Raw genomic sequence first — 113,943 nt, 5'->3', positions numbered from 1 at the left:
CCGAATGAGCGATCTCTTCCGGCTTGCCCATGCGCTTGAGTGGAATGCCCGAGGTCATTTTCTCCAGCGCTTCGGGTTTCATGCCCAGGGTCATCTCGGTTTCAATAAAGCCTGGTGCAATACCGGCCACGCGGATGCCGTAGCGCGCCAGTTCCTTGGCCCAGGTCACGGTTGCGGCGGCGACACCGGCCTTGGCGGCGGAATAGTTGGTCTGGCCGACATTGCCGGCGCGGGAAATCGACGAGATATTGATGATCGTGCCGCTGTTCTTCAACTCGACCATTTTCGCCGCGACTTCACGGGTGCACAGGAACACGCCGGTCAGGTTGACGTCGATGACCGCTTGCCACTGGGCCAGGCTCATTTTGGTCATCTCGCCATCTTTGACCTTAAGCAACAGCCCGTCGCGCAGGATGCCGGCGTTGTTGATCAGACCGTGGATCGCGCCGAAGTCTTCGGCGACCTGGGCGACCATATGGGTTACTTGCTCTTCATTGGCCACGTTGCACAGGTAGGCGCGGGCTTCGACACCCTTGGCCTTGCAAGCCGCCACGGTGTCATCGAGTTTTTCCTGGTTCAGGTCGACCAGCGCAAGCTTGGCGCCCTTGCTGGCGAAATACTCGGCCATGGATCGGCCCAAACCCTGGCAACCGCCAGTGATAATGATTACTTTGTCAGTGAGTTGCATTCGTTTGCCCCCGGTAGCAGGTCTGAGTGGTTTTCGTGTAGAGAGCCTCTCGATCTGCGCCCGGCGTGGCCTGGCTGCACATGAGAAATGCCCCGATGGCGTTCTGGAACTTTCACCAGTCGCCCGTCCGTTTTTCTGACGGATTCTATAAAAGGAGTCATAAATTGAGCGTTGAAGTTGCCAAGCATGCCCGAGAATTGCTGCTCAAGGAATACCGTGGAGTCCTGTCGACGCTCTCCAAGGCAATGCCCGGTTTTCCGTTCGGTTCCGTGGTTCCGTACTGCCTGGACGAGCAAGGCCGGCCGTTGATCCTGATCAGCCGTATCGCCCAGCACACCCACAATTTGCAGAAAGACCCAAAGTGCTCGCTGTTCGTCGGCGAGCGTGGAGCCGAAGATGTGCAAGCCGTCGGTCGCTTGACCTACCTGGCAGAGGCGCACCAGATCGAGGACGAGGCCGCCATCGAAGCCGCCGCCGAGCGTTACTATCGCTACTTCCCGGATTCGAAGAACTATCACAAGGCTCATGATTTCGATTTCTGGGTACTGCAACCGGTGCGTCACCGATACATCGGAGGTTTTGGCGCCATTCACTGGGTCAACGACCTGACCCTGGCCAATCCCTTCGCCGGCAAGACTGAAGTGAGCATGGTCGAGCACATGAACGCCGATCACGCCAAGGCCATTGCCCATTACGTCGACCTGGCGGGGCTGCCGAAAACCGTGCCGGCGCAAATGGTCGGTATCGATACCGAAGGCATGCACCTGCGGATCGGCCAAGGCGTCTACTGGTTGCCGTTCCAGGCTCCATGTAATACGCCGACACAAGTTCGTGAAGCCTTGGTTTTCCTGGCTCACGCCGAGCATTGGCCGAAAAATGAAGTGGCCGACGCTTGAATTCACGAAACGGCGACGTCATCTAAGGTGAACTGGCAAGGCATTCTTGCGTTGAGGAACCATTTGATGCGCCCTTTTTTGTTGCTCTTTCTGCTGTTCCCGGTGTTGGAGCTGTTCGTATTCGTCAAGGTGGCAGGGGCTATCGGGTTTTTCCCGGCCCTGCTGCTGATCATTCTCGGCTCGATGTTCGGCGTGTTCGTACTGCGGATCGCCGGTCTGGCCACGGCACTGCGTGCCCGTGAAAGCCTGAACCGTGGCGAGCTGCCCGCCCAGACCATGCTCGAAGGCCTGATGCTGGCATTGGCCGGTGGCCTGTTGATCCTTCCGGGCTTCATCAGCGACGTGATCGGCCTGGTCATGCTGCTGCCGATCAGTCGTCGTCTGCTGGCCAATAAAATGCGCCGGCGTGCCGAGGAGCAAGCAACCCGCCAACGTGCATTCGCCGAGGACCTCCAGTCCCGTGGCGGTCCCGCGCCGCGTGAACCGCTGGGCCGCGAGCCCAACGTGATCGAAGGCGAGTTCGAACATCGCGATACCAAGTAACGTCACAGCGACACGGCACCTTCGGGTGCCGTGTTCGTTTGCGGGGCATTGACCTGAAATTTTTTTGCTCCCCGCCCCTTGTAATAAGCTTATGCGCCCTTATGTAACGGTCACCGCAAGGTTTCTGGCAATCACGCCAGACAGACTTCCGCGTCTCGCTTGTCGAGCCGCACCCGGCACCGCCGGATTTTGTTAAACCCGCCGGGACTACACCGGCCGATGAAAACCACAATTAGGAGAGATCGACAATGAAGCTTCGTCCTCTGCATGACCGCGTCGTCATCCGTCGCAGCGAAGAAGAAAAGAAAACCGCTGGCGGTATCGTCCTGCCAGGTTCGGCTGCTGAAAAAGCCAACAGCGGCGAGATCCTCGCTGTCGGCACCGGCCGCGTACTGGAAAACGGTGAAGTGCGTGCACTGTCCGTAAAAGTGGGCGACAAGGTTGTGTTCGGTCCTTACTCCGGCAGCAACACTGTGAAAGTCGACGGCGAAGACCTGCTGGTAATGAGCGAGAACGAAATCCTCGCTGTTATCGAAGGCTGATTCCCCGCTCATTTTCCCGCTACTACAAAGTATTTAAGGAATATCGATCATGGCTGCTAAAGAAGTTAAATTCGGCGATTCCGCCCGCAAGAAAATGCTCACCGGTGTCAACGTTCTGGCTGACGCAGTAAAAGCGACCCTGGGCCCGAAAGGCCGTAACGTGATCATCGAGAAGAGCTTCGGCGCTCCGACCATCACCAAGGACGGCGTTTCCGTAGCCAAGGAAATCGAACTGGAAGACCGTTTCGAAAACATGGGCGCGCAGCTGGTCAAAGACGTTGCCTCCCGTGCCAACGATGACGCAGGCGACGGCACCACCACCGCTACCGTTCTGGCTCAATCGATCGTCAACGAAGGCCTGAAAGCCGTCGCTGCCGGCATGAACCCGATGGACCTCAAGCGCGGTATCGACAAAGCGACCATCGCGATCGTCAAAGAGCTGAAAGCCCTGTCCAAGCCATGCGCTGACACCAAGGCTATCGCTCAGGTAGGTACCATCTCCGCCAACTCCGACAACTCCATCGGCGACATCATTGCCGAAGCCATGGAAAAAGTCGGTAAAGAAGGCGTGATCACCGTTGAAGAAGGCTCGGGCCTGGAAAACGAACTGTCGGTCGTTGAAGGCATGCAGTTCGACCGCGGCTACCTGTCCCCGTACTTCGTCAACAAGCCGGAGACCATGGTCGCCGAGCTGGACGGCCCGCTGATCCTGCTGGTCGACAAAAAGATCTCGAACATCCGCGAAATGCTGCCAGTGCTGGAAGCCGTTGCCAAAGCCGGCCGTCCACTGCTGATCGTGGCCGAAGACGTTGAAGGCGAAGCTCTGGCGACTCTGGTTGTGAACAACATGCGTGGCATCGTTAAAGTCGCAGCCGTCAAGGCACCAGGCTTTGGCGACCGTCGCAAGGCCATGCTGCAGGACATCGCCGTTCTGACCGGCGGTACCGTCATCTCCGAAGAGATCGGTCTGAGCCTGGAAAGCACCACCCTGGAGCACCTGGGTAACGCCAAGCGCGTGACCCTGTCCAAGGAAAACACCACTATCGTTGACGGTGCTGGCGTTCATACTGACATCGAAGGTCGTGTTGCTCAGATCCGTGCTCAGGTTGCCGAGACCTCCTCGGACTACGACCGTGAAAAACTGCAAGAGCGTCTGGCCAAGCTGTCCGGCGGCGTTGCAGTGATCAAGGTTGGCGCTGGCTCCGAAGTTGAAATGAAAGAGAAGAAAGCCCGCGTTGAAGACGCCCTGCACGCTACCCGTGCAGCCGTTGAAGAAGGCGTGGTGCCTGGCGGTGGCGTGGCCCTGATCCGTGCTCTGGAAGCACTGACCGAACTGAAAGGCGACAACGCCGATCAGAACGTGGGTATCGCTGTACTGCGTCGCGCTGTTGAAGCGCCGCTGCGTCAGATCGTTGCCAACTCCGGCGACGAGCCAAGCGTGGTTGTCGACAAGGTCAAGAACGGCGAAGGCAGCTTCGGCTACAACGCTGCGACTGGCGAATACGGCGACATGATCGAAATGGGCATCCTGGACCCAACCAAGGTCACCCGTTCGGCTCTGCAAGCCGCAGCCTCGATTGGCGGTCTGATCCTGACCACCGAAGCAGCAGTCGCTGACGCGCCGAAGAAAGAAGGCGCAGCTGGCGGCGGCATGCCAGACATGGGCGGCATGGGTGGCATGGGCGGCATGATGTAAGCCAGCCTTACCCCTGTACTAAAAAACCCGCCTGCGAAAGCAGGCGGGTTTTTTATTGCTCGTATTTTGATGGCCACTTCAATCCATTGTGGGAGCGAGCCGGTTCCCACCGTTTTAAGCTGTGTTTCAGGCGTTGACCGGTTCCGTAAGGGTTTGCGGCTCAGCGCTCGACATGGGCCGATAAAGAGTCCAGTAATACGCCCCCAGGCAAATCAACCAGCAGAACACCGCCGTCCACACGTTGTGAGAGAAGAAGTGCGCCCCCTGCATCATCCGTCCGATGGAAAACACCGAGCCCAGAGTGAAGGCGAAGACGAACGCCGCGCGGGCCAGTCGCGGACGACGGTCGCGCAAGACGAAGAACAGCGCAAACAGAGTGAAACCGGTCGCGGCGTGTCCGCCAGGCCAGCAGCGCCCGGGCTTTTCAGTGGCCGGACGTGGACTGAGCAATTCGCTGTAGGTTTCGTGACCACCAAATTGTTCAAGACTCCACGGACATTGAACCGCCGTCACCGCTTTCATTGGGGTGACAAAGGACGTCGCCAGGCCAAGGGATAGCACCAGGCAGCCTAGCTCCCGCTTGAACGGCATGAGCCTGGCGATGAAGAACGAGCCGACAAAACCGAGAATGGCTAACACCGAGAAGGCAATGACCACTTGCTTGGCACGGTCATGCAGGACGGTTTCCAGGAAGTAACTGTGTCGCCCGATAAAGCCTCCTGCGACCGGATCGTAGAACAGTTTGGCCAGGTCCATGTCCAGCGAGGTCAACTCCAGCAGGATCAGAAGGGTTGCCGCAACGGCGGGTACGCCCAGGTACAGCCAAGCGTTGAGTGGGCGGGAGGCAGGGCGGATGGAGGTCGAAACCATGGCAGTTCCTGGGTTGGTGATGTGACTGACGAGCGCAACGGCGCGGAGTTTGAACCCGATCCTGTCGCCGGCCCGTGAACCGAAAGTGAAAAAGTCGTTAAGGCCCGGACAGGCTTTTCGACCTCGTTGAGTACTGCACGCAATCCTAGCCGTGAGCCACACTTGGCCTTAAGCTGCGCGGGCCAAGACGGCCGTTACCGTGTACGGAGAAGGTGCCTATGCGAATTTTATTGGTTGAAGACAACCGCGATATCCTGGCCAATCTGGCCGATTATCTGGGGCTCAAAGGCTACACCGTGGATTGCGCGCAAGACGGCTTGTCTGGCCTGCACCTGGCGGCCACCGAACATTACGATTTGATCGTGCTCGACATCATGCTGCCCGGCATCGACGGCTACACCTTGTGCAAACGCCTGCGCGAAGATGCCCGCCGTGATACGCCGGTGATCATGCTCACCGCTCGCGATCAACTGGACGACCGCTTGCAGGGCTTCAAGTCCGGTGCCGACGACTACCTGATCAAGCCTTTCGCCTTGTCTGAATTGGCGGCGCGGGTTGAAGCTGTCATGCGCCGGTCCCAGGGCGGTGGTCGCCGCACCTTGCAAGTCGGCGATCTGATCTACGACCTCGACACACTCGAAGTCACCCGCGAAGGCCGTTTGCTCAAACTCAACCCGGTGGGGCTGAAGTTGCTGGCGGTGCTGATGCAGAAAAGTCCTCACGTATTGCGCCGTGAAATTCTCGAAGAGGCGCTGTGGGGCGATGACTGCCCGGACAGCGACAGCCTGCGTAGCCACGTGCATCAGCTGCGCCAGGTGATCGACAAACCGTTCGCCAAACCGTTGTTGCACACCGTGCACGGTGTGGGTTACCGCTTGGCAGAGGGGCGTGATGGAGTTTAGACAGAGCCTCGCTCAACGGATCATCATTGCCTTTGCGCTCATGAGCGCATTGGTGGCGGGCGCTTTTGCCATGGGCATTGTGGCGACCGTGCACCTGGTGGAAGAAAAATTGATTTCTGCAGGTTTGGGCGGCGATCTGCAGCGCCTGTTGCTGATGGATAACGTTTCGGACTGGAGCCATCGCCCCGAACCGGACCAGTTGTTCTATTTCAGCGGTGGGCCGGGCGATTTTGAACTGCCCAAGGATCTGCGTCATCTGGATTCGGGGTTTCACGAGGTGTTCCGCGAGCAGCTGTCGTACCACGCCATGGTCGAAATTGTCGACGGTCGGCGCTATGTGCTGTTGCAGGATCAGAGCGACTTCGAAGAGCGCGAGCGGGTACTGTTCGCCGTGGTGCTGGTGGGCTTCGTGCTCAGCCTGGCACTGGCGGTTTTCCTTGGCTGGGTCCTGGCGCGCAAGGTCATGGCACCGGTCGTACGATTGGCTCGGCAGGTGCGTCATCGCGACCAGTTACTGGGGCTGGCGCCGCCACTGGCGCCGGATTACGCAGCTGATGAAGTGGGTGAACTGGCGGTAGCCTTCGACGCGACCCTCGGACGCCTGCGCCAGGCATTGACCCGGGAGCGGATGTTCACCAGTGACGTCAGCCACGAGTTGCGCACGCCGTTGATGGTGCTTGCCAGTTCTTGCGAGCTGCTGCTGGAAAACCCCGGTATTGATCAGCGGGGTCGCGCTCAGGTTGAGCGAATCGCTCGCGCCAGTGAAGAAATGCGCGATCTGGTGCAAACCTTCCTGATGCTGGCACGGGCACAGCGCGAAGACGCAGGCATGTCGCCACAGCAGACGCTGGGAGAGGTGGCCGACGGGTTGATCAGTCAATGGCGTGCACCGATCGAGGCCAAAGGGCTGAAACTGATTGTCGAACCGGGCAAGCCGCACAACACGCGTTTCAACGCGACGTTTCTGCATGCGGTCATGGGTAACCTGTTGCGTAACGCGCTGCACTACACAGAGCAGGGCTTCATTCGCCTGAGCCTGTCAGGCAGCGGTTTTGTGGTCGAGGACAGTGGCGTGGGTATTCCCGAGGAGAAGCGCGAAGCGATGTTCGAGCCTTTCGTGCGCGGCAACGAGAAGCGCGGGGAGGGCCTGGGCCTGGGACTGTCGTTGGTGCAACGAATCTGTGAAAACCAGGGTTGGAGCGTCAGCCTGAGCAACATGGAGCCCCATGGCTGTCGTTTTCAGGTGGAGTTGCATACATCGAAAGCGGCCTGAAGACATTCCGTCGCTGATCGGTGGCAGAGTCATGTAAAACCTCGAAACGATTCGGGGTATTACATGACAAATTTTTCACAAAGGCATGACCTGGCGATGACACGAGACTACATAAGGTGATCGTCATCAGAAGTACATGAGACCTTGATGATGGCCGGCCCGATCAAACTTGATTTTTCCGAGAAGTACGACGATCAGCACGCACAGCAATACCTGCATAAACACCAGGATGGCGTCAGTCGTAAACTGTCCCATTGGCGTGACGAGCAACTGGCGCGAAAGGCGCTGACGCTGGTTGGCGAGCCGGGCCTGGTGCTCGATCTGCCATGCGGTGCGGGGCGTTTCTGGCCCTTGCTGGCGGAAAAACCCAATCGGGTGATCATCGGAGCCGACAACTCCGAGTCGATGTTGAAGATTGCCACGCAGGCGCAGCCGGCCGATGTGGTGAAGCGGGTACAACCCTTGCACACTTCTGCATTCGACATCGCCTTGCCTGATAACGCCGTCGACAGCATTTTCTGCATGCGTTTGCTCCATCACATCGGTGAAGCCGAGCATCGACGGGTCATTCTGCGTGAATTCGAGCGCGTTACACGCGACAGCGTGATCCTGTCACTGTGGGTGGATGGCAATTTCAAGGCCTGGAAACGCAAGCGTCTCGAACGCAAGCGTGGGCAAGTCGGTTACCAAAACCGATTTGTGTTACCAGCCGCTACGGTAGAGCAGGAATTTGAGGAGGCGGGTTTCCGTATTCAGGAACGTCTGGACTTTTTACCGCTCTATGCCATGTGGCGGGTTTACGTATTACGCAAGAGGTAACAGGATGGCAGTGCAGTGTGCAGCAGGATCGGGCGTCGTATCCCAGGATTGCTTCGACTATTTCTGGAATCAGCGCGGTGAATGGGTGGAAGAACCCAATATCCGGCGCGGAGGAGAAAGTGGCGTAGAACGCGTGGTGAGCAGTGATGGCCAGATGCTCTATGCCAAGCGTCAGACCGGGCACACCTATCGCAGCCTGTTGCATCCGGTCGGGCGGCCGACGGTGTTGCGCGAGCGTGATGCACTCATCGGTGTCGGCCAGCTCGGCGTGGGTGTCCCGGAAATCGTTTTCTGCGGTGCACAGCGCGATCCCGTGCACAAATGGCGCGCATTGCTGGTGACCAAATCATTGGATGGTTTCCTGGAACTCGAACACTGGTACGCGGCTGGTGAGCGTGAGCGTCACGGTGAGGCGCTGCACGATCGGGTGTTGAAGGAATTGGCCGAGAACCTGGCGCGCATGCACAAGGGCCGTTGGCAGCACAGTTGCCTCTATACCAAGCATGTGTTCGTGCGCGTGACCGGTGAAGGCGAGGCCGCCAAGGTCGAAATAGCGCTGATCGATCTGGAGAAATGCCGGCAGCGTTTGAGCGCACGGCAGGCGGCCATTCACGACCTGAAGCAGTTGCGTCGCCACTCGTCGTTCAGCCCTACGGACTGGGAAAAGCTCGTCTATTTTTACAAGACGGCGTTTGGCAGCGCTATCAAAGGTTTATAGCAATGAAACTTGAAGTTGCGCGAGGTTTGTTTTTAGTAGGAGCCTTGGCAGTTGCTTCACTCGCGGTGGCAGCTTGGGAGCAGCCACGCACGCAAGTTCTTAGTTCAGTGAGTGGCGACCATTGCCCCCTGCCACGGGTCGCCAAGGCATCCGTGGCCACTCAGCCCGATCATGATTTATTGCTGTTCATCTTCGGACTGTCTCAAGGATTGAGGCCGCAAAGTTGAAAATATTGAAGCCCAAATAAAGGCCTCGCTGATGCGAGGCCTTTTTTGTTGCGATTTCGCAGGCTACAGAGCCCGCTCCCACAGGGTTATCAGTGCGATGGTTTATCGGGTTTTGCCAGCAAGGTGTACACGCATGGCAACACAAACAACGTAAACAGCGTGCCGATCGACATCCCGGTCGCGATCACGGTACCGATATCGAACCGGCTGACCGCCCCGGCACCCGTGGCGATGATCAGCGGCACCATGCCGAATACCATCGCGGCAGTCGTCATCAACACCGGACGCAGGCGAATAGCCGCGGCTTCCTCCACAGCTTCCCGTGGTGTCAGGCCCTTTTCCTTGCGCAACTGATTGGCGAACTCGACGATCAGAATCCCGTGCTTGCTGATCAACCCGATCAGTGTCACCAATCCGACCTGGGTGTAGATGTTCATGCTCGACCAGCCAAGAAACAGCGGTAGCAACGCGCCGCAAATCGACAGCGGCACGGTCACCAGAATCACCAGCGGATCGCGGAAGCTTTCGAACTGCGCAGCCAGCACGAGGAAAATGATCGCCAATGCCAGGGCAAAGGTGACCCACAAGGCGCTGCCTTCCTGCACGTATTGCCGTGATGCGCCGGCGTAGTCGATGGCAAACCCGACAGGCGCTTCTTCCTGGGCGAACTGGCGCACGGTGTCGATGGCTTCGCCCATGCTGACCAGCGGTACCCCGGAAAGAATGGCGGAGTTGAGTTGCTGGAACTGGTTCAATTGCCGTGGGCGCGCCCGGTCGGTCACGGTAATCAGTGTCGACAGGGCCAGCAATTCACCCTGGGTGTTCCTGACATAGTAATTGTTCAACCAGTCAGGGTTATCCCGGAAGGGTCGCTCCACCTGGGCAATGACTTTGTAGCTACGGCCTTCGATGGTAAACCGGTTGATCTCCGCTTCGCCGAGCAAGGTCGCCAGCGTTCCCCCCAGATCCTGCATCGACACGCCCATCTGCGCAGCCTTGGCACGATCGATATCCACGACTACTTCAGGTTTGTCGAAGGCCAGGTCGACGTCGACGAAAGCGAACTTGCCGGATTCCATCGCGCGTTTTTTCACCCGGTCCATCACTTGCAGCAGTAACTCGTAATCGTTGGCGGTGTTGATGACGAACTGGAAGGGCAGACCCTCACCTGTGCCCGGCAACGACGGCAGGTTGAAGCCGAAAATCTGTAGTCCCGGAATGCTCTCCAGCTTGGCCTGAACGTCGGGCAGGATCTGCATCTGGGTCCGGCTGCGCTCGTTCCAGGGCTTGAGCAGGAAGCCGCCGATGCCCGATTGCACGCCATTGAACCCGTTGATCTGGAACGAGGAGTAGTACTCGGGAAACGCCTTGAAGATCGAGATGAACTCGTCGGTGTAAGTGTTCAGGTAGTCGAGGTTGGTTGGTTGCGGGGCGTTGGCTATCATGAAAATGATGCCCTGGTCCTCATCCGGTGCCAGTTCCGACTTGGTGAACTTGAGCAGCACCGGAATCAGGCACAGCACGATGACGGCGAAGACCAACACCACCGGTCGAGTGTTAAGGGTACCGTGCAGCAGGTGTTGGTACCGACGCTTGAGGCCTTCGAAAATCAGGTCGAGACGATGGGCCAGGCCGGTGGGGTTTTCGTCGTGACGCAGCAGGAAGGCGCACATCATCGGCGACAGCGTCAGGGCCACAACGCCGGAGATCACCACGGCCCCGGCCAGGGTCAGGGCGAACTCCTTGAACAGTGCCCCGGTCAGCCCCGTCAGGAAGCCGATTGGCGCGTAGACTGCCGCCAGGGTGATGGTCATCGATACCACCGGCATGGCGATTTCCCGGGCGCCTTCAATGGCCGCGTCCAGCGGCGACTTGCCTTCTTCGATATGACGGTGAATGTTTTCCACGACAACAATGGCGTCGTCCACTACCAGACCAATGGCCAGCACCATTGCCAGTAGCGTCAGCAGATTGATCGAATACCCCATCATCTGCATGAAGAACATCACGCCGATCATCGACAGCGGGATGGTGACGACCGGGATCACCACCGACCGCAGCGCACCGAGGAACAGGAAGACCACCACGATCACGATCAACACCGCTTCGAACAGGGTTTTCACCACTTCATCGATCGAGGCCTGGATGAACAGTGTGGCGTCGTAGGCGATTTCACCCTTGAGGTTCGGCGGCAGTTGGGCCTCAAGATCGGGCATGATCTTGCGCACTTCCTTGATCACGTCCAGCGGATTGGCGCCAGGCGTTGCCTTGATGCCGATGTACACCGAGGGCGTGCCGCCGAAGGAACTGATGGTGTCGTAGTTTTCCGCGCCCATCTCCACCCGTGCGACATCACGCAACAGCACGCGACTGTCGCCATCGACCTTGAGCGGGATCGCCGCGAAAGCTTCTGCAGACTTGAGCTCGGTACTGGCGTTGATGCTGGTGACCACATACTCGCCTTTCACTTCGCCGGCGGCGGAGAGAAAGTTGTATTGGCGTACCGCGTTGGTCACGTCGCTGGCGCTCAGGCCGAAACCGGCGAGCTTCACCGGGTCCAGCCACAGGCGCATTGCAAATACCTGGTTGCCGAGAATTTCGGCTTCGGCCATGCCTGGCAGCGTCGCCAGCTTCGGCTGGATCACCCGCGACAGGTAGTCAGTGATTTGCGGGTTGCTCAATTCCTTGCTGAAAAAACTGATGTACATCAGCGCCGAAGCATCGGCAGCTTCCTTGCTCAGGACCGGGTCTTCGGCGTCCTGAGGCAGTTTGTTCTTGACCTCGTTGGCCTTGGCCAACAGTTCGGTGAACAGGCGATCGCTATTGGCGCCTATGCGCGCGTAGATCGAGATCACCGAGAAATTCTGGCGACTGACCGAGGTCATGTAATCGATGCCCTCGGCGCTGGCCAGGCTCTGTTGCATCGGTTGGGTGATGTAGCCCTGGATGGTTTCGGCGTTGGCCCCCGGGTACGCGGTGGTCACCGTGATCAGGGCGTTTTCCATTTGTGGATACTGGCGCAGCGGCAACTTGCTCCAGGCCTGGAAGCCCAACAGCACGATCAGCAGGCTGACCACGGTGGCAAGCACCGGGCGGCGAATGAACGGATCAGTAAAAGCCATCAGGGGTTCCTTGATCCGTCAGCGCGGGGTTGGCCGTTTTTCTCGGCCAGGGTCTTGTCGTCGCTGATGGCAATGTGCGCACCGTTGTCCAGTTTGATCTGGCCGGCGGTCACCACCGTTTCACCGTTCTGCACGCCTTTGGTGATTATTACCATGCCATCACGGCGTTCGCCGGTTTCGACGAAACGCCGTTCGGCGATCAGGACAGGTTGGCCCTTGTCGTCTTTTTCCACGCTGCCGTCTTCGGCTTTTTTCTGGGCGGCGACATAGACCGAGTTGCCATAGAGCGTGTAGGTGATCGCGCTTTCAGGCACGACGATGCGGGGCTGCGGGTCGGGCAAAATGACCTGCAGGCTGGCGAACATCCCCGGCAGCAGCTTGCCGTCGGGGTTGGCCAGGGTTGCGCGGACCTGCACGTTGCGCGTGCTGTTCTCGACTTTCGGGTTGATCGCGCTGATGGTGCCGGGGAACGCCTCCGTCGGAAAAGCCGCCACTATGATCTGCACCGGCTGGCCGACGGCAATCTTCGGCACGGACTGTTCAGGTACGAAAAAATCGACGTACAGACTGCTGAGGTCCTGGAGGGTGGCAATCATTGTGCCGGTGGCCACGTAGTCGCCGACGTCCACCTGACGAATGCCGATGGTGCCGCTGAAGGGGGCGAGGATGCTTTTCTTGCCGAGCGCAGCCTTGAGTTGATTGACTGTTGCCTTGCTCTTTTTCAGTACCGCCGAGAGTCGATCGAACTCACCCTTGGAAATGGCCTGGCTGCCCACCAGTTGACTGCCACGGCTGTAATCCACCTGGGCCAGTCCGAGGTCGGCCAGGGCGGTTTCGAGCAGGGCACTTTCAACGGCGCTGTCGAGCCGTACGATGGGTTGGCCGGCCTTGACCTTCTGCCCTGACTCGAACTGCACATCGATGACGGTGCCGTCGGTCTCCAGGCTCAGGTCCACGCCTTGCAGCGCCTTGAGGGTGCCTACGGTGGGCAGGCGAGCTTGCCAGGGCCGTTCGGTAGCCGTGGCCACGGCGACGCTGATGGGCGGTTTGGGCGCGGAGAAGCCTTGGATCATCGTGTAGATGGAGAAGGCTTTATACCCGGCCAGCACCAGCACGATCAGCAGAACAACACCCAACATGATCAGCATGCGGCGACGCAGCATATTTCCAGTTCCTTGGAGAAAATCAGGTGAGACAGGAAGGAACATTACCGCGACTGGGAAAGGGAATCCAACTGGCACTTGTTACAGGCAGGTGCAAATCGTGCAGGAGCGAAGCTTGCTCGCGAAGGCGGTACGTCAAGGCACACCGCACTTGAATGTGCCGCCGCCTTCGCGAGCAAGCTTCGCTCCTACAAGAGCAGGGAACTCAGATCAGATGAAGATGGTTGTCCCAGAGCCCCGCCGGCAGTTCCAGCGGTTTTGCAACCAGATCTGTCTGACGGCAATCGTAGTACCGGCAGCGTCCCTGGCCCGAGGTCACGACAAAACCGTCGGCCACCGCGCCAACCCCGGCGCAATCGGGAAGTGGCGCGTCCAGGCGCACTTCTGCGCTGTCCAGGTCCCAGATGAAAAAGCGGTTGCCCCGGGGCGCGGTCAACGCCACCAGGCGCAAGTCGCTGTGCACTGCGACGCTCGCGGTGTAGTGTCCCATCGCCTGCAACTGGTGCTCGGGCACCGGGAACGCCACAAACGGTTGACCGGGACGCTTGATCGCCAGCAGTTCCGAATGTTCATGAGACGCCCCCATGAATTGCTGGCCGGCAACAATGGTGCCGTCGCCGGCAATGCCCAGGTGACGCACGCTGTTCATCTGCTGGGCGAGGGTTTCCTTGCTCAGCAATGTGCCGTCGCGTTGCATCAGGACCAGGCTCGGTTCCATGGCATCGAGGTTCATCTCGACGCGGCTTTCGGCCTCGGTACGAATTCCGCCGTTGGCCACCACCAGGGTTTCGCCGTCGGGCATCCATGACACCTGATGCGGCCCGATGCCGTGGGTGGAAATCTCGCCGCTATGGACCAGCCGTTCGCCTTCGAATGTGTACACGCCGAGCAGGCCGCGACCCGGATCGGTCGTGTCGTTTTCGGTGGCGTATAGCCAATTACCGCTCTGATGAATCACCGCGTGACCGTAGAAGTGCCGGTTCGGCCGGGACGTCACGGTTTGCAGCAGGGTGCCGTCGCGCAAATCGATCAGGTAACTCTCGGTGCCCGGCCGCCGGGCGACAAACAGCGCGATCGGCAACGTCGGGTGGTTGATGATGTCGTGGCAGCGCTGACCGACCTGGGTGGCGAACACCCGGGTGCCGTCCAGCCGATAACCGACGGCGTAATGCTTGCCGTCGGTATCGTCCCGCGCTGAAAGCAGCAGCGGGCTCTGATCCTTGCGCTTGAACAGCGTCCAGCCGCCCAGTGTCACTGCTCCCAGCAGCAAACTACCTAAAGTCAGAGCCTGGCGTCGCAGCATGGCATTCGCCCTCATCAGTCACCGTCGTTGGCGTTGAAGCCCAGTTGGATACCCAGCGCCTTGGCCAGCTCGCCTTCGTGTAGGCGGTGGACGACGTTGAGGCTGTCGTAGATGTCGTTGAGTTGCTGGCGACCGGCATCTTCACCGAGCAGTTCGGTCAGCGAGCGCTGATTGCTGGCGAACAGTTTCAATGACGCGGCATAGGCGGCGTCGATCTTGTCGGCCAATGGTTTTTGCTCGCTTGGCAACAGGCCTCGCAGGCCTTTGTTGTCGACACCTTCCCAGACCGTTTTGGCGGCGGCGAGGCTGGCTTCCATGCTCGTCAGGGACGACTGGCTGCGCCACGCATCGGCCTGGAACGGTTGTGGAACGCCCTTGCTTTGACGGCCCATCGGCGTGCCGAGCTTTTTCTTCAAACTGTCGAGGGCGGTGACCTGTACACGCAGCAGATCGGCGATTGCTTCGTGGGAGTCGGCGTAGCGCTGGTTGGGGAACTTGCTCATCTGCGCGAGCATGCCGTCGGTGTTGTTCCAGCTTTTAAGGATCTCTTCGGCCAGTTGTTTCTGGCGCTCGCCAATGGCGATCAGCAGTGGGCAATACTTGGCTTTCTGCTCGGCATTGGCCACATCGGGCTTGCTGTCGAACAGGATGTATTCGTAGGCCGACAGACCCTGAACCACAACGCTGGATTTGGCCAGCGCGGCGGCATCGATTTGAGGCTGCGCGGTGACCAGTTGTTCGACCTGACGGCCGACGAGGTTTTTCTTGTCCGGCCAGAACTGCACCTGCCACGAACGATTGCCCTCGGCCAGCGGCCCGATCAGTAGCGGTTGTAGCTCGGCCCAGGCTTTTTGTGCGTGCAGGAAATCGGCACGGGCGGTGTCGAGGGTTTCCTTGCCTTCGCAGTACGCCAGGGCGCTGACGGCCAGTTGGCGGTCGGCTTCGACCCAGCGGGTGTAGGTCGGCAGTATCACGGATTTGGCGATGGCCGCCGAGGTGACGGCTTGCGGGTCCTGGGGCGAACAAGCGCCCAAGGCTAGCGCGGCAAGGCTGGTGAACAACAATTTGGGACGGAACATGTCGGGCTCCCGCGGGTGGAATGGGTATTAAAGGGAATTCAAAAACGCCAGCAACGCAGCGCGCTGCTCGGCATTGAAAGTCAAAACCTGTTGTTGCGCAGCTGCCGCTTCGCCGCCATGCCAGAGCACGGCTTCGAGCAGGTTGCGGGCGCGACCGTCATGCAAGAACTGGGTGTGGCCACTGACCGCTTCAGTCAGGCCGATGCCCCACAACGGCGGGGTACGCCAGTCGCGACCGCTGGCCTGGAATTCGCTGCGGTTGTCGGCCAGGCCGTCGCCCATGTCGTGCAACAGCAGATCGCTGTAAGGGCGAATCTCTTGATTGGCCAGTTCAGGTTCGGCGGCGTTGGCGGCGGTGGTGTATTTCGGTGTGTGACAGGACTGGCAACCGGCCTGGTAAAACAGATTCTTGCCGGCCAGCACTTCAGGCGCCCCGACATCGCGGCGCGCCGGGACGGCGAGGTTGCGGGTGTAGAACAGAACCAGACGCAGGATGTTGTCGCTGACTTCCGGCTCACCCTCGGGACCGGCACCGCTCGGTGCGTGTTTGCAGGCGGTTTGTGCATCGGTGCAGTCATCAAAGGGTCTCAGGCTGGTCGTGAGGCCCATATCACCGGAAAACGCGTGAACATTTTGTTGATTGAGGGTCGGTTGTCCGGCTTTCCAGCCAAATCGCCCGATGACGGTCTTCTGCCGTGTGTCATCCCAGACCCGGTTCGCTCGACCGGCGATGCCGTTTTTCTCTTTAGCCTGCGTCTCGGCGTTCGCCAAAATGGCCTCTTCCGGGATGGCTTCCAGCAAGCCCAGGCCGATCATCGGCGGTGCAACCCTGGCCGAGAAGCGGGTGTCGGGATGCATAGGGCCGTAGCCCAATTGGCTGATGTTCAAGGTCGGCTTGCGCAGCTCCACTACGGTGCCGTCCTTGAAGCGAACCGGCACCGGCGTGTAATCGACGCGTACCTTGCCTTCAGGGACCACGCCGGGCACGGCCATGTCCTGGAATTGTCCGCCGTAGACCGGCTCCGGCACCACGCCCTGCCGCTCGATTATTTTGGCGTAGACGGGAGCATCGGGAATCGACAGGCGCACCAGCATCGACACGGCATTCTGCGCATCGGGTGCAGGCGGGTGTCCGCGGCCGTCCTTGATATGGCAGCCCTGGCAAGCGTTGGTGTTGAACAATGGGCCGAGGCCGTCACGGGCGGTCGTGGTCGACGGGGCGATGACCCAAGGATTACGGAAGAAACTGTTGCCGACACTGAAGTCCACGCGCCTTGATGGCGGCAGGTTGGCCGATGGCAGCGAAAAGGCGTTCTGATCGGTCTTGCGCACGGTCGCACTGCCCCCGGAGCGGGCTTCACCAGGTTCTGCCTTGGTAAAACGCGGGGCGTCATCGCAGGCACTCAGGCCCAGGGCCAGAAACAGTGCGGACAAGCGAAGAAACAGCGGGGGCATCAGACATCCTGCAAGACGAGCAAAACAAGGGCGCAAAGTCTAACAGGGTAGGGGAGTTTGAATAAGAGGAATTATCGTTTGCTTGAGGTGGGGCACACGCCATGAACACACTACAACCCCCTGTGGAAGCGAGCCGCCCGGAGCCGGCTCGCTTCCACAATGGACAGCACTCTGTCCCATAAAAAAGGCGACCCGAAGGTCGCCTCTTTATTCAGCCAGCGTTGATCAGAATTCGTGATCAGCGTTGTCCGGGTTCAGGTCGCTGATACCCAGTTTGCCAGCGGCGGCTTCGATCGAACCGGTCTGCTTGACCAGCGAAGCGATGGCGTCACGGACGATCTGGTTGCCGGCGGTGTTGCCGGCAGCGATCAACTGGTCGTAGTGCTCACCCTTGTTGGCATGGTCGACGATGACCTGCATCTTGGCTTCAGTCGCGGCCAGATCGGCTTTCAGTGCGGTGTCGGCAGCCGGGTCGACTTTGGCCACCAGGGACGACAGGCTTGCACCGGTCATTTTGGTGCCGTCGACACGGGTGTATTCGCCCAGGTAGACGTTACGAACGCCTTTGGCATCGTAGAACTGCGAGTTGTGGGTGTTGTCGCTGAAGCAGTCGTGTTCGTCTTCCGGGGAGTTGGCTTCCAGGGAAACTTTCATGCGTTCGCCCGCCAGTTCGCCCAGGGACAAACTGCCCATGCCGAACAGCATTTTACGCAGGCCGCTTTCAGCCGGTTCCGCTTCCAGGGTGGCGCGGTAGTTGTCGGCCACGTTCGGCTTCCAGTTGCCGACCATTTCTTCCAGGTCGCTGACCAGCAGTTGGGTCACGGCCTTCAGGTAGGCGCGGCGACGGTCGTTGTGGCCGCCAGTGGCACCTTTGCCTTCCAGGTAATCGGAAGCAGGGCGGTTGCCGGCGCCAGGGCCGGTGCCGTTCAGGTCCTGGCCCCAGAGCAGGAATTCGATGGCGTGGTAGCCCGTGGCGACGTTGGCCTCGGAACCGCCCAGCTCGTTCAGGCTGGCGAGTTTTTCCGGGGTGATGTCTTTCACGTCGACCTTGTCTTCGCCGACCTGAATCTGAGTGTTGGCGATGATATTGGCGGTGGCACCCGGGTTACCCAGCGCGTGCTCGTAGGATTTATCGACGTAGTCGATCAGGCCTTCATCCAGTGGCCAGGCATTCACCTGACCTTCCCAGTCGTCGATGATGGTGTTGCCGAAGCGGAAGACTTCGCTCTGCAGGTAAGGAACGCGGGCGGCGATCCAGGCAGCCTTGGCGGCTTTCAGGGTGTCGGCGTTCGGCTTGGCGAGGAAGGCGTCTACAGCGGTTTGCAGGGTTTTCGCGGTGGATTCGGCATCGCTGTAGACAGCGAAAACGATGTCGGCGTAATGGGCGACAACGGCTTTGGCAGCGGCTTCATCGACTTTACCGGCAGCGGCAGGTGCAGCGGCCGGGGCAGCAGCAGTGCTGGCGGCCGGCGCAGGTGCGGCAGCTTTTTCCTTGTCTTTGCCTTCACCGCAACCGGCGAGGGAAATTGCGATGGCCAACAGACTGGCGGTAGCCAGAGGCATACGAATCATGGCGAACATCCTGCTTCGAGAGGGGGTGGAATGGCGCGCCCGGCGCGCAAAACTGGCACATAATGCAAATCTTTCGCATTATGTGTAAAGGGTTGTGCTTGGAAATATTTCTTATTCACGGGTGGCAGGCGTTTTCATTCGGTGGGAGCGAGCCTGCTCATGGGGGGGGAACGATGATGCGGGCGGTCTGAAAAGATGCATCGCCTGCAAATTCATCGCGAGCAGGCTAGCTCCCACAGAGTGAAAGGACACGGCAGTCTTTTACAAAATTGCTGCATTACTGCGCTGGGCCTGCTTCAGATAAGCGCCCAATTCTCTTGCCGGTAACGGTTTGCTGTAATGATAACCCTGACCTTCGTGGCAGCCTTCGGAGATGATGTAGGCCTCCTGTTCGGCCGTTTCCACGCCTTCGGCGATCACCTGCATGCCCAGGCTCTTGCCCAGCTGGATGATGGCGCGAACGATGGTTGCGTCGTCGTCATCATCGAGCAGGTCTTGAACGAAGCTCTTGTCGATCTTGATCTTGTCCAGCGGCAGGCTTTTCAGGTAGCTCAGTGAGGAATAACCCGTACCGAAGTCGTCGATCGCGATCAGCGCCCCGGAGCGACGCAGGCTGAGCAAGTGCTGGGCGGCGGTACTGATGTCTTCCATCAGGCCGGTTTCGGTCACCTCCAGCTCCAGGCTGCGCGGTGGCAGGCGGTACATCTGCAGCAGGTTGTTGACCACCCTTGGCAACTCGGCGTGGTGCAGTTGCACAGTGGACAGGTTCACCGCCATGCGCAGGTCGCTGAAACCCTGGTCATGCCAGTCGCGCAATTGCTTGCAAGCCTGATCCAGCACCCACTCGCCAATGGCAATGATGGTGCCGTTCTGCTCGGCCAGCGGGATGAACAGGTCCGGCGGAACCAGCCCGTGTTCCGGATGCTGCCAGCGAATCAACGCCTCGACGCCGACCACCCGGTGGTCGCGGTAGCTGATCTGTGGTTGATAGACGAGGTAGAACTGCTCGCGGACCAAAGCATCGCGAAGGTCTTTTTCCAGCTCGCGACGGCGCCGCATCTCGGTATCGACGCTGGCGATATAGAACTGATAGCGGTTGCGCGAGCGAGTCTTGGCCAGGGTCATGGTCTGCTCGGCTTTCTGCAGAAGCTTCTCGGTGCTGTCACCGTCTTCGGGGAACAGGGTGATGCCGATGGTGGCACGCAAGCGGATTTCCTGATGATCGAGGGCAAACGCCGCTTCCAGGTCATCGAGAATGCTTTGGGCCAGCTCGGCGGCTTCGTAGGGTTGTTCGATATCGGCCTGCACCAGGGCGAACTGGTCGCCACCGAGACGGGCGAGGGCACCAAGGCGTCCACTGTGCGCACGCAGGCGATCGGCCAGGGCCAGCAACAGTTGGTCGCCGGTCTGGTAGCTGAACTGTTCGTTGATGCCCTTGAAGTCATCGAGGCCGACACACAGCACGGCCACCCGTCGTTGCAGCTTGCCGGCGTCCACCAGAATCTTGTCCAGTTGCGATTGGAGTTGCTGACGATTCGGCAGGCCGGTGAGGAAATCGTACTGGGCCATGCGCAACAGGCTGTTTTCCGCTTCGTGGCGCAGATGGGTGTTGCGCTCGATGGATTCCAGCAACTGGTTGGCGGTGTTGATCCAGATCCCCAGCTCGTTTTTCTCATGGCCCTTGAGCAGCGGGATCTTGTGTTCGCTGGGACGATCCGGGTTGATTTCGGTCAGGTGCTCGATAATCCGCGACAGGGGTTTGGTCAGCAACCAGTGATACACCAGATACAGCACCAGCCCCATCGCCAGGGCGCGCAATACGCCGGATATGAAGATGATCACCGAACTGACGATAAAGCCTTGCCCGTAGGTGGCGGTGTCGAGGGTGATACTCAAGTCGCCGTAGTACTCGCTGTAAGGGCCGCGTCCCACCAATTGAGTGGTGAAGGTGCGTTCCTTGCCGAGGATCAGGTCGGTCAGCCAGCGACTGCTGGAGTGCTGCAGCTCGCGGGATTTCTGCGCGAGCATGGCTTCATTGGGGTGGCCGATGGAGGCCTGGCGCACAGCATCGTCCTGAAACAGGCCTTCGATGACCTGCATGCCCATTTCCCGGTCCAGGCTGTAGACGGCCTGGGTCGAGGGATCGCGGAACATGTCGAGGATGCGTTCGGCGTCGCCGGCAACGGCCTGGCGGGTTTTGTAGGCATCGAACACGATCTGCGCGCAGCTCAAGACCACGCCGACGATCAATGCCGACAGGAGCACGACCCGGAGCAACTTCACCGACAAGCTGTTCTTGAGTTCCAGCTTCAAAGGGTTATTCCTTGTTCCGTGCGGGTAGCATCAAGTTGCCATGAGTATTGGCAATCCCGTGATGGCAGTCAAAGGGACAATCATCCATGGGGGATTTTGCCTGCAGCTTGGCCGATATGCAGTTGTCTGGGGTAATTGTCCGATTAGTACTGTGTCGGTTGTCGAGTCCTTCAACTTGAGGAGGGATGTGGAGATATTTTCCTTCTGACTGATGTTAGACGGCTGTGGCGCCGGGGCAAGGGGGTGAAGGATGGTTTCATCGTGGGAAATTGGCCTGGCTTACGGATTTGCGCGATCTTCCTGTGGGAGCGTGGCTTGCCCGCGAAGACGGCCTGATAGCCGACCTGTCTTTTGTTGACTGAGTACATATCCATTGCTGCGGTAACGGCTGCTTATGGTTTCGCCCTGACGGCCGACTCCCTTTGGCAAACGCCCCAAAGGAAGCAAAGGTCTCGCCCCGGCGTCCGGCCCCTCGCTAGAGCTCGGGGTTCCTTCGCTCCGGCATTCATCCGGGGGCATTGCCCTCCGGTTGGCTTCGCTGCACCTACATGCAATGGGTTCGACTGCGTCGAACGGCGCTGCGCGCCAGCCCCCGGATGAACACCTCCGCTCAGCCTTCCGATGGGGCGGGTGGATCAAGATCAAGAGCTGAAGGCGAGCTAACGCTCGGCCTGATATGACGGCCTGACAGCCAACCAATACCTCACAGATATACCCAATCCAACTGTGGGAGCGAGCCTGCTCGCGAAGACGGCGGAACAATCACCACCGTCCCTCTGCTCATTTCCTTCCATAAAAAAACCCGGCAAAAGCCGGGTTTTTTGTCTGGCATCGAGCTTAAGCGGTGAAGGTTTTGCCTTCGAACTGCTCAGCCACGAATTTCCAGTTGACCAGGTTCCAGAACGCTTCGACGTATTTTGGACGCAGGTTACGGTAGTCGATGTAGTAAGCGTGTTCCCAGACGTCGCAGGTCAGCAGCGGGGTGTCGCCGTTGGTCAGCGGGTTGCCGGCGCCGATGGTGCTGGCCAGGGCCAGGGAACCGTCAGCCTTTTTCACCAGCCAGCCCCAACCGGAACCGAAGGTGCCGATGGAGGTTTTGCTGAATTCTTCTTTGAACTTGTCGAACGAACCGAAGGAAGCGTTGATGGCTTCAGCCAGTGCGCCGGTTGGTTGACCGCCGGCGTTTGGCGCCAGGCAGTTCCAGTAGAAAGTGTGGTTCCAGACCTGAGCGGCGTTGTTGAAGATACCGCCCGAGGAAGATTTGACGATCTCTTCCAGAGTCTTGCCTTCGAACTCGGTGCCTGGCACCAGGTTGTTCAGGTTCACGACATAGGTGTTGTGGTGTTTGTCGTGGTGATACTCCAAGGTTTCCTTGGAAATGTGCGGCTGCAGGGCATCGTGTGCGTAAGGCAGCGGCGGCAATTCGAAAGCCATGATGATTCTCCTAATCAGGTCGGTTGCGGTGAGCGCAAGGCCGATCACGGGCGGCCAGACAAGCGCCGGGGAGTTTGTACTCTTTGCGGCGCATCGGATCGGATCATAGCACCGGGGGTGCGGCATAACCACGCAACAACTGTGTGGAATAGAGGTTCAAGGGGATGCCCTCACTAAATGACCGTCATTTAGTGAGGGCATCCCTTTAGCCTTTTGGAATAAATCAGCCAGCCATGATTAATTGAAGTGCAACGGCAAACATCATCACTGCGACGAGCAGGTCGAGAATTCGCCAGGTGCTTGGCCGGGCTAACCATGGGGCGAGCCACGCAGCACCCAGTGCGAGGGTGAAAAACCACAGCAACGAGGCACTGGCCGCACCGACCACATAAGCGCCAGGTTCTGTCTGCTGCGCGCCGAGCGAACCGATCAACAGGACGGTGTCCAGATACACGTGGGGGTTGAGCAGCGTCACTGCCAGCGCACTGAGCATGACCGCGCGCAAAGAGCGCACCGTCTGGTTTTCACCCTGCTGCAGACTTTGTTTCGAGCAGGCACGGCGCAACGCCTGGCTGCCATACCAAATCAGAAATACAGCGCCACCCCAGCGGGCCACTGCCAGCAAAGTCGGGTTCTGCGCCAGCACCGTTGCCAACCCGAACACCCCGGCGGCCACGAGCAACGCATCGCAGGTCACGCACAGTGCCGCCACCGGCAAATGATGTTCACGTCGCAGGCTCTGGGCCAGTACAAAGGCGTTTTGGGTACCGATCGCCATGATCAGGCCCGCGGCCACCAGCAGGCCGTTTACATAGCTTTGCCACATAATTGCTACTCCGCGTTGGCTGCGAGGTCGCGCAGCACTTGCATGGCGCGTTCGGCGTCGGCCTGGCCGACGAACAAATGGTCGTGGTAGTAGCCGGCAATCACGTTGCAACTGATGCCGGCCTTGCCCAGTGCCGTGGCGAACGCAGCGGTCAGGCCGACGGCTTCGAGGGCCGAGTGCACGTTCAGGGTGATCCAGGCCGCGATGTAGTCGAAGCTGAAACCGGCCTGTTCGGCGTGAGAGCGTTCGAGAATGACTGTCAGGCCTTCCTGTTCACGAAAGCTGCCGATGATGTCCAGGCCTGAAGGCAATTGCCCGTCACGCAGGGTGCAGAACACGTATTCGCCGGCGTTGAGTTGCGGGCTCATGCTGCGCAGCAATGTTGCCAATGAGGTTTCGCCAGCCATGTGAGTGATCCTGTTCAAGAGTTCTTGCTGGCCATTCTCCGGCAGGACGCTGTATAAGAAAAACCAATAGTGGTGATCGCTCATTAGGAAAACTGATGTTCGACTATAAATTGCTTTCTGCCTTGGCCGCGGTGGTCGAGCAGGCGGGTTTCGAACGGGCTGCGCAGGTGCTGGGTTTGTCGCAATCGGCGATTTCCCAGCGCATCAAATTGCTCGAAGCGCGCGTCGGCCAACCGGTGCTGGTGCGGGGCACGCCGCCGTCGCCGACCGAGATTGGCCGGCGCCTGCTCAACCATGTGCAGCAGGTGCGTTTGCTTGAGCGCGATTTGCAGACATTGGTCCCGGCGTTGGACGAAGAAGGACTGCCAGAGCGCCTGCGTATCGCCCTGAACGCTGACAGTCTGGCGACCTGGTGGGCGCAAGCCGTAGGGGATTTTTGCGCGGACCAGCATTTATTGCTGGACCTGATCGTCGAAGATCAGACCGTCGGCCTTAAACGCATGCGCGCAGGGGAAGTGGCGGCCTGCCTGTGTGCCAGCGAGCGACCGGTGTCCGGCGCTCGCAGCGTGCTGCTGGGGGCGATGCGTTACCGGGCATTGGCCAGCCCGGCCTTCATCGCCCGGCATTTTCCCCAAGGTGTGCGTGCCGACCAGTTGGCCAGAACCCCGGCCTTGGTATTCGGCCCTGATGACTTCCTGCAGCATCGCTATCTGGCGTCCCTCGGGGTCGATGGCGGATTCGAGCACCACTTGTGCCCATCGTCCGAAGGCTTCATCCGTCTCACAGAAGCCGGACTCGGCTGGGGGCTGGTGCCGGAACTGCAGGTTCGCGAACAGCTGGAACGCGGCACTTTGCTGGAGCTTTTGCCAGATAAGCCGATCGACGTGCCGTTGTACTGGCATCATTGGCGCAATGGCGGTCAGTTGCTGGGGTTGCTCACCGATCAATTGGTGCGCGCGTCGAAGCAGTGGCTGGTGCCGTTGGACTGACGGGCGGCGTCAAGACCTCACGCCCTGCGCAATATGCAAAGCGCAAAACGAAATATTCGGAGTACAACATGAAGATTCTGGTCACCGGCGCGAGCGGCTTCATCGGCGGGCGCTTTGCGCGTTTCGCCCTGGAGCAGGGCCTGGATGTGCGGGTCAACGGTCGCCGGGCCGAGGGTGTGGAGCATCTGGTGCGGCGTGGCGCCGAATTCGTTCAGGGTGACCTCAGCGACCCCGAGTTCACCCGCGAGCTGTGCGCCGATGTCGAGGCCGTGGTGCATTGCGCCGGTGCCGTCGGCGTGTGGGGGCGCTATCAGGACTTTCACCAGGGCAACGTTCAGGTCACGGAAAACGTGGTCGAGGCTTGTCTGAAGCAGCGGGTCCGGCGCCTCGTGCACTTGTCGTCGCCATCGATCTACTTCGATGGCCGTGACCACTTGGGCCTGACCGAGGAGCAAGTCCCCAAGCGCTTCAAGCATCCCTACGCCGCGACCAAATACCTGGCTGAGCAAAAGGTCTTCGGCGCCCAGGAATTCGGCCTCGAAACCCTGGCCCTGCGCCCGCGTTTTGTCACCGGTGCCGGTGACATGAGCATCTTCCCGCGCCTGCTCAAGATGCAGCGCAAGGGACGCCTCGCAATCATTGGCAACGGCCTGAACAAGGTCGATTTCACCAGCGTGCAGAACCTCAATGAAGCGCTGCTCAGCAGTTTGCTGGCCAGCGGTTCGGCCCTGGGCAAGGCCTACAACATCAGTAACGGAACGCCGATCCCCTTGTGGGACGTGGTCAATTACGTGATGCGCAACATGGAGGTTCCACACGTTACGCGCTACCGTTCCTACGGCTTGGCCTACAGCGTTGCCGCACTGAACGAAGGCGTGTGCAAGTTGTGGCCGGGTCGTCCGGAACCGACTCTGTCGCGACTGGGCATGCAGGTCATGAACAAAAATTTCACCCTGGACATCAGCCGCGCCCGGCATTATCTGGATTACGACCCGAAGGTGAGCCTGTGGACCGCTCTTGATGAGTTCTGTAGTTGGTGGAAGGCTCAGGACATTCGTTGAATGGGCCCTGGACTGAACCGACTACGGGGTTGAGGGTCAATCGGTGCGGCCGTGGGGGTTATACTCGCCGCATCAAGCCATCACCGTTTCACAAAGGTTGATTCAATGTCCATGCGTAACGATGCCAACGACGACTTCGATGATGTACCGAGCCTGCGTGCCGATAGCCTCGACGACGATGACTATGTACCCACCGCGCGCACTTCCGTGCATTCGCGCACGGCGCCCGTGGTCAAGGTCAAGAGCCCGAGCACCGGGCCGTTGTGGGCGCTGGTCGGCGCTCTGTTCTTTGCGTTCGCGGGCCTGGCCTGGTGGAGCTTCCAGCAGATTTCGCTGATGGAGCAGCAACTGGTGGCGACCCAGGAAAGTTTCGCGCGTATCAGTGAGGAAGCGGCAGGGCGCCTGCAGGACATTTCCGGCAAGGTGGTCGCCAGCCAGACCAACGTGACCTCCGACAGCGAAGCCTTGAAGCTGCAGATCAAACAGCTGCAAAGCCAGCTGCAGGATCAGGGTAAACAGCAGCAGGGCGTGGCCGGTCAGGCATCGGAGCTGGACAAGCGTCTGGCGCAGATGACCGCCCAGACCACCGAGCTGGACAAGCGCCTCGAACAGATCAGCGCTCAGAATACCGCTCATGCCACTGAGCAACAGACCGCCACCATTCAATTGCAGGCTCAGGTCAAAGTCTTGAACAGCGACGTAGCCGTGCTGAAAAGTGCCCCGGCGGACACTGAGAAGTTCGACGCGCAGCTAAAAAGCCTCGGCGCCGACATCACTGCATTGAAAAAACAGGGCAACCCGAACGCCGCCATCGATCGCCTGGAACAGGAGATCGTCATCCTCAAAAGCCAGCAGGACAATCGCCCGACACCGGCTCAAAGCTCGACCAATACCGCGGAGTTCGACGCCTTCCGTGGCCAGGTCACCCGCAACATCAACACCCTTCAGGCGCAGATCCAGAACCTGCAACAGCAATTGCGCGCAAGGCAGTAACCTTCTGGCGAGGGGATAAAACCCTTCGCCACAAAAGCGCTTCCCTCACTCCCAAGCCGTCTACGCTCTTGAAACATCAACAAGAACGAGGGATGCACAATGGGGTTTCTGCAGAAGCTGGCCTTGCTGGGCGGGATGCTTTTGTTGTGCCAGGGCCCGGTCCAGGCCGCCGGGACGGAAAAAGCTGACAGCCAGGCCGCCATCGCCTTGCTGGAAAAAGCCCTGGCCTACTACCACGACAATGGTGACAAGGCCTTCGCCGCGTTCAGCCGCCAGGGCGAGTTCGTCGACAAGGACCGTTATGTGTTTGTCGTCGACACCAAGGGCGTGATGCTCGCCAGTGGTGGTCCGTCCGCGGCGCTGATTGGCCGGGATGTGTCGGAGGTCCTCGGGCCGGATCTGCGCAAATCCTTCAAGGATGCCCTGAAAGTGCCGGAGGGCAATGGTATCCAGCAAGCGGAATATCGCTGGCAGAACTGGGCCGACGGCAAGGTCGAGCGCAAGCATGTGTATTACCAGCGTGTCGGCCAGCGGATCCTCGCGGTCGGCTACTACCTGCCGCGGGCCTCGGCGGAACAAGCCATGGCCTTGTTGAACAAAGCGGCGACCGACCTGGCCAAGGACGAGAAGGGCACCCTGACGGCGATCAACGCCCTCAAGGGCGGCTATCTTCAGGATGATTTGTATGTGTTTGTCGTCGACCTGAACACCCAGCGCTATGTCGCCCACGGCACTAATCTGCGCTTGATCAACACCGATTTCGGCAAGATCAAGGACCCGGAAGGCAAACCGGTGGGGGAGCCGATCCTGGCGCTGATGAGCCGGCAGGATTATGGCGAGTACGAATACCGGTGGAAGAATCCAGTGACCGGCAAGGTCGAGGACAAGCATGCCTACCTGAAGAAGGTCGGGCCCTTGCTGGTGGCGGTGGGGTATTACAGCCCATGATTTTTTGGCGTTTGTGACAACGCCTTCGCGAGCAGGCTCGCTCCCACAAGGACCGTGCAATTCCTGTGGGCGCGGGCTTGCCCGCGATGCAGGCGACGCGGTCTGGCTACCGAACCGTGTCTTCCCGCCCTCGCAACAACATGTTCGGCATGGCTGCCGCTGCCGCCAGTCCCAGCAACGACACCGCCGCGCTGACGATCAGCAAATGCCGGAAGGTCAGCAGCAGCTCGGCGCGCAAGGCGTTCTGCGCATCCCCCGGCGCGGCGTTCAAGCCGTCCAGCAGAACATTGCCCGAATGTCCTTCGGCAATCAGTGACGAGCCGGCCAGGTGCGCGAAGTTTGAATCCTGCAAAAACGCCAGCAGAAGCGCCGACATCAGGGCAACGCCAACCGCACCGCCCAGTGAGCGGAACAGGTTAGTGGTGCTGGTGGCGACACCGATGTCTCGCTGTTCCACTGAGTTCTGCGTGCCCACCAAAGACGTCGGAAACTGCATGCCCGAGGCAATCCCGCTGAGCAACATGAACAGACTGCTCAACACAAAAGCCTGGGGCGGGCTGAAGGCCATGCCGAGGATCGAGATCGGCATCAGGATCGCCCCGGTGAGAATCTGCGGCTTGTAACGCCCGGTCACGGAAGTACGGCGCCCGGCAAAATATGCACCGATCGGCAAGCCCATCGCCAGCGGCAGCAAATGCAGCGCTGCGCTGTCGGCACCGGCGCCAGTGACACTCTGGAAGCGCAATGGCATTAGTACGATCAAGGAGATTGCCTGGAAACTGGTGAAGAAAATCGTGCACCAGCACAGCAGGGCATTGCGGTTGGCGAACAGGTGCATGGGCAGCAGTGGCTCCCGCGCGCGCCGCTCATGCCAGACGAATGTTGTCAGCACCACACCGGCGCAAGCAAAGAGACCAAGCACTTCGCTGCTGTGCCATGCATGCCCTTGGCCAACCTGAGTGATACCGAGCAAAAGCGCGGTCAGGCCGATAATCATCAGCAGCGTGCCGAGGTAGTCGATGATGGGTTTGCGCTGCGGAATCGGCAGTCCCACCAGGTTGCGCCGGGCCACCCACCAGGCGCCAAGTCCCAGTGGCAGATTGATCAGGAACACCCAGCGCCAGGACAGGTATTCGGTCATATAACCGCCGAGCACGGGACCCGCTACGCTGGCCACCGCATACATGCTGCTGAAGTAACCCTGATAACGCCCGCGCTCGCGCGGCGGCACGATGTCGCCGATGATCGCCTGGCTGACCGAAATCATCCCGCCCGCGCCTATCCCTTGAAAGATCCGCGCCAGCACCAGTTGCTCCATGCTCTGGGCCATGCCGCAAAACAACGACGCCAGAGTGAACAGGCCCATGCCGAACAGCATCAACTTGCGCCGCCCGTACAGATCACCCAATTTGCCGTAGATCGGCACCGCCACTGTCATCGCTACCATGTAGCCGGAAATCACCCAGGCCAGCAGGCTGACGTCCTTGAATTGCGCGGAAATGGCCGGCATCGACACCGCGACGATGGTCTGGTCCAGCGCGCCGAGGAAGATCGCCATCATCAGCGCGACCAGTACGCTGCGAATGGCTGGCTTGGGCGTTTCAGGGTGCTGAAGATTGGTCACGTGGAAACCTGCAAGCAGTGATTATCCGCACGCACAATGGGCGAGCGGGGGTGCTCGCCAGTGTAACTCTTAGTTAGCAGGCTATTCGATAGCCTCGTAAGGAAGCCCGACGTAATTTTCCGCGATGGTTTTGCGGCCCGCCTCAGAGTCGACGAAGTACTCCAGCTCCGACTCGGCAATACGCTGGCTGAAGGCATCGTGGTCTTCGAAACGGTGCAGCATCGACGTCATCCACCAGGAAAACCGCTCGGCTTTCCAGACCCGGCGCAGGCAGATGTCGGAGTACTTCTCCAGCAAATCGACACGGCCCTCGCGGTAAACCTTCAGCAGAATGTTGAACAGCGTACTGACGTCGCTTGCCGCCAGGTTCAAGCCCTTGGCGCCGGTGGGCGGGACAATGTGCGCGGCGTCACCGACCAGGAACATGCGCCCGTACTGCATCGGTTCGACCACGAAACTGCGCAGCGGCGCGATGCTTTTTTCGATGGACGGTCCGGTCACCAGTTTTTCCGCCAGGGCCACTGGCAGGCGGGACTTGAGTTCATCCCAGAAGCGTTGATCAGACCAGTCCTCGACCTTTTCATCGGCCGGCACTTGCAGGTAGTAACGGGTGCGTGTCGCCGAACGCATGCTGCACAGGGCGAAACCGCGTTCGTGCCGAGCGTAGACCAGCTCTTCGTGGACCGGCGGGGTATCGGCCAGTATCCCCAGCCAGCCAAAGGGATAGACCCGTTCGAACACCTTCAGGCACTCGGTGGGTATCGACTGCCGTGCCACCCCATGGAAACCGTCGCAGCCGGCGATGTAGTCGCAATCGAGGCGATACCGCTCGCCATCCTTCTCGAAGGTGACGAAGGTTTCTTCGGTTTTCATGCCATGGGGGACCACGTTGCCGGCCTGGTAAATCGTCTGCGCACCGGCCTCCCGACGAGCGGCCATCAGGTCGCGGGTGACTTCGGTCTGGCCGTAGATCATCACCGTTTTACCGCCGGTCAAGGCTTGCAGATCGATGTGCACCTGGCGGTGATCGAGGGCCAGTTCGAAGCCGCCGTGGACCAACCCTTCGGCGTCCATGCGCTGACTCACGCCGGCCTGGCGCAACAGCTCTACCATGCCTTGTTCAAGGACACCGGCACGGATGCGCCCGAGTACATAATCGGGCGTCTGACGCTCGAGAATCAGGGTGTCGATACCGGCGTTGTGCAGTAATTGGCCGAGCAGTAGACCGGAGGGACCGGCACCAATAATAGCGACTTGGGTTTTCAGCATTTTCATTGTTTTTATGACTCGCAAGCTCCACGCGACCAAGGTCGGTGAGTGATTTTTATGGATCGAGTGCTTGCATTTTTCCCTTGCGGGTCTGTCAATTGAAGGTGAAAACTGAGCCGATACCTGTACATTCTGCCAATCGGTGCGATTATCGCCCGTCATCTATTCCGAGGCCTGGATTGAAGTGATGAACAAGCCTGACCTGCCTTCGATTCCAGTGTTCAAGCTCTACGGTGAAAGCCTGGATTGGCCAACCCCGGACTTGCTGCACTGTGAAACCATCTCCAAACGCAGCCGCGAACATCAATGGGAAATCAAACCCCACCGCCATGCCGATTTATGCCAGTTGCTCTTCGTATTCAAAGGTCAGGCAGAGCTTGAAATCGAAGGTAAACGCACGCAACTGAACGAACCGGCGATCCTGGTCATGCCACCGCTGTCGGTGCATGGCTACCGTTTTTCCGAAGACGTCGAAGGGTTTGTGGTGACCCTGGCCGCGCCACTGGTCGCCCATCTCCAGGCGCAACTGGGTAACTCGGTCAATGCCCTGGCCCAGCCCGAAAGTTACCCGGCCGGCAAGGACAGTGAGTACCTCAATAGCCTGTTTGCAGCCTTGCAAAGCGAATACACAGGCCACCAACCGGCGCGGGAAATGCTCATGCATTCGCTGGTCAGCGTGATCATGGTGTGGGTCAGCCGCCAGGTGATCCAGCGACAATCAGCCACACAACGGCCGCAGCGTGCCCGGGAATACCTCAACGGTTTCATTCAACTGGTGGAGGAGACTTATCGCCAGCACGTCAAGGTCGAGGACCTGGCTCATCGGCTGGGCATTTCCGTGTCCCACCTCAACGGCACCTGCCGCGAACTGGCAGGGCAACCGGCATTGCAGATCATGCACGAACGGCAGTTGTTGGAGGCCAAGCGCTTGCTGACCTACACCAGCATGACCATCTATGAAATGTCCGACATGTTGGGGTTCTCTGATCCGACAAACTTCACGCGCCTGTTCCGACGACGGGTGGGAATTTCGCCCAAGGCTTTTCGCGACCGCTTGAAGGCCGATCAGGACAACCCGGCCTGATCCGCTGTCTTCAACGGCATTCGTCAGCGCAGGGCGTTGAGGGTCGCGTTGTGGGGAATGCAACGCTCGAAATTGCAACTGGCGTAATCACGGGGCAGGTTGCGCAACTGCTCCACGCGCCAGGCTGCAGCGCCATACAGCCCGAGCGTCACCGCGCAGGTGATGAAAATGGCGAGGTACCTTCTTGTTCTGATGTTCATGGCGTAGACCTCTGAACGAATACCCGTGGGTATTACCTTGAGCATAGGTCACAGAGGGGCAGCTGCAAGCTGCAAGTTTCAAGCTGCAAGTAGTGGACTGTGAGCTTGCAGCAGCTTCAAAGTCCGATATCCCACTGCGGCTCTTGCGGAAACCTCATCACCAGAAAATCCAGCAAACTGCGCAACGCCGCGGGCATGTGTTTGCGCGAGGCATATACCGCGTACACGTGCATCTGCCGGGGTTCGGCATGGGGCAGCAGGCGCACCAGCTCGCCGCTGTGGATGTGCACCCCGGCCTGATACGTAGGCAGCATCGCCACCCCGGCGCCAGCCATGGCCGCACGCAGCAGGGTGCTGGCTTCGTTGGCGCTGATGTTTCCTTGCACCGGCACCGAGACCTGTTCACCGTCCTGTTCGAAATGCCAGAGGCTTTTGCCGAAGTAGGAGTGGGTCAGGCAGTTGTGCTGGCTCAGGTCCTCGACCTGCTGCGGCGCCGGATGCTCGCGCAGGTAAGCGGGGGAGGCGCAGATCACTGAGCGGCAGACCGTGAGTCGACGCGCGATCAGGTTAGGGTCCAGGTCGTTGCTGGTGCGGATCGCCAGGTCGATGCGCTCATCCACCAGGTTCACCGTGCGGTCGAGCATCTGCATGTCGATGCTGACGCCGGGGTAGCGCTTGACGTATGCCGCCATGGCCTCGGCCAGTTGCGCCTGGCCGAACGAAGTGCTGACGCTGATGCGCAGCTGGCCACGGGGGGCGTCGTCCGGCGCGCTGACAGCGGCTTGCAGGTCGTTGCACAGCTCCAGCATCTGGCGGCAGCGGGGCAGGGTGTCGCTGCCAGCGGCGGTCAGGCTCAACTTGCGTGTGGTGCGGTGCATCAGGCGTGCGCCAACCCAGTCCTCCAGTTCCGCCAGATACCGGGAAACCACCGGTCGCGACAGCTCCAGATGATCGGCTGCCGCTGACTGGCTACCGAGGTCGACCACTGTGACGAACACCCGCATTGCTTGTAGACGATCCATGATTTGCCCGATTTCAGAAACAAACTATGTTCCAGCATCGCATTTTTTGTACTGAGTCTGGCAACTAAGCTCTGGTCCATCGCCAAACATGGCATTCGGACCCTGGAGCAACAGATGATCGGCTTCACTTCACTCAAACGCGTTTTCCTCGCCACCGCCCTCGGTTTTGCCGCCCACGCCAGTGCATCGACGCTGACGCTGGATGTCTACAACCCCGGAACCCAGGCGATTTTCCCGGTGACCTCGGTACTGGTCAGCGGAGAGAAAGAGGCGATCCTGGTGGACGCGCAATTCGGCAAGTCCCAAGCCGAGCAGGTGGTGGAAAAAATCCGTGCCAGCGGCAAGCAATTGACCACCATCTATATCAGCCACGGCGACCCGGATTACTACTTCGGCCTCGACACCCTGACCGCTGCATTCCCCAAGGCCAAAGTGCTCGCGTCGCAACCGACCGTTGATCACATCAAGCAGACCGTCGCCGGAAAATTCGCGTTCTGGGGGCCGAAGTTGGGGGCTGACGCGCCGGCCAAAACCATCGTGCCTGAGGTGATCAAGGGCGACAGCCTGAACCTCGAAGGGCAGACGTTGCAGGTGGTCGGACTGGGAGGCAAACAACCGGATCGCAGCTTCGTCTGGATCCCTTCGATCAAGGCTGTGGTCGGCGGTGTGGTTGTGGCGCAAAACATCCATGTGTGGATGGCCGACACCCAGACTCCGCAGTCCCATGCCGATTGGCTGGCTACGCTGCATTCGATCGAAACCCTGAACCCGAAAACCATCGTGCCGGGACACTATCTCGGCGAGAGTACCCGGTCCCGGGCCGCTGTGCAGTTCACTGCCGATTACATCAAGGCGTTCGACGAAGAAACCGCCAAGGCCAAGGATTCCCCTGCATTGATCGCCGCGATGAAAAAGCGCTTCCCGGCACTGGGCGAAGAAAGCTCCCTGGAGCTGAGCGCCAAAGTCGCCAAGGGCGAGATGAAGTGGGGTGAATGAATTTATCTGTGGCGAGGGGGCTGTTGTGGCGAGGGGATTTATCCCCGTTTGGCTGCGCAGCAGAGGTGAGCGCAGTGGTTCGTTTCGGATCGGCCAGTATGATTTGCTGGTGAGCCGTGAAGGGCGCAGCTGGATCACGTTCGCCGACTATGCGATTGCGATGCTCGATGAAGTCGAAGCGCCGAAGCATTCGCGGCAGCGGTTTACTGTCGGCTACTGAGTACACAAATACCTGTGGGAGCGAGCCTGCAACATAGAATCTCCCACAGGGTTAAACGCCAATTCTTGCGGCTTCAGCGTGACTGCGCCTGCTCCACCAACCAGCCCATCAACTCGCGCAACTTCGGCGAAGGTGCAGGTTTTTCCGGGAACACCAGGTAATACGCCAATCCGGTTTTCACCTTCAATTCAAAGGGCATGACCAGTCGGCCGGCATTCAGGTCATCGCCGATCAACGACCAGTCGCCAATTGCCACGCCCGTGCCCTGGGATGCCATCGACATCGCCAGGTCCAGCGTTTCGAAGTGCTGGCCTTTGCCGACATTGGTCAAGTGCACATCCGCCGCTTTCAACCAGGCCTTCCAGTCCCGTTCATCGCGGGTGGGGTGCAGCAACAAGTGTTGTTGCAGGTCAGCCGGGGTTTGCAAGGCCAACGACCCTTCGAGCATGGGCCGTGAACACACAGGGGTCAGTTGTTCATCGAACAGCAGACAAGACTCAAGAGAGCTGTCCGGTGGCCCCCCGTACATCACCGCCGCATCGAATTGTTCGCGATGAAAGTCCACGCCGTGCTTGACCGTGGTGGTCAGTTCAACCGGCACGTCCGGCCGCTCTTTTTGCCACTGCAACAAACGTGGCAGCAGCCAACGCATCACACAAGTCGGCGCCTTGAGTTGCAGGGTTTCGCGCTTCTCGCCGATCTGCTCCACCGCCTCGTCGATCAGACCGAAAATCTGCTGGACCCGTGGCAGCCACTCGCGCCCTTCGGCGGTCAGATTCAGTCCCCGGGCCTGGCGGATGAACAGTTCATAACCCAGATGATCTTCCAGCCCGGCGATCTGTCGGCTCACCGCGCCTTGGGTGATGTGCAGTTGCTCGGCGGCCCGGGTGAAGTTGCAGCACTGCGCGGTAATCAGAAAAGTGTGCAGCGCCGGCAGGGGAGGCAGTCGTTTCATTGGGATCCAAGGTATGACGTGAGGACATGGCTAGTATGACTTTTTATCCATTGTTGCGGCTACGTGTCGCCCGTTCCAATGAGGCCATCCCTGGACCTGCGAATTCATCATAAACACAGCGCAGGCCCGGTGTCTCAAACGAACAAGAAGGGCAATGACATGGCGACGTGCGGCGAAGTATTGGTCAAGTTACTCGAAAACTACGGGGTCGAGCAGGTGTTCGGCATTCCGGGGGTTCACACCGTGGAGCTGTATCGCGGGTTGGCCCGTTCGAGCATCAACCACGTCACTCCGCGTCACGAACAAGGCGCCGGTTTCATGGCCGACGGCTATGCCCGCACCAGCGGCAAGCCGGGTGTGTGCTTCATCATCACCGGCCCTGGCATGACCAACATCACCACCGCCATGGGCCAGGCCTACGCCGATTCGATCCCGATGCTGGTGATCTCCAGCGTCCAGACCCGCAATCAGTTGGGCGGCGGTCGCGGCAAGCTGCATGAGCTGCCGAACCAGGGCGCGCTGGTGGGCGGCGTGGCGGCGTTCTCCCACACCCTGATGTCGGCGTCCGAATTGCCGGGCGTGCTGGCCCGTGCCTTCGCGCTGTTCCAGGCCGGTCGCCCGCGTCCGGTGCACATTGAAATTCCGTTGGACGTGTTGGTTGAAGAGGCCGACGACCTGCTGACGAGCGTACCGGTAAACATCGACCGCGCCGGTGCTGCGCCCACTGCCGTCAGCCGCATGACCGAATTACTGGCCGGCGCCAAGCGTCCGCTGATTCTCGCCGGTGGCGGTGCCATCGATGCCGCCGCCGAGCTGACCGAGCTGGCCGAATTGCTGGACGCCCCGGTTGCCCTGACCATCAATGCCAAAGGCATGCTCGAATCCGCTCACCCGTTGCTGATCGGTTCGACCCAGAGCCTGGTCGCAACCCGCGCGCTGGTCGCCGAGGCCGACGTGGTGCTGGCCATCGGCACCGAACTGGCCGAAACCGACTACGACGTCACCTTCGCCGGCGGCTTCGAGATTCCCGGCAAGCTGCTGCGTGTCGACATCGACCCGGACCAGACCGTGCGCAACTATCCGCCGCACGTCGCGTTGGTCGCCGACTCGCGCAACGCCGCCCAGGCCTTGCTCAGCGCGTTGTCGCACCAATCCCTGGCCGAGCGCCGCAACGATTGGGGCCAGGTACGCGCCGCCCGTTTGCGTGAAGAACTGGCCGCCAACTGGGACGCGCCGACCCTGGCCCAGACCCGCTTCCTGGAAACCGTCCTGCACGAATTGCCGGACGCGGTATTCGTCGGCGATTCGACCCAGCCGGTGTACACCGGCAACCTGACGTTCAACCCTGAGCGCCCACGTCGCTGGTTCAACTCGTCCACCGGCTACGGCACCCTCGGCTATGCCTTGCCGGCGGCGATTGGCGCCTGGCTGGGCGGCAGCGTGCAAAACGGTGCGCGTCCGCCCGTGGTGTGCCTGATCGGCGACGGCGGCCTGCAATTCACCCTGCCGGAGCTGGCCAGCGCCGTTGAAGCGCGCACGCCGGTGATCGTGCTGCTGTGGAATAACCAGGGCTACGAAGAGATCAAGAAATACATGGTCAACCGCGCCATCGAGCCGGTTGGCGTCGACATCTACACCCCGGATTTCATCGGTGTCGCCAAGGCCCTGGGCTGCGCCGCCGAAGCCATCAGCGATGTCGAGCAACTGCGCAGTGCCTTGCGCGTAGCCACCGATCGTCAGGGGCCGACCCTGATTGAAATCGACCAGGCTACCTGGACTAAGGCCGTGTGGACCCAGGCGGTGTCGAAATGAGTTTTCCAACGACTCTGGACGGCCTGTTCATCGGCGGTAAATGGTCGGCCGGCAGCGAACATCTGCGCGTGATCAACCCGGCCACCGAAGCCCTGTTGACCACCGTTGTGGGCGGTGACGAGCAAGCGGTCGATCAAGCCGTCAGCGCGGCGACCAGAGCGTTCTCCGACTGGTCGAAAACCACCGGTGCCGAACGCGGTGCGATCCTGCGCAAAATCGCCGCGGGCGTGCAGGCCGGTCGTGACCAGTTGATGCACTTGCAGTCGAGCAACAACGGCAAGCCACAGTTCGAAGCGGCCATCGACGTCGATGATGTAATCGCCACCTTCGAGTACTACGCGGGCCTGGCCGAAGGGTTGGATGCGAAACAGGACAGCGCCGTCGAGTTGCCGAGCGATGACTTCAGCGCCCGCCTGCGCCGCGAACCGTGCGGCGTGGTCGGCCTGATCGTGCCGTGGAATTTTCCGATGGTCACCACCGCGTGGAAACTCGCTCCGGCCCTGGCAGCCGGGTGCTGCGTGGTGCTCAAGCCTTCGGAGGTGACACCGCTACCGGAGCTGGAACTGGCGGCGATCATCGCAGATGCCGGCTTGCCCGCCGGTGTGTTCAACGTGGTGTGCGGTACCGGTCTGGCCGTTGGCGCGCCGCTGTCGGCGGACCCGCGTATCGCCAGGATTTCCTTCACCGGCAGCAATGCGGTGGGCGTTCAGGTCATGCAACGCGCAGCAGAAAGCGTCAAAGGCGTGAGCCTGGAACTGGGCGGCAAATCGTCGTTGCTGGTGCTGGCCGATGCTGACATCGAGTTGGCCGTGGAAGTGGCTTGCGGCGGTGGCTTCTTCAACGCCGGGCAAATGTGTTCCGCCACCAGCCGCGTGCTGGTGGCCGATGAACTGTTCGATGAATTCCTGACCCGCTTGAGGGCGCGTGCCGAAGCCATTCGCGTGGCTGACCCGTTCGACCCGAACGTGGAAATGGGTGCACTGGTCAATCAGGCGCAATACCAGCGCGTGCTCGGCCACATCGATCGCGGACTGAGTGCCGGTGCCTCGCTGGTGTGCGGCGGCAATCGTCCAGCGGACCTGCCGCGCGGATATTTTTTGCAGCCCACGATTTTCACCGACGTGCCCCTGGACAGTGCGCTGTGGTGTGAAGAGATTTTCGGCCCGGTGATCTGCGTGCGCCGTTTCACCTCGGAAGCCGAAGCGATTTCCCTGGCCAACGACAGTCAGTTCGGTCTGGTCGCCAGCGTCGTCACGCGCAATGTTGAGGCGGCGGATCGCGTCGCCAACGCCTTGCAGGCGGGGCTTGTGTGGATCAATGCGCCGCAGGTGATCTTCCCGCAGACCGCCTGGGGCGGCTACAAACAGAGCAGCATTGGCCGCGAATTGGGGCCGTGGGGCTTGCAGGCTTTCCAGGAAATCAAGCACGTGATTCGGGCTCTCTGAAGGCACGAAAAAGGTGAGCGCATGCCTCCTGGTGAGGCATGCGCTGGCGTCATGGCTTCAATGAGTTTTTTTCGATAGTCAGGTGTTTTGCACGACCTCAGGATGAACCCGTCGGCTCAGCTGCGGCCCCGTAAATACGGGGCTCAAGGCAGATCTGGCCGCGCGGATGCAACGGTTGCGACCAACCTCATAACTTACAAAAACAAAGGGAGTCCTTCATGGGCGAGCACGATCTGAACAGACGTCAATTCATCAAAACCGTGGGCGTCGCCTCGGTTGCCGCGGCGGCCATGAGCCTGCCGTTCGTCAAGGCCAACGCCAGTGACACCCGCTTTCAAGGCAAGACCCTGCGTCTGCTGACCTGGTCCGATGACACCGGTCTGGCGGCACTGCGCAACATCGCTGCGACATTCGAAGACAAGTACGGCTGCAAGGTCATCGCCGACCGCACCGGCAGTACCTCGGAAATGGTCGCCAAACTCAAGGCCGGCGGTGATCGCCCGCAGTACGACATCATCACCTTGGCAGGTGTCGGTGCCGAAGGTCTGGCCGCCGCCAACCTGCTGGAAAAACCTGACCTCAACCGCATTCCCAACCTGGTCGACGTACCGGAGAAATACCGTACCGGCGCCAATGGCCACGGTATCGGTTACCTGCTCTGGTGCAACAGCCTGGTCTACAGCACGCGCACCATCAAGGAAGCCCCGAACAGCTATGCGGCCCTGTGGGACGCCGATCTGTCGCCGAACATCTTCCTGCCGCCACCGAACTGGACCGAGGCCATGGACCTGATCATCATCGCCGCCAAACTGGCCGGTGGTGACGAACACAACATCGAGCCAGGCTTCAAGAAGCTCGCCGAGCTCAAGGACCGCGTGGTAACCCTGGGCGAAAACCCGAACCAGATCGCCGAGCTGTTCCGCACCGGCTCCCTGGACATGGGCGGCCTCTACGCTCCGGCCTTCTTCCCGAAACAGATCCGCGATCCGAACTACGGTCTGGGCGCCACCTTCGGCATGAAGGAAGGTTTCTACACCGATCTGATGCTCTCGGTGATGCCGAAGAATCGTCCGGGCGATACCGACCTGGCCTACGCCTTCATCAACCACTCCCTGGACCCGATGGTGCAGGGCAAGATGGCCGAAGACATCTACAACGGCCCGGTCAACGCCAAGGCAATCATCTCCGCAGAAGCGCGCAAGAGCCCGTACATCCTCACGCCGGAGCAGATTGCCGAGAAAGCGATCATGCACGACAACGCCTTCCTGGCCTCCGTGCATGACCAATGGATTCGTCGTTACACGGAAATCTTTTCTTCCTGATTGAGTGGCGAACACAAGATTTTCAGCCACTGAAGATCCCCTGTGGGAGCGAGCAGGCTCGCTCCCACAACGGGCCAATTCGCTCTGAAGATTTGTGTTTGTCAGCTGCTTTCCATTGACGAGACCCTTGCTATGGAACACCAACCTTTGACCCACTCGGTCAGCGTCGCGCAGGCGCGTCCGAGTCGGGGTGTATCACCGACGGCGCGCGCCTGGTTTTTCCTCTCGCCGTCGATGCTGTTTCTGGGCGTGCTGATTGCCGCCAGCCTGCTGGTGCTGCGCATGAGCGTGGGCACCAAAGGCGCGGAATGGTCCGGGTTCAGCCTGGCCAGTTATGCCCAATTGCTGGAACCGTACTACCTCAAATCCTTGCTGCTGACCTTGCGCCTGGCGCTGATCAGCGCGTTGATCGCAGTGATCCTGGCGATCCCGGTGGCCTACACCATGTCGCGACTGACTTCGCCGTTCGTGCGGCGGATCTTCCTCGCCGCGGTGCTGCTGCCGTTGCTGGTCAACCTGCTGCTGCAAAGCTACGGCTGGCTGGTGATCCTCGGCCCCGGTGGCATGCTCAACCAGGCACTGATGGGCCTGGGCCTGATCAAGCGTCCGATCATGCTCCTGTACAACCAGAACGGCGTCTTGATGGGGCTGGTGCAAACCGCCTTCCCGCTGGCCGTGCTGCCGATTGCCAGCGCCATGCGCGGTGTCGCCCGCAGCTACGAAGAAGCCGCTGCAACGCTGGGCGCCAGCCGCTTGCAGGTGTTCCGCCAGGTGGTGTTGCCGATGAGTCTGCCGGGGATCATTACGGGTGCGACGTTGGTGTTCGCCTACAACGCCAGCAGCTTCGTGGTGCCTTTGCTGCTCGGCGGCCGTCGCGTGCCGATGCTGGCGGTGATGGTGCATGACCAGATCGCCCCGCTGATGAACTGGCCCGCCGCGTCCGCTGCCGGTGTGGTGTTGATCGTGACCACGCTGGCCATCATGACGTTGTCCGAATACATCACAGGCCGTCGTCGGCGCATGCTGGAGGCTTCGCAATGAGTTCCCTGACCAAGAAGCGCCACTCGCTGTTGCCGGGTGACACCGGCAAGTTCGCCGGGATCCTCTCCGGTTTCATCCTGCTGCTGGCGGTGTTGCCGATCCTGACCATGATCGTCATGTCCTTCAGCGGCGCGTCGAACCTCGATTTCCCGCCAAGCAGCTACAGCCTGCAATGGTACAAGGCCGCCTGGCACACCTTTGTCTCGCCCGACTCCAGTGACGTGCTGAGCCTCGGTCAGGCCATGACCACCAGCCTGATGGTGGCGTGCCTGACTATGATCTTCGCCACGCTGATCGCGGTGCCGGCGGCTTATGCGCTGACCCGTTGCGAGTTCCGCGGCAAGGCCGTGGCGCTGCAATTGATGTCATTGCCCCTGGTGTTTCCGATGGTGGTATTGGGCCTGGCATTGCTGCTGGTGTTCGACAGCCTGCCGTTCCACATGACCACCTCGCGGCTGGTGATTGCCCACGTGATCCTTGCCCTGCCATTCGTGGTGAAGAACTGCACGGCGGCCATGCTTTCCATCGGCAGCGAAGTCGAAGAAGCCGCGCAAATGCTTGGTGCCTCGCCACTGCGGGCGATTGTCGACGTGGTGGTGCCATTGATGAAGTCGGGGATTCTGGCGGGCATGCTGCTGGCGTTCATCGTCTCGTTCAACGAATTCACCGTGACCTATTTCCTTTACACCATCGACGTGATGACCGTGCCGATCTGGATGTACAGCCGCACCGTGTCTTCGCTCGACCCCACCGTATTTTCGTTTGCCGTGCTGATCGTGCTGATCGACTTCGTCCTGATCTGGGCGCTGGAGAAGCTGGTGGGTGAAGGTGGCGTTTCGTTCTGATTTCTTGAGGTGATTTATGTCTGGTCTGATTCTGGAAAACGTCGAGAAACATTACGGCTCGGCCTGCGCGGTAAAAGATGTAAACCTGCATTTGCCCGAGGGCAAGCTGGTGTGTTTCCTCGGCCCTTCGGGGTGCGGCAAAACCACCTTGCTGCGGATGATCGCGGGGCTGGAAACCCTGACCGGCGGCGAGATTCGCCTGGACGGTGAGGACATTGGCCATACCCCGGCGCACCAGCGTAATTTCGGCATGGTGTTTCAATCCCTGGCGCTGTTCCCGCACATGACGGTAGGAGAGAACATCGCCTATCCGCTGAAACTGCGCGGGGTCAGCAAGGCTGACCAGCAGGCGCGCGTGGTGGAGTTGCTGGAGCTGATCCAGCTGCAGCCGATGATCAATCGCCCGGTGGCCAAACTGTCCGGGGGCCAGCGCCAGCGCGTGGCGATCGCCCGGGCGATTGCCAGCCACCCGAAAATCCTTCTGCTGGACGAACCGCTGTCGGCGCTGGACGCCAAGCTGCGCGAGTCGATGCAGGTGGAAATCCGCCAGTTGCAACAGCGCCTGAACATCACCACCATCATGGTCACCCACGACCAGCGTGAGGCCATGACCATGGCCGATATCGTCGTCGTATTGGGTGAGCATCGGGTGCAGCAGGTGGGTACGCCGATTGAGATCTACCGCCATCCGGCCAACGAATTCGTCGCGGACTTCATCGGTTCCGGCAACATCTTCCCGGCCACCGCACTGGGCAACGGCAAGGTCAGCCTGCCCGGCGGTGATGCGCTGGAAGTGCCGATCTGCAGCAGCATTGTTGTGGGGGAGAAGGTGAAGATGCTGATTCGCCCTGAAGACCTGCAACTGTCGGCACCGCAGGCGACGGCGGGCAACCGCTTGCTGGGCAAGGTGACGTTCGTGCGTGATATCGGTGCGACGATTGAAACGACAGTGGAGTGTTCCGGGGTGTCATTTACCGCGCTGAGCACGCCGTGTCAGGGGATTGGCTTGAGCATCGGGCATCCGGTGTCGGTGACGTTGCCGGCGCAGGCGTGTCGCGTTCTCGGTGCCTGACTTGCTGGCCCCTTCGCGAGCAGGCTCCCACAGTGGTTTTGTGTACACCTATCCATTGTGGGAACGAGCCTGCTCGCGAAGAGGGCCGGGCAACCAATACAAATTTCAGCTAAACACTCAACCGCAACCGCGCCAAATCCCTCAATGGCGGCGCCCCGAATAACCGGCTGTATTCCCGGCTGAATTGCGAGGGGCTTTCATAACCCACTCGGTAACCTGCCGCCGAGGCTTCCAGCCCTTCGGCCAGCATCAAGCGCCGCGCCTCCTGCAGGCGCAGTTGCTTCTGATACTGCAATGGACTCATCGCCGTCATCGCCTTGAAGCGGTGATGCAGGGTCGAGACGCTCAAGTTCACCTCCTTGGCCAGATCATCGATGCGCAGTGGCTGCTCGAAATTGCCGTTGAGCCATTTGATCGCCTGGCTGATGCGATGGCTCTGGCTGTTGGCGATGGCGATTTCATAAAGACGATGGCCCTGCTGGCTGCGCAGCAACCGGTAGAGAATTTCCCGCCGAATCAGCGGTGCGAGCATCGCAATGTCTTTGGGGGTGTCCAATAGCCGTGCCAGGCGCAGCACGGCATCAAGCATCGCCGTGTCCAGGCGTTCCACATACAGCCCGCGCCCGGTCGGCCGGGTCGGAACGCCAATGGGGCCGGCGTCGGCGATCAGCGCGGTGATTTGCGCCGGGTCGATGTCCAGCCGCACGGCCAGGATTGGCTCTTCAGCCGAGACGTTCACCACTCGACCGCTCAGTGGCATCGAAACCGAGACCACCAGGTAATTCAGCGGGTCGTAATTGAAGTACTCGTCAGCCAGGCGAACTTCCTTGCGACCCTGCGCCATGATGCACAACGCCGGTTGCGCGAGTACCGGAGCAAACTCGTGGTTCTGGCTGTGGCGCGACATGAACAGTGATTCGACGGCGGTGGCATAACTGCCATCTTCGGCGGTGTTGCGCCGAATGATCGCCGCCAGTTCCGCGCGCTGCTTTTCCATCTCTGCATCCAGCGGCGCTTGTGAAAAGTGATCGAGCGACGACATGCAAGGCATCCTCGTAAAAGCATGGGCAATGGGCCGAGCTTAAGTTTGTGCAAGCAACAGCGGTAGACACATCCTGCCTGATGCTTGCCTGATTCTGCACGGGGTTGTTTTTTCACCCTGACAAGACAGAGCGCAGGCGGGGAAACTTGCTTGAAACTCGTGTGGCAGAACTGTGACAGCGTTTAACACATTGTTACAGGCTGCCTGCACCGTCTCGCAGGATCGTGCAACGCAGCGGCAGGAATCGACTAACGACCCATGCACATCGACCCTTAACCTTTGATCCTGTCGCAGCCCGTCCCCTGGCTGCCACGCGACTCCCCGGGAGGGTTGAACATGTCAAAGCAGATCCCCGTCAGTCATATGGCCTTTGTCCGGGCGCGCACCGGACGTTCGCAAGAGCTGGGTGTGCGCCTCAGCGCACTGATCGAACCATCCCGCGCAGCGCCAGGTTGCCTGAGCTTTGCCTTGCAGCATTCGCAATGCGACCCCGAGTTGTGGCTGGTGTCCGGTTTCTGGGTCAATCAACAGGCGATGACCGCCTACTTCAGCACCCCGGCCATGGAGGTCTTTGCCGAGCTGGTGCAGGAACTGGTGGTCAACAGCCTGGATTTTCACACCTTCAAGGATGTGTCGGCGGCGCAAGCGTTGGGTCAGTCCGGAGCGGCGGTACACAAACTGGCCGGTTGAGGGTTTAATGGCAGCATTCTCAACTAGCCAGGATGCGCGACATGGCACGCAAAGCCTTTGAAACCTTCGAAGCAGTATCGGCCGTAGTCCCCCGTGAAGGCGGGTATTACGCGGCAATCGCCACCAAAGCCATCGGTGGTGCGGGAGCGCCTCGCTTCAACAAGCTGCTGGAAGAACAGACCTTCAAGACCGCTAAAGAAGCGGATGAAGCCGCCGCCTTGCAATTAACCCACCTCAAAGGTGTCGGCGAAGACGGCGAGCTGATCTGGTAACTACTTCACCGCCCCCGGGCGGTACATTTTGAACAACGCCTCAGGCCCCAGCTGGAAATAATCCGCCGGCCCGCCGCCGCGCAGAATCGGTTCTGCCGCGGCGGTGTCGTACACCCCGTCCTTCAACAGCCACTTGGCGATATGCACGGCGACCACTTCGCCGAGAATCAGCCAGCTCGGCACCACATTCCCGTCCGCGCGCTGCAGTTGAATGATCTGCGTGACCTTGCACTCGAAGGACACCGGGCTTTCAGCAACCCGTGGCACCGCAATGACTTTCGAGGCGACGGTACTCAGCCCGGCCAATTCGAATTCATTAACCTGCGGGCCTACGTTGGCGCAGCTCTGGTTCATTTGCTCGGCCAGTGGACGGGTGGCCAGGTTCCAGGCGAATTCGCCGGTCTGTTCGATGTTATTCAGGCTGTCTTTGCGCCCGATGCTGCAAAATCCAATGATCGGTGGAATGTAGTTGAAGGCGTTGAAGAAGCTGTAGGGCGCCAGGTTCAAATGGCCGTTGGCATCCTGTGAAGAAATCCAGCCAATGGGGCGCGGGCCGACGATCGCGTTGAACGGGTCGTGGGGAAGGCCGTGGCCGGTGGCGGGTTCGTAGTAGTGGATGTCGTCGGGCATGGACCAGTGTTCCTGAGGGCTTCAATCGGAGGAGAGCCATAGTGCAAGGACAAGCTACTGATTTCCAGCCAGATGAGATCCCACAGGGTGCGTGACCAACAGGATATTTGCAGTGCTCCAGAAATGACTAAGCCCGGCAAAGCCGGGCTTTAGTGCCGCTATGGCGGATCAGCTGATGGAAGCCGAACCCGTGCGGTCATAACCGTCAGCAGCGAAAGTCGCCGAACCAGTACGGTCGTAGCCATCTTCAGCGACAGTGGCGGAGCCGGTGCGATCGTAGCCATCAGCGGCGACAGTAGCGGAGCCGGTGCGGTCATAGCCGTCTGCTGCGACAGCGGAGCCTGTGCGGTCGTAACCGTCGGCGGCGAAGGTGTTGGCAGCCAGTACGGACAGGGCCAGGGCGAGGAACAGTTTGGTTTTCATCTTCATATCTCCAGGTTCTTTGGCGTTTTGTGTCTCGGGCATGGGTTTCATGCTACGCCAATTAAACTGATTAAAAAGCGCAAAATAATGCTAAAAACGATCGATTAAATAGATGTTAAGCGTCTCAGCCATTTTTGCGTTCAGAGCTGAGTGATCGCATCGCAGTTAATCGTTTTGGCAGGATCAGCATGGTGGACGCGCATTAACTCGTGATTAATCCACCTTTGACGGGGATGAAGGATTTTTCACAACGCAAACAAAAAGGGGCAGACCCCCGACGGACTGCCCCTTTGGTGTAACTCGATCGGATTTAGTCGGTGACGATCCGCGAGTGCTTACGGGTGTCTTTCATGGTGATGTACACCAGCAACGACACAGCGATACACGCTGTGACATACCAGTAGTAACCGGTTTCCATGCCGATGCTTTTGAACCACAGCGCGATGTATTCAGCGGTACCGCCAAAGATCGACACAGTCAGTGCGTACGGCAGGCCAACGCCCAGGGCACGGATTTCGGTCGGGAACAGTTCGGCTTTGACCACCGCGTTGATCGAGGTGTAGCCGCTGACGATGATCAGCGCCGCCATGATCAGGAAGAACGCGCCCCACCAGGTCGTGATGGTGTGCAGGGTGGTGAGGATTGGCACGGTGAAAATCGTGCCCAGTACACCGAAGGCGATCAGGATCGGACGGCGGCCGATCTTGTCCGACAGGCCACCGATGATCGGTTGCAGGCACATGAACAGGAACAGCGTGGCGGCGGAAATGGTAGTGGAGTCGGAGATGCTCATGCCGACGGTGTTCACCAGGTATTTCTGCATGTAAGTGGTGTAGGTGTAGAACGCCAGTGTGCCGCCCATGGTCAGGCCGACCACGGTGAGCAGTTCCTTGGGATGGCGCATCAAGGTGCGCATGGCGCTTTCCTTGGCCTTTTCCTTCTTGGTGAACGACTCGGTTTCTTCCATGCCACGACGCAGGTACAGCGCGACCACGGCACACAGCGCGCCGATGGCGAACGGAATGCGCCAGCCCCAGGCATACAGCTCTTCGGTGGTCAGCACTTGTTGCAGCACGATCAGGACACCCAGCGCGATGAGCTGGCCGGAGATCAGGGTCACGTACTGGAAGCTGGAGAAGAAGCCGCGACGTTCCTTGGTCGCCATCTCACTGAGGTAAGTGGCGGAGGTACCGTATTCGCCACCGACCGACAGGCCCTGCAGCAGACGGGCGAACACCAGCAGGATCGGCGCACCGATGCCGATGGTTTCGTAGCTCGGGCTGAGGGCAATCAGCAGGGAGCCGAAGCACATCAGGTACACCGAGGCCATCAGGGCCTTTTTGCGCCCGACCTTGTCGGCGTACAGGCCCATCAGCCAGCCGCCGATCGGGCGCATCAGGAAGCCCACGGCGAAGATCGCTGCGGTGTTCAGCAGTTGGGCGGTTGTGTCGCCCTTGGGGAAGAAGGTCTTGGCGAAGTACAGGGAGAAAGCGGCATAGACGTACCAGTCATACCATTCGACCATGTTGCCTACGGAGCCGCTGAAGATCGACTTGATACGGCTGGAGGTGGTTCTTGGTTTGGCTGTCGCGGCAGCCGACCCAAGGGGCAGGGTATTTGAGTTATCCATTGAAGGATCCTTCGTTTAATTGTTTTTGTGGAGCGCGATTAAACGCGGCCTGTGGGGGCTATAGCAGGAGCTGTGCCAAGACGGAGAGGGCCGGTTTAGAGGGGGTGGGGAGATGGGGTGAGCGGAAAGCCGCTTATTTAGGGTTGGGTGTGAGCGGAAAGTTGCTCATTGGGCTTGTGGATTTGTATCGGCTGCGCCGGCCTCTTCGCGAGCAGGCTCGCTCCCACAATGGTTGAGCGCACGCAGTCAAAATGTGGGAGCGAGCCTGCTCGCGAAGAGGTCCTTTTGGACGCTAGAGGAACATCTCTCTGGTGAGCCCATGCCGCTGCATCTTTTCATTGAAGGTGCGACGCGGCAGTTGCAGTTCTTCCAGCACGGCTTTGACGTCACCTTTATGCCGGGTCAGCGCCGCACGCAGGCACTGAGCTTCAAAGGCTTCCTGCTGCGCCGCCAGTGACTGGCCAGGCTCGATGCCCGCCGGTACCGGCTCGCCAAGCCCCAGCACCTGACGCTCGGCCACGTTTGCCAGCTCGCGCACATTGCCCGGCCAGTCGTGGCTCAGCAGATGGCTCAATTGCGGCCCGCTCAATGGCGAAAAGGCCCGGCCCAGGCGCTCGGCGGCATGGCGGGCGAAAGATTCGTACAGTAATGGAATGTCTTCGCGGCGGTCGCGCAGCGGTGGCAGACGCAACTCGGCGACGTTCAAACGGTAAGCCAGATCCTCGCGAAAACGTCCGGCCCGTGCTTCGTCGAGCAAATCCGGTTTGGTCGCGGCGATGATGCGCAAGTCCACGCGAATGCTCTGGTTCGAACCCAGGCGTTCGAGCTTCTGCTCCTGCAGCACCCGTAGCAATTTCACCTGTTGTGCCAAGGGCATGCTTTCGATTTCATCGAGAAACAACGTGCCGCCATCGGCGTATTCGAGCTTGCCGATGCGCTTGCCTTGGGCGCCGGTGAATGCACCGCTTTCGTGGCCGAACAGCTCGGCTTCAAACAGTTGCTCGGGGATGGCTGCGCAGTTCAATGCAACAAAAGGTTTGTCGGCACGCGGTCCGAAGTCGTGCAGGCAACGGGCAACCAGCTCCTTGCCGCTGCCGGTTTCGCCACGGATCAGCACGTTGACCGGCAGCGCCGCCAGGTCCAGCACTTGCCCGCGCAAAACCTGCAAGCCTCGGGATACACCGAGCAGCGTGGCATCGAGCTTGGCGCGGTTGTCTGCCTGTTCGTGCAGGGCGCGGTTTTCAAGGACCAGTCGGCGCTTGTCCAAAGCACGGCGCAGGCTGCCGAGCAGGGTTTCGGGGCTGAAGGGTTTTTCCAGAAAATCGTAGGCGCCATCGCGCATCGCATCGACGGCCATGGGCACGTCGCCGTGGCCTGTCAGCAGGATCACCGGCAGGTCGGCATCACGACGCTGGACCTCGGCCAACAGTTCCAGGCCGGTCATGCCGGGCATGCGCACATCGCTGAGGATCACCCCGGCAAAGTGCTTCGGCAATTGCGCCAGGCACTCGTCGGCGCGGCTGAACAACTGCACTTCGAAACCCGACAGGCTCAGCCATTGTTCGACGGCGCTGCGAATGCTGCTTTCGTCGTCGACTACCATCACTGAGTTGAGCATGAACCATGGGCCTCCAGGTCGATGGGCAGGGTCAGGGTGAACACCGCGCCATTGGCATGATTATCGGCCGTGAGGGAGCCGCCCGATTCATGAACGATAGCGAAAGAAACCGCCAGGCCGATACCCAGGCCATCGCCCACCGGTTTGGTGGTGAAAAACGGATCAAACACCTTGGACAGATTTTCCTGCGCGATGCCGCTTCCGTTGTCGATAACGCTCAGGTGCCACACGTGTTCTGCGGCTTCGAGGCGGATTTCCAGGCGCTTGCAGGGTTTGTCCTGCATCGCATCCAGCGCATTGCGCAGCAGGTTGATCAGCACCTGCTCCAGGCGGATCGCGTCGCCACGGACCCACGCCGGACGTGTCAGGTGCAGCACCGTACTGACTTGCTCGTCGCGTAATCGGGTGTCGAGCAGATGCAGCGACTGATCCACCACCGCCGCCAGGTCCAGGCGTTCGCGCAAGCCGCTGGGACTTTTGCGGGCGAAGGTTTTCAGGTGACCGGTGAGGGCTGCCATGCGCGTCAGCATCTCGTCTACCGGTTTAAGTGCCTTGTACGCTTCGTCGACCCGTCCGTGATCAAGCAGCAGCCTCAGCGTCGCAAGTTGCATGCGCTGGGCCGTCAGCGGTTGATTGATCTCGTGGGCCAGCGCAGCCGACATCTGCCCGAGAGCGGCGAGTTTGGCTGATTGCACCAGGCCGTCCTGGGCGGTGCGCAGGTCGCGGGTACGTTCCTCCACCAGTTGTTCGAGCTCTTCGCGACTGCGCTGACGCAGTTTGGCCAAACGCCAGCGCTGGTTGAGAAACAGCAGCAGAAACACCAGGGTCAGCCACAATCCAGCTGCGGCGAGTGCGGCATTGCGGCTGTCTTCGAAAGCAACCTGGGGACGGCGCAGCAGATGCAACGTCCAGCCCTCGGCGGCCAGTGGCAAGGACTCCCACAGGTAGTCGGCATCACCGTCCGGACCCTTCACCCGTACCAGCTCGCTGGTGTCGTCGAAGCGGCGCAGCGATTGGTATTCAAGTGGCGTCAATGGTTGCTTGTTGTATTGGCGGGTGGCCTTGAGTTCGGCGTGATCGCTGTCGCTCAGCGGTTTCAAGTGACGGTAGCGCCAGCCTGGCTGATTGGCGATGAAGATGATCCCGCGAGCGTCGCTGACCAGCAGCGTGTCGTTGCCCTGGCGCCATTCGCGCTCCAGTTCGGGAAACTCGAGTTTCACCACCATGGCGCCGAGAAACTGCCCGTCGTCGTTGGTCACGGCGCTGGACAGGAAGTACCCCGGAATACCGCTGGTCACCCCCACTGCATAAAAGCGTCCGGTACCTTGGGTACGGGTCTGGTTGAAGTAGGGACGAAACCCGTAGTTGTGGCCGACGTAACTGTTAGGCAAGCGCCAGTTGCTCGCGGCCACGGCCAGGCCGGTGCGGTCGAGCAATTCCAGGGTCGAGGAATCGGCGGCGCCGTTGATTTTTTCCAGTTTGCGGTTCAGCACGTCCTGTTGCTCGGGGCTGACCGGTCCTTTGAGCGCGTCGCGCAATTGCGGGTCCAGCGCCAGTACCGAGGGCAGGGCGCGGTAGCGTTCGATCAAGGTATGCAGCGATGTGGCGTAAAGCGCCAGTTGCTGATTGGCACGGGCCGCGTCTTCGACCAGGGATTGGCGCACGGTGTGGCGCATGGCCAGGGTGGCAACAAGGGCGGCACCGGCGATGATCACCAAGGTATAGAGCGTCAGGCGCCAAGGGCGAGATAACTCGAACATGCTGGGCATTACACACGGGTACGGAGGGGGCGCACGATAACATGAGCGGCCTCACCTTGTGGGGCCGAGCAGGCGCGCTCCCCAAAAAGCAGGTGGTGGGCTATAAAAAAGGCGACAGGGATAGCCCTGTCGCCTTTTTCGGGTCAGTCCAAGTGCTTACTGCACTTCAACTGCCAGGCTTTCACTGATCTTTTGCTGCCAGATGGCAGGACCGGTGATATGTACCGACTCGCCTTTGCTGTCGACCGCAACGGTCACCGGCATGTCTTTGACGTCGAACTCGTAAATCGCTTCCATCCCGAGTTCGGCGAACGCCACGACGCGGGATTTCTTGATCGCTTGCGCCACCAGATAAGCCGCGCCACCCACTGCCATCAGGTAAACGGCTTTGTGGTCCTTGATCGCGTCGATGGCGGTCGGACCGCGCTCGGATTTGCCGATCATGCCCAGCAGGCCGGTTTGCTCAAGGATCTGACGGGTGAACTTGTCCATCCGCGTCGCGGTGGTCGGACCAGCAGGGCCCACCACTTCTTCGCGCACCGGATCGACCGGGCCGACGTAATAGATGAAGCGACCTTTGAGGTCCACCGGCAGGGTTTCGCCCTTGTTCAGCATCTCGACCATGCGCTTGTGCGCCGCGTCGCGACCGGTGAGCATTTTGCCGTTGAGCAGGACGGTTTCGCCCGGCTTCCAGCTCTGCACTTCTTCCGGGGTCAGGGTGTCCAGGTTGACACGACGGGCCGACGGGCCGGCTTCCCAGACGATTTCCGGGTAGGCGTCCAACGGTGGCGCTTCCAGCGAGGCCGGACCGGAACCGTCGAGCACGAAGTGCGCGTGACGGGTGGCGGCGCAGTTCGGGATCATGCACACCGGCAACGAAGCGGCGTGGGTCGGGTAGTCCATGATCTTCACGTCGAGCACAGTGGTGAGGCCACCCAGGCCCTGGGCGCCGATGCCCAGCTGGTTGACCTTCTCGAACAGCTCCAGACGCATTTCTTCGATACGGTTTTGCGGGCCGCGGGCCTTCAGCTCATGGATGTCGATGGATTCCATCAACACTTCCTTGGCCATCACCGCGGCTTTCTCGGCGGTGCCGCCGATGCCGATGCCGAGCATGCCCGGTGGGCACCAGCCGGCACCCATGGTCGGAACGGTCTTCAGAACCCAGTCGACGATCGAGTCGGACGGGTTGAGCATGGCCATTTTCGACTTGTTCTCGGAACCGCCGCCCTTGGCCGCCACGTCCACTTCCACGGTGTTACCCGCAACGATGGAGTAGTGGATAACGGCCGGGGTGTTGTCCTTGGTGTTCTTGCGAGCGCCCGCCGGGTCGGCGAGGATCGAAGCGCGCAGGACGTTTTCCGGCAGGTTGTAGGCGCGACGAACGCCTTCGTTGATCATGTCGTCCAGGCTCATGGTCGCGCCATCCCAGCGCACGTCCATGCCCACGCGGACAAACACGGTCACGATGCCGGTGTCCTGGCAGATCGGACGGTGGCCGGTGGCGCACATGCGCGAGTTGATCAGGATCTGCGCCATGGAATCACGGGCTGCCGGCGATTCTTCGCGCAGGTAGGCCTCGTGCATCGCCTGGATGAAATCCACGGGGTGGTAGTAGGAAATGAACTGCAGGGCGTCGGCAACGCTCTGTATCAGGTCGTCTTGCTTGATCACGGTCATGAGTCGCGCTCCTCTAAAAGACGGGAACATTCAATAAGGTGCTTGCAGCTTGGGTGCATCGGTCGGTTGCAAGCACCTTTCAAGGCACGCCGGGCATGCTGGCGCGACGCTAAAAAGGCGCGGCAGTATAGCGCGCCTCGCTCAAGGGCACACCCGCCGGTAGTCAATCGTTGGTCGCATATCGGACAGTGGACTTGACGGCGGGTGTTCGCCCCTGAAAATTGAATAGTCATTTATCGGCCACGCCACTAAAGTGACATCTGGTCTGTAGAGTAGGACGCTCTGTCAGTCTTCTTTCATTCGGTGAGTCAACGATTGACCCATAACGCCATCCAGCGATTGCTAATCAAACGTTTTGCCCTCGCGGCCGGCACCTACGCCCTGGCATTGCTGTTGGTGTGGCTGGCGTTTTTTTCCGGTCACTACCAGGACTCACTGGCGGGTATGGCCATGGGCAGCGCGCTGGTGGTGATCAGCCAGGCGGCCTTGTTCGCGTTGTTCTACTCTGGCTGCAATCTGCGTTTCGCCGACCCCAGCCTGACTGAAGCCCAAGTATTGCTGGGGCTGGGTTGGCAAACCTGGCTGATTGCCCATCTGGACGATGCGCGCGGGGCGTTCCTGGTTTTTTACGTATTGATCCTGCTGTTCGGGCTGTTCCATCTGTCCCGTCGCGCATTCCTGCGCTGCGCCATGATGGTGTTCTTCAGTTTCAGTGCGATCACCCTGTGGGAGGGCTACCACTTCCAGCTGCCCAACCCGGCCCTGGCGGCGTTGCAGGTGTGTGTGCTGCTGATCGTACTGGTCTGGCTGGTGCTCTATGCCGGTTATGTCCAGGCCTCGCGTCACCGCATGCGTCAGCGGCGTTTTGCCTTGCAGGCGCACCAGGATACGTTGCGCGGAATGATGCGCCAGCTCGAAGACCTGGTTGCCACCGACGAACTGACCGGTCTGTTCAATCGCCGGCATTTCCTGCGCCTGGCCTCCCGCGAACTCAATGCCATGGACGCCGGCGTCGTGCACGGCCTGGCGCTGATCGACCTGGACCATTTCAAACGCATCAACGATCTGCACGGTCATGCCGCTGGCGATCAGGTGTTGCAAGCCTTTGCCGGCGTGGCGACTGCTTGCCTGCGCGATGGTGACGTCCTGGCCCGTTACGGCGGCGAAGAATTCGTGGTGTTGCTGCCCGATTGCGATGCCGACAGTTTGACGTTGTGTTGCGAACGGCTGCGCATCGCGTTCACCGATGTCGAATTGATCGGGCTCAACGTGCGCAATCTCAGCCTGTCCGCCGGCATGACCCTGCTCGAGCAAGGGGATGATCTCGACGATGCCTTGCAGCAGGCCGATCAGGCGCTGTATCGCGCCAAGCGCGACGGACGCAACCGTTGCGCGGCAGCGTGGGAAAACGTCGATGCCTGAGTTGCGTGTCGGCGACCGCCAGTGGTCGGTGGCGGCGGGCAGCAATCTGCTCGATGCCCTGAATCAGAACGGCGTGACAGTGCCCTATAGCTGTCGCGCCGGCAGTTGCCATGCGTGCCTGGTGCAGTGTGTGCAAGGACTGCCGAGCGACAGCCGCCCGGATGCCTTGAGTGCGGAGCAGCGTCAGCAAGGCTGGCGCCTGGCGTGCCAGTGTCAGGTGGTCGAGGACTTGCAGGTGCACACCTTCGACCCACAACAGGACGGCCGTCCGGCCGAGGTGGCGGCCGTCGATTGGCTGAGCGACAGCGTGTTGCGCTTGCGCCTGACTCCGCAGCGGCCGTTGCGATACAGCGCCGGCCAGCATCTGGTGTTGTGGGCGGGCAACGTTGCGCGTCCGTATTCCCTGGCCAGCCTGCCGGAACACGACCGCTTTCTGGAGTTTCACCTCGATTGTCGCCTGCCAGGGGAATTCAGTGATGCGGCGCGTCAGCTAAAGATCGGCGATCCGATCCGTCTGGGCGAGTTGCGCGGCGGGGCCTTGCACTACGACCCTGACTGGCACGACCGCCCCCTGTGGCTGATGGCCGCCGGCACCGGGTTGGGGCCATTGTTCGGCGTGTTGCGAGAAGCGATGCGCCAGGATCACCAAGGCGCGATACGTGTCATTCACCTGGCCCATGATGCCGGTGAGCATTATCTGGCCAAGCCACTGCAGGCCATGGCGGCCAGCCGCCCGAACCTGAGTATCGAGCTGTGGACCGCGGCCGAGTTGCCAGCGGCTTTGGCGCAACTGCGGCTTGTTTCCCGGCAAACCCTGGCCTTACTCTGCGGAGCCCCCGACAGCGTCGACGCCTTTGCCCGGCGCCTGTATCTGGCGGGACTGCCGCGCAATCAACTGCTGGCCGATGTGTTCCTGCCCCGTGGTTGAGCGCTGACTTCCAGACGCGAGACCGATCATGACCGATGCCATCCAGATCGAACGCGAATGCGGCCTGCTGACGCTACGCCTCAATCGCCCCGAGAAGAAAAACGCCCTGACCCGCGCCATGTACAGCCATTTGGCCGAAGCGTTGAAACAGGCCGATAGCGACCCTGAAATCAACGCGGTACTGATCACCGGCTCCAACGAGTGCTTCACAGCCGGCAACGACATCGCCGACTTCATCCAGCAACCACCTGGCAATCTCGACAGCCCGGTATTCCAGTTCATGCTCAACCTGCTCGAATGCCGCAAACCGGTGATCGCCGCCGTGGCGGGCGCTGCCGTGGGCATTGGCACGACCCTGTTGCTGCACTGTGATCTGGTGTACGTCAGTCGCGACGCACGCTTGCGCATGCCATTTGTCAACCTTGGCCTGTGTCCCGAGTTCGGCTCCAGCCTGATCCTGCCGCGATTGCTCGGGCAGGCCAAAGCGGCAGAACTGTTACTGCTCGGCGAAGGATTCAACGGTGAGCAAGCGGCCGCATGGGGCATTGCGTCCGAAGCCTTGGGCAGTGGCGAAGAGGCTTTGGCCAGGGCACGGGAAATGGCGCTGCGCTTTGAGTCGCTGCCACCGGAGGCGGTGCGTATCAGCAAGCAATTGATGAAAGCCCCGGATCGAGAGTTGTTGCGCAAGGTAATTGAAGAGGAGGGGGCGTTGTTCACCCAGCGGTTGCGCTCACCGGAGGCGATGGCGGCGTTGGTGGGGTTTATCAACCGGCATTAAGCATTGTGGTGACTGGGTTGGCCTCTTCGCGAGCAGTCCTGGCAATACATCTTCAGGATCAGAAACCAAAAAGCCCCGCCATTCGCATGGCAGGGCTTTTGTCTGTCAGCAACCGGTCACTCAGACCATTGGGTCGCCAACGTGCAGGATTTTCATGCCGTTGGTGCCGCCGGTGGTGTGGTAGCTGTCGCCCTTGGTCAGGATGACCCAGTCGCCTTTCTCCACCACGCCGCGCTTGACCAGCTCGTCGATGGCTTTCTGGCTGACTTCGTTAGGCGCCAGGGAGGCCGGGTCGAACGGAACGGTGTACACACCACGGAACATCGCCGCGCGGGCCTGGGCTTCGCGGTGTGGAGTGAATGCGTAGATCGGCACCGAGGAGCGGATGCGCGACATGATCAGCGGTGTGTAGCCGCTTTCGGTCAACGCGATGATCGCCTTCACACCCGGGAAGTGGTTGGCCGTGTACATGGTGGCCAGCGCGATACTTTCGTCACAGCGCTGGAATTCCTTGCCGATACGGTGGCTGGAGGTCTTGCTGGTCGGGTGCTTTTCAGCGCCGACGCAGATACGCGCCATTGCCTGCACGGCTTCCAGCGGGTACAGACCGGCAGCACTTTCGGCCGAAAGCATCACGGCGTCGGTGTAGTCGAGTACGGCGTTGGCTACGTCGGACACTTCGGCGCGGGTTGGCATCGGGTTCTGGATCATCGACTCCATCATCTGGGTCGCCACGATCACAGCCTTGTTGTGGCGGCGTGCGTGCAGAATGATTTTCTTCTGGATACCCACCAGTTCGGCGTCGCCGATTTCCACGCCCAGGTCACCACGGGCCACCATCACGGCGTCGGACGCGTTGATCAGGCCATCGAGGGTTTCGTCGTCGGCCACGGCTTCGGCGCGTTCGATCTTCGCCACCAGCCAGGCAGTACCGCCGGCTTCGTCGCGCAGTTTACGGGCGTATTCCATGTCGGCGGCGTCACGCGGGAAGGACACGGCGAGGTAGTCGACCTGCATTTCCGCGGCGAGCTTGATGTCGGCCTTGTCTTTCTCGGTCAGGGCCGGTGCGGTCAGGCCACCACCGCGACGGTTGATGCCTTTGTGGTCCGACAGCGGACCGCCGATGGTCACGGTGCAGTTGAGTTCGGTGGCGGTAGCGGTGTCGACGCGCATCACCACGCGACCGTCGTCGAGCAGCAGCTCGTCGCCCACGCCGCAGTCCTTGACCAGGTCCGGGTAGTCGATGCCGACCACTTGCTGGTTGCCTTCGGTCAGCGGATGGCTGGTGGAGAAGGTGAATTGATCACCGATCTTCAGCTCGATGCGCTTGTTGGCGAATTTGGCGATACGGATTTTCGGGCCTTGCAGGTCACCCAGCAGGGCGACGAAGCGGCCGTGCTTGGCGGCCAGGTCACGCACCAGCTGCGCGCGAGCCTTGTGCTCGTCGGGGGTGCCGTGGGAGAAGTTCAGGCGGGCGACGTCCAGGCCAGCCAGAATCAGCTGTTCGAGAACTTCCGGCGAGTTACTGGCCGGGCCAAGGGTAGCGACGATTTTGGTACGACGGACGGACATGCAAAGACTCCTGAGTTCAAGCGCTGAGTGAGGCTACTATGGTCCGAAGTTGTAGTCATTGTTCGTTTGCACTACTTATGACTTTCTTTATTGAACGCGGCAACTTTGCGCCGGACAGCCTGAAGATTTCCGACCGCGGGTCGATACAGCGGGCAAGACAGGAGATTTCCCATGCGATTCGTGCTTATAGCCGCCCTTGCCCTCATCAGTGTCACGGGCTGCACCCGTTTTTCCATGAACCATCATTTGAACCTTGCCTACAGCGCCTATGACCGTGGCAACTGCGAGCAGGTGATGCTCGAGTTATCCAAGGTCGAGCGCGCCAGCCGGGCGCGGCCTTATGTCTGGCCGGAAGTATCGATGATGCGCGGACAGTGCCTGGAACGGCAGAAAATGTTCATTGATGCCGCCCAGACGTATCAGTTCATCATCGCCTCGTATCCGCAAAGCGAATACGCCTACCGCGCCCGCGCCCGACTGGAGACCCTGCAGAGCCTGGGCCACTACCCGACCCGCAGTTCCGCGTCGGTGCGCCCGACGCAGTTCTGACGCTGGTGGTCATCCAATAGCTGGCCTACCGGCGGCAGTGAGCTATAGTCGAATAGTCGGTTTAGAGCCTGACTCTGCACCGAGGCAACACCTGTGATCGGCAGGAGTAAGCGGCAGCGATTGACGGACTGCTGCACCAGGATCGGGGAGAGCGGGCCACTTATGCCTGGGTAGCTACCGGCAGGCCTGTTCCGAAGCATTAGTGCGGCCCTGCTTAAGGGCCTTGCGTAGCGAATTCAGCATGTTCACTGACCGCCGGATCGAGCGGCATCAACTGCCGTATTTTCTGAAAGTGTTCAATAGCATCACCGACAAACCCATCGGCTATCTGGGCAATGTCTCCGATGACGGGCTGATGCTTATCAGTCAGTTACCGATGATGATCGGCGCGGACTTCGACTTGCGCCTGAAGATTCCCGCCAGCGATGGCTGCCAACAGGTCATTGACCTGCGGGCATGCTGTTTGTGGTGCCACGAAGACGCAACCCCTCACCACTATGACGCCGGGTTCAGCCTGCAACGGGCACCGCCGGAGTATGGGCAACTGGTGGAGGCGTTGAAGCAGTACTTCAGTTTTCAAACGCTACCGGCATCGGCATGAAGCTTTAGACGCTTAGTCGGAACGCCGCCCCGAGCCTGCTCGCTCCCCCAGAATTGATCTACGTGATTCACAAGATCCCCTGTGGGAGCGAGCTTGCTCGCGAAGGCGTCATTGCCGACGATGATCATCCGAACGGCAAATCAAACACTGCCGCTACGTTTCCAGCTCAGGTACCGCGTTACCAGTTGCGTACCCAATTCCTCGGGTCGCGTATCCAGCACCGGAGCCCCATGCGCACTTAACCGCTCATGAAGTTCTGCCCGTGCATTCAAATAACCCACCGTGCCGCAATAGACCAGTGCCTCGGGCAATGTCTGCACCGGAGTTTCACGCAGGTGGTCGAGAACTTCCTCACGCAAACTGGCGACCAGCACCACATGCTGCGTACTCAATCGTTTGACCGCCGTGAGCAGTTCTTCATCGTCCTCATCCCTCAGGTTGGTCACCAGTACCACCAACGCCCGGCGCTTTTGCCGGGCGAGCAGGTGGGTGGTGGCAGCTTGATAGTCGGCGCTGCGCTGGCTGCTGTTCAGGTCGTAGACCGTGTTGAGCAGAACATTGAGTTGCCCGCTGCCTTTGACCGGGGCGAGGTAGCGCGGTTGTTCGCTGGCGAACGTGCTCAGCCCCACCGCATCGCCCTGGCGCAACGCGACGTAACTCAACAGCAGGCAGGCATTGAGCGCATGATCGAAATGCGCCAGTTCACCGTCCTGGCTGCGCATGCGGCGGCCGCAGTCGAGCATGAAAATGATCTGCTGGTCGCGCTCGTCCTGATATTCCCGGGCAATAGGTGTGCGTTGGCGGGCAGTGGCTTTCCAGTCGATCTGCCGCAGGCTGTCGCCTTCGCGAAACTCGCGCAGCTGATGAAATTCCAGTCCCTGACCACGGCGTTGGCGCTGGCGTACGCCGAGCTGGCTGAGCCAGTTATCCACGGCCAGCAGTTGACCGCCATAGAGGCGGGCGAAGTCGGGATAGACGCGGGTATCGTCAGTCAGGCTCAGCACACGCTTGTCTGTCCAGAGACCCAATGGGCCTGGCAGGTGGACTTCGCAGTGTTCGAAACTGAAGTGACCGCGTTTGAGCGGGCGCAGGCGATAAATACTCTGGTTGTGCTGGCCGGGCTGCAATGACACCGATAGAGGCAGGTTTTCAAAGCTCAGGCCCTCCGGCACATGGTCGAAGAGTTCCAGGTCCAGAGGTTGAGTAAAATCATGTTCAACCTCCAGCGTTATTTCACTCCAGCGCCCCAAGGCCAGACTGCCGGGCAGGTGCCGTTGCACACGGGGAGAGGGCAGGCGTTTGAGGCGGATAGCATCGAGAAACGCCAGGGCCAGTAGCGCCAACAGCAGACTCCAGTTGATTCGCGACAGGTACGCAGGCAACACGAAACCCAACGCCTGCAAGGCGCCCAGCATGGTGCCGATGACCAGCAGCACCGCGAGCCAGAGCAGGAGCAGGCGAGTGGGTTTCACAGGCGCGGCGCCGGCACTTGATCGAGCAGTTGCCGCAGCACGTGATCGATCTCAAGCCCCTCAATGTCCAGCTCCGGTGCGATACGCACACGATGACGCAGCACGGCCAGCGCGCAGCCTTTTATGTCATCCGGAATCACGAACTCGCCACCACGCAACAAGGCCCGCGCCCTTGCGCAACGCACCAGCGCAATCGAGGCCCGTGGGCCGGCACCCAAGGTCAGCCCTGGCCAGCTGCGGGTGGTGCGGGCCAGGCGCACGGCGTAATCGAGCACCTGATCATCCAGCGGCAGGTCACTGGCAATGCGCTGCAAGGCCAGCACATCCTTGGCTTGCAAAACCGTGCGCAATGGCTGGACGTCGAGCATGTCGGCGCGGGTCGAGCGACTGACCTGGCGCACCATGTTCAATTCCTGCTCGGCGTCCGGGTAATCCATGCGCACCTTGAGCATGAAACGATCCAGTTCGGCTTCCGGCAGCGGGTAGGTGCCTTCCTGTTCGATAGGGTTTTGCGTGGCCAGTACCATGAACGGTTGCGGGATGGGCAGGGCGCGGCCTTCGAGGGTCACCTGACGCTCCTGCATGGCTTCGAGCAGTGCAGCCTGGGTTTTCGCCGGGGCGCGGTTGATTTCGTCGGCCAGCAACAGGTGGGTGAACAGCGGACCTTTGCGCAGTTTGAATTGCTCGGTCTGCAAGTCGTACACCGCATGGCCGGTGACATCGCTGGGCATCAAATCCGGAGTGAACTGAATGCGCGCGAATTCGCCACCGAAGCATCGCGCCAGCGCCCGCACAAGCAAGGTCTTGCCCAGCCCGGGTACACCTTCGAGCAACACGTGGCCACCGGCAATCAAAGCCGTGAGTACGTCATCGATCACACTGTTCTGGCCGATTACGGCCTTTTGCAGTTCGCCACGTATGGCTCGTGCCAATTGGCTGGCGCGTTGACGTTGTTGAGCGGCATGGCTGGGGGCATCGGGTTCGATCGATTCACTCATAAGGCGTTCCTCAAGGTTTGCAGTTGGGCGACCTGACGGCTGAATTCAGCGCTCGTAAACCGCTGTTTCGGGCGTGGCCCCATGGCCTGGCTGATAGCGAGTGTGGGTTGGCCAGTCAGGCGTGCAAGCACCAGCCATTGTTCGGTGACACCGAGTTGGTCATAACCGGGATGACGACGGCGGACACGGCGCAGAATGTCTTGCTGCAGCCCTTGCAGCAGATTGTGTTGACCGTTGCGACGCCACATGAAGTCGGCACTGGCACGCAGGTGCTCCTGCAGTTGCCGACGCGCTTTCGAAGGGGGTGCCTGTATCGGCCCGTGACGCACACCGACATGCCAGAAACCCAGGCCGATCAGGGCAATCAAGGCGCCCAGCGCCTGGGGGAAGTAGCGCAGCAACAACGTCCACAGACTGTCGTGTTCGGTGTCGTACAGCAGGGTCACGTGGGTGTCCGCCGTCAGATACCAGAGCAACCAGGCGTTGTCGTACTGATCAATGGCCGGGGTTTTCCACAGATCGGCGTCGGTCACCACGATGATTGAACCCAGCCCATGGCTGAGCTGCATCATGTGCGTGGCCTTGCCGCTGTTGGCCCAGGCCTGGGCGAGATTCTTCGGGTCTTCGAGATGGAACGCAGTGTCAAAGGTCGCGTAGGCTGGCGCGTCCTCGTTTTCCAGATACAGCTTGGTCAGTTTCGGGTAGGGGTCGTTGGCGCTGCCGTTTTGGTTGTCGGGTGGCGGGTCCTTGAGGTCTTTGCCCAAGGATTGGTGCAGTTGCACCCGGTCGAGCAACCGGTCGTTACTCTGCCCGGTCTTTTCATCCCACAACGACTGGGCAACGAACAACAGTCGTCCACCGGCCCTGGCCCAGTTCATCACTTGATCTATTTGCCGGGGCGTCATGTTGTAGCGGTCCCCCAGCAACAGCAGGCTGTGCTGATGCGGCTCCAGGCTGGGCAGGATGTCGAGACTGTTGGCGTGGCTGACGGTCAGGCCTTGTTTGCGCAGAAAATGTTCAGCGGCCAGATAGGGGTTGGCCTGGGCTTCCGGCGAGGGGCCATGGTCGATTTCAGCCGGGTAGGGCGTGGCCTTGAGATACAGCCAGGTACTCAGCGCCGCCAGCAGCACGGCGATCAAGACGCCGAGCATCAATGGCCAGGTACGCCGGCTCAACGGCCTGCCCCCGGGCCGAACAAGGCGCGCCAGCCGTCACACAGTTCCCGCTGTGAATTCATGGGGGGCAGGCGATGCCCGTAGGCCATGTTCTGCCAGTGTCGGGTCAGGTTTTGGCTGAACGCCAGCAGGGCCGGTTGTTGCAATTGCTCGACGCGTTCCAGCACCTGGCCTTCGGTGTCGGCGGCTTTCAGCGTGATGCCGAAGTCGTGCAACAAATGGCTGAGCAAGGCGCGATAGAGCAATCCGAGCGCTTCCCGAGGGTGGCTTTGCCAGAGACTTTCGGCGCTGGCGGCGATATCGGCGGGCAAGGTTTCGCGGTTGAGGTCCAGACCGAACGCTTGCTGCGGCATCGGTTGCGCGATTTTTTTGCCACGGTTTGGGCGACGGCTGACGAAAGCCTGTAACCAGTCGCGGTAACGCCAGATCAACAGGCCGACGGCGGCGATTACGATCCCCCACAGCAAAACTTCAATCAGCGCGGTCACGGCTCCCAAGCGCTGACTGTCAAACAGGTCGAACAACGCCTTGAGCCATTGCGCAATCTTGCTGTCGTCCGGTGTTTCGGTAGTGGAGTTGTCATCGCCGAATCGATAGCGGGTGACCGTTTCCTTGTTCTTGAACGGTGGCTGATCGAGGATCGTCTTGATGCTGTCCCGGGACGCCTGGCTGGTCAGTGGCTGCTCCAGCAAGCGCGGACTGTCGGGTGTCACGATTGGTTCTGCGGCCCAGACGTTTTGCCCGCTTGGCACCAGCAAAATCACCGCCAGCAGCAGTGCGACAGCTGAGCTGCTCAAGCGTTGGCGCAATCGACGGAACACCAGTTCGATGTCCCAGGCTTCCAGCACCGTACGCCGGTTCAGATAAAGGCTGAAGCCACAGGCCACATAAATAGGCTCCCATACCACCAGCACCAAGGCGTAAAACGCGTTGGTCAGGTGCTCCAGCCAGCGCCAGTCCTGCGTGGCGGCGGTCATCAGCGACTGCCAGCTCCAGTCAAGGGCCACGTGTTGCGGCAGAAGCAAATAGAACAGCAACATCAGTGCGATCCACAGCGCGGTTTCCAGGTGTACGCCTATCAGCGTCAGCCATCGCGCCGCGCTGGCGTCGCGCTGCAACAACACCTGCAGACGCTGCTGTCGTGCCTCACCCGCCAGGCCTTCGAGCTGCACCACCGGCAGCAGAAAGCTGCGACTCAGGCTCAGCCGGCGCCAGGTCAGACTGGCCAGCAGTTGTGGCTTGAGCAGTCGTGGCCATTGATAGAGGGCCTGTTTCAGCGTGGGCGTTTCACCGAACAGGGACTTGGACAGGATGTACAGCGGCAGGCGCTCGAAGGCCGGTTTCAGCCACCAGAAGATAAACACGGCCAGGGAGGGCGACTCCCACAGTAGCCAGGTCAGCAGGGCAAAGGCCGGCAAGGTCACCATGGCCCAGCTGGTCATCAGCAGGCGCCGGTGGCGCTGGCTCAACAGCACGCCCAGGTCCATGGCTTCCCAGGTGGGGCGTGGGCGGATCACCACACTGGCATCACTCAGGCGCATGGCGGGTCCGTCCGGCAAACAGCAGATAAGCCGCGACCAGCAGCCAGAGCGCTGCCCCGACCAGGTACTTGGTCAGGGGCGTGGGTGCCGTCATCGATGACCAATAGGCTTCGATAAACGCCGCGATCAGCAGAAACAGCATGACCCCACAAATCAGCAGCACACTCTTGCGTGCCGCCAGAAGCAAGGCCTCGGCACGGGCCAGGCGGCCCGGTGCAATCAAGGCCCAGCCCAGTTGCAGGCCGGCGGCTCCGGCCAGGGCGATGGCGCTCAGTTCGAAGGCGCCATGGCCGATCACGAAAGACCAGAAGGTCTGTCCGTAGCCGATCTGCGTCAGATGACCGGCCACCGCACCGATGATCAAGCCGTTGTAAAACAGGAAAAACGCGCTGCCCAGGCCAAACAGCAAACCGCTGGCGAAGGTCTGAAAGGCGATCCCGATGTTGTGCATGATGTAGTAGCTGAACATCACCCAGTCTTCGCTGGCCGCCCGTTCTGCCGAGCGCCCCAGGTGACCGGCCTCGGGGTCGTACATGCTTTGCATTTCGCTGACTTGCTCGGCCGGAATCAGGTTGTAGACCAGGTCCGGGAACAGATAAACCAGCAACCCGATGCCGATCAGACTGCCGAAAAACATCAGGCTGGCGGCGAGTACGAAACGCCACTGTTCGCGTACCAGACGGGGGAAGTCCGCGAGGATGAACGCCAGCACATGGGCGCCCAGTCGGCTGCGATGCCGATACAGCTGTTGATGCCCACGCAGGACTAGTTGCTGCAATGAGTCGATGAGAAAACTGCTGTAGCCGCGTTCCCGAGCCAGCGCCAGGTGTTGGCAGATGCGCCGATAATCGCCGGGAAAACTGTCGACCCCGGTGGCGTTCCTGTCTCGCTCCAGCCGTTCCAGCAGGCCGTCGAATTGCTCCCATTCGGCCATGTGCCGATGTTCAAAAAGACTTTGCTTCATGTCGGACCCAACAGGCCACGGGCGATGCCGTTCAGTTCGGCAACGGCCTGTGGCGCTGGTACCTGCAGCGGCTTGGCAAGGATCGATGCCAGTTCATTGACCCTGGCATCGGACAGTTCCGCCTGGCGTTCGGCGAAACCAAGGATGGCCCGTTGTTCGATCAATGTCAGGGTAAAAACCGGACGACGCGGCTGGGCGGGCGGAAGTTGCGGTCGGGTGAGTGGTTGTTCACGGTAGATCACCAGCGTACCGGCGGTGATATCGCCCAGACGCTTGAAGCCGGGATGTTGCAGGCAACTGATCGCCCCAAGGAAGTAACCGAATGGCAGCAGGTCAACAAAGCGCAGCAGGTTGCGCAGTAGTGACGCTGACCAGCCGATGGGGGTGCCATCGTCCTGCACGACACGCAGGCCCATCCATTGCTTGCCCGGTGAGCGGCCCTGATTGAGGACTTCGAACAGCACCATGTACCACCAGCTCACGCCGAAGATCAGCAGCGAACCGAGCCCCGCGCCGAGTTTTCCCAGCATCGCCAGGACAGTGAATAACAGGCCGAGGATCAAGCCGCGCAACACCAGATCGATGGAGAACGCCAGCGCACGTACCATCAACCCGGCCGGGCGCAGTGGCAGATCGATGCCTTCCGGCGTCTCGACCTGGTAACGCGTATCCAGTGGCGGGAACAGCGTCGCTTTCCTTGGCAGTGCCGCGGTCTCGAGCATGGGCAACCTGATATGTGGCCTGATCGGGATTGTCTCGTCCCCCGATGCTAGCAGCCTCGCCGGGAGAAACGACATAACTATGTATTACGCGGTACTAAGGCAGAGGTGATTGAATGACAAGATTGCTGGCCGGATCGGGACGTGAACGCCTAGACTTCGCCGATCTACAGTTCAGGATTAGCCCGTGACCTCTATCTTCTGGTACGACTATGAAACGACGGGCATCAACCCCCGTTGCGATCGCCCCCTGCAAATGGCGGGGCTGCGTACTGACTTCGATCTCAATGAAATAGATGAACCGGTCAATCTCTATTGCCAGCCCAGTGACGACATCCTGCCGCACCCGGCGGCCTGTGCGATTACCGGCATTACGCCCGGTCGCCTGTCCGAGCAAGGTCTGAGCGAAGCCGATTTCATGACCCGGGTGCATGCCCAGCTGGCGGCCCCAGGTACTTGTGGAGCGGGATACAACACCCTGCGTTTCGACGACGAGATGACCCGCTATAGCCTTTACCGCAACTTTTTCGACCCTTACGCGCGAGAGTGGCAGGGCGGCAACAGTCGCTGGGATTTGATCGACGTGGTGCGTGCCGCGTACGCCTTGCGTCCTGACGGGATTGTATGGCCGACGGACGACGAAGGGCGGGTGACGCTCAAGCTGGAGCGCCTGACTGCCGCCAACGGGATCGATCATGGTAATGCTCACGAAGCGCTGTCCGATGTTCGCGCCACCATCGCCCTTGCGCGTTTGATTCGTGATAAACAGCCGAAACTGTATGACTGGCTGTTTCAGTTACGCAGCAAACAGAAGGTGCTGGATCAGATCCGCCTGCTGCAACCGATGGTGCATGTGTCCGGGCGGTTTTCCGCGGCGCGAAACTACATCGGCGTAGTGCTGCCTTTGGCATGGCACCCGCGCAACAAGAACGCATTGATTGTCTGTGACCTGCACCTCGATCCGCAGGGCTTGCTGGATCTGGATGCCGAAACCCTGCGCCAGCGTTTGTACACCCGCCGTGATGATCTGGCCGAAGGTGAGTTGCCGGTACCGCTCAAGCTCATTCACATCAATAAATGCCCGGTGGTGGCACCGTTGGCCGTACTTCGCCCGGAAGATCAGCAGCGCCTGGGGCTGGACATGGCGCTGTATCGGCAGCGCGCACTGCGGCTAAATGACGCGGCGAAAGTTTGGCAGGATAAAGTTGCAGGGGTTTATGCCCGAGAGGAGTTTTCCTTCAGCCAGGATCCTGAACAACAGTTATACGACGGATTTATCGGTGACCGCGATCGGCGGCTATGCGAACAAGTCCGTACGGTCGATCCGGCGCAATTAGCGCAGCCCCAGTGGCCTTTCGATGATGAACGTTTGCCAGAGTTATTGTTTCGATATCGCGCACGTAACTTTTCCGACACGTTGAGTTTCGAAGAGCAAGAGCGTTGGCGAATATTCTGTCAGAAACGTTTGTCAGACCCTGAGTGGGGAGCGCCCAATACCGTTGAAAGTTTCATAGAGGCCGCAGCCCAATTGGCGCTTACAGCGACATCGTTTCAGCAAGAGGTGCTCGACCAATGGAGCGAATATGTTCAGGACTTGCGCAAACGTTTGAATCTTTGAAATCGAAAACGGGCGGGGTAGAACGTCGGGCATAAAAAAACGCCAGCATTATGCTGGCGTTATTTTTTGTCGCGTATTTATCTGCGACAGGCTCTGTGGCTTAGCCCAGCAGGGTAGCCCAGCCTTCAACCACGTCACCGCCCCACTTGGCTTTCCACTCTTTCAGAGTCTTGTGGTTGCCACCTTTGGTTTCGATGACTTCGCCGTTGTGCGGGTTTTTGTATTGTTTAACTTTGCGGGCACGCTTGGTGCCGGTAGTTTTTACTGCGCCGCCGCGTGGTGCCTTGGTTTTGGCTTCAGGATCCAGCAACGCGATGATGTCACGCAGGGACTTGGAGTATTCGCCCATCAGGGTGCGCAGTTTGCCTTCGAATTCCAGCTCGGTTTGCAGTTTGTCGTCTTGGGACAGATTCTTCAAACGGGCTTGCAGCTCTTTGATTGCTTCTTCGGTGGCGCGATATTCGTTGATCAAGGACATGATTACTACCTTATGTAGGAAGCGGGATGGCAGGGGACAGTGCGGCAATAATAGTCAGGGTGTTTCATCAAGTAAACATTTAACCGGGGTTTATTTAATTTAATTACGGTGATTTCGGCTCGCATTGGATGCGCTGTTAAATAGTTCGAAGCGGTCGCTACAGATGTTCACAATTGATTGCTGGTAGAAGACAAACAACACTGCCACCTCGCAGGCCTCGAAAGCTGCCAAAGCACGGGTTGCGTGCCATCGGGCAAGGCGCCGCCTGATCAATACTGCAGTTTTGCTGCGTAATCGCTAGAATGGCGGCCTTTGCGAAGTTCTGGAGTTTCCCCCTCATGCGCACCTTTCGGTTGGTGATTTCTTGCCCGGACCGCGTCGGTATCGTTGCTAAAGTCAGTAACTTTCTGGCGTCACATAACGGCTGGATCACTGAAGCGAGCCATCACTCGGACAATCTCAGCGGCTGGTTCTTCATGCGTCACGAAATTCGTGCGGACTCGCTGCCATTTGGTATCGAAGCCTTGCGCGAAGCCTTTGCTCCGATTGCCAAGGAGTTCTCGATGGACTGGCGCATCACCGATACCGCGCAGAAAAAGCGCGTTGTGTTGATGGCCAGTCGTGAGTCCCACTGTCTGGCCGACTTGCTGCATCGCTGGCACAGCGATGAACTGGACTGCGAGATCGCCTGCGTGATTTCCAACCATGACGATCTGCGCAGCATGGTCGAATGGCACGGCATTCCGTACTACCACGTGCCGGTCAATCCGCAGGACAAGGAGCCGGCGTTCGCCGAAGTCTCGCGTCTGGTGAAACAGCACGATGCCGAAGTCGTGGTACTGGCCCGCTACATGCAGATCCTGCCGCCCGAACTGTGCAGCGAATATGCACATAAGGTCATCAACATTCACCACAGCTTCCTGCCGTCGTTCGTCGGTGCCAAGCCGTATCACCAGGCGTCCATGCGTGGTGTGAAGTTGATCGGTGCGACCTGCCACTATGTGACCGAAGAGCTGGATGCCGGTCCGATCATCGAACAGGACGTGGTACGCGTCAGTCACAGTGATAGCATCGAAGACATGGTACGTTTCGGGCGCGACGTCGAGAAGATGGTGCTGGCCCGAGGGCTGCGTTATCACCTGGAAGACCGGGTGCTGGTGCACGGCAACAAAACCGTGGTGTTCTGATCGCAGCACAATACGGTTGAAATTCGAAGGGCCTGGGCGTTCAATCGCTGCAGGCCCTTCGCCGTTTCTGCGCAGCCGTTTCTGAATAGGGGACATGACCATGGCCGATCCACTGGACAAAGCCACTTCCAAGGCGCCCGCCACGTTGGGCGAGGGCTGTTTGAGCCGGTATGACCCCGATGACATGAGTCCGGAAGATGGCACGGAATTTCCGGGGGCGGCGCAGTTGTGGGAACAGTTGCAGCAAGAACCCGAAGATCCCCCTAAGCCTGCTTGAGCTTCATCAGCTTTTTGAGCAGAGGACGTCCGAGCATCAAGAGAAACACCGGCCCGCCCACCAGCAGATAGAAGTAATAGGTCACCGCCCGCCAGATCAGGATCGCTGCGGCCGCCGTGGATTTTCCCACCATGGGTGCCAACAGCGCCGCCGATGTCAATTCCGCCGCCCCGGCTCCCCCCGGCAACAGGCTGAATTGTCCCGCACTCAAAGACAGCATCTGGATCAGAAAGCACCAGGCCCACTGCAAATCCGCGCCAAGCCCTCGCAGTGCGAGGTACAGCACGCTGTAGCGCAAAGTCCAATGCAGGCAGGTCAAGGCAAATACCTTGATCAAGGTCTGAAACGGTAACTTGAGAGTGTCGGTAAACGCCGCCAGAAAGTGCAGGAGTTTTCGTGCCCAGCGCATACGCGTGGTGGATTGGACGTTGAGACGAATGAGCAGTCGGCCACTTAGCCGAATCAGTAAACGGTGATAGCGGGCCACCACCACGCAACAGATGAGGCCACCGAACATCGAGATGGCACTGACGATCAGCAGCCACTCCATACGCTGGCTCAGGTGCTGGAACAGCGCATAAATCAGGATCCCGCTCAAGGCACAGAGGAAAAACAACAGGTCGCTCAACTGGTCCATGGCGAACACGGCACTGCCCCTGGCCGGACGCACGCCATTACGCGCCAGCACCGCCATGATGGTCAGTGGCCCGCCGCTACCGCCGGGGGTGGCGCAATAGGCAAATTCGGCGGCCATTACCACGCCCAGGCTTTTGACCGGGCTTACCTTTTCGCGCTGATCCCCCAGCAACAGGCGCAGGCGCAGGGTGTTGACCACCCAGCACAGCAGGATCATGCCGAACATCACCAGCAGCCAACTCAGAGGAAAGGTGTTCAGTCGCGACCATGTATCGCTGCCACCCAACAGCCAGGGAATCAGCACTGCGGCGAACAGGGCAATCAGCAAAAGAATCCCGCGGCTCATGCAGCGCGCCCCATGCGGTCATTTTGCAATGCCAGCCAGCTCGCCTTTGTCATAGGCACGCGACCCTCGGTGAGCAGACGCTTGAGGGTTTGTAACCAGTAGGTGCGAGAGAACTCATACCGCATATCCACCGGGTGCAGACCCAGCCGAATCACCGACGCTTGCCGCCAGCGTTGTTCGAGTTGATCGCAGACGAGCTTCGACAAACCCCGACGCCAGGCACTGCGCGCACTCCAGACCAGTCCGGGGGCTTCCACGGCAGTGAAGTCCGGCAGGCGATAGAGGTGTTGCGCATCGCTGGTATAGGTCAAGGGGAGTTGGCGCAAGGCCTGCCGCGTGCCTTCGCTCATCAGCCAGGCCGGAGCGACGAAGCCCTGCAATGGCCACTTATAGTGGTGGAACATCTCGATGCCGGCGCGCAAACGGGCAAAAGCAGCCTCTCGGGACAGGCCGTAAAACTCACCTTCTCGGGTATAGATCCGGCGCATGAACCAGTCCCGGGGATCGTTCGCCATCGGTCCGTCATCGCAATGGAAGTAGCCGTGCAGTGCCAGTTCATCGCCCTTGTCGATACGCGCCGATAGCTGGTTGCGAAACCCCGGATGAGCTTGCAGGTCGTTGTGCTTGTGGAAATCCGGTACCACCAGCCAGGTCATCGGTACATCGCCAAGCGTGTCGACGGCGTTGACAAAAGGCTGGTAATCGGCCCAGGTTTGCGGCGCCACATCGTGCAGCACCAGTAGCAGACTGGGTGCAGTCATGGGCTCAACCATTGGCCGCCCGCGGCCATTGGCTGCCGAGTACGGCGTGATAGTGACCGAGCAAGCTGTTGACCACGGAGTCCCAGGCGTAATGCCGCTCGGCATGGCGTCTCGCCTGTTGGCCAATGGCTGCGCTACCCCGGCTGAACAGTTCGCGCACGGCGTTGGCCATGGCCAAGGAATCGTTGGGGGTACATAACAGGCCGCATTGTTCGGTGATGATTTCCTCAAACGCGCCAGCTGCCACGGCCACGACCGGAATACCGCACGCCATGGCTTCGAGGGTCACCAGACCGAAGGTTTCCTGGTCGCCGGCGTGTACGAGCGCATCGGCACTGGCCATCAGGCGGGCGACTTGCGCGGCCGGGCAGAATTCATCGATGACGGTGACATTGGCCGGCACGGCGGTCGGCATCGATGAGCCCACCAGCAGCAAGTGATAGCGTCGGCCCAAGCGCACCATGCAGTCGAGCAGCACCGGCAGATTTTTTTCCTTGGACCCGCGCCCGGCGAAGATCAGCAGATGAGTATTCTCCTCCAGACCCAGTTCGGTCCGCAGGTTGGGGTCGCGCGCGTCGGGATGAAAAGTTTGTAAATCGACACCCAGGGGTTGTACGAATACATTCCTCACTCCCAGACCGGTCAGCTTGTCAGCCATAACCCGGCTCGGCGCCAGTACCCGGTCGAAGTTGCCGTAGAGTTTGCGGACATAGGCCTCGACGTTGGGGGTGACCCAGTTGCCCATGCGATTACTGGCAAGCAGTGGCAGGTCCGAGTGATAAAAGCCAATCACCGGCACATCCAGTTGCCGCCGAGCATCCAGGGCCGCCCAGGCGGTGAGATAAGGGTCGCCGACCTCGATCAGATCAGGCTGCAGATCGTGGAGGACATTGCGCCAGGGCGCCAGACGAAGGGGGAAGCGATAACCTTTGCCGAAGGGCAGAGCGGGAGCCGGAACGGTGTAGATGCCATCCTGTTCCCCGAAGGATGGCCCGGGAATCAGCAAACTGTGGCGAATGCCCGACCTTGTGCACAGGCGATGATGTTTGGCATCCAGATAAGTGCGCACGCCACCGCTGGCGGGGGCGTAGAACATGGTTATGTCCGCGATATGCACGATGAACATCCCTCCGGTCCGTTGATCTCCTAGGTTGACCTTACTGAAGAATAGATGTTCGGTTGGGGTTTTGTGGGAGGGGAGGCTGCGGGGTTTTTTGCGGTGTATTTCAGACCGCATTCGAGAGCAGGCTCGCTCCCACAGTGGATCTCGGTCGTACACACAATCTGTGTCCACTTGGATTCGCATGTGAGAGCCAGCCAGCCAGCCGGCCAGCCGGCCAGCTCGCGAAGTCGCCGGTTCGGGCACTAAATTCGGAAACTGCCCACCAACTGCTTCAACCGCGCCGCCTGCTGCTCAAGATCAGCACAGGCGCGCAGCGTCGACTGCAGGTTTTCCACGCCTTCCTGGTTCAGCGTGTTGATTTCGGTAATGTCGACATTGATCGACTCCACCACGGCCGTCTGTTCCTCGGTCGCCGTGGCCACCGACTGGTTCATGCCGTCGATTTCACCGATGCGCCGTGTCACGCTGCTCAGGCGTTCGCCGGCCTGATTGGCGATTTCCACGCTGTCCTGACTGTGGCGCTGGCTGTCGCTCATGGTGCTGACGGATTCGCGGGCGCCGACTTGCAGCTCTTCGATCATGGTCTGTACCTGCTGCGCCGATTGCTGGGTGCGGTGTGCCAGGTTACGCACTTCATCGGCTACCACCGCAAACCCGCGACCGGCTTCACCCGCCCGCGCCGCTTCGATGGCGGCGTTAAGCGCCAGCAGGTTGGTTTGCTCGGAGATGCTGGTGATCACTTCGAGGATCTGCCCGATGTTCACGGTCTTGCTGTTGAGCGACTCGATGTTGCTGCTGGAAGCGCTGAGCATGCTCGACAGCTGATTCATCGCGACAATGCTGCGATCCACCACTTGCTGGCCATCTTCGGCCAGGCTGCGGGCATCGCTGGCCTGATTCGAGGCTTGTGCCGCGTTGCGAGCGATTTCCTGGGCGGCGGCGCCAAGCTGGTTGATCGCCGCGGCAACGCTGCTGGTGCGCGAGACCTGCTGGTCGCAATTGTGCATCGACGAATTCGAGGCGGCTACCACGCGCAGCGCCACTTCGTTGACCTGCCCGGTGGCCGAGCTGACCTCGCGGATCGAAGCGTGGATACGTTCGACGAAGCGATTGAACTCGGTGCCGAGTATGCCAAATTCATCGTTATGGACGATTGTCAGACGTTTGGTCAGGTCGCCTTCTCCGTCGGCAATGTCGGCCATGGCGCGGGTCATCACGTGCAGTGGCTGGATCAGGATGCGGATCAGCATGCCCAGCAGGGCGATGATGATCGCTACCGCGATGGCTGTGGCAAAGACTGCCGAGGCGCGAAATTCACTGAGCATCGAGAAGGCTTTGTCTTTATCCACCGACAGGCCGATGTACCAGTTAACGGAAGACAGCCCTTTGATCGGCGTAAATGTGACGATGTGGGTTTTTCCATCGACTTGGACTTCGCTGAAGTCGCCGCTGATGTGCGGCGTATCCTTCGGGTAGGCCTCTGCCAGTGGTTTCATTGCCAGCGCTTTGTCAGGGTGCACCAGAACCTTGCCATCCGCGCTGACCAGGAAAGCGTGCCCCATACCGCCAAAATCCAGCGCGTTCAGGCTGTCGGTGATCATTTGCAGGCTAAGGTCACCACCGACCACGCCGATGTTTTGACTTTCATCGAACACACTCTGAACGATGGAGACGACCAGTTTGCCGGTACCGATATCGATGTAGGGTTCTGTCAGAACCGGACCGTTGGTGCTCTGGGCGCTCTTGTACCAATCGCGGATGCGGGGGTCAAAATCTTCCGGCATCTTGACCGTGGGGCGGATGATAAAGGTGCCATCGCTGCCGCCCAGAAAAGCCGCCACGAAAGCGGTTGTCATTGCATTCTGTTCAAGCAGTTTGGTGATGTTGTCCATTTGCGCGTTCAGCGCGATGTTTTGTGAGAGGTTTTCAATCAACAGGCTGCGTCCGTTCAGCCAGGTCTGGATGTTGTTGGCGGTCACGCTACCCATTTCTTGCAGGTAGTTATCCAGGTCCTTGCGGATGGCATTACGTTGCATATAGTCGTTGTACAACGTGAATGAGGCGAAGGCGACAGTAACGATGAGGGCGGCGGCAAGCAGGATCTTATGGCTAAAGCGCATATTTTTATGCATGGCTTGGGGCTCCAATAAGGTCTTAATGCCCACGACGTGCTTTTATAAGGAAACGCATCACGGGCGACGGTGAGATCAAGTTGATATTTCCGTCTTCGCCCTAGCGGAACATCAACGCACTTCAGTCTTTGTTATCGACCGTGATCGATCAAAGTTTAATCATGGGTGGCAAAATGCACGATTCATCGCAACTCGTCATCGGCGCCGATCTTTCGGGGCAGTCGATCGCCCAGGCCATGCGCCTGGCCAACCGCCACGGTTTGATTGCAGGTGCGACCGGGACCGGCAAGACCGTCACCCTGCAACGCATGGCCGAAGCCTTCAGCGATGCCGGCGTGGCGGTATTCGCCGCCGATATCAAAGGTGACCTCTGCGGTCTGGGCGCCGCGGGCAACCCCCAGGGCAAGATCGCCGAGCGGATCGCCGGGATGCCCTGGCTGAATCACAAACCGGCGGCCTATCCGGTGACGTTGTGGGACATACACGGTCAGTCCGGTCATCCGTTGCGCACGACCTTGAGCGAAATGGGGCCATTGTTGCTCGGCAGTTTGCTGGAACTGACCGACAGCCAGCAGTCAACGCTGTATGCCGCCTTCAAGGTCGCGGACCGCGAAGGCCTGTTGCTGCTGGACCTCAAGGACCTGAAGGCGCTGCTCACTCACCTCAAGGACAACCCGGAACTGTTGGGGGATGACGCGGCGCTGATGACCACCGGTTCCAGCCAGGCCTTGTTGCGACGCCTGGCGACGCTTGAGCAGCAAGGCGCCGAGGCGCTGTTCGGCGAACCGGCGTTGCAACTCGAAGATATCCTGCAACCGACGGCAGAGGGTCGCGGGCGCATTCATTTGCTTGATGCCAGTCGTCTGGTGCATGAAGCACCGAAGGTCTATGCGACCTTCCTGCTGTGGCTGCTGGCCGAACTGTTCGAGCAGTTGCCGGAGCGCGGCGACGCGGACAAACCGCTGCTCGCACTGTTTTTCGACGAAGCGCACCTGTTGTTCACCGGCACCCCCAAGGCTTTGCAGGATCGTCTGGAGCAGGTGGTGCGGCTGATCCGCTCCAAAGGGGTGGGCGTGTATTTCGTCACCCAATCGCCGGGCGACTTGCCCGATGACGTGCTGGCGCAGCTTGGTCTGCGTATCCAGCATGGTTTGCGCGCGTTCACCGCCAAGGAGCAGAAATCCTTGCGCGCCGTGGCTGACGGCTTCCGGCCCAACCCGGCGTTCGATGCATTGTCGGTACTCACGGAGCTTGGCATCGGCGAGGCGTTGGTCGGCACCTTGCAGGATAAGGGCACGCCGGAGATGGTCCGGCGGGTGTTGGTGGCGCCGCCACAGTCGCGGATCGGGCCATTGACCGAGACGGAACGCACCGTGTTGATCGCCGGTTCGCCGTTCAAGGGGCGGTATGACAAACCGATCGATCGCGAGTCGGCCTATGAAGTGCTGATGGGACGCAAGGGGCTGGCGCCGGAACCCGACGCGGCGCCGGGTAAACCGGCGGCTGAAGAGCCGAGCTTCACTGAACAGGCTGGAGAATTTCTCGGCACGGCGGCGGGGCAGGCGCTGAAATCGGCGATGCGCCAGGCGGCGAATCAATTGGGGCGGCAGTTGGTGCGCGGGTTGATGGGGTCGTTGCTAGGTGGCAGTAAGCGCCGATAGCGAGTGGGTATAAATAAATGTGTGCAGGCTTGCTCGCTCCCACATCAGATAAGTGTCAGGCCTTGGGCCTGGCATGCGCCGCCAAACGCTCCAGCGCGGCGCGCAGATTAGGATCGCTGATGCCATCGGCCGTTGCCTGAATCGTCGCCGCCGCATCGTTGGACAAATCCATGGTATGCCCGGCCGCACCGTGCTGCACGGTGGGCGGCTGCACCTTGAACAGGATTCGCGTGAGGCTGGCGAACTCGTCGAACATCTGCAGTTGCCGTTGCAGGCGCTTTTGCTGGTAGCGCAAGCGGGTGGCCCAATGGCCATCGGTGACAATCAGCAACAAACTGCCTTCGCGCCACGACGCCACATGGCAGTGTTCGCGAGCGGCGGGCTGCAGTTGGCTCTCCAGCAGACGTTGCAGATGGCCCAGGCGTTGGGCGTGACCGAGTATGGCTTTGAGCGGCTTGGCTTCGCGAAGCAGGACGGCGGGTGCTCTGGCCGTAAGAGGGCGAAATGCCATGATCAGACACCTGAAGTAACAGAGCCGCCATGGTAGCAGAAAGCACTGGATGCACCCGACCCATTGCATTACGCGCGCTTTACCCATTAAATCAACGAGTAACTTCTGCGTTGTATGGCTTGAAGTTCAGCCATTTGCCCCTATTTTAAGTGAGCCCCGTCAAAGCGCTGTGCCAGCATCGTGGAATAACGCCACTTTCCTCACCATCGTTTCCGGGTAGAATGCTCGTTCGCATGCGGCCATGAGGGCTGCTCGGGCGACTCACGGGGCCGCCCTCCATCCCTTTAGTGTGGAAGATCCTGCCGATATGTTTGCGCCTTTGTTAAAGAAACTTTTTGGAAGCAAGAACGAGCGTGAAGTCAAGCGCATGCTCAAGACGGTGCAACTCGTCAATGCCTTCGAAGAGCAAATGGTGGCCCTTTCGGACGATCAATTGCGTGCCAAGACAGATGAGTTCAAGGCCCGCTTCGCCAAAGGGGAAACCCTCGACAAGCTGTTGCCGGAAGCTTTTGCGGTCGCTCGCGAAGCCGGTAAGCGCGTCATGGGTATGCGCCACTTCGATGTCCAGCTGATCGGTGGCATGACCTTGCATGAAGGCAAGATTGCCGAAATGCGCACCGGTGAAGGCAAGACCCTGGTGGCGACACTGGGCGTTTACCTCAACGCGTTGTCCGGCAAGGGCGTGCATGTTGTGACGGTGAACGACTACCTGGCCCGTCGTGACGCCAACTGGATGCGTCCGCTCTATGAATTCCTCGGCCTGACGGTCGGCGTGGTCACGCCGTTCCAGCCGCCGGAAGAGAAGCGCGCAGCCTACGCCGCCGATATCACCTACGGTACCAACAACGAATTCGGTTTCGATTACCTGCGCGACAATATGGCGTTCAGCCTGGAAGAAAAATTCCAGCGTGAACTCAATTTTGCCGTGATCGACGAAGTCGACTCCATCCTCATCGACGAAGCCCGTACTCCGCTGATCATTTCCGGTCAGGCCGAGGACAGCTCCAAGCTGTACATCGAGATCAACAAACTGATCCCGCAGCTGGAATTGCACGTCGAAGAAGTCGAAGGCGAAGTCACCAAGGCCGGCCATTACACCGTCGATGAGAAGTCCCGTCAGGTCGAACTCAACGAAGCTGGTCACCAGTTCGTCGAAGACTCGCTGACACGTCTCGGCCTGCTCGCTGAAGGCGAGAGCCTGTACTCGGCGCACAACCTGGCCCTGCTGACTCACGTTTATGCCGGCCTGCGTGCGCACAAGCTGTTCCATCGCAACGTCGAATACATCGTACAGGACGGTCAGGTCGTGCTGGTCGACGAGCACACCGGTCGTACCATGCCGGGTCGTCGCCTGTCCGAAGGCCTGCACCAGGCCATCGAAGCCAAGGAACACCTGAACATCCAGGCCGAAAGCCAGACCCTGGCATCGACCACGTTCCAGAACTACTTCCGCCTGTACAACAAGCTGTCCGGCATGACCGGCACGGCCGACACCGAAGCGTTCGAGTTCCATCAGATCTATGGCCTGCAGGTCATCGTCATCCCGACGAACAAGCCGCTGGCCCGTAAAGACTACAACGACCTGGTGTTCCTGACCGCTGAAGAGAAATACGCAGCGATCGTCAATGACATCAAGGAGAGCATGGCTGCCGGCCGTCCGGTGCTGGTGGGTACTGCAACCATCGAAACTTCCGAGCACATGTCCAGCCTGCTCGTGAAAGAAGGCATCGAACACAAGGTTCTGAACGCCAAGTTCCACGAAAAAGAAGCCGAGATCATCGCCCAGGCCGGTCGCCCGGGTGCACTGACCATCGCTACCAACATGGCCGGTCGTGGTACCGACATCCTGTTGGGCGGCAACTGGGAAGTGGAAGTGGCCTCGCTGGAAAACCCTACCCCTGAGCAGATCGCCCAGATCAAGGCCGACTGGCAGAAACGTCACCAGCAAGTGCTGGAGTCGGGCGGTTTGCAGGTGATCGCTTCCGAGCGTCACGAATCGCGCCGTATCGACAACCAGCTGCGTGGTCGTGCCGGTCGTCAGGGCGATGCCGGTTCCAGCCGTTTCTACCTGTCGCTGGAAGACAGCCTGATGCGCATCTTTGCCTCTGACCGGGTGAAGAACTTCATGAAAGCCCTGGGCATGCAGCCAGGCGAGGCGATCGAGCACCGCATGGTGACCAACGCCATCGAAAAGGCTCAGCGCAAGGTTGAAGGCCGCAACTTCGACATTCGTAAACAACTGCTTGAGTTCGACGACGTCAACAACGAACAGCGTAAAGTGATCTATCACATGCGTAACACGTTGCTGGCCGCCGACAACATCGGTGAAACCATCGCCGATTTCCGTCAGGACGTGCTCAACGCTACCGTCAGTGCCCACATTCCGCCGCAATCGTTGCCTGAGCAGTGGGATGTGGCGGGTCTGGAAGCAGCGCTGCAAAGCGACTTCGGCGTGGCACTGCCGATCCAGAAATGGCTCGACGAAGACGATCACCTGTACGAAGAAACCCTGCGCGAGAAGCTGATGCAGGAACTCATGGCAGCGTACAACGAGAAAGAAGACCAGGCCGGCGCCGAAGCGCTGCGCACCTTCGAGAAGCAAATCGTTCTGCGCGTTCTGGACGACCTGTGGAAAGACCATCTGTCGACCATGGATCACCTGCGCCACGGCATCCACCTGCGTGGTTATGCCCAGAAGAACCCGAAGCAGGAATACAAGCGCGAGTCGTTCACGCTGTTCTCCGAGCTGCTGGATTCGATCAAGCGCGACTCGATCCGTGTGCTATCGCACGTTCAGGTTCGCCGCGAAGACCCGATCGAAGAAGAAGCACGTCTGCGTCAGGAAGCCGAAGCGCTGGCCGCGCGCATGCAGTTCCACCACGAAGAAGCGCCTGGCCTTGAGCATGTGGAGCCGAACGGGGAAGAGATCGATGTGGCCCTTGCCTCTGCGCCGGTACGCAATGAGCAGAAGCTGGGCCGCAATGAGCTGTGCTACTGCGGTTCGGGCAAGAAGTTCAAGCATTGCCACGGGCAGATCCAGTAAAACCCGTTTCATACGCTGATATACCCGCGCCGCGACCGGCTCATGCCGTCGCGGCGTTTTGCCATTTAAACCACCGCCTTCTTGAAAAAAAAGAGCGCAGCGGTGTTGACATCATTGTAAGGAGCTCATTCATGGCTGTTGGTCTTGGTCCTTTGCCAACGTTGCACCCGGTTGCCGGTTTTGAACTCGGTATCGCCTCGGCCGGTATCAAGCGCCCGGGGCGCAAGGATGTCGTGGTCATGCGCTGTGCCGAAGGTTCCACAGTCGCTGGCGTGTTTACCCTGAACGCCTTTTGCGCCGCTCCGGTGATCCTGGCCAAGCAGCGTGTGCAAGGTCCGGTACGTTACCTGCTGACCAATACCGGCAATGCCAACGCCGGTACCGGTGAGCCAGGCCTGGCCGCGGCCGAACGCACCTGCGCCAAACTGGCTGAACTGACGGGCGTAGATGCCAGCCAGGTGCTGCCGTATTCCACCGGTGTGATCGGCGAGCCGCTGCCGGTCGAGAAAATCGAAGGCGCGTTGCAAGCGGCCCTCGACGACCTGTCGGTCAACAACTGGGAAGCGGCCGCTACCGGCATCATGACCACCGACACGCTGCCCAAGGGCGCCAGCCGCCAGTTCCAGCACGATGGCGTGACCATTACCGTCACCGGTATCAGCAAAGGCGCGGGCATGATTCGTCCTAACATGGCGACCATGCTCGGCTACATCGCCACCGACGCCAAAGTCTCCCGCGATGTGCTGCAAAACCTGATGCTGGACGGCGCCAACAAGTCGTTCAACCGCATCACCATCGACGGCGACACCTCGACAAATGACTGCTGCATGCTGATCGCCACCGGTCAGGCCGCGCTGCCGGAAATCACTCGCGCCGAAGGGGAGCTATTCGCCAAGCTCAAGCAAGCAGTGTTCGAAGTGTGCATGGACGTGGCCCAGGCCATCGTTCGCGATGGCGAAGGCGCGACCAAGTTCGTCACCGTTGAAGTCAACGGTGGCGGCAATCACCAGGAGTGTCTGGACGTCGGCTACACCGTAGCTCACTCGCCGTTGATCAAGACCGCACTGTTTGCTTCCGATCCGAACTGGGGCCGCATCCTGGCCGCTGTCGGTCGTGCCGGCGTACCGAACCTGGACGTGAGCAAGATCGACGTGTTCCTCGGAGAAGTGTGCATTGCCAGCCGTGGCGCCCGCGCCGCGACCTACACCGAAGCCCAGGGTGCGGCGGTGATGCAGCAGGAAGAAATCACCATCCGTATCGAGCTGGGTCGTGGCGATTGCAGCGAAACCATCTGGACCACCGACCTGTCCCACGAGTACGTGAAGATCAACGCCGAGTACCGTACGTAAGACCGAGTCGCCCCATTCGCGAGCAGGCTCGCTCCCACAGGTGCGAAGGTGCTTCTGTAGGAGCGAAGCCTGCTCGCGAAAACGGCCGACCAGACACTGAAGATGCTGGCCTGTCCCCTATCAAAAGGTCCCGAACATGAGCCTCCACCTGATCATCGGCGACAAACTGCTTTCCTCCTGGTCCCTGCGTGGCGCCCTGGCTCTCGATCTGGCCGGCGCTACCTACACCGAAGAACTGATCAAACTGAATCAGCCGGACACCCGTGAGCGTCTGCTCAAGCACTCGCCGACCGGCAAAGTTCCGTTGTTGAAGACCGAACATGGCACCATCGCCGACTCCCTGGCGATTGCCGAGTACCTGGCCGAACAGTTCCCCGAAGCGAGCTTGTGGCCTGAAGACATCGCCGCCCGTGCCCAGGCGCGTTCGGCGTGCGCGCAGATGCACAGCGGCTTTTTCGCCATGCGCGGCAACATGCCATTCGATCTGAGCCATGACGCGTCGCTGTCGCCAACCCCGGCCGACGTCCAGGCCGATATCGAGCGTATGTCGGCGCTGTGGGCCGAATGCCGAGCCGCCGCCACCGAAACCGGTCCGTATCTGTTCGGTCGTGCAACGTTGGCAGACGCGTTCTTCGCCCCCATCGCCGTGCGCCTGCGCACCTACCGGGTCAAACTGTCGGCAGCCGACGAAGCCTATGTTGAAACCCTCTACCAATGGCCAGCCTTCAAGGCTTGGCAGAAGGCCGGACTGGAGGAGATCGAGCGGTGAAACGAGTACACGTAGCGGCTGCCGTTATCCGTGACGGCAGCGGCAAAATCCTCATTGCCCGTCGTGCCGACACTCAGCACCAGGGCGGCCTCTGGGAGTTTCCCGGTGGCAAGGTGGAGGCCGATGAGTCGGTCGAAACCGCACTGGCCCGTGAACTGCACGAAGAGCTGGGTATCGTTGTCAGCGCGGCGCGCCCGCTGATCAAGGTCCGCCACGATTACCCGGACAAGCAGGTGTTGCTGGATGTCTGGGAAGTCTCGGCGTTTACCGGAGAGCCTCACGGCGCCGAAGGTCAGCCGTTGGCCTGGGTCACGGCGCGTGAATTGTCGGGTTACGAGTTCCCCGAGGCCAACCGTCCAATCGTCGCCGCGGCTCGGTTGCCCGAACAGTACCTGATCACCCCGGAGGACCTGGAAACCCCGGCCTTGTTGTGGGGGATTCAGAAAGCAATCGCGGGCGGTATCAGGTTGATCCAGCTACGCGCGCCGAATGGTTACGACCCCAAGTACCGTGATCTGGCAGTGGATGCGGTCGGACTGTGCGCCGGCAAGGCGCAGCTGATGATCAAGGGACCGTTCGAGTGGCTGGGGGATTTTCCGTCCGCCGGCTGGCACATCACCTCGGCACAATTGCGCAAGTACGCGGCTGCCGGTCGGCCATTGCCCGCATCGCGCTGGTTGGCCGCGTCTTGTCATAACGCCGAAGAACTGGCGCTGGCCGAAGAGATGGGCGTGGACTTCGTGACGTTGTCGCCGGTGCAGCCAACCCTGACGCATCCTGGCGCTCAGCCGCTGGGCTGGGAACAGGCCTCGACCTTGATCGCGGGCTTCAGCAAACCGGTGTTTTTGCTCGGGGGCGTAGGCCCGGCAGAGGTTCAGAAAGCCTGGGCGGCGGGTGCCCAGGGTGTGGCGGGGATTCGGGCGCTTTGGCCTGAGGTTTGATTCTACGGTGATGCGTCAGGCACTCATCGCGGGCTTGCCCGCGATGAGTGCCTGACAGGTGCCGACTAAACCTGCGGCTTCGCAGCAGGTTGCCACAAAATCTCCGCCACCCCCTGCCTCCTGGCGATCAACCTCGCCGCCACAAACAACAAATCCGAAAGCCGATTGATATACGCCAACCCCACCCCGGCCAGCGGCTCCAGCGCATTCAGGTGCTGACACCGGCGCTCGGCGCTGCGTGCCAGGCTGCGGCAAACGTGAGCCTGAGCAATCAGCTGCGAACCGCCCGGCAAAATGAAGTTCTCCAGTGGCCCCAGTTCTTCATTCCACACATCGATCGCCGCTTCCAGACGTTCGATTTCTGCGGCGTTCAATGCCTGATATTCCGGCATTGCCAGTTCGCCGCCAAGGTCAAACAACCGGTGCTGACAGGGCGCCAATACCTCGATCACTTCCTTCAGCCCCGGAAACCGGGTGCTCTCCGCCGTCAACCCTGCCAACAACACCCCCACCTGACTGTTCAGTGTATCGACTTCACCAATGGCCTCGATCCGCGGGTGATCCTTGGGCACACGGCGTCCATCGCCCAGTCCGGTTTCGCCTTTGTCGCCGGTGCGGGTGTAAATCTTCGACAAGCGAAAGCCCATGGGTTACCTCGATAGCTGATTGAATTCTTGAGAGACAAGCGGGGTACCCGCCAGGGGCAGGCGCAAGGTGAAGCAGGTGCCTTGGCCCAGGGTCGATTGCACCTCCATCTGTCCTTTGTGGTTATTGGTGATGATGAAATACGAAACCGACAGACCCAGGCCGGTGCCCTGGCCAATTTCCTTGGTGGTGAAGAAGGGTTCGAAGGTACGTTTGCGCACGTTTTCACTCATGCCGATACCGTTGTCCTCTACCTGGATTTCTGCCCAGGGCGGATTGAGCCGGGTGCGCAGTATGATCCGTCCCGGCTCGCGGTCGTCTTCACGCTGGTGAATGGCCTGGGCGGCGTTTTTCAGCAGGTTGAGCAGCACTTGTTCCAGTTCGTTGGCCGTGCCGGGCACCGGACCCAGTGCCGGGTCGAACTGGCGAATGATGGCCTGGCCCTTGAAGTCGAAACCGATGGCCAGGTCGAAGTCGTTACCGGCGATTTCCACCGCTTGATCGATCAGCGCCGGCAGGTCGCACGGGGCCATTTGCCGGGTGCTGCGGCGACTGAAGCTGAGCATGTGGGTGACGATTTTCGCCGCGCGGGCACCGGCCTGTTGAATGCCATCGAGCAGCTGCGGCACTTCCCGCGCTTGCAGGTATTCGTTGACCGTCGACAGCTCGACGCCAACCTGTTCGGCCTGTTCGAGGTTCTTCGGCAATTCGGGAGACAGCCGGCGGCGGATGTTCTGCACGTTGTGCAGGATGGCGCCCAGCGGGTTGTTGATCTCGTGGGCCATGCCGGCAGCGAGACCGCCGACGGAAAGCATTTTCTCCGACTGCACCATCATTTCTTCCAGTGACAAGCGCTGGGTAATGTCGTCGATGCGGATCACCACGCCACGCCCGGCACCGCCCATCAATGGATAAAAGGTCAAGGCGTAATGCCGTGGCTCATCGTCCTTGACCCAGGTGACGCGTTCGATCTTGGCCACCGTGTGTTGTTCGACGGTTTGCTTGAGCTGCGGAAGAAAGGGCTTGAGCGGCTCGAAGGCAAGGAAGATCGGCTGGTTCAGGGCTTCGTCCAGGCGGGTGCCGGAGAGGGCGCTGGCTTCCTGGTTCCACTGCGTCACGTAGAGCTGTTCATCGAGGGCGATCAGCGCCGATGGCATGGAGTCGATGATGCTGTTGAGGTAGTTCTGGAATCCGGTGAGTTTCTTCTCGATCTTGCTGCGCACCTGGACTTCGAGTTCCAGTTTGCGATTGGTGTGCCGGGTTTCTTCGGCCAGGCCCTGAGCCTGGTCATAGGCCGCCTGTGAGTCGTCCCGCGCCCGTTTCAATTGCTGTTCCCGCGCCTCGATGCGCGAAAGCATGGTGTTGAAGGCTTCGGCGAGGCTGCCGATTTCATCGTGGTTGCCCCGAGAGGCACGCAGGGCGTAGTTCTCTTCCCGGGTCACTTGCCGTGACAGCTCTTCGAGTTGATGGATAGGGCGGGTAATCAGGCGTTTGATCTGCCGCGCGATCACCAGCCACAGCAGAACACTGAAGATCAGAATGCCGAGGCTGGCGGTCAGGGTTCCGGTATAGAACGCCATCGGCAGTTCGCTGCTGGCCACCAACAGCAAATGCCCGGGGGCGGTGCCGGGCCGGGGCAGGGTGATCACCTGATTGCTGCGAAATTCGGTCGCCTGCCAGGATTCAATGTGCCGATAACGCTCCGGCAGCTTTAGGTGATCGCCATGTTGCAGTTGCGCCAGGCGTTCGCCCTTGCCGTCATACAGGGCGGCGGCACGCAGCGGTGAATAGCTGTTGAGTTCATCGAGCAGGCGTTGTGCGCTTTGTGGCGATGCCAGCGCTTCGGAGATCAGGCTCGGATTGGACACCAGCCGGCCAATGGTTTGCAGGGCCTGGGGTGCCATGCTTTCCTGGGAAATGTAATACGCGGCGCTGATAAAGGTCAGGTTGGCGACCAGCAGGACAGTGGTCAACAGCACCAACAGGGCGGCCAGGAGTTTCTGGCCGACAGGAAGGTTTTCAAGGCGCTGGCGCAATGGCATCAGTTTTATCGCTGCAAAGGAACAAGTGGCCAGCGTAGCCGCTGCTCAGTCGCTGGGCAATCCAAGGCTGTGCAGGCGAGCGATCAACCTTGACTCGAGCTGATTGAGGTGCGGCAGGTTCAATCGGTGCCGGGACGCAACTTTGCAGGCATGACCGAGCAGGTAGCTGATTTCGGTGCGGCGCCGGTTGCTGACGTCCTGGTACATCGACGAGTAGTTGGCGGCGGTGGCATGGATGACCCGTTCGACTTCCAGTTGCAGGTTCTCGGCAGCGGCAGGCTGGCCGCAACGTTCAAGCAGTTCGGTCAGTTCGCCGCAAAGGGTGGCGACTTCACAGTGATGCTGCTGCAAACCGCCATTGCGGCAATCGTGCAGCACCGTCAGTGGGTTGATCGCACAGTTAAGCGCCAGTTTGCGCCACAGCCGGGTCAGAATTTCGGTACTCCATTCATGGGGAATACCGGCAGCGTCCAGGTCGTCGAGCCAGATCGGAGCGACGGGATGACCGGCGTCCCCCAGCCAGGTGAAGCCATGGCCGGCGAAGACCACGCGCCAGTCGCCATCGCGGAAGGCGCCCTCGGTGCTGGAGGCATAGATGCAGCGCGCCTGCGGAACTTGCGCTGCGACGGCATCCTGACTGCCCAAACCGTTCTGCAACAGAATCAGTTCGGCGCCGGGCGTCAGGCGTGGCGCCAATTGGGCAACGGCGTGTTGAGCGTCGTAGGCTTTGCAGGCAACCAGCAGACGCTGGATGGGGGCCTCGTTGTCGGGTGTTTCGGCGGGCACCGGGTAGCATTGTGCCTCGCCGTGCTCGACCAGTGTCAGCCCACCCGCCGCCTCGTAGGCCTGCAGGCGCGTGGCATCGCGCAGGATCAACCGTACCGGCACCCCGGCCCGGGCCAGGCGCGCGGCCCACAACGTGCCGAGGCTGCCGGCGCCCAGGACATGCCAGGTGGTGGCCATCAGCTTTTTGCTCTGTTTGACGCGTGCATGGACGGCTCGCAGTGAATGATGGGAAAGACCCGTTATAATCAGCGCGGATTTTTACCGCAAGCCAGGCGTGCTTTATTGGTGCGCCTTTTATTTGGAGAGATTACATGCCGTCGTTCGACGTGGTATCCGAACTGGACAAACACGAAGTCACCAACGCGGTCGAGAACGCCGTCAAGGAACTCGATCGTCGCTATGACCTGAAAGGCAAAGGCAGCTTCGAGTTCAAGGAAAAGGACCTGACCGTCAACCTGACAGCTGAAGCGGACTTCCAGCTCGAAGCGATGATCGAGATCCTCAAGCTCTGCCTGGTCAAGCGCAAGATCGATGTGCAGTGCCTTGAGGTCAAGGACGCTTTTGCTTCGGGCAAACTGATGAAGCAGGAAGCCGTGCTCAAGGAAGGCATCGACAAGGAGCTGGCGAAGAAGATCGTCGCTCACGTCAAAGACGCCAAGCTCAAGGTTCAGGCGGCCATTCAGGGCGAGCAGGTGCGCATCACCGGCAAGAAGCGTGACGACCTGCAGGAAGCCATTGCGGTGCTGCGCGCCAAGGAATTTGGCATGCCGCTGCAGTTCAACAACTTCCGCGACTGACGCGCAGAGCGGGAACTGTGGGAGCGAGCCTGCTCGCGAAAACGGTGTGTCATTCAACAGTGATGTCGACTGATATGCCCTCTTCGCGAGCAGGCTCGCTCCCACCTGGATTGTGTTCAATCCGGCAGGACCTTTCTGCCGCTTAATTTTTTCGCGTGCCGGATCGCCGCAAATCAGGAGAATGTAGATGGATTTGAATGCTGAAGTAGATAACCTGGTCAAGGTATCCCAAACCTGGATCCCGATGATCATGGAATACGGCAGCCGTGTGTTGCTGGCGATCATAACCCTTGCCATCGGCTGGTGGCTGATCAACAAGGTCACACAAAAGCTGGGCGGCCTGATCGCCCTGCGTAACGCCGACCTGGCGCTGCAAGGTTTCATCAGCAGCCTGGCGAACATCATTCTGAAGATTTTGCTGGTTGTCAGCGTGGCGTCGATGATCGGCGTGGAAACCACCTCGTTCGTGGCGGCCATCGGTGCGGCGGGTCTGGCCATCGGCCTGGCCTTGCAGGGCAGCCTGGCGAATTTCGCTGGCGGCGTGTTGATTCTGCTGTTCCGTCCTTTCCGTATCGGTGACTGGATCGAAGCCCAGGGGGTTGCCGGTACGGTCGACAGTATCCAGATTTTCCACACCGTACTGCGCACTGGCGATAACAAAACCATCATCGTGCCAAACGGTAACCTGTCGAACGGCATCATCACCAACACCAACCGTCAGCCGACCCGCAAAGTGGTTTTTGATGTGGGTGTCGACTACGAGGCGGATCTGCAAAAGGCCCGTCACGTATTGCTGGACCTGGCCAAGGATCCACGTGTTCTGGCCGACCCTGAGCCGCAGGCCGTCATTTCGACGCTGGGTGACAGCTCGATCACTGTTTCCTTGCGTGTCTGGGTTAAAACAGCGGATTACTGGGATGTGTTGTTCATGTTTAACGAACAGTCCCGTGATCGATTGAAAACTGCCGGTATCGACATTCCCTTTCCACAGCGGGTTATTCGTGTGGTTCAGGAAGCATCGGTACAGTAACCCTGGTCTTATTAGTTACTGCATGAACCCGAGGGATTAATAGTCTCTCGGGTTTTTTTGTGACTATTGATCGGTTCATTGAAAAAAGTACTAATGTTATGCGCGGAAGTTGTTTGCCGGTGTGTTCGGTATGTGGCAGGCATAAAAAACGCCCACCTGAAGAGGTGAGCGTTTTTTGATCTACAGCACTTCCGGCCTTACATCCTGATTACAGGATGCTCAGCGGGTACTCGATGATCAGACGGGTATCGTAGACGTCAGGCGAGTAACCGCTGTACGCGCCGTTCGAGCGATAGTTGGCGAAACGTGCACGGAAGGACAGATCTTTAGCCGGGCCTTCCTGAACGACGTACTTGGACTCGATGTTCCACTCGTTTTCCTTACCTTCACCCAGACCGTTGGTCTTGATGTTGTCACCCATTACGTAACGGGTCATGAAGCTCAGACCAGGTACGCCGTAGGTCGCCATGTTCAGGTCGTAGCGAGCTTGGTAGGATTTTTCCTCGCGGCCCACGAAGTCGGAGATCTGAATGGAGTTGGATACGAAGATGGTGCTGTTGCCGTCAACGCCGTAGTAGTAAGCGTTGTCGCCGCTCGACTGCTGGTAAGCCAGGGTGAACTTGTGCGCGCCCAGGCTATAGGCTGCTGCCAGGGACCACAGGTTGTTGTCCACGCCCAGGGTGCCGTCGCCGATGGCGTCAACCAGGTCGCCACGCTTGTCGCCCTTGGTTTTGTAACCGTTCAGATCGAAGTTCAAAGACTGGTCGTCGTTGATCGGCACGGTCAGGTTCAGGTTGACGTAGTACTTCTTGAAGTACTCTTCAGCATCCGATGCGGCGATGGCGCCGGTGAAGTTGTCGGTGAAGGCGTAGCTGGCACCGAAGATGTTGATGCCGTCGCTCAGGCCTTTGCCGTGGTTGCCGTCTTCATCAGTCAGGCCGCCGATGCTGTCACGGGCCATACCGGTTTGTTTGCTCAGGGCGGTGAAGCGACCGGCGCTCACTTCCAGGCCTTTGATTTCCTTGGAGGTCAGCAAGGTACCGGTAGCAACTTCTGGCAGCAGACGGCTGTCGTCGGTAGCGAACACCGGGCTGGCTACGAATTGCTGCCCGTACTTCAGGACTGTGTCGGAAAGACGCAGTTTGACTGCACCGCCAACCTTGCCCTGGGATTTTTCCGGATCACCTTCGCTGTCGTTAGCGAACAGGCCGTTACCACGCTTGCCCGAACCACCGTCCAGTTTGACCGAACCCATTGCCATGGCGTCCAGACCGAAACCAACAGTACCTTGAGTGAAGCCCGACTCGTAAGTGAGCAACTGGCTCAGACCGGAGTCCTGACGATAGCCGGCGGTGCCGCTGGATGGGTTGCTGACACCGTTTTTATAGTCGCGGTTCATGTACTCAAAACGGGTTTTCAGTTTCAGGCTCTGGTCACCGAAGAAACCTTTGGACTCGTCCTGGGAAGACGCTACTGCGAACTGCGAGGTACCAGCTGCAACAGCCAGTGCGATCATGCTCCACTTCATCACGCGCATCGTGATTTGCTCCTTTGGTTTTTAGAAGAGTACTGCCGCTCCACCTGTTTTATTATCTGGGCGGCTCTTTCTTTTTGTGTCGGCGCAAACTTATATCACGCCGACAATGTTGGCGATACTTGCGCATCTAACCTTTCAGCATCTTTACGACCCTGTCGCAAACAGCTTGCTAGATGTCGCAAATTTACAGCCTCGATGCAACCGGACTGACAACTTTAGTGCTGTTTCTCTGGGTCGGTGCATCGGTAAAAAGAGTCCCTGGTGAAACGAGTGAATCTCCATCGGGCTACCCTGCCACTGTTTTATTTAGTCTCAAGGCTTCCACTTCCAGCGGTGCCTTATAGACGATGTGGGTGTGAATGCAACAAGCGTGCACAAATCGGAGAACTGCCGATATTTTTTTCTCAAGCGCTGCCTGATGCCGTAAAAACCTCATAAAACCGGGGGGTTCATCCTGTAGGTGATTGGGCTTGACGCCATTCTTTGCATCGTGTTGACCATGCTGTTACCGCCCCGTGACAATCGAAAACGTTACCGGTTCACCCCGCCAGTGAGTAAAAGGCGGATGTTAGAACGACTCAGCGTAGACGCGCTGTGCGGTTTTGGTGCAAAAAATCTCAATCGCTGTGCTGAATTCATACAGTTCAGCGTTTTTCGGCGTTTGAACGAATCGTTATCTGTCAGTCATTTCAACGTTTTTGCAGTCGGCGCTGGTTCCTTATTGGTGCGTTTTGGCGTCAGGTGTTACATCCGGGGGCGGTTTGAGTGGTGACCTGCTGGTTCGTCGTGAAGACGGCTGCGTTCGCAGGTATGCTGCCGTCCAGTCGCTTGGTGCGCGTTCTCTCGAGATGGGCGCTAAGCTGAAAATGATGACCCGGCGGGAGTGCGCAAAGTGTTCGCTTTAGATCCACGACTTCAACAAGACACCTTACCGATCGGTGATTTCCCGCTGTGTCGGTTGCTGCTGTCCAATGACTCGAATTATCCCTGGTTCATCCTGGTACCTCGGCGCGACGATATCAGTGAGATATTTCAGTTGGATGTCGCCGATCAGCAGCAGCTATGGCGGGAAACCACGGCATTGGCAGAAACGCTCAAGGATTCATTCGACGCGGACAAGTTGAATGTCGCGGCCCTGGGTAATGTGGTCAGTCAGTTGCATATGCATGTGATCGTGCGCAAGCGGGAGGACGCCGCCTGGCCGGCTCCGGTCTGGGGCAAGCACCCCGCAAAACCGTACAGTGCCGAACAGGTCGCCGCGATTCGCGAGCGGTTGCGTCTGGTGTTGACCGATGATTTCACGTTTCTGGAGGGTTGAATCATGAGCCTGGAAGAACGCGTTACCGATCTGGAAAGCCAGTTGGCGTTTCAGGATGACACCATCCAGGCATTGAATGATGTGCTGGCGGCGCAGCAGCGAGCCGTTGAACGCCTGCAGTTGCAAATGGCTGCGTTGCTCAAGCGCCAGGAAGAAATGGCTGGCCAGTTCGAGTCTTTCGAGGAAGAAGCACCGCCGCCGCATTATTGAAATGCAGGCATTAAAAAACCGCGAGCAGCCAGGCTGTTCGCGGTTTTTTCATGGCTTCGAATCAGCGTCGCGGCAGGGCGGCGATCACATCTTCGGCTTGCAGGCCTTTGTCACGATTCATGACGGAGAACTCCACACGCTGGCCTTCGACCAGAACGCGGTGACCTTCGCCGCGAATGGCCCGGAAGTGCACGAAAATATCGTCGCCGGAGTCGCGAGAAATAAAGCCGAAGCCTTTGGAGGTGTTGAACCACTTGACGGTGCCGGTATCGCGGTTGCTCATGTCATAGCTTGGCGCAGCGGCAGCCGGTGACGATTTGTAGAAGCTGATGGCCAGGTGCAGAACTACGGCAACCAGGGCTGCAACCAGGCTGAACAGAACGGCAGGTTGGCCGGCAATGACGGGCATTGGCGCAAGCAGTGTCAGAGTTTGCACGACGACAGCCAGAACCAGCAGTGCGCTGACCAGGTTTTGCAGTTGATGGCGCGGGCCTTTGTTCCAGTTGGGGATGACTGGAGCGAGGGTGAGGTTAAGCAGGCCGAACAAGGCCAGGTACAGCGCATCGGGTTGTTGCAGGTAAGGTACGGCTTCGGTTCGCAGGCTAGGGATGAAGGACAACAGCAAGGCTGCTGCGCCCATTAGCAGGTGGACGATTTTCAACATTTTGATTAACTCACGTTCAGACGGATCACAAGGAAGAGCTGACGAGGCACGGTTCGCTTCAGAACAATAAGAGGCGTTGAGCACGTACCTGTTTATCAGCCTATGCGCAGCGCCCGGAAAATAAGGGCGCCAGCGACACACCGCCTATTTAACAGCAAAGCTTGTGGCTACTCAAATCAAGGAGTCCAGCGGTGCATCGGGGGCGATTTGTCGCGGGTCGAGATGGCGTCCGGGGCTGCAGCGTGACAGCAGGCTTGCTAGAGTGGTCCTGCACCTGTCGGATGAAATCCATCACCTCTAGGGGAAAAGCATGGCAATCGATATCGGTATCAGTGAAGTGGACCGCAAATCCATCGTCGACGGACTTTCGCGCCTGCTATCGGACACTTACGTCCTTTATTTGAAGACCCATAACTTCCATTGGAACGTCACCGGTCCCATGTTTCGGACCCTGCACTTGATGTTTGAGGAGCAATACAACGAATTGGCCCTGGCGGTCGATTCGATTGCCGAGCGAATTCGCGCGCTCGGATTCCCCGCTCCCGGTGCCTATTCTGTTTATGCGCGCCTGTCCTCAATAAAAGAGGAAGAGGGCGTCCCGGCTGCCGAAGACATGATCAGGCAATTGGTAGAGGGGCAGGAGGCTGTGACGCGTACGGCTCGCGGAATTTTCCCTCTGCTCGAAAAAGTCAGTGACGAGCCGACGGCTGACCTGCTGACCCAGCGTATGCAAGTTCACGAAAAAACCGCATGGATGCTGCGAGCACTGCTGGACCAGTAAAAAAACTGGCGCGTGAATAACGCCTTATGAGGTGCTATTCGCGCGTTGCCTATGCTTGAGCGAAAAACACCTGTCTATTGAGTGAAATTTCGCCAGATAGAGCAGGAAAAGCTCGGGCGTAGGACGCTCTCCATGATCTGCCTTCAGTTGTTGGCTTCTCCTACGCGGATGGTCAAAAAGTCATCTGGATATAACTTTGCCCTCGCGGTTCTATAAGCGGACAGGCTCTTATGGAAACCAGGGATGGCAAAGGAGTGTCAACGCAATGGTTGATGAAGACAGGCGCAAGGAAGGATCGGTCTGCTCAAGGACATCAGGATTGATCCGTTTGTCAGTGAATTCGATATGGGGCTTGCCCAGCCGTTGTCCCGCTCGGTGCGGTTGAATGGCTTTGCCACCTGCTTGAGGCTTGAGCAGGTTTACTGGGATATCCTGGCTGAAATGGCCAAGATCAATTGCTGCTCGGTCAGTGCATTGTTGTCTTACGTGGATCGCGAAGTGCATTTGCGTCATGGCGGAGTGAGGAATTTCACCGGGCTGGTGCGGGTTGTCTGTGTTGTACATAGCTTGAAGGAAGGAGGTTGTGTGGCCGTTGCTCCGTCTGCACATTGAAAGGCTGCGTGTCGATCCGTGCAGTCTTACGGCTGCACAGGCTGCATTTAATGGATATAATCCCGCTCTTTGCCGCAAAACCCAGCGTGCGCGGTAGCAATCTGATCGCCGAGACAACCCCCATGCCGATGTACGATTACCAATGTGCTTCCTGTGGTCATCAGTTGGAAGCCATTCAAAAGATCAGCGATGCACCGCTGGTCGACTGCCCTGCGTGCCAGGCACCAGAGCTCAAGAAGATGCTGTCCATGCCGGGTTTTCGCCTCAGTGGTACCGGCTGGTACGAGACCGATTTCAAGACTGGTTCCAAGAAGAATCTGGCCGGCGGCGACAAAGCTGACTAGGGCCATGTTCTGAACCGAGTGCTCTGAACGAACCAAACACGTGAGCGCTTGCCATGTCGGTCAACCGACGTACGCAAGGTCTCCAACCGAATGTCGAATTACGAGAAGTGAAACCACGACCATGATGCGCAGCCATTATTGCGGCCAACTGAACGAAAGCCTGGAAGGCCAGGAAATTACCCTTTGCGGATGGGTCCATCGTCGCCGTGACCACGGTGGGGTGATTTTCCTCGATATCCGTGATCGTGATGGTCTGGCCCAGGTGGTGTTCGACCCGGACCGCGCTGAAACCTTCGCCGTCGCCGATCGTGTGCGCAGCGAATACGTGGTCAAGGTCACCGGCAAGGTGCGCCTGCGTCCGGCCGGTGCCACCAACGCCAACATGGCGTCGGGCATGATCGAAGTGCTGGGCTACGAACTGGAAGTGCTGAACGAAGCGGAAACCCCGCCGTTCCCGCTCAACGATTACTCGGACGTCGGCGAAGAAACCCGCCTGCGTTATCGCTTCCTGGACCTGCGTCGCCCGGAAATGGCCGAGAAGCTGCGTCTGCGTTCGCGCATGACCACCAGCATCCGTCGCTATCTGGACGAGAACGGTTTCCTCGACGTCGAGACGCCGATCCTGACCCGTGCTACTCCGGAAGGTGCTCGCGACTATCTGGTGCCAAGCCGTACCCACGCCGGTTCGTTCTTTGCCTTGCCGCAATCGCCACAGCTGTTCAAGCAGCTGCTGATGGTGGCCGGTTTCGATCGTTACTACCAGATCGCCAAGTGCTTCCGCGATGAAGACCTGCGTGCCGACCGCCAGCCGGAATTCACCCAGATCGACATCGAAACCAGCTTCCTCAATGAAGAAGACATCATCGGTCTGACCGAAGGCATGATCCGCAACCTGTTCAAGGAAGTGCTGGGTCTGGAATTCGGCGAGTTCCCGCACATGACCTTCGAGGAAGCCATGCGTCGTTACGGTTCGGACAAGCCGGACCTGCGTAACCCGCTGGAACTGGTTGACGTTGCCGACCAGCTCAAGGACGTTGAATTCAAAGTGTTCAGCGGTCCGGCCAACGACCCGAAAAGCCGCGTTGCCGCACTGCGCGTGCCGGGCGGGGCGAGCATGCCGCGCAGCAAGATCGACGATTACACCAAGTTCGTCGGCATCTACGGTGCCAAGGGCCTGGCATACATCAAGGTCAACGAGCGCGCCAAAGGTGTCGAAGGCCTGCAATCGCCAATCGTCAAGAACATCCCTGAAGCAGCCCTGAACGTGATCCTCGATCGCGTGGGTGCGGTCGACGGCGACATCGTGTTCTTCGGTGCCGACAAAGCCAAGATCGTCAGCGAAGCCTTGGGCGCGCTGCGGATCAAGGTCGGTCACGACTTCAACCTGTTGACCTGCGAGTGGGCACCGATGTGGGTGGTCGACTTCCCGATGTTCGAAGAGAACGACGACGGCAGCTTCACCGCCTTGCACCACCCGTTCACCGCACCGAAGTGCACGCCGCAAGAGCTGGAAGCCAACCCGGCTACCGCATTGTCCCGTGCCTATGACATGGTATTGAACGGTACCGAGCTGGGTGGCGGTTCGATCCGTATCCACCGTAAAGAGATGCAGCAGACAGTATTCCGTCTGCTGGGTATCGACGAAGCGGAACAGGAAGAGAAATTCGGCTTCCTGCTCGATGCACTGAAATACGGTGCGCCACCGCACGGTGGTCTGGCCTTCGGCCTGGACCGTCTGGTGATGCTGATGACCGGCGCCCAGTCGATCCGTGAAGTGATCGCCTTCCCGAAAACCCAGAGCGCGGCGGACGTCATGACTCAGGCACCGGGGCAGGTGGATGCCAAGGCATTGCGCGAACTGCACATTCGTCTGCGTGAAACGCCTAAGGCCGAGTAAGGCTGACCTGAAGGGCGCATCTTCGGATGCGCCTTTTGTTTTTTGACAGGGTCGATATTTTTGTTTGCCGGCCGGTGCTATCCAGCGTGGCGGGCGATGTTTCAAAGAAAATTCGGAGCGAGTTATGGCAGGTCATTCCAAGTGGGCGAACATCAAGCACCGCAAAGAACGTCAGGATGCCAAGAGAGGCAAGATCTTCACCAAGTGGATTCGTGAGCTGACCGTCGCTGCCCGTCAGGGCGGTGGCGATCCTGGCTCCAACCCGCGTTTGCGCCTGGCCCTGGACAAGGCGCTTGGTGCCAACATGAGCCGCGACATCATTGATCGTGCTATCGCCCGTGGTACCGGCGCTGCCGATACGGACGACGTGGTCGAGCTGACCTACGAAGGTTATGGCCCTGGCGGCGTGGCGGTGATGGTCGAGTGCATGACCGACAACCGCAATCGCACCGCAGCGGCAGTGCGCCATGCGTTCAGCAAGTGCGGTGGCAACCTCGGTACCGACGGTTCGGTTGCGTATCTGTTCGAGCGCAAGGGGCAGATTTCCTTCGCGCCCGGCGTCGATGAAGATGCGTTGATGGAGGCGGCCATGGAAGCCGATGCCGATGATGTGGTGACCAACGAAGACGGGTCCATCGACGTATTCACTTCGTTTGCCGGGTTCTACTCCGTGCGTAATGCACTGGAAGCGGCGGGTTTCAAGGGTAATGACGCGGAAATCGTCATGCTGCCGACCACCAGCGCCGAGCTGGATCTGGAAGGCGCGGAAAAAGTCCTCAAGCTGATCGACATGCTCGAAGACCTGGATGACGTGCAGAACGTCTATTCCAACGCGGATATTCCGGAGTCGGTGGCTGCACAGCTCGGTTAAGGGCGACCAGGATCCATTGTGGGAGCGGGCTTGTTCGCGAATGCGGGTTTTCAGGCAACATAGTTGCTGAATGTGAAACCGTATTCGCGAGCAAGCCCGCTCCCACATTGGCTATTCGCATTATTGGATAGACTGCTTTTACTTTACTTGCAGGCGTTATGACTTTAATTCTTGGTATCGACCCCGGTTCGCGCATTACCGGTTATGGCGTGGTACGCGATACCGGACGTGGCTGCGAGTACGTGGCCTCTGGTTGCATCCGCACCGGGGCTGGCGAACTGCATGAGCGCCTGCAGATCGTCTATCGCGGGGTGCGGGAGATCATTCAGACCTACCGTCCAGTGACCATGGGCATCGAAAAGGTGTTCATGGCGCGCAACGCCGATTCCGCCCTGAAACTGGGGCAAGCCCGTGGTGCTGCTATTGTGGCGGGCGCGGAGGAAAGCCTGGAGATTGCCGAGTACACCGCGACCCAGGTCAAGCAGGCAGTGGTTGGCACCGGTGCCGCCAACAAGGAACAGGTGCAAATGATGGTCATGCACATGCTGAAGCTGACCAGCAAACCGCAAATCGATGCGTCGGACGCCCTGGCCATTGCCATTTGCCATGCTCACACCCGTTCCAGTCTGTTGCCCCATGGCCTGGGTGCGGCACGCAGTCGTGGCGGGCGCCTGCGTCTCTGATAGCATCAGCAGTCAATTTTAGGGAATGAGGTGTTTGCGCCTGGGTTGTCGGCGCGAATTTCTGATTCTGTCAGTCGCTGGCTTCGTGCTGGCCAACGCTCAAGGATCTGTAACGTGATTGGACGCTTGCGCGGCACACTGGCTGAGAAACAGCCGCCGCATCTGATTCTGGATGTAAACGGCCTGGGTTATGAGCTTGAAGTGCCCATGACCACGCTTTATCGCTTGCCGTCGGTCGGTGAGCCGCTGACGTTGCACACCCATTTGGTCGTACGCGAAGACGCGCAGTTACTCTATGGCTTCGTCGGCAAGCGCGAGCGAGACTTTTTTCGCGAGTTGATCCGTCTCAATGGCGTGGGTCCGAAACTGGCCCTGGCCCTGATGTCGAGCCTGGAAGTCGACGAGTTGGTCCGTTGCGTGCAGTCCCAGGATACCTCGGCGCTGACCAAGGTGCCGGGCGTGGGCAAGAAAACCGCCGAGCGCCTGCTGGTGGAGCTCAAGGATCGCTTCAAGGCCTGGGAGACCGTGCCGAGCATGTTCGCCCTGGTGCCGAACCAGCCGGACGGGCCTGCACCGATCAATACCGCCGAGAATGACGCGGTCAGCGCGCTGATCTCCCTGGGCTACAAGCCGCAGGAAGCCAGCAAGGCGATTTCCGCGATCAAGGAGAAAGGCTTGAGCAGTGAAGACATGATTCGTCGTGCCCTGAAGGGAATGATCTAAGTGATTGAAGCTGATCGTCTGATCGCCGCCACGGGAGGTCCCCGTGACCGCGAGGAAGTCCAGGACCGGGCGATTCGTCCCGTCAGTCTGGCCGAATACATTGGCCAGCCGACCGTTCGCGAGCAAATGGAGTTGTTCATCCAGGCCGCCCGAGGGCGCAACGAATCCTTGGACCACACCTTGATTTTTGGTCCTCCGGGATTGGGTAAAACCACACTGGCCAACATCATTGCCCAGGAAATGGGGGTCTCGATCAAAAGCACCTCGGGGCCGGTCCTTGAGCGTCCGGGTGACCTGGCGGCGTTGCTCACCAATCTCGAACCGCACGATGTGCTGTTTATCGACGAAATCCATCGCCTGTCGCCGATCGTCGAAGAGGTGCTGTACCCGGCCATGGAAGATTTCCAGCTCGACATCATGATTGGCGAAGGCCCGGCCGCGCGTTCGATCAAGCTCGACTTGCCGCCGTTCACCTTGGTCGGCGCGACGACGCGGGCGGGGATGTTGACCAACCCGTTGCGTGACCGTTTCGGGATCGTCCAGCGGCTGGAGTTTTACAGCAACGCCGATCTGTCGACGATTGTCAGTCGTTCGGCGAGCATTCTTGGTTTGCCGCTGGACCCGGACGGCGCCTTCGAAATCGCCCGGCGTGCCCGCGGCACGCCGCGGATCGCCAACCGCTTGCTGCGCCGGGTGCGGGACTTCGCAGAAGTTCGTGCCAAGGGCCATATCACCAAGCCGATTGCCGACCTGGCCCTGAACCTGCTGGACGTCGATGAGCGTGGCTTCGATCACCAGGATCGACGTCTGTTGCTGACCATGATCGAGAAGTTCGATGGCGGGCCGGTCGGGGTCGACAGTCTCGCCGCGGCTATCAGTGAAGAGCGCCACACCATTGAAGACGTACTGGAACCCTACCTGATTCAGCAGGGCTATATCATGCGCACCCCGCGGGGCCGGGTGGTGACGCGGCATGCGTACCTGCACTTCGGATTAAACATTCCGTCACGATTGGGCGAGATGCCCGTGGTAGACGAGTTCCTCGATGCCGTGGACGATTAATTAACTTTTGCGGGCTGAATTTTCGGGCATTGTGCTGTCCTAGGACCGTACTTTCTCCAGAAAGCCGCAGAACATTGAAAAACAGTTGCCTGGCCGGATTGGCAACCCGAGGAGTAAGCACTAGAGTATGCGCGCGCAAAACGGGCTTGAGCCTTTCGCACATCGTTGTCGCGTTTATTACGAGGACACCGATGCGGGCGGCATCGTGTATTACGTCAATTACCTCAAGTTTATGGAACGGGCTCGAACCGAGCGGCTACGAGAGCTGGGCTTTGCCCAATCGCAGCTGGCAGGGGAGGACCTGTTGTTCGTCGTGCATTCCAGCGAAGCGCGCTATCACGCGCCGGCGCGACTGGATGATGAACTGCTGGTAAGCGCTGAAGTAATCGAATTGAACCGTGCCAGCTTGCGCTTCAAGCAGCAGGTCAGGCGGGCCACGGATAATGCACTGCTCTGTGAAGGGCAGTTTCTGGTGGCCTGTGTGCGCACTGAAAGTTTAAAACCCCGGGCCATTCCCGAAGCTCTACGAGCGGCCTTTGCCGACGTGAGCGGCGCGGGTACACACTCAAAGCAGGAGATAAAGCGTGGAAGCTAACGTCGTCGACCATTCCTCCATGTGGAGCCTGGTCAGCAATGCCAGTATCGTGGTGCAACTGGTAATGCTGACCCTGGTAGCCGCATCGGTGACCTCATGGATCATGATCTTTCAGCGCAGCAACCTGCTGCGCGCCGGTCGACGCGCCCTGGAGAGCTTCGAAGAGCGCTTCTGGTCGGGCATCGACCTGTCCAAACTCTACCGTCAGGCGGGCAGCAACCCGGATCCGGATTCGGGGGTCGAGCAGATCTTCCGTGCTGGTTTCAAGGAATTCTCCCGTCTGCGCCAGCAGCCAGGCGTTGACCCGGAGGCGGTCATGGAGGGTGTGGCTCGTGCCATGCGCGTTGCCATTTCCCGTGAAGAAGAAAAGCTCGAGCAGAGCCTGCCGTTCCTGGCTACCGTCGGCTCTGTCAGCCCTTACATCGGTCTGTTCGGTACTGTCTGGGGCATCATGAACTCCTTCCGTGGCCTGGCAACTGCGCAGCAAGCAACCCTGGCCACCGTGGCGCCAGGTATCGCCGAAGCCCTGATCGCCACGGCGATCGGTCTGTTCGCCGCCATCCCGGCCGTTATTGCCTACAACCGCTTCTCTGCTCGCAGCGAAACCCTGCTGAGCCGTTACTACACCTTCGCCGATGAATTCCAGGCGATCCTGCACCGCAAAGTGCACACCAGCGAAGAATAAGCAGGTAATTTCCAATGGCTTTAATCGCTCGAGCTCGACACAAGCGCAAGCCGGTCGCCGAGATGAACGTGGTGCCTTACATCGACGTGATGTTGGTGCTGCTGGTCATCTTCATGGTGACCGCGCCGATGCTCAACCAGGGCGTGAAAGTTGATCTGCCGAAGGTTTCCAGCGAAGCCTTGCCGCAGGACAACAACACCCAGGTCCTGACTATTTCGATCAAGGCTGACAAGACCTATTACTGGAACCTTGGCAGCGAAGTCGACACAGAGAAGCAACAAGATCGCGCCATGACCCTCCCGCAGATGACTGACGCGGTGACCAAGATCATTCGCGTCGGCAACGAAGGCGGCAAGCGTACCCAGGTCTTCATTCGTGGCGACAAGAGCGTCGACTACGGGGCCGTCATGGGTGCCATGGGTGGGTTGCAGAAAGCCGGGGTCGGTAATGTTGGCTTGATTACCGAGGCGCCCTGATGCAGCAACAGCGAGAGCCGTCCGCCTCGGAAAGCTACTTCTGGCCTAGTGTCTGGGCGATTGGCTTGCACGTGCTGGTGTTCGGCATGCTGTTCGTCAGTTTTGCCTTCACACCGGAGCTGCCGCCGGCCAAGCCGATTGTTCAGGCAACCCTGTACCAGCTGAAATCGAAAAGTCAGGCAACCACCCAGACCAATCAGAAGATTGCGGGTGAGGCGAAGAAATCCGCCGCGCGCCAGACCGAAGAAGAGCAGCTGGAACAGAAGAAGGTCGAGCAGGAAGCCGTGAAGGCTGCGGAACAAAAGAAAGAAGAAGCGGCTCAAAAGGCCGAGGAAGCCAAGAAGGCCGACGAGTCCAAGAAAGCGGAAGAGGCGAAAAAGGCTGATGAAGCCAAGAAAGCCGATGACGCGAAAAAGGCCGCCGAAGCCAAGAAGGCAGAAGAGAAACAATTGGCTGATATAGCCAAGAAGAAAGCGGAAGAAGAAGCCAAGAAGGCTGCTGAAGAAGAGGCCAAGAAAGCGGCCGCTGAAGAAGCGAAGAAAAAGATCGTCGAAGACGCGAAGAAGAAAGCCGCGGAAGACGCCAAGAAGAAAGCTGAAGCTGAAGAGGCGAAGAAGAAAGTCGCCGAAGAGGCGAAGAAGAAAGCTGCTGCCGATGCTGCGAAGAAGAAAGCGCAGGATGCGGCACGTAAATCCGCTGAAGATAAAAAGGCTCAGGCCTTGGCAGATTTGCTTTCAGACACGCCGCAGCGTCAACAGGCCTTGGCGGATGAGCAGGGCGACGAAGTCGCCGGCAATTTCGATGACCTGATTCGAGTGCGAGCAGCGGAAGGCTGGGCTCGTCCACCTTCGGCCCGCAAAGGCATGACGGTCCAGTTGCAAATCGGCATGTTGCCGGACGGTACGGTGACTTCGGTCAGCGTGCTCAAGTCCAGTGGCGACGGTCCGTTTGACGCGTCGGCTGTAGCGGCAGTGAAAAATATTGGACGTTTGACAGAAATGCAGGGAATGAAGCCGAGTGATTTCGCTCCGTATCGTTCATTCAAGATGACATTCACACCTGAGGATCTATCCCCGTGAGAAACCTCCTTCGAGGAATGCTGGTCGTGATCTGCTGCATGGCAGGGATCGCGATGGCAGATGAGAAAAACATTCTGGTCACCAGCGGCAGTGACCGGGCGACCCCGATCGCAGTCGTACCGTTCGGCTTCCAGGGCGGCAGCGTGCTGCCGGACGACATGGCCGAAATCATCGGTAACGACCTGCGCAACTCGGGTTACTACTCGCCGATTCCAAAACAGAACATGATCAGCCAGCCAAGCCAGGCCAGCGAAATCATCTTCCGTGACTTCAAGGCGCTGGGTGCCCAGTACGTCATGGTTGGCAGCATTGTTCCGGCGGGCGGTCGCCTGCAGGTGCAATACGCACTGTTCAACGTCGCTACCGAGCAGCAAGTGCTGACTGGCAGCGTGTCGGGCGGCGTTGATCAACTGCGCGACATGTCGCACTACATCTCCGACCAGTCGTTCGAAAAACTCACCGGTATCAAAGGTGCGTTCTCGACTCGCCTGCTGTACGTGACGGCCGAGCGTTTCTCCGAGAAGAACACTCGCTACACGCTGCAACGTTCGGACTATGACGGTGCCCGTGCCGTGACCCTTTTGCAGTCTCGCGAGCCGATCCTGTCGCCGCGTTTCGCTCCGGATGGCAAGCGCATCGCCTACGTCTCGTTCGAGCAGAAGCGTCCGCGCATTTTCATGCAGAACATCGACACCGGTCGCCGTGAGCAGATCACCAACTTCGAAGGTCTGAACGGTGCGCCAGCCTGGTCGCCGGATGGCAATCGCCTGGCATTCGTCTTGTCCAAAGATGGCAACCCGGACATCTATGTGATGAACCTGGGGTCGCGTCAGATCAGTCGCGTCACCAACGGCCAGGGCATCAACACCGAACCGTTCTGGGGCAAGGATGGTTCGACCATCTACTTCACCTCCGACCGTGGCGGCAAACCGCAGATCTACAAAACCAGCGTGGGTGGTGGCGGTGCCGAGCGTGTGACTTTCGTCGGTAACTACAACGCCAACCCTAAACTGTCGGCTGACGAAAAGACCCTCGTGATGATTCACCGCCAGGACGGTTTCACCAATTTCAAGGTGGCGGCTCAGGATTTGCAGCGCGGTAGTGTAAAGATCCTCACTGATAGCACTCTGGACGAGTCGCCTACTGTTGCGCCCAACGGCACCATGGTAATCTACGCCACCCGCCAGCAGGGCCGGGGAGTCTTGATGCTCGTGTCCATCAATGGACGCGTAAGGCTCCCGCTTCCTACCGCACAAGGCGAAGTCAGAGAACCTTCCTGGTCCCCTTACCTGAACTGACGCGGCGCTTTACGTTTTACTTAACACACTGGGGTTCATTAGGAGTTTCACGATGGAAATGCTGAAGTTTGGTAAATTTGCTGCGCTGGCTCTGGCCATGGCTGTAGCTGTAGGTTGCTCGTCCAAAGGCGGCGACAATGCCGGTGAAGGCGCGGTAGATCCAAACGCTGGTTACGGCGCAAACACTGGTGCAGTTGACGGCTCCCTGAGCGAAGAAGCTGCTCTGCGCGCAATCACCACTTTCTACTTCGAATACGACAGCTCGGACCTGAAGCCAGAAGCCATGCGCGCTCTGGACGTTCACGCCAAAGACCTGAAAGCAAACGGCGCTCGCGTTGTTCTGGAAGGCAACACCGACGAACGTGGTACTCGTGAGTACAACATGGCACTGGGCGAGCGTCGTGCGAAAGCCGTTCAACGCTACCTGGTACTGCAAGGTGTTTCCCCAGCTCAGCTGGAACTGGTTTCCTACGGCGAAGAGCGTCCAGTTGCTACCGGCAACGACGAGCAGTCCTGGGCTCAAAACCGTCGCGTCGAACTGCGTAAGTAATTCGTCATGCGAACGTGCCGTCGTGCTGTAACTGTTCTGGCTCTCAGTCTCGCACCGCTTGCGGTGTGGGCTGAGGTTCCTGTGGTCGATAATGACTCCGGCTATAACAATAGCGGTAGCAGTTATCCGCCTGCGGGTTACGGTACGAACGGCGCCTATGCCGGGGGAGGGGTTTCGGCCCCTGTCTCGGCACAGGGCCAGCTGTTCAACCAACTGCAACAAATGCAGGATCAGATCTCGCGCCAACAGGGTGTGATCGAAGAACTGCAAAATGATGTAGCGCGCATGAAGCAAGAGAGCCTGGAGCGATATCAGGATCTTGATCGGCGCATAGGATCCGGCGTTGCACCAGCCGCGACTCCCGATAATTCTTCCACCGGTGGCGGTTTGAATGCCCCCGGTGCAGCAGCAGGCGCAGCCACCGGTGCGGGAGCGGCAGCCGCTCAAGCACCCGCCGCGGGCAGCGAGCCGGCAGACCCGGCGAAGGAAAAGCTCTACTACGACGCAGCCTTCGACCTGATCAAGGCCAAGGATTTCGACAAGGCCAGCCAGGCTTTCGCCGCATTCCTGCGTAAATACCCGAATAGCCAATACGCGGGCAATGCCCAGTACTGGTTGGGTGAAGTGAACCTGGCCAAAGGTGATCTGCAAGGTGCAGGTCAGGCGTTTGCCAAGGTTTCACAGCTTTACCCGAAGCACGCCAAAGTGCCTGATTCGCTGTACAAGCTCGCTGATGTAGAGCGCCGCCTCGGTCATACCGACCGGGTCAAAGGCATTCTGCAGCAGGTGGTTTCCCAATATCCGGGTACTTCCGCCGCTCAGTTGGCACAGCGTGATCTGCAAAAAATGTAAGGGCTGCTTGACCTGTTTCGAAGAAACCCGCGCTTGTCGCGGGTTTTTTGTTAGAATTCATCCCCTTTTTCTGAAACACGCTTTTTGGGATCTGCGCATTGCCGGGGTTCCTTGAAGTGCCTGACGGAGGCGGACAGCCTGTTTAGCTGTTACGCCCGTGGCGACTATGCAAGACACATTGAGAATCACCGAAGTTTTCTACTCGTTGCAGGGTGAAACTCGGACTGCCGGCCTGCCCACGGTTTTTGTGCGCCTGACCGGTTGCCCGTTGCGTTGCCAATACTGCGACAGCGCCTACGCGTTCACCGGCGGAACCATTCGCACGCTCGACGATATTCTTGAGCAAGTGGCAGGGTTCCGTCCGCGTTACGTGTGTGTCACGGGCGGCGAGCCCCTGGCACAACCCAATGCCATTCCATTGCTCAAGCGGTTGTGTGATGCCGGTTACGAAGTGTCACTGGAAACCAGTGGTTCTATCGATATCTCGGCGGTGGATCCTCGGGTCAGTCGTGTCGTCGACCTAAAGACTCCGGGTTCGAAGGAGGCACATCGCAATCGTTACGAAAACATTGAACTGCTCACGCCCAACGATCAGGTGAAATTTGTCATCTGCTCGCGAGAGGATTATGACTGGTCCGTTTCCAAGTTGATCCAGTATGGTCTGGACCAGCGCGCCGGCGAAGTCCTGTTCTCGCCAAGCCATCACGACCTCAATGCTCGGGATCTGGCTGACTGGGTGGTGGCGGACAATCTGCCAGTGCGCCTGCAATTGCAGCTGCATAAATATCTTTGGAATGACGAGCCGGGGCGCTGATATGACGGAACAACTGAACACTGTGGAAAAACGTGCGGTCATCCTCCTGTCCGGTGGCCTGGATTCGGCAACCGTCGTGGCCATGGCTCGCGCTGAAGGCTACAGCTGCTACACCATGAGTTTCGACTACGGTCAGCGTTCCCACGCTGAACTGTATGCCGCCGAGCGCGTTGCCCGTGACTTGGGTGTGGTCGAGCACAAGGTGATCGGTCTGAACCTCAATGGCATCGGCGGCTCGGCGCTGACCGACAGCAGTATTGACGTGCCGGAAGTCGCGGGGGAAGGCATCCCGGTGACTTATGTGCCGGCACGCAACACGGTGTTCCTGTCGCTGGCGTTGGGTTGGGCCGAAGTGCTGGGTGCGCGTGACATCTTTATCGGTGTGAACGCTGTCGACTACTCCGGTTACCCTGACTGCCGTCCAGAGTTCGTCGAGGCGTTCGAGCGCATGGCTAATCTGGCAACCAAGGCCGGTGTTGAAGGGCAGGGCTTCCGTATTCAGGCACCCCTGCAAAACCTGAGCAAGGCGCAGATTGTCCAGGCAGGTGTGAAGCTCGGCGTGGATTACGGCCTGACCGTTTCCTGCTATCAGGCCGATGACGATGGTCGTGCCTGCGGCAAGTGCGACAGCTGCCGCCTGCGTGCGGAAGGCTTTGCGGCGGCCGGAATCAGCGATCCAACACCTTATTTTTGATTTATTTCAAAATAGGTGTTGAATAGTCCTTAAAAATCAGTATTATACGCGCCACCACACAGCGGGTCGTTAGCTCAGTTGGTAGAGCAGTTGGCTTTTAACCAATTGGTCGTAGGTTCGAATCCCACACGACCCACCATTTTCAAGCTGTTTTAAAAGTCTGGAAGGCCCACGAAAGTGAGGATTTCCGGATTTTTTTTTGCCCGCGATTTAAGTCCGCCCGATTCCCGGGCCGTACTGCATGACACAGATCAGAATCATCTTTTGCATCCGCGGGATATTCTGTAGCCTTGCGCAGCTTCAACGCTATCCGTGCCTGATCAATACCCACTTTCCCGGCGGTACCCTGTTGGGTCCGGAGCCGGGTGTATACTCGACTTTCGCGCGAATGCGCCTGCAGGTCTTGCGAACATGACGCAGATTTCCGAACGCCTTCTGGTTCAAGCCCACCTCGACGCCAAGCAGCCCAAGCCGCTGACAGCCGATGAGGAAGCTTATTACCGTTCTGCCATCGCTGCCGAGCTCAAGGCTCAGGATGCAGTGCTGGTTGCCCACTTCTATTGCGATCCGATCATTCAGGCCCTGGCCGAAGAAACCGGTGGCTGCGTCTCCGACTCGCTGGAGATGGCCCGCTTCGGTAATGCTCATCCGGCCAAGACCGTGGTGGTCGCCGGGGTCAAATTCATGGGCGAGACGGCCAAGATCCTCAACCCCGAAAAACGTATCCTGATGCCGACGCTGGAAGCCACGTGCTCGCTGGACCTGGGTTGTCCGGTCGACGAGTTTTCCGCGTTCTGCGACCAGCATCCCGAGCGTACGGTGGTGGTCTATGCCAATACATCGGCGGCGGTAAAAGCTCGGGCAGACTGGGTGGTGACGTCGAGCTGCGCACTGGAGATCGTGGAAAGCCTGATGGACAACGGCGAAACCATTATCTGGGGGCCGGACAAGCATTTGGGCACTTACATTCAGCGCCAGACCGGTGCAGACATGCTGCTGTGGGACGGGGCTTGCATCGTTCACGAAGAGTTCAAGTCCAAGCAGCTTGAGGGCATGAAGGCACTGTATCCCGATGCGGCGATCCTGGTGCATCCGGAGTCGCCCACCTCGGTGATCGAACTGGCAGACGCTGTGGGTTCCACCAGTCAGTTGATCGCGGCGGCACAGACCTTGCCGAACAAAACCCTGATCGTCGCCACCGACCGCGGCATCTTCTACAAGATGCAGCAGTTGTGCCCGGACAAGGTGTTTATCGAAGCGCCAACCGCCGGCAACGGGGCCGCATGCCGCAGTTGCGCACACTGCCCGTGGATGGCGATGAACACCCTTGAGCGCACGCTGAAGAGCTTGAAAGAGGGGACTAACGAGATCTTTGTCGATCCTGCGTTGATTCCCCAGGCCATTCGGCCGCTCAAGCGCATGTTGGATTTCACCCAGGCTGCGCGGATGAAATTGGCGGGGAACGCTTAATAGCCGTCAAATCGTTAAAAGTGTGGGAGCGAGCCTGCTCGCGAAGAATGAGTGTCAGTCAACATTAATGTTGCTGATGCACCGCCTTCGCGAGCAGGCTCGCTCCCACATTGGTATGGGCTTTACGGAATTACTTGGTCTTTTTCGGAATCTGCACAAGCTCGGTATTGGAATACATGTCGTGCCAGCTGCGTTTCTGCTTGTCGAACAGCGACCAGATGAATCCCAGGCCCACGCACAGCAGCGAAGCGATCGACACCACGAAGCGCAGCAGCGCTTGCCACAGGCTGATGGAGGAGCCATCGGCATTCTGTACGCGAATGCACCAGACCTGCATGCCCAGGGTCTGGCCTGAGTGGGTCCAGAACTTGGCGAAGAAGCCAAACAGAACGAACAACAGTAGGGTCGAGAGCAGCGGGTCGCCGTCGAGCGCTCCAGCCTCTGTGAGCACGCGCATTTTTTCTTCACCGATGATCGCCATCTGAATCATCTTGTAGGCGCCGCTGGTCACGATCAGCAGGGCAGTGCACAGCAGGAAGTCATAGAACATCGCCGCCAGACGACGACCCAGGCCAGCGGCAGGAAATTCGCCCTGGGGTTTCAGCAAGTGTTTCGACATGACGGCACTCAAAGGGAAAAAAGAAGCCATTTTACGGATTTACGCGCACAAAAAAGCCCCTGATGTCAGCATCAGGGGCTTTTTCGTAACAGAAGATTAGCCTTCTGCTTGTACTTCGTCAGCCTGCATGCCTTTCTGGCCTTGCACAGCGATGAAGGTCACTTTCTGGCCTTCTTTCAGGCTCTTGAAACCGTTGCCCTGAATAGCGCGGAAATGCACGAACAGATCCGGACCGCTTTCTGGAGTGATAAAACCAAAACCTTTCTCGTCGTTAAACCACTTGACGGTACCGCTCTGACGTTGGGACATTTCTTATTTCCTTTGACGCTAAAATTAATGACAGTCTCTTTCTCATGAAAGAGTACTGGGGCTGGTTGCAGGAGAGTAAGAAGACGTCGAACGGGATGTAGCAAACTTGTTGGCTACTGCCCAGGTCACGATTCCAAGCGACCCATGCAAACACAGTGAACAAACTCTACGCCAACTACGGGAGAAAAAACAAGCCCCTGCGAAGCCCGCATTTCCTCGGGTTGCTAGCAGTTTTTCGGGCCATTAGTGGCAGCTTATTCGATACGGCTGTTCAATTGTTTTCGAACGTTATAAGCAAAGTTCATAATCGAAGCTTAGAGCCAAACGATGCACTCTTTTATGGCGGTTGCGTTACACATTAGTGCACTGTTAACGCAACCGCGTTACTTATAGGAACAATCAATCAGCCGCGATAGTAGCGTTGTGGAACAAATGGCATTTTGCTTACAAGCAAAGGCACCTTTTTCCCACGAACAATCGCCCATACTGGAGTATCGAGAGCGATATAAGCGCTGTCGACGTAACCCATCGCCAAAGGACCGCCCAGGGTCGGCCCGAAACCGCCGCTGCAGACGCTACCGATGATTTCGCCCGCTTCGTTGACGATCTCTGCACCTTCACGCACCGGAGTACGTTCCTGAGGCAGCAGGCCGATACGCTTGCGGCTGACACCGCCCTGTTGCTGGGCGAATACGTTTTCAGCGCCAGGGAAACCGCCGGCACGCGCACCCTCGGCACGACGAGGCTTGGAAATGGCCCACAACAGGCTGGCTTCGATCGGGGTGGTGTCGGTGTTCATGTCGTGGCCGTACAGGCACAGGCCGGCTTCCAGGCGCAGCGAGTCGCGCGCGCCAAGGCCGATGGCTTCGACTTCCGGTTCCGCCAACAGGGCGCGGGCGAGTGCTTCGGCGCTGGCGGCCGGCACGGAGATTTCGAAACCGTCCTCTCCGGTGTAGCCAGAGCGGCTGACAAAGCAGTCAACGCCCAGCAATTGCACACGGGCGAACTGCATGAACGTCATTTTCGCCACTTCCGGAGCCAGGCGCGCCAGCACGGTGACCGCCGCCGGACCTTGCAGGGCCAGCAGGGCGCGCTCTTCAAACAACGGTTCGATACGGCATTGTTCGCCAATGTGTTTGCGCAGGTGCGCCAGGTCCTGGTCCTTACAGGCCGCGTTGACCACCAGGAACAATTCGTCGTTACCCAGGTTGGCGACCATCAGGTCATCGAGGATTCCACCGGTCTCGTTGGTGAACATCGCATAGCGCTGCATGCCCACCGGCAGGTCGATGATGTCCACCGGCACCAGGGTTTCCAGGGCCTTGGCGGCATTGGCGCCGGTCAGACGGATCTGGCCCATGTGCGAAACATCGAACAGGCCAGCCTGATCGCGGGTGTGCTGGTGTTCTTTCATCACGCCCAACGGGTATTGCACGGGCATGTCATAGCCGGCGAATGGCACCATGCGCGCGCCTAGCTCGATGTGCAGTGCGTGCAACGGGGTTTTCAACAGTTGTTCGGTGGACATATTCAGCTCCTGAAAAAGTGTGCAGTGTGCGTAAGCCCATCAGCACTCGATAATGTTGACCGCCAAACCGCCTCGGGCGGTTTCCTTGTATTTGCTTTTCATGTCGGCGCCGGTCTGGCGCATGGTGCGGATGACCTTGTCGAGGGAGACGAAGTGCTGTCCGTCACCACGCATGGCCATGCGCACCGCATTGATGGCCTTGACCGAACCCATGGCGTTGCGCTCGATGCAAGGCACTTGCACCAGTCCGCCAATCGGGTCGCAGGTCAGGCCCAGGTTGTGTTCCATGCCGATTTCCGCGGCGTTTTCCACTTGTTGCACCGTGCCGCCGAGGACTTCGCACAAGGCCCCGGCCGCCATGGAGCACGCCACGCCGACCTCACCCTGGCAGCCGACTTCGGCGCCGGAAATCGAGGCGTTTTCCTTGTACAGAATGCCAATGGCCGCGGCGGTCAGCAGAAAGCGCACCACCCCGTCTTCGTTCGCCGAGGGAATGAAACGCATGTAGTAATGCAGCACCGCCGGAATGATCCCGGCCGCACCGTTGGTGGGCGCCGTGACGACGCGCCCGCCATTGGCGTTTTCTTCGTTGACGGCCAATGCGTAGAGGTTGACCCAGTCCAGCACCGACAGCGGATCGCGCAGGGATGATTCGGGGTTCTTGCACAGTTGCCGATACAGTGCAGCCGCCCGACGCTTGACCTTCAAGCCGCCGGGCAAAATGCCCTCGTTACGGCAACCAGCGGCAACGCAGTCCTGCATCACTTGCCAGATCCTCAACAGACCGGCGCGGGTTTCCGCTTCGGGGCGCCAGGCACTTTCGTTGGTCAGCATCACCTGGCTGATGGACAGCCCGTAGGTGGCGCAGTGACCGAGCAGTTCCTTGGCGTTTTTGAAGGGAAAGGTCAGCGGGGTTGAGTCTTCGACGATGCGATCGGCACCGGCAGCGTCTTCATCGACGACAAAACCGCCGCCGACCGAGTAGTACTCGCGGCTGCGGATTTGCAGGCCCGCCGCGTCGAATGCGCGAAAGATCATACCGTTGGGATGGTAGGCCAACGGTTTGCGGATCATCGCCAGGTGTTCTTTCTCGTTGAACGCAATGCTGTGTTCGCCGAGCAGGTTCAAGCGTCCGCTGCCACGGATGTCATGCAGGCGAGCGGCGACGGTTTCGGTGTCCACGGTATCCGGGTGTTCACCTTCCAGGCCCAGCAGCACAGCCTTGTCACTGCCGTGGCCCTTTCCGGTGGCACCGAGTGAACCATAGAGCTCGACCTTGACGCAGGTGGTCGCGGTCAGCAGGTTTTCTCGGCGCAGGCCTTCGGCGAAACGCGCGGCTGCGCGCATCGGGCCGACGGTGTGGGAACTGGAGGGGCCGATGCCAATCTTGAACAGGTCGAACACGCTTAACGACATGGTTGTTCTCCGGTTTCTTGTTATAGGAATTGGCGTGGATCTTGTGGCGAAACGGAAACCTGTGGGAGCGGGTTTGCTCGCTCCCACAAGGGATATGCGGTTTTCTTGAAAGGGGCGAGCGAACCCGCCCCTCATTGCCTTAAGCGTAGCTTTCGATCGACGGGCAGGCGCAGACCAGGTTGCGATCGCCGAACACGTTGTCGACGCGACCGACCGGCGGCCAGTATTTGCCTTCGATGAGCGAGGCGACCGGGTACACCGCTTGCTCGCGGCTGTACGGATGCGACCACTCGCCGACCAGCTCCGCCGCGGTGTGCGGGGCGTTTTTCAGCGGGTTGTCGTCCTTGTCCAGCGTGCCGTTTTCCACCGCGCGGATTTCCTCACGGATGCGGATCATGGCGTCGCAGAAGCGGTCCAGTTCTTCCTTGGATTCGCTTTCGGTCGGCTCGATCATCAGCGTGCCGGCCACCGGGAACGACATGGTAGGAGCGTGGAAGCCGAAGTCGATCAGGCGCTTGGCCACGTCATCGACGCTGATGCCGCTGCTGTCCTTGAGCGGGCGCAGGTCGAGGATGCACTCGTGCGCCACCAGGCCGTTGCTGCCGGTATAGAGCACAGGGTAATGCTCTTCGAGGCGACGGGAGATGTAGTTGGCGTTGAGAATGGCCAGCTGCGAAGCGCGCTTCAGACCCGCGCCGCCCATCATGCGGATGTACATCCAGGTGATCGGCAGAATGCTCGCGCTACCGAATGGCGCGGCGCATACCGCGCCTTCCTTGCGTGCCATTTGCGCGTGGCCCGGCAGGAACGGCGTCAGGTGCGATTTCACACCAATCGGGCCAACGCCCGGGCCGCCACCGCCGTGAGGGATGCAGAAGGTCTTGTGCAGGTTCAGGTGCGACACGTCGCCACCGAACTTGCCCGGGGCGCAGAGGCCGACCATGGCGTTCATGTTGGCGCCGTCGATGTACACCTGGCCGCCGTTGTCATGAATGATGCCGCAGATTTCGCGGATGCCTTCTTCGAACACGCCGTGGGTCGACGGGTAGGTGATCATCAGCGCGGCGAGGTGTTCGCGGTGCTCGATGGCCTTGGCGCGCAAGTCTCCGATGTCGACGTTGCCACGGGCATCGCACGCGGTGACCACTACGCGCATGCCGGCCATCTGGGCGGTGGCAGGGTTGGTGCCGTGGGCCGACGACGGAATCAGGCAGATGTCGCGGCGGTCTTCGCCACGGCTCTGGTGATAGGCGCGGATCGCCAGCAGACCGGCGTACTCACCTTGCGAGCCGGCGTTCGGTTGCAGCGAGATCGAGTCGTAACCGGTAGCAGCGCAGAGCATCGCTTCCAGCTCGTCGGTCAATTGCTGGTAGCCGGCGCTCTGCTCGGCAGGGGCGAAGGGGTGCAGGGCGCCGAACTCGGCCCAGGTCACCGGGATCATTTCGCTGGCGGCGTTGAGTTTCATGGTGCACGAACCCAGCGGGATCATGGTGCGGTCCAGCGCCAGGTCCTTGTCCGCCAGTTTGCGCAGGTAGCGCATCAGCTCGGTTTCCGAGTGATAACGGTTGAACACCGGGTGGCTGAGGATCGGCGACTGGCGCACCAGTGCGGCCGGGATGGTGCTTTGTACCGAGGCAGCGAGGGCGGCGAAGTCCGGCAGGGATTTGCCTTCGGCCAGCAGCGCCCACAGGGTTTCGACATCTGCCTGGGTGCTGGTTTCGTCGAGGGACAGGCCCAGACGCTCGGCATCCACCACGCGCAGGTTGATCTGCTGCGCGCGAGCCTTGTCGTGCAGCGCAGCCGTTTGTGCGCCGGTTTTAATGGTCAGCGTGTCGAAGAAGTTTTCCTGCTCGACGCTCAGGCCCAGTGCGCTCAGGCCCTTGGCCAGAATCGCGGTGAGGTGATGCACACGGTTGGCGATCTGCGTCAGGCCTTTCGGACCGTGGTACACGGCGTACATGCTGGCGATGTTGGCCAGCAGCACTTGCGCGGTGCAGATGTTGCTGGTGGCCTTCTCGCGGCGGATGTGCTGTTCGCGGGTTTGCATCGCCAGGCGCAGCGCCGGCTTGCCAAAACGGTCCACGGACACACCGACCAGACGGCCCGGCATGTCGCGCTTGAACGCATCCTTGGTGGAGAAGTAGGCCGCGTGCGGGCCACCAAAGCCCAGCGGCACGCCGAAGCGTTGCGCGCTACCGATGGCCACGTCGGCGCCGAACTCGCCCGGCGGGGTCAGCACGGTCAGGGCCAGCAGGTCGGCGGCGACGGCAACCAGCGCGTTGGCGGCGTGGAAGCGTTCAGTCAGTTCACGGTAGTCGAAGACGTCACCGTTGCTTGCCGGGTATTGCAGCAGGGCGCCGAAGAATGCGCTGACGTCAGTCAGTTCACGCTCATCGCCGACTACGACGTCGATACCCAGAGGCTCGGCACGGGTGCGCAATACGTCGAGGGTTTGCGGGTGGCAATGTACGGAGGCGAAGAACGCGTGGCTGCCCTTGTTCTTGCTCAGGCGCTTGCAGAAGGTCATGGCTTCGGCAGCGGCGGTGGCTTCGTCGAGCAGAGATGCGTTGGCGATCGGCAGGCCGGTGAGGTCGCTGATCAGGGTCTGGAAGTTCAGCAGTGCTTCAAGACGGCCTTGGGAAATTTCCGGCTGGTAAGGGGTGTAGGCCGTGTACCAGGCCGGGTTTTCCAGCAAGTTGCGCAGGATCGGCGACGGTGTGTGGGTGCCGTAGTAGCCCTGGCCGATGAAGGTTTTGAACAGCTGGTTCTTGCTGGCGATGGACTTGATCAATGCCAGGGCATCGGCTTCGCTCAGGCCGTCTTCGAGGCCGAGGACGCTGGTGCCCTTGATGCTGTCCGGGATGACGCTGGCGCTCAGGGCTTCCAGGGAGTCGAAACCGAGGCTGTTGAGCATCGCCTGTTCGTCGCCGGCGCGCGGGCCGATGTGGCGGGCGATGAATTCGTTGGCGGTACTGATGTTTACAACGGCAGGATTCACTTGGGTCATGTCAACGTTCCTCAGGCTTCGGCTTGGGCTTTGATCAGACGGTCGTAGGCGTCCTGATCCAGCAGTTTGGCGACAGCCGAAGCGTCAGCAGGTTTGAAACGGAAGAACCAGCCTTCACCCAGCGGGTCTTCGTTGACCAGTTCCGGGCTGCTGTCCAGCGCCGGGTTCACTTCCAGCACTTCTCCGTCCAGTGGCATGTACACGCCGCTGGCCGCTTTTACCGATTCCACGGTGGCCGCTTCAGCGCCTTTTTCGTAGGACTGCAGCTCAGGCAGTTGTACGAAAACCACGTCGCCCAGTGCGTTCTGTGCGAAAGCGGTGATGCCGACAGTGACAGTGCCGTCAGCTTCGGTGCGCAGCCATTCGTGATCTTCAGTAAAACGCAATTCGCTCATGGAAAACTCCTAAGGGGCCAGACTCGTCTGGTGGACGCGATTGAATGCTTGGGCAATTGCCCTGATTTATGAGTGGTAATTAAGCAAAAAAGCGGCCAATGTTTTTTTATTG

At 59.6% G+C, this 113,943-nt stretch carries 105 protein-coding genes, 1 tRNA gene and 3 pseudogenes (1 of these 109 only partly in view); 60 read left to right on the top strand and 49 right to left on the bottom strand.

The window, feature by feature from the left end:
- Positions 1–688, bottom strand: partial view of an SDR family oxidoreductase gene (locus AC07ZE_RS23995; protein ID WP_207266910.1) — the 5' portion only. The gene continues 71 nt to the left of window position 1, outside the view; 688 of the gene's 759 nt are visible here — the first part of the coding sequence; its start codon is at positions 686–688; its stop codon lies off the left edge, out of view.
- Positions 689–852: 164 nt separating this feature from the next.
- Here AC07ZE_RS23995 and AC07ZE_RS23990 point away from each other — a divergent pair, with 164 nt between their 5' ends.
- The 4 genes from AC07ZE_RS23990 (at position 853) to groL (ending at position 4,365) form a co-directional block, all read left to right on the top strand.
- On the top strand, positions 853–1,584 hold the full coding sequence (locus tag AC07ZE_RS23990; protein WP_207266909.1) for a HugZ family pyridoxamine 5'-phosphate oxidase: 732 nt from the start codon (positions 853–855) through the stop codon (positions 1,582–1,584).
- 66 nt (positions 1,585–1,650) lie between these two features.
- The gene (locus AC07ZE_RS23985) at positions 1,651–2,127 is read left to right on the top strand and encodes an FxsA family protein (RefSeq protein ID WP_207266908.1); all 477 of its coding nucleotides are present in this window, start codon (positions 1,651–1,653) and stop codon (positions 2,125–2,127) included.
- Between the two features lie 248 nt (positions 2,128–2,375).
- Positions 2,376–2,669, top strand: coding sequence for a co-chaperone GroES (locus AC07ZE_RS23980; protein WP_007985847.1), 294 nt, complete (start codon positions 2,376–2,378; stop codon positions 2,667–2,669).
- A 49-nt stretch (positions 2,670–2,718) separates the two neighbouring features.
- Positions 2,719–4,365 (top strand): chaperonin GroEL, encoded by a 1,647-nt coding sequence (groL, locus tag AC07ZE_RS23975; protein WP_207266907.1) that lies wholly within the window; start codon positions 2,719–2,721, stop codon positions 4,363–4,365.
- A 126-nt stretch (positions 4,366–4,491) separates the two neighbouring features.
- Here the strand turns inward: groL and AC07ZE_RS23970 are convergent, their stop codons facing one another.
- Entirely contained in the window at positions 4,492–5,235 is a 744-nt protein-coding gene (locus tag AC07ZE_RS23970) for a phosphatase PAP2 family protein (RefSeq protein WP_207266906.1), read from the bottom strand.
- Between the two features lie 218 nt (positions 5,236–5,453).
- On the opposite strand from AC07ZE_RS23970, the gene colR reads away from it, so the two are divergent.
- The 5 genes from colR to AC07ZE_RS23945 all read left to right on the top strand — a co-directional run bounded on the left by colR (position 5,454) and on the right by AC07ZE_RS23945 (position 9,174).
- On the top strand, positions 5,454–6,137 hold the full coding sequence (colR, locus tag AC07ZE_RS23965; protein ID WP_095193097.1) for a two-component system response regulator ColR: 684 nt from the start codon (positions 5,454–5,456) through the stop codon (positions 6,135–6,137).
- Entirely contained in the window at positions 6,127–7,410 is a 1,284-nt protein-coding gene (locus AC07ZE_RS23960) for a sensor histidine kinase (protein ID WP_207266905.1), read from the top strand. Before colR ends, AC07ZE_RS23960 begins: the two co-directional genes overlap by 11 nt.
- Positions 7,411–7,560: 150 nt before the next feature.
- Positions 7,561–8,229, top strand: a complete 669-nt coding sequence (locus tag AC07ZE_RS23955; protein WP_207267880.1) for a class I SAM-dependent methyltransferase — start codon at positions 7,561–7,563, stop codon at positions 8,227–8,229.
- A 4-nt stretch (positions 8,230–8,233) separates the two neighbouring features.
- The gene (locus AC07ZE_RS23950; RefSeq protein ID WP_207266904.1) at positions 8,234–8,947 is read left to right on the top strand and encodes a lipopolysaccharide kinase InaA family protein; all 714 of its coding nucleotides are present in this window, start codon (positions 8,234–8,236) and stop codon (positions 8,945–8,947) included.
- Between the two features lie 2 nt (positions 8,948–8,949).
- Positions 8,950–9,174, top strand: coding sequence for a hypothetical protein (locus AC07ZE_RS23945; protein WP_095193100.1), 225 nt, complete (start codon positions 8,950–8,952; stop codon positions 9,172–9,174).
- Between the two features lie 89 nt (positions 9,175–9,263).
- Here AC07ZE_RS23945 and AC07ZE_RS23940 read toward each other — a convergent pair whose 3' ends face one another.
- The 10 genes from AC07ZE_RS23940 to AC07ZE_RS23895 all read right to left on the bottom strand — a co-directional run bounded on the left by AC07ZE_RS23940 (position 9,264) and on the right by AC07ZE_RS23895 (position 23,848).
- Positions 9,264–12,296 carry a multidrug efflux RND transporter permease subunit gene (locus AC07ZE_RS23940; protein WP_207266903.1) on the bottom strand — a complete coding sequence of 1,011 codons (3,033 nt, stop codon included), beginning with the start codon at positions 12,294–12,296 and terminating at the stop codon, positions 9,264–9,266.
- Positions 12,296–13,459, bottom strand: a complete 1,164-nt coding sequence (locus AC07ZE_RS23935; protein WP_207266902.1) for an efflux RND transporter periplasmic adaptor subunit — start codon at positions 13,457–13,459, stop codon at positions 12,296–12,298. The genes AC07ZE_RS23940 and AC07ZE_RS23935 overlap by 1 nt, the downstream gene beginning before the upstream one ends.
- Positions 13,460–13,664: 205 nt before the next feature.
- Positions 13,665–14,762: a DUF1513 domain-containing protein gene (locus AC07ZE_RS23930; protein ID WP_207266901.1), complete on the bottom strand. Its 1,098-nt coding sequence runs from the start codon at positions 14,760–14,762 to the stop codon at positions 13,665–13,667.
- Positions 14,763–14,776: 14 nt separating this feature from the next.
- Positions 14,777–15,841 carry an imelysin family protein gene (locus AC07ZE_RS23925; RefSeq protein ID WP_207266900.1) on the bottom strand — a complete coding sequence of 355 codons (1,065 nt, stop codon included), beginning with the start codon at positions 15,839–15,841 and terminating at the stop codon, positions 14,777–14,779.
- A 27-nt stretch (positions 15,842–15,868) separates the two neighbouring features.
- On the bottom strand, positions 15,869–17,296 hold the full coding sequence (locus AC07ZE_RS23920) for a di-heme oxidoreductase family protein (RefSeq protein WP_207266899.1): 1,428 nt from the start codon (positions 17,294–17,296) through the stop codon (positions 15,869–15,871).
- 225 nt (positions 17,297–17,521) lie between these two features.
- The gene (locus AC07ZE_RS23915; RefSeq protein WP_207266898.1) at positions 17,522–18,868 is read right to left on the bottom strand and encodes an imelysin family protein; all 1,347 of its coding nucleotides are present in this window, start codon (positions 18,866–18,868) and stop codon (positions 17,522–17,524) included.
- A gap of 261 nt (positions 18,869–19,129) precedes the next feature.
- Positions 19,130–21,181: a putative bifunctional diguanylate cyclase/phosphodiesterase gene (locus tag AC07ZE_RS23910; protein ID WP_095193107.1), complete on the bottom strand. Its 2,052-nt coding sequence runs from the start codon at positions 21,179–21,181 to the stop codon at positions 19,130–19,132.
- An 837-nt stretch (positions 21,182–22,018) separates the two neighbouring features.
- Complete coding sequence (locus tag AC07ZE_RS23905; protein WP_192417135.1) at positions 22,019–22,615, bottom strand: superoxide dismutase; 597 nt, start codon at positions 22,613–22,615, stop codon at positions 22,019–22,021.
- A 223-nt stretch (positions 22,616–22,838) separates the two neighbouring features.
- Positions 22,839–23,441: a LysE/ArgO family amino acid transporter gene (locus tag AC07ZE_RS23900; RefSeq protein WP_095193108.1), complete on the bottom strand. Its 603-nt coding sequence runs from the start codon at positions 23,439–23,441 to the stop codon at positions 22,839–22,841.
- Positions 23,442–23,446: 5 nt separating this feature from the next.
- On the bottom strand, positions 23,447–23,848 hold the full coding sequence (locus AC07ZE_RS23895) for an ACT domain-containing protein (protein WP_207266897.1): 402 nt from the start codon (positions 23,846–23,848) through the stop codon (positions 23,447–23,449).
- 95 nt (positions 23,849–23,943) lie between these two features.
- Here AC07ZE_RS23895 and AC07ZE_RS23890 point away from each other — a divergent pair, with 95 nt between their 5' ends.
- The 4 genes from AC07ZE_RS23890 (at position 23,944) to AC07ZE_RS23875 (ending at position 27,839) form a co-directional block, all read left to right on the top strand.
- Positions 23,944–24,837 (top strand): LysR family transcriptional regulator ArgP, encoded by an 894-nt coding sequence (locus AC07ZE_RS23890; RefSeq protein WP_207266896.1) that lies wholly within the window; start codon positions 23,944–23,946, stop codon positions 24,835–24,837.
- Positions 24,838–24,905: 68 nt separating this feature from the next.
- A complete protein-coding gene (locus tag AC07ZE_RS23885; RefSeq protein ID WP_207266895.1) occupies positions 24,906–25,898 on the top strand; it encodes an NAD-dependent epimerase/dehydratase family protein in 993 nt (330 codons plus the stop codon).
- 105 nt (positions 25,899–26,003) lie between these two features.
- The gene (locus AC07ZE_RS23880; protein ID WP_207266894.1) at positions 26,004–26,891 is read left to right on the top strand and encodes an ATPase; all 888 of its coding nucleotides are present in this window, start codon (positions 26,004–26,006) and stop codon (positions 26,889–26,891) included.
- A gap of 99 nt (positions 26,892–26,990) precedes the next feature.
- Positions 26,991–27,839 (top strand): cache domain-containing protein, encoded by an 849-nt coding sequence (locus tag AC07ZE_RS23875; protein ID WP_207266893.1) that lies wholly within the window; start codon positions 26,991–26,993, stop codon positions 27,837–27,839.
- A 106-nt stretch (positions 27,840–27,945) separates the two neighbouring features.
- On the opposite strand, the gene AC07ZE_RS23870 is transcribed toward AC07ZE_RS23875, so the two are convergent.
- Both AC07ZE_RS23870 and pobA read right to left on the bottom strand, forming a co-directional pair.
- Positions 27,946–29,463, bottom strand: a complete 1,518-nt coding sequence (locus AC07ZE_RS23870; protein ID WP_207266892.1) for an MDR family MFS transporter — start codon at positions 29,461–29,463, stop codon at positions 27,946–27,948.
- A gap of 81 nt (positions 29,464–29,544) precedes the next feature.
- Positions 29,545–30,729 (bottom strand): 4-hydroxybenzoate 3-monooxygenase, encoded by a 1,185-nt coding sequence (pobA, locus tag AC07ZE_RS23865; protein WP_207267879.1) that lies wholly within the window; start codon positions 30,727–30,729, stop codon positions 29,545–29,547.
- 190 nt (positions 30,730–30,919) lie between these two features.
- Between pobA and AC07ZE_RS23860 the strand changes: the two genes are divergently transcribed.
- Positions 30,920–31,816 (top strand): helix-turn-helix domain-containing protein, encoded by an 897-nt coding sequence (locus AC07ZE_RS23860; protein WP_207266891.1) that lies wholly within the window; start codon positions 30,920–30,922, stop codon positions 31,814–31,816.
- A gap of 23 nt (positions 31,817–31,839) precedes the next feature.
- Here the strand turns inward: AC07ZE_RS23860 and AC07ZE_RS23855 are convergent, their stop codons facing one another.
- Together AC07ZE_RS23855 and AC07ZE_RS23850 are read right to left on the bottom strand one after the other, a co-directional pair.
- On the bottom strand, positions 31,840–32,016 hold the full coding sequence (locus tag AC07ZE_RS23855; RefSeq protein ID WP_170948630.1) for a hypothetical protein: 177 nt from the start codon (positions 32,014–32,016) through the stop codon (positions 31,840–31,842).
- Positions 32,017–32,132: 116 nt separating this feature from the next.
- Complete coding sequence (locus AC07ZE_RS23850) at positions 32,133–33,038, bottom strand: LysR family transcriptional regulator (protein ID WP_207266890.1); 906 nt, start codon at positions 33,036–33,038, stop codon at positions 32,133–32,135.
- Positions 33,039–33,152: 114 nt separating this feature from the next.
- Between AC07ZE_RS23850 and AC07ZE_RS23845 the strand changes: the two genes are divergently transcribed.
- Entirely contained in the window at positions 33,153–34,034 is an 882-nt protein-coding gene (locus AC07ZE_RS23845; protein ID WP_207266889.1) for an MBL fold metallo-hydrolase, read from the top strand.
- A gap of 64 nt (positions 34,035–34,098) precedes the next feature.
- A pseudogene (locus AC07ZE_RS23840) lies at positions 34,099–34,254 on the top strand (NAD(P)-dependent oxidoreductase); the annotation flags it as partial.
- Between the two features lie 73 nt (positions 34,255–34,327).
- Here AC07ZE_RS23840 and AC07ZE_RS23835 read toward each other — a convergent pair.
- Positions 34,328–35,209, bottom strand: a complete 882-nt coding sequence (locus tag AC07ZE_RS23835; RefSeq protein WP_207266888.1) for a LysR substrate-binding domain-containing protein — start codon at positions 35,207–35,209, stop codon at positions 34,328–34,330.
- Positions 35,210–35,368: 159 nt separating this feature from the next.
- On the opposite strand from AC07ZE_RS23835, the gene AC07ZE_RS23830 reads away from it, so the two are divergent.
- The 6 genes from AC07ZE_RS23830 to AC07ZE_RS23805 all read left to right on the top strand — a co-directional run bounded on the left by AC07ZE_RS23830 (position 35,369) and on the right by AC07ZE_RS23805 (position 42,746).
- Positions 35,369–37,021 (top strand): 5-guanidino-2-oxopentanoate decarboxylase, encoded by a 1,653-nt coding sequence (locus AC07ZE_RS23830; RefSeq protein ID WP_207266887.1) that lies wholly within the window; start codon positions 35,369–35,371, stop codon positions 37,019–37,021.
- Entirely contained in the window at positions 37,018–38,466 is a 1,449-nt protein-coding gene (locus tag AC07ZE_RS23825) for an aldehyde dehydrogenase family protein (protein ID WP_207266886.1), read from the top strand. Before AC07ZE_RS23830 ends, AC07ZE_RS23825 begins: the two co-directional genes overlap by 4 nt.
- A 218-nt stretch (positions 38,467–38,684) precedes the next feature.
- Positions 38,685–39,788 carry an ABC transporter substrate-binding protein gene (locus AC07ZE_RS23820; protein ID WP_207266885.1) on the top strand — a complete coding sequence of 368 codons (1,104 nt, stop codon included), beginning with the start codon at positions 38,685–38,687 and terminating at the stop codon, positions 39,786–39,788.
- Between the two features lie 132 nt (positions 39,789–39,920).
- Entirely contained in the window at positions 39,921–40,829 is a 909-nt protein-coding gene (locus AC07ZE_RS23815; protein ID WP_207266884.1) for an ABC transporter permease, read from the top strand.
- Entirely contained in the window at positions 40,826–41,674 is an 849-nt protein-coding gene (locus AC07ZE_RS23810; protein WP_137803915.1) for an ABC transporter permease, read from the top strand. Before AC07ZE_RS23815 ends, AC07ZE_RS23810 begins: the two co-directional genes overlap by 4 nt.
- Before the next feature lie 16 nt (positions 41,675–41,690).
- Complete coding sequence (locus AC07ZE_RS23805) at positions 41,691–42,746, top strand: ABC transporter ATP-binding protein (RefSeq protein WP_207266883.1); 1,056 nt, start codon at positions 41,691–41,693, stop codon at positions 42,744–42,746.
- 109 nt (positions 42,747–42,855) lie between these two features.
- On the opposite strand, the gene AC07ZE_RS23800 is transcribed toward AC07ZE_RS23805, so the two are convergent.
- A complete protein-coding gene (locus AC07ZE_RS23800; protein WP_207266882.1) occupies positions 42,856–43,788 on the bottom strand; it encodes an AraC family transcriptional regulator in 933 nt (310 codons plus the stop codon).
- Between the two features lie 336 nt (positions 43,789–44,124).
- Between AC07ZE_RS23800 and AC07ZE_RS23795 the strand changes: the two genes are divergently transcribed.
- On the top strand, positions 44,125–44,478 hold the full coding sequence (locus AC07ZE_RS23795) for a putative quinol monooxygenase (RefSeq protein ID WP_207266881.1): 354 nt from the start codon (positions 44,125–44,127) through the stop codon (positions 44,476–44,478).
- A 41-nt stretch (positions 44,479–44,519) separates the two neighbouring features.
- The gene (locus AC07ZE_RS23790; RefSeq protein ID WP_095193129.1) at positions 44,520–44,750 is read left to right on the top strand and encodes a hypothetical protein; all 231 of its coding nucleotides are present in this window, start codon (positions 44,520–44,522) and stop codon (positions 44,748–44,750) included.
- Here AC07ZE_RS23790 and AC07ZE_RS23785 read toward each other — a convergent pair whose 3' ends face one another.
- The 6 genes from AC07ZE_RS23785 to AC07ZE_RS23760 all read right to left on the bottom strand — a co-directional run bounded on the left by AC07ZE_RS23785 (position 44,751) and on the right by AC07ZE_RS23760 (position 52,491).
- Positions 44,751–45,380, bottom strand: coding sequence for a flavin reductase family protein (locus AC07ZE_RS23785; RefSeq protein ID WP_207266880.1), 630 nt, complete (start codon positions 45,378–45,380; stop codon positions 44,751–44,753).
- A 168-nt stretch (positions 45,381–45,548) separates the two neighbouring features.
- Positions 45,549–45,803, bottom strand: coding sequence for a hypothetical protein (locus tag AC07ZE_RS23780; RefSeq protein ID WP_095193131.1), 255 nt, complete (start codon positions 45,801–45,803; stop codon positions 45,549–45,551).
- 310 nt (positions 45,804–46,113) lie between these two features.
- The gene (locus AC07ZE_RS23775; RefSeq protein WP_137803920.1) at positions 46,114–47,433 is read right to left on the bottom strand and encodes an MFS transporter; all 1,320 of its coding nucleotides are present in this window, start codon (positions 47,431–47,433) and stop codon (positions 46,114–46,116) included.
- A 292-nt stretch (positions 47,434–47,725) separates the two neighbouring features.
- Positions 47,726–49,051, bottom strand: a complete 1,326-nt coding sequence (locus AC07ZE_RS23770; RefSeq protein ID WP_207266879.1) for a sigma-54-dependent transcriptional regulator — start codon at positions 49,049–49,051, stop codon at positions 47,726–47,728.
- Positions 49,036–50,811, bottom strand: coding sequence for a sensor histidine kinase (locus AC07ZE_RS23765; RefSeq protein WP_207266878.1), 1,776 nt, complete (start codon positions 50,809–50,811; stop codon positions 49,036–49,038). Before AC07ZE_RS23765 ends, AC07ZE_RS23770 begins: the two co-directional genes overlap by 16 nt.
- A 156-nt stretch (positions 50,812–50,967) precedes the next feature.
- Positions 50,968–52,491 carry a fumarate hydratase gene (locus AC07ZE_RS23760; RefSeq protein ID WP_207266877.1) on the bottom strand — a complete coding sequence of 508 codons (1,524 nt, stop codon included), beginning with the start codon at positions 52,489–52,491 and terminating at the stop codon, positions 50,968–50,970.
- Positions 52,492–52,806: 315 nt separating this feature from the next.
- Here AC07ZE_RS23760 and AC07ZE_RS23755 point away from each other — a divergent pair, with 315 nt between their 5' ends.
- Genes AC07ZE_RS23755 through AC07ZE_RS23745 form a run of 3 tightly spaced genes read left to right on the top strand, consistent with a single transcriptional unit; the run spans position 52,807 to position 55,619 of the window.
- On the top strand, positions 52,807–53,913 hold the full coding sequence (locus tag AC07ZE_RS23755) for a GGDEF domain-containing protein (RefSeq protein ID WP_207266876.1): 1,107 nt from the start codon (positions 52,807–52,809) through the stop codon (positions 53,911–53,913).
- Positions 53,906–54,841: an iron-sulfur-binding ferredoxin reductase gene (locus AC07ZE_RS23750; protein WP_207266875.1), complete on the top strand. Its 936-nt coding sequence runs from the start codon at positions 53,906–53,908 to the stop codon at positions 54,839–54,841. The genes AC07ZE_RS23755 and AC07ZE_RS23750 overlap by 8 nt, the downstream gene beginning before the upstream one ends.
- Before the next feature lie 28 nt (positions 54,842–54,869).
- The gene (locus AC07ZE_RS23745; protein WP_207266874.1) at positions 54,870–55,619 is read left to right on the top strand and encodes an enoyl-CoA hydratase-related protein; all 750 of its coding nucleotides are present in this window, start codon (positions 54,870–54,872) and stop codon (positions 55,617–55,619) included.
- Positions 55,620–55,739: 120 nt separating this feature from the next.
- On the opposite strand, the gene pyk is transcribed toward AC07ZE_RS23745, so the two are convergent.
- Complete coding sequence (pyk, locus tag AC07ZE_RS23740; RefSeq protein WP_095193138.1) at positions 55,740–57,191, bottom strand: pyruvate kinase; 1,452 nt, start codon at positions 57,189–57,191, stop codon at positions 55,740–55,742.
- Positions 57,192–57,362: 171 nt separating this feature from the next.
- Between pyk and AC07ZE_RS23735 the strand changes: the two genes are divergently transcribed.
- Positions 57,363–57,740 carry a tetratricopeptide repeat protein gene (locus AC07ZE_RS23735; protein ID WP_207266873.1) on the top strand — a complete coding sequence of 126 codons (378 nt, stop codon included), beginning with the start codon at positions 57,363–57,365 and terminating at the stop codon, positions 57,738–57,740.
- Positions 57,741–57,981: 241 nt separating this feature from the next.
- Complete coding sequence (locus tag AC07ZE_RS23730; RefSeq protein WP_207266872.1) at positions 57,982–58,341, top strand: PilZ domain-containing protein; 360 nt, start codon at positions 57,982–57,984, stop codon at positions 58,339–58,341.
- Between the two features lie 140 nt (positions 58,342–58,481).
- Here the strand turns inward: AC07ZE_RS23730 and AC07ZE_RS23725 are convergent, their stop codons facing one another.
- The 6 genes from AC07ZE_RS23725 to AC07ZE_RS23700 are packed head-to-tail and all read right to left on the bottom strand — an operon-like array spanning position 58,482 to position 65,213.
- On the bottom strand, positions 58,482–59,813 hold the full coding sequence (locus tag AC07ZE_RS23725) for a DUF58 domain-containing protein (protein WP_207266871.1): 1,332 nt from the start codon (positions 59,811–59,813) through the stop codon (positions 58,482–58,484).
- Positions 59,810–60,811, bottom strand: a complete 1,002-nt coding sequence (locus AC07ZE_RS23720) for an AAA family ATPase (RefSeq protein WP_207266870.1) — start codon at positions 60,809–60,811, stop codon at positions 59,810–59,812. Before AC07ZE_RS23720 ends, AC07ZE_RS23725 begins: the two co-directional genes overlap by 4 nt.
- Positions 60,808–61,986 (bottom strand): DUF4350 domain-containing protein, encoded by a 1,179-nt coding sequence (locus AC07ZE_RS23715; protein WP_207266869.1) that lies wholly within the window; start codon positions 61,984–61,986, stop codon positions 60,808–60,810. The genes AC07ZE_RS23720 and AC07ZE_RS23715 overlap by 4 nt, the downstream gene beginning before the upstream one ends.
- A complete protein-coding gene (locus tag AC07ZE_RS23710; protein ID WP_207266868.1) occupies positions 61,983–63,527 on the bottom strand; it encodes a DUF4129 domain-containing protein in 1,545 nt (514 codons plus the stop codon). The genes AC07ZE_RS23715 and AC07ZE_RS23710 overlap by 4 nt, the downstream gene beginning before the upstream one ends.
- On the bottom strand, positions 63,514–64,491 hold the full coding sequence (locus AC07ZE_RS23705; protein WP_207266867.1) for a stage II sporulation protein M: 978 nt from the start codon (positions 64,489–64,491) through the stop codon (positions 63,514–63,516). The genes AC07ZE_RS23710 and AC07ZE_RS23705 overlap by 14 nt, the downstream gene beginning before the upstream one ends.
- Complete coding sequence (locus AC07ZE_RS23700) at positions 64,488–65,213, bottom strand: RDD family protein (RefSeq protein ID WP_207266866.1); 726 nt, start codon at positions 65,211–65,213, stop codon at positions 64,488–64,490. Before AC07ZE_RS23700 ends, AC07ZE_RS23705 begins: the two co-directional genes overlap by 4 nt.
- Positions 65,214–65,397: 184 nt before the next feature.
- On the opposite strand from AC07ZE_RS23700, the gene sbcB reads away from it, so the two are divergent.
- On the top strand, positions 65,398–66,828 hold the full coding sequence (sbcB, locus tag AC07ZE_RS23695; protein ID WP_207266865.1) for an exodeoxyribonuclease I: 1,431 nt from the start codon (positions 65,398–65,400) through the stop codon (positions 66,826–66,828).
- A gap of 100 nt (positions 66,829–66,928) precedes the next feature.
- On the opposite strand, the gene mvaT is transcribed toward sbcB, so the two are convergent.
- Entirely contained in the window at positions 66,929–67,306 is a 378-nt protein-coding gene (gene mvaT, locus AC07ZE_RS23690) for a histone-like nucleoid-structuring protein MvaT (protein ID WP_008058684.1), read from the bottom strand.
- 338 nt (positions 67,307–67,644) lie between these two features.
- Here mvaT and purU point away from each other — a divergent pair, with 338 nt between their 5' ends.
- Both purU and AC07ZE_RS23680 read left to right on the top strand, forming a co-directional pair.
- A complete protein-coding gene (gene purU / locus AC07ZE_RS23685) occupies positions 67,645–68,493 on the top strand; it encodes a formyltetrahydrofolate deformylase (RefSeq protein WP_207266864.1) in 849 nt (282 codons plus the stop codon).
- Between the two features lie 100 nt (positions 68,494–68,593).
- Entirely contained in the window at positions 68,594–68,770 is a 177-nt protein-coding gene (locus AC07ZE_RS23680) for a hypothetical protein (RefSeq protein ID WP_207266863.1), read from the top strand.
- Here the strand turns inward: AC07ZE_RS23680 and gpgF are convergent.
- The 5 genes and pseudogenes from gpgF to AC07ZE_RS23655 all read right to left on the bottom strand — a co-directional run.
- Positions 68,757–69,752 (bottom strand): glucosaminyl phosphatidylglycerol flippase, encoded by a 996-nt coding sequence (gene gpgF, locus AC07ZE_RS23675; protein WP_207266862.1) that lies wholly within the window; start codon positions 69,750–69,752, stop codon positions 68,757–68,759. The two genes, AC07ZE_RS23680 and gpgF, sit on opposite strands and share 14 nt — an antisense overlap.
- Complete coding sequence (gene gpgD / locus AC07ZE_RS23670) at positions 69,749–70,525, bottom strand: N-acetylglucosaminyl phosphatidylglycerol deacetylase (RefSeq protein WP_207266861.1); 777 nt, start codon at positions 70,523–70,525, stop codon at positions 69,749–69,751. Before gpgD ends, gpgF begins: the two co-directional genes overlap by 4 nt.
- Positions 70,518–71,639 carry an N-acetylglucosaminyl phosphatidylglycerol synthase gene (gene gpgS / locus AC07ZE_RS23665; RefSeq protein WP_207266860.1) on the bottom strand — a complete coding sequence of 374 codons (1,122 nt, stop codon included), beginning with the start codon at positions 71,637–71,639 and terminating at the stop codon, positions 70,518–70,520. Before gpgS ends, gpgD begins: the two co-directional genes overlap by 8 nt.
- 239 nt (positions 71,640–71,878) lie before the next feature.
- Positions 71,879–72,475 (bottom strand): annotated as a pseudogene (locus AC07ZE_RS23660) (methyl-accepting chemotaxis protein); the annotation flags it as partial.
- A 258-nt stretch (positions 72,476–72,733) separates the two neighbouring features.
- Positions 72,734–73,624, bottom strand: a pseudogene (locus tag AC07ZE_RS23655) (HAMP domain-containing protein); the annotation flags it as partial.
- Between the two features lie 317 nt (positions 73,625–73,941).
- Here AC07ZE_RS23655 and AC07ZE_RS23650 point away from each other — a divergent pair.
- Positions 73,942–75,429, top strand: a complete 1,488-nt coding sequence (locus AC07ZE_RS23650) for a helicase HerA-like domain-containing protein (RefSeq protein ID WP_207266858.1) — start codon at positions 73,942–73,944, stop codon at positions 75,427–75,429.
- A gap of 55 nt (positions 75,430–75,484) precedes the next feature.
- On the opposite strand, the gene AC07ZE_RS23645 is transcribed toward AC07ZE_RS23650, so the two are convergent.
- On the bottom strand, positions 75,485–75,940 hold the full coding sequence (locus tag AC07ZE_RS23645) for a DUF721 domain-containing protein (RefSeq protein WP_095193154.1): 456 nt from the start codon (positions 75,938–75,940) through the stop codon (positions 75,485–75,487).
- A 307-nt stretch (positions 75,941–76,247) separates the two neighbouring features.
- On the opposite strand from AC07ZE_RS23645, the gene secA reads away from it, so the two are divergent.
- The 4 genes from secA (at position 76,248) to AC07ZE_RS23625 (ending at position 82,042) form a co-directional block, all read left to right on the top strand.
- The gene (gene secA / locus AC07ZE_RS23640) at positions 76,248–78,983 is read left to right on the top strand and encodes a preprotein translocase subunit SecA (protein ID WP_207266857.1); all 2,736 of its coding nucleotides are present in this window, start codon (positions 76,248–76,250) and stop codon (positions 78,981–78,983) included.
- A 131-nt stretch (positions 78,984–79,114) separates the two neighbouring features.
- Positions 79,115–80,332: a bifunctional glutamate N-acetyltransferase/amino-acid acetyltransferase ArgJ gene (argJ, locus tag AC07ZE_RS23635; RefSeq protein ID WP_056852676.1), complete on the top strand. Its 1,218-nt coding sequence runs from the start codon at positions 79,115–79,117 to the stop codon at positions 80,330–80,332.
- 136 nt (positions 80,333–80,468) lie between these two features.
- A complete protein-coding gene (locus tag AC07ZE_RS23630; RefSeq protein ID WP_207266856.1) occupies positions 80,469–81,101 on the top strand; it encodes a glutathione S-transferase family protein in 633 nt (210 codons plus the stop codon).
- Positions 81,098–82,042: a Nudix family hydrolase gene (locus AC07ZE_RS23625; RefSeq protein WP_207266855.1), complete on the top strand. Its 945-nt coding sequence runs from the start codon at positions 81,098–81,100 to the stop codon at positions 82,040–82,042. The genes AC07ZE_RS23630 and AC07ZE_RS23625 overlap by 4 nt, the downstream gene beginning before the upstream one ends.
- 65 nt (positions 82,043–82,107) lie before the next feature.
- Here the strand turns inward: AC07ZE_RS23625 and AC07ZE_RS23620 are convergent, their stop codons facing one another.
- From AC07ZE_RS23620 to AC07ZE_RS23610, 3 genes are read right to left on the bottom strand one after another with little or no spacing between them, the layout of a single operon-like run.
- Positions 82,108–82,689: a cob(I)yrinic acid a,c-diamide adenosyltransferase gene (locus AC07ZE_RS23620; RefSeq protein WP_207266854.1), complete on the bottom strand. Its 582-nt coding sequence runs from the start codon at positions 82,687–82,689 to the stop codon at positions 82,108–82,110.
- Between the two features lie 3 nt (positions 82,690–82,692).
- Positions 82,693–84,729 (bottom strand): sensor histidine kinase, encoded by a 2,037-nt coding sequence (locus tag AC07ZE_RS23615; RefSeq protein ID WP_207266853.1) that lies wholly within the window; start codon positions 84,727–84,729, stop codon positions 82,693–82,695.
- A gap of 45 nt (positions 84,730–84,774) precedes the next feature.
- Positions 84,775–85,692 carry a putative 2-dehydropantoate 2-reductase gene (locus AC07ZE_RS23610; protein ID WP_207266851.1) on the bottom strand — a complete coding sequence of 306 codons (918 nt, stop codon included), beginning with the start codon at positions 85,690–85,692 and terminating at the stop codon, positions 84,775–84,777.
- A gap of 134 nt (positions 85,693–85,826) precedes the next feature.
- On the opposite strand from AC07ZE_RS23610, the gene AC07ZE_RS23605 reads away from it, so the two are divergent.
- Both AC07ZE_RS23605 and AC07ZE_RS23600 read left to right on the top strand, forming a co-directional pair.
- Complete coding sequence (locus AC07ZE_RS23605; protein WP_095193161.1) at positions 85,827–86,312, top strand: YajQ family cyclic di-GMP-binding protein; 486 nt, start codon at positions 85,827–85,829, stop codon at positions 86,310–86,312.
- A 187-nt stretch (positions 86,313–86,499) separates the two neighbouring features.
- Positions 86,500–87,342, top strand: a complete 843-nt coding sequence (locus tag AC07ZE_RS23600; protein ID WP_207266850.1) for a mechanosensitive ion channel family protein — start codon at positions 86,500–86,502, stop codon at positions 87,340–87,342.
- A gap of 208 nt (positions 87,343–87,550) precedes the next feature.
- Here AC07ZE_RS23600 and AC07ZE_RS23595 read toward each other — a convergent pair whose 3' ends face one another.
- On the bottom strand, positions 87,551–88,879 hold the full coding sequence (locus AC07ZE_RS23595; protein ID WP_207266846.1) for an OprD family porin: 1,329 nt from the start codon (positions 88,877–88,879) through the stop codon (positions 87,551–87,553).
- Between the two features lie 892 nt (positions 88,880–89,771).
- Here AC07ZE_RS23595 and AC07ZE_RS23590 point away from each other — a divergent pair.
- Together AC07ZE_RS23590 and AC07ZE_RS23585 are read left to right on the top strand one after the other, a co-directional pair.
- Entirely contained in the window at positions 89,772–90,197 is a 426-nt protein-coding gene (locus AC07ZE_RS23590) for an HIT family protein (RefSeq protein WP_207266844.1), read from the top strand.
- A gap of 3 nt (positions 90,198–90,200) precedes the next feature.
- Positions 90,201–90,407, top strand: a complete 207-nt coding sequence (locus tag AC07ZE_RS23585; protein ID WP_137803948.1) for a SlyX family protein — start codon at positions 90,201–90,203, stop codon at positions 90,405–90,407.
- A 61-nt stretch (positions 90,408–90,468) separates the two neighbouring features.
- On the opposite strand, the gene AC07ZE_RS23580 is transcribed toward AC07ZE_RS23585, so the two are convergent.
- Entirely contained in the window at positions 90,469–91,071 is a 603-nt protein-coding gene (locus AC07ZE_RS23580) for a cold-shock protein (protein WP_095193166.1), read from the bottom strand.
- Positions 91,072–91,381: 310 nt separating this feature from the next.
- On the opposite strand from AC07ZE_RS23580, the gene AC07ZE_RS23575 reads away from it, so the two are divergent.
- The 19 genes from AC07ZE_RS23575 to nadA all read left to right on the top strand — a co-directional run bounded on the left by AC07ZE_RS23575 (position 91,382) and on the right by nadA (position 106,557).
- Positions 91,382–91,852 carry a Dps family protein gene (locus AC07ZE_RS23575; protein ID WP_207266842.1) on the top strand — a complete coding sequence of 157 codons (471 nt, stop codon included), beginning with the start codon at positions 91,382–91,384 and terminating at the stop codon, positions 91,850–91,852.
- 294 nt (positions 91,853–92,146) lie between these two features.
- On the top strand, positions 92,147–92,464 hold the full coding sequence (locus tag AC07ZE_RS23570; protein ID WP_207267878.1) for a ribbon-helix-helix domain-containing protein: 318 nt from the start codon (positions 92,147–92,149) through the stop codon (positions 92,462–92,464).
- Positions 92,465–92,586: 122 nt separating this feature from the next.
- Entirely contained in the window at positions 92,587–92,808 is a 222-nt protein-coding gene (locus AC07ZE_RS23565; RefSeq protein WP_007977333.1) for an FmdB family zinc ribbon protein, read from the top strand.
- Positions 92,809–92,929: 121 nt separating this feature from the next.
- The gene (gene aspS, locus AC07ZE_RS23560) at positions 92,930–94,705 is read left to right on the top strand and encodes an aspartate--tRNA ligase (RefSeq protein ID WP_095193169.1); all 1,776 of its coding nucleotides are present in this window, start codon (positions 92,930–92,932) and stop codon (positions 94,703–94,705) included.
- A 124-nt stretch (positions 94,706–94,829) separates the two neighbouring features.
- Complete coding sequence (locus tag AC07ZE_RS23555; RefSeq protein ID WP_095193170.1) at positions 94,830–95,576, top strand: YebC/PmpR family DNA-binding transcriptional regulator; 747 nt, start codon at positions 94,830–94,832, stop codon at positions 95,574–95,576.
- A 158-nt stretch (positions 95,577–95,734) separates the two neighbouring features.
- Complete coding sequence (gene ruvC / locus AC07ZE_RS23550; protein ID WP_207266841.1) at positions 95,735–96,259, top strand: crossover junction endodeoxyribonuclease RuvC; 525 nt, start codon at positions 95,735–95,737, stop codon at positions 96,257–96,259.
- Between the two features lie 114 nt (positions 96,260–96,373).
- Positions 96,374–96,982, top strand: a complete 609-nt coding sequence (ruvA, locus tag AC07ZE_RS23545) for a Holliday junction branch migration protein RuvA (RefSeq protein WP_207266840.1) — start codon at positions 96,374–96,376, stop codon at positions 96,980–96,982.
- On the top strand, positions 96,983–98,044 hold the full coding sequence (gene ruvB, locus AC07ZE_RS23540; protein ID WP_207266839.1) for a Holliday junction branch migration DNA helicase RuvB: 1,062 nt from the start codon (positions 96,983–96,985) through the stop codon (positions 98,042–98,044).
- Between the two features lie 127 nt (positions 98,045–98,171).
- Positions 98,172–98,639 carry a tol-pal system-associated acyl-CoA thioesterase gene (gene ybgC, locus AC07ZE_RS23535; protein WP_095193174.1) on the top strand — a complete coding sequence of 156 codons (468 nt, stop codon included), beginning with the start codon at positions 98,172–98,174 and terminating at the stop codon, positions 98,637–98,639.
- A complete protein-coding gene (gene tolQ, locus AC07ZE_RS23530) occupies positions 98,629–99,324 on the top strand; it encodes a protein TolQ (RefSeq protein ID WP_095193175.1) in 696 nt (231 codons plus the stop codon). Before ybgC ends, tolQ begins: the two co-directional genes overlap by 11 nt.
- 23 nt (positions 99,325–99,347) lie before the next feature.
- A complete protein-coding gene (tolR, locus tag AC07ZE_RS23525; protein ID WP_170948638.1) occupies positions 99,348–99,800 on the top strand; it encodes a protein TolR in 453 nt (150 codons plus the stop codon).
- On the top strand, positions 99,800–100,879 hold the full coding sequence (gene tolA, locus AC07ZE_RS23520; RefSeq protein ID WP_137803953.1) for a cell envelope integrity protein TolA: 1,080 nt from the start codon (positions 99,800–99,802) through the stop codon (positions 100,877–100,879). Before tolR ends, tolA begins: the two co-directional genes overlap by 1 nt.
- Positions 100,880–100,896: 17 nt before the next feature.
- Positions 100,897–102,177: a Tol-Pal system beta propeller repeat protein TolB gene (gene tolB / locus AC07ZE_RS23515; protein ID WP_171017048.1), complete on the top strand. Its 1,281-nt coding sequence runs from the start codon at positions 100,897–100,899 to the stop codon at positions 102,175–102,177.
- Positions 102,178–102,229: 52 nt separating this feature from the next.
- A complete protein-coding gene (pal, locus tag AC07ZE_RS23510; protein WP_003178634.1) occupies positions 102,230–102,727 on the top strand; it encodes a peptidoglycan-associated lipoprotein Pal in 498 nt (165 codons plus the stop codon).
- Positions 102,728–102,733: 6 nt separating this feature from the next.
- Positions 102,734–103,579, top strand: coding sequence for a tol-pal system protein YbgF (ybgF, locus tag AC07ZE_RS23505; protein WP_207266835.1), 846 nt, complete (start codon positions 102,734–102,736; stop codon positions 103,577–103,579).
- A gap of 166 nt (positions 103,580–103,745) precedes the next feature.
- A complete protein-coding gene (gene queE / locus AC07ZE_RS23500) occupies positions 103,746–104,393 on the top strand; it encodes a 7-carboxy-7-deazaguanine synthase QueE (RefSeq protein WP_095193179.1) in 648 nt (215 codons plus the stop codon).
- Position 104,394: 1 nt separating this feature from the next.
- Positions 104,395–105,087, top strand: a complete 693-nt coding sequence (gene queC, locus AC07ZE_RS23495) for a 7-cyano-7-deazaguanine synthase QueC (RefSeq protein WP_095193180.1) — start codon at positions 104,395–104,397, stop codon at positions 105,085–105,087.
- 63 nt (positions 105,088–105,150) lie between these two features.
- A tRNA-Lys gene (locus AC07ZE_RS23490) sits at positions 105,151–105,226 on the top strand.
- A 272-nt stretch (positions 105,227–105,498) separates the two neighbouring features.
- Positions 105,499–106,557, top strand: a complete 1,059-nt coding sequence (nadA, locus tag AC07ZE_RS23485) for a quinolinate synthase NadA (protein ID WP_207266829.1) — start codon at positions 105,499–105,501, stop codon at positions 106,555–106,557.
- Positions 106,558–106,687: 130 nt separating this feature from the next.
- Here nadA and AC07ZE_RS23480 read toward each other — a convergent pair whose 3' ends face one another.
- The 6 genes from AC07ZE_RS23480 to gcvH form a co-directional block, all read right to left on the bottom strand.
- Entirely contained in the window at positions 106,688–107,176 is a 489-nt protein-coding gene (locus AC07ZE_RS23480; protein WP_207266827.1) for an RDD family protein, read from the bottom strand.
- Between the two features lie 96 nt (positions 107,177–107,272).
- Positions 107,273–107,485: a cold-shock protein gene (locus tag AC07ZE_RS23475; protein ID WP_007931076.1), complete on the bottom strand. Its 213-nt coding sequence runs from the start codon at positions 107,483–107,485 to the stop codon at positions 107,273–107,275.
- Positions 107,486–107,888: 403 nt separating this feature from the next.
- On the bottom strand, positions 107,889–109,013 hold the full coding sequence (gene gcvT, locus AC07ZE_RS23470) for a glycine cleavage system aminomethyltransferase GcvT (protein ID WP_207266825.1): 1,125 nt from the start codon (positions 109,011–109,013) through the stop codon (positions 107,889–107,891).
- 39 nt (positions 109,014–109,052) lie between these two features.
- Positions 109,053–110,429: an L-serine ammonia-lyase gene (locus AC07ZE_RS23465; RefSeq protein WP_207266824.1), complete on the bottom strand. Its 1,377-nt coding sequence runs from the start codon at positions 110,427–110,429 to the stop codon at positions 109,053–109,055.
- Between the two features lie 139 nt (positions 110,430–110,568).
- A complete protein-coding gene (gene gcvP, locus AC07ZE_RS23460) occupies positions 110,569–113,436 on the bottom strand; it encodes an aminomethyl-transferring glycine dehydrogenase (protein ID WP_207266821.1) in 2,868 nt (955 codons plus the stop codon).
- An 11-nt stretch (positions 113,437–113,447) separates the two neighbouring features.
- Positions 113,448–113,831: a glycine cleavage system protein GcvH gene (gene gcvH, locus AC07ZE_RS23455; protein ID WP_207266820.1), complete on the bottom strand. Its 384-nt coding sequence runs from the start codon at positions 113,829–113,831 to the stop codon at positions 113,448–113,450.
- Positions 113,832–113,943 lie beyond the last annotated feature (112 nt).

The sequence above is a fragment of the Pseudomonas sp. GW101-3H06 genome, from assembly GCF_059424605.1.
This window is presented reverse-complemented; position numbering and strand designations above follow the sequence as displayed.

Excerpts from the sequence above, each read along its gene's own strand:
- AC07ZE_RS23775 (WP_137803920.1), bottom strand. The coding sequence starts at position 47,433 with ATGGATAACTCAAATACCCTGCCCCTTGGGTCGGCTGCCGCGACAGCC.
- AC07ZE_RS23710 (WP_207266868.1), bottom strand. The coding sequence starts at position 63,527 with ATGCGCCTGAGTGATGCCAGTGTGGTGATCCGCCCACGCCCCACCTGG.
- AC07ZE_RS23940 (WP_207266903.1), bottom strand. The coding sequence starts at position 12,296 with ATGGCTTTTACTGATCCGTTCATTCGCCGCCCGGTGCTTGCCACCGTG.
- AC07ZE_RS23845 (WP_207266889.1), top strand. The coding sequence starts at position 33,153 with ATGATCGGCTTCACTTCACTCAAACGCGTTTTCCTCGCCACCGCCCTC.
- AC07ZE_RS23610 (WP_207266851.1), bottom strand. The coding sequence starts at position 85,692 with ATGGCCACCACCTGGCATGTCCTGGGCGCCGGCAGCCTCGGCACGTTG.
- AC07ZE_RS23615 (WP_207266853.1), bottom strand. The coding sequence starts at position 84,729 with ATGCCATTGCGCCAGCGCCTTGAAAACCTTCCTGTCGGCCAGAAACTC.
- AC07ZE_RS23905 (WP_192417135.1), bottom strand. The coding sequence starts at position 22,615 with ATGGCTTTCGAATTGCCGCCGCTGCCTTACGCACACGATGCCCTGCAG.
- AC07ZE_RS23955 (WP_207267880.1), top strand. The coding sequence starts at position 7,561 with ATGGCCGGCCCGATCAAACTTGATTTTTCCGAGAAGTACGACGATCAG.
- AC07ZE_RS23945 (WP_095193100.1), top strand. The coding sequence starts at position 8,950 with ATGAAACTTGAAGTTGCGCGAGGTTTGTTTTTAGTAGGAGCCTTGGCA.
- aspS (WP_095193169.1), top strand. The coding sequence starts at position 92,930 with ATGATGCGCAGCCATTATTGCGGCCAACTGAACGAAAGCCTGGAAGGC.
- ruvC (WP_207266841.1), top strand. The coding sequence starts at position 95,735 with ATGACTTTAATTCTTGGTATCGACCCCGGTTCGCGCATTACCGGTTAT.
- tolA (WP_137803953.1), top strand. The coding sequence starts at position 99,800 with ATGCAGCAACAGCGAGAGCCGTCCGCCTCGGAAAGCTACTTCTGGCCT.
- gpgF (WP_207266862.1), bottom strand. The coding sequence starts at position 69,752 with ATGAGCCGCGGGATTCTTTTGCTGATTGCCCTGTTCGCCGCAGTGCTG.
- gcvH (WP_207266820.1), bottom strand. The coding sequence starts at position 113,831 with ATGAGCGAATTGCGTTTTACTGAAGATCACGAATGGCTGCGCACCGAA.
- AC07ZE_RS23985 (WP_207266908.1), top strand. The coding sequence starts at position 1,651 with ATGCGCCCTTTTTTGTTGCTCTTTCTGCTGTTCCCGGTGTTGGAGCTG.
- AC07ZE_RS23920 (WP_207266899.1), bottom strand. The coding sequence starts at position 17,296 with ATGCCCCCGCTGTTTCTTCGCTTGTCCGCACTGTTTCTGGCCCTGGGC.
- AC07ZE_RS23475 (WP_007931076.1), bottom strand. The coding sequence starts at position 107,485 with ATGTCCCAACGTCAGAGCGGTACCGTCAAGTGGTTTAACGACGAGAAA.
- AC07ZE_RS23805 (WP_207266883.1), top strand. The coding sequence starts at position 41,691 with ATGTCTGGTCTGATTCTGGAAAACGTCGAGAAACATTACGGCTCGGCC.
- AC07ZE_RS23480 (WP_207266827.1), bottom strand. The coding sequence starts at position 107,176 with ATGTCGAAACACTTGCTGAAACCCCAGGGCGAATTTCCTGCCGCTGGC.
- nadA (WP_207266829.1), top strand. The coding sequence starts at position 105,499 with ATGACGCAGATTTCCGAACGCCTTCTGGTTCAAGCCCACCTCGACGCC.
- AC07ZE_RS23555 (WP_095193170.1), top strand. The coding sequence starts at position 94,830 with ATGGCAGGTCATTCCAAGTGGGCGAACATCAAGCACCGCAAAGAACGT.
- AC07ZE_RS23860 (WP_207266891.1), top strand. The coding sequence starts at position 30,920 with ATGAACAAGCCTGACCTGCCTTCGATTCCAGTGTTCAAGCTCTACGGT.
- pal (WP_003178634.1), top strand. The coding sequence starts at position 102,230 with ATGGAAATGCTGAAGTTTGGTAAATTTGCTGCGCTGGCTCTGGCCATG.
- AC07ZE_RS23795 (WP_207266881.1), top strand. The coding sequence starts at position 44,125 with ATGTCAAAGCAGATCCCCGTCAGTCATATGGCCTTTGTCCGGGCGCGC.
- AC07ZE_RS23580 (WP_095193166.1), bottom strand. The coding sequence starts at position 91,071 with ATGTTGAAAATCGTCCACCTGCTAATGGGCGCAGCAGCCTTGCTGTTG.
- groL (WP_207266907.1), top strand. The coding sequence starts at position 2,719 with ATGGCTGCTAAAGAAGTTAAATTCGGCGATTCCGCCCGCAAGAAAATG.
- AC07ZE_RS23745 (WP_207266874.1), top strand. The coding sequence starts at position 54,870 with ATGACCGATGCCATCCAGATCGAACGCGAATGCGGCCTGCTGACGCTA.
- AC07ZE_RS23820 (WP_207266885.1), top strand. The coding sequence starts at position 38,685 with ATGGGCGAGCACGATCTGAACAGACGTCAATTCATCAAAACCGTGGGC.
- AC07ZE_RS23780 (WP_095193131.1), bottom strand. The coding sequence starts at position 45,803 with ATGAAAACCAAACTGTTCCTCGCCCTGGCCCTGTCCGTACTGGCTGCC.
- AC07ZE_RS23980 (WP_007985847.1), top strand. The coding sequence starts at position 2,376 with ATGAAGCTTCGTCCTCTGCATGACCGCGTCGTCATCCGTCGCAGCGAA.
- AC07ZE_RS23950 (WP_207266904.1), top strand. The coding sequence starts at position 8,234 with ATGGCAGTGCAGTGTGCAGCAGGATCGGGCGTCGTATCCCAGGATTGC.
- AC07ZE_RS23790 (WP_095193129.1), top strand. The coding sequence starts at position 44,520 with ATGGCACGCAAAGCCTTTGAAACCTTCGAAGCAGTATCGGCCGTAGTC.
- AC07ZE_RS23575 (WP_207266842.1), top strand. The coding sequence starts at position 91,382 with ATGGCAATCGATATCGGTATCAGTGAAGTGGACCGCAAATCCATCGTC.
- AC07ZE_RS23705 (WP_207266867.1), bottom strand. The coding sequence starts at position 64,491 with ATGAAGCAAAGTCTTTTTGAACATCGGCACATGGCCGAATGGGAGCAA.
- AC07ZE_RS23935 (WP_207266902.1), bottom strand. The coding sequence starts at position 13,459 with ATGCTGCGTCGCCGCATGCTGATCATGTTGGGTGTTGTTCTGCTGATC.
- AC07ZE_RS23915 (WP_207266898.1), bottom strand. The coding sequence starts at position 18,868 with ATGATTCGTATGCCTCTGGCTACCGCCAGTCTGTTGGCCATCGCAATT.
- AC07ZE_RS23465 (WP_207266824.1), bottom strand. The coding sequence starts at position 110,429 with ATGTCGTTAAGCGTGTTCGACCTGTTCAAGATTGGCATCGGCCCCTCC.
- AC07ZE_RS23855 (WP_170948630.1), bottom strand. The coding sequence starts at position 32,016 with ATGAACATCAGAACAAGAAGGTACCTCGCCATTTTCATCACCTGCGCG.
- argJ (WP_056852676.1), top strand. The coding sequence starts at position 79,115 with ATGGCTGTTGGTCTTGGTCCTTTGCCAACGTTGCACCCGGTTGCCGGT.
- secA (WP_207266857.1), top strand. The coding sequence starts at position 76,248 with ATGTTTGCGCCTTTGTTAAAGAAACTTTTTGGAAGCAAGAACGAGCGT.
- AC07ZE_RS23760 (WP_207266877.1), bottom strand. The coding sequence starts at position 52,491 with ATGACCGTGATCAAGCAAGACGACCTGATACAGAGCGTTGCCGACGCC.
- mvaT (WP_008058684.1), bottom strand. The coding sequence starts at position 67,306 with ATGTCCTTGATCAACGAATATCGCGCCACCGAAGAAGCAATCAAAGAG.
- AC07ZE_RS23785 (WP_207266880.1), bottom strand. The coding sequence starts at position 45,380 with ATGCCCGACGACATCCACTACTACGAACCCGCCACCGGCCACGGCCTT.
- colR (WP_095193097.1), top strand. The coding sequence starts at position 5,454 with ATGCGAATTTTATTGGTTGAAGACAACCGCGATATCCTGGCCAATCTG.
- AC07ZE_RS23815 (WP_207266884.1), top strand. The coding sequence starts at position 39,921 with ATGGAACACCAACCTTTGACCCACTCGGTCAGCGTCGCGCAGGCGCGT.
- AC07ZE_RS23960 (WP_207266905.1), top strand. The coding sequence starts at position 6,127 with ATGGAGTTTAGACAGAGCCTCGCTCAACGGATCATCATTGCCTTTGCG.
- pyk (WP_095193138.1), bottom strand. The coding sequence starts at position 57,191 with ATGTCCGTCCGTCGTACCAAAATCGTCGCTACCCTTGGCCCGGCCAGT.
- AC07ZE_RS23720 (WP_207266870.1), bottom strand. The coding sequence starts at position 60,811 with ATGAGTGAATCGATCGAACCCGATGCCCCCAGCCATGCCGCTCAACAA.
- AC07ZE_RS23970 (WP_207266906.1), bottom strand. The coding sequence starts at position 5,235 with ATGGTTTCGACCTCCATCCGCCCTGCCTCCCGCCCACTCAACGCTTGG.
- AC07ZE_RS23925 (WP_207266900.1), bottom strand. The coding sequence starts at position 15,841 with ATGTTCCGTCCCAAATTGTTGTTCACCAGCCTTGCCGCGCTAGCCTTG.
- AC07ZE_RS23595 (WP_207266846.1), bottom strand. The coding sequence starts at position 88,879 with ATGCGCGTGATGAAGTGGAGCATGATCGCACTGGCTGTTGCAGCTGGT.
- AC07ZE_RS23830 (WP_207266887.1), top strand. The coding sequence starts at position 35,369 with ATGGCGACGTGCGGCGAAGTATTGGTCAAGTTACTCGAAAACTACGGG.
- AC07ZE_RS23565 (WP_007977333.1), top strand. The coding sequence starts at position 92,587 with ATGCCGATGTACGATTACCAATGTGCTTCCTGTGGTCATCAGTTGGAA.
- gpgS (WP_207266860.1), bottom strand. The coding sequence starts at position 71,639 with ATGTTCATCGTGCATATCGCGGACATAACCATGTTCTACGCCCCCGCC.
- ybgC (WP_095193174.1), top strand. The coding sequence starts at position 98,172 with ATGCGCGCGCAAAACGGGCTTGAGCCTTTCGCACATCGTTGTCGCGTT.
- AC07ZE_RS23630 (WP_207266856.1), top strand. The coding sequence starts at position 80,469 with ATGAGCCTCCACCTGATCATCGGCGACAAACTGCTTTCCTCCTGGTCC.
- AC07ZE_RS23750 (WP_207266875.1), top strand. The coding sequence starts at position 53,906 with ATGCCTGAGTTGCGTGTCGGCGACCGCCAGTGGTCGGTGGCGGCGGGC.
- queC (WP_095193180.1), top strand. The coding sequence starts at position 104,395 with ATGACGGAACAACTGAACACTGTGGAAAAACGTGCGGTCATCCTCCTG.
- AC07ZE_RS23645 (WP_095193154.1), bottom strand. The coding sequence starts at position 75,940 with ATGGCATTTCGCCCTCTTACGGCCAGAGCACCCGCCGTCCTGCTTCGC.
- AC07ZE_RS23735 (WP_207266873.1), top strand. The coding sequence starts at position 57,363 with ATGCGATTCGTGCTTATAGCCGCCCTTGCCCTCATCAGTGTCACGGGC.
- gcvT (WP_207266825.1), bottom strand. The coding sequence starts at position 109,013 with ATGTCCACCGAACAACTGTTGAAAACCCCGTTGCACGCACTGCACATC.
- AC07ZE_RS23895 (WP_207266897.1), bottom strand. The coding sequence starts at position 23,848 with ATGGCTGGCGAAACCTCATTGGCAACATTGCTGCGCAGCATGAGCCCG.
- AC07ZE_RS23890 (WP_207266896.1), top strand. The coding sequence starts at position 23,944 with ATGTTCGACTATAAATTGCTTTCTGCCTTGGCCGCGGTGGTCGAGCAG.
- AC07ZE_RS23650 (WP_207266858.1), top strand. The coding sequence starts at position 73,942 with ATGCACGATTCATCGCAACTCGTCATCGGCGCCGATCTTTCGGGGCAG.
- AC07ZE_RS23800 (WP_207266882.1), bottom strand. The coding sequence starts at position 43,788 with ATGTCGTCGCTCGATCACTTTTCACAAGCGCCGCTGGATGCAGAGATG.
- ybgF (WP_207266835.1), top strand. The coding sequence starts at position 102,734 with ATGCGAACGTGCCGTCGTGCTGTAACTGTTCTGGCTCTCAGTCTCGCA.
- AC07ZE_RS23875 (WP_207266893.1), top strand. The coding sequence starts at position 26,991 with ATGGGGTTTCTGCAGAAGCTGGCCTTGCTGGGCGGGATGCTTTTGTTG.
- AC07ZE_RS23810 (WP_137803915.1), top strand. The coding sequence starts at position 40,826 with ATGAGTTCCCTGACCAAGAAGCGCCACTCGCTGTTGCCGGGTGACACC.
- AC07ZE_RS23605 (WP_095193161.1), top strand. The coding sequence starts at position 85,827 with ATGCCGTCGTTCGACGTGGTATCCGAACTGGACAAACACGAAGTCACC.
- AC07ZE_RS23620 (WP_207266854.1), bottom strand. The coding sequence starts at position 82,689 with ATGGGCTTTCGCTTGTCGAAGATTTACACCCGCACCGGCGACAAAGGC.
- AC07ZE_RS23770 (WP_207266879.1), bottom strand. The coding sequence starts at position 49,051 with ATGCTCAACTCAGTGATGGTAGTCGACGACGAAAGCAGCATTCGCAGC.
- AC07ZE_RS23850 (WP_207266890.1), bottom strand. The coding sequence starts at position 33,038 with ATGGATCGTCTACAAGCAATGCGGGTGTTCGTCACAGTGGTCGACCTC.
- AC07ZE_RS23880 (WP_207266894.1), top strand. The coding sequence starts at position 26,004 with ATGTCCATGCGTAACGATGCCAACGACGACTTCGATGATGTACCGAGC.
- AC07ZE_RS23730 (WP_207266872.1), top strand. The coding sequence starts at position 57,982 with ATGTTCACTGACCGCCGGATCGAGCGGCATCAACTGCCGTATTTTCTG.
- AC07ZE_RS23885 (WP_207266895.1), top strand. The coding sequence starts at position 24,906 with ATGAAGATTCTGGTCACCGGCGCGAGCGGCTTCATCGGCGGGCGCTTT.
- AC07ZE_RS23930 (WP_207266901.1), bottom strand. The coding sequence starts at position 14,762 with ATGCTGCGACGCCAGGCTCTGACTTTAGGTAGTTTGCTGCTGGGAGCA.
- AC07ZE_RS23680 (WP_207266863.1), top strand. The coding sequence starts at position 68,594 with ATGGCCGATCCACTGGACAAAGCCACTTCCAAGGCGCCCGCCACGTTG.
- AC07ZE_RS23835 (WP_207266888.1), bottom strand. The coding sequence starts at position 35,209 with ATGAAACGACTGCCTCCCCTGCCGGCGCTGCACACTTTTCTGATTACC.
- AC07ZE_RS23700 (WP_207266866.1), bottom strand. The coding sequence starts at position 65,213 with ATGCTCGAGACCGCGGCACTGCCAAGGAAAGCGACGCTGTTCCCGCCA.
- AC07ZE_RS23900 (WP_095193108.1), bottom strand. The coding sequence starts at position 23,441 with ATGTGGCAAAGCTATGTAAACGGCCTGCTGGTGGCCGCGGGCCTGATC.
- gpgD (WP_207266861.1), bottom strand. The coding sequence starts at position 70,525 with ATGGTTGAGCCCATGACTGCACCCAGTCTGCTACTGGTGCTGCACGAT.
- AC07ZE_RS23825 (WP_207266886.1), top strand. The coding sequence starts at position 37,018 with ATGAGTTTTCCAACGACTCTGGACGGCCTGTTCATCGGCGGTAAATGG.
- AC07ZE_RS23585 (WP_137803948.1), top strand. The coding sequence starts at position 90,201 with ATGAGCCTGGAAGAACGCGTTACCGATCTGGAAAGCCAGTTGGCGTTT.
- queE (WP_095193179.1), top strand. The coding sequence starts at position 103,746 with ATGCAAGACACATTGAGAATCACCGAAGTTTTCTACTCGTTGCAGGGT.
- tolB (WP_171017048.1), top strand. The coding sequence starts at position 100,897 with ATGCTGGTCGTGATCTGCTGCATGGCAGGGATCGCGATGGCAGATGAG.
- gcvP (WP_207266821.1), bottom strand. The coding sequence starts at position 113,436 with ATGACCCAAGTGAATCCTGCCGTTGTAAACATCAGTACCGCCAACGAA.
- AC07ZE_RS23765 (WP_207266878.1), bottom strand. The coding sequence starts at position 50,811 with ATGTTCGAGTTATCTCGCCCTTGGCGCCTGACGCTCTATACCTTGGTG.
- AC07ZE_RS23600 (WP_207266850.1), top strand. The coding sequence starts at position 86,500 with ATGGATTTGAATGCTGAAGTAGATAACCTGGTCAAGGTATCCCAAACC.
- purU (WP_207266864.1), top strand. The coding sequence starts at position 67,645 with ATGCGCACCTTTCGGTTGGTGATTTCTTGCCCGGACCGCGTCGGTATC.